This is a genomic window from Streptomyces sp. NRRL F-5727 (genome assembly GCF_000719555.1).
In the GTDB taxonomy this organism is placed as follows: domain Bacteria; phylum Actinomycetota; class Actinomycetes; order Streptomycetales; family Streptomycetaceae; genus Streptomyces.
The window spans coordinates 164734-280076 of the sequence record NZ_JOGX01000001.1 but is presented as its reverse complement, the minus strand read 5'-3'; the positions used below and the strand labels follow the sequence as shown (position 1 = coordinate 280076).

86 protein-coding genes, 2 pseudogenes and 1 riboswitch (2 of these 89 only partly in view) are annotated in these 115343 nt (G+C 72.6%); of the genes and pseudogenes, 34 read left to right on the top strand and 54 right to left on the bottom strand.

Going from position 1 to position 115343, the window contains the following annotated elements; genetic code table 11:
* From IF73_RS0101330 to IF73_RS0101325, 3 genes and pseudogenes are all read right to left on the bottom strand, one after another.
* On the bottom strand, nt 1–94 hold the beginning of the coding sequence (locus IF73_RS0101330; protein WP_031002459.1) for a cation:proton antiporter. Its footprint begins 1133 nt before the window's first position; 94 of the gene's 1227 nt are visible here — the first part of the coding sequence; it begins with the start codon at nt 92–94; the stop codon falls past the left edge of the window.
* Nucleotides 95–278: 184 nt separating this feature from the next.
* A pseudogene (locus IF73_RS41360) lies at nt 279–625 on the bottom strand (helix-turn-helix domain-containing protein); the annotation flags it as partial.
* A gap of 7 nt (nt 626–632) precedes the next feature.
* On the bottom strand, nt 633–2192 hold the full coding sequence (locus IF73_RS0101325; protein ID WP_031002457.1) for an AMP-binding protein: 1560 nt from the start codon (nt 2190–2192) through the stop codon (nt 633–635).
* A gap of 218 nt (nt 2193–2410) precedes the next feature.
* On the opposite strand from IF73_RS0101325, the gene IF73_RS0101320 reads away from it, so the two are divergent.
* A complete protein-coding gene (locus IF73_RS0101320) occupies nt 2411–3328 on the top strand; it encodes an alpha/beta fold hydrolase (RefSeq protein ID WP_078867888.1) in 918 nt (305 codons plus the stop codon).
* Nucleotides 3329–3614: 286 nt separating this feature from the next.
* Here the strand turns inward: IF73_RS0101320 and IF73_RS0101315 are convergent, their stop codons facing one another.
* Nucleotides 3615–5768 (bottom strand): M4 family metallopeptidase, encoded by a 2154-nt coding sequence (locus tag IF73_RS0101315; RefSeq protein WP_031002453.1) that lies wholly within the window; start codon nt 5766–5768, stop codon nt 3615–3617.
* Between the two features lie 179 nt (nt 5769–5947).
* Between IF73_RS0101315 and IF73_RS0101310 the strand changes: the two genes are divergently transcribed.
* Both IF73_RS0101310 and IF73_RS0101305 read left to right on the top strand, forming a co-directional pair.
* A complete protein-coding gene (locus IF73_RS0101310) occupies nt 5948–8686 on the top strand; it encodes a helix-turn-helix transcriptional regulator (RefSeq protein ID WP_078867887.1) in 2739 nt (912 codons plus the stop codon).
* Nucleotides 8687–8995: 309 nt separating this feature from the next.
* Entirely contained in the window at nt 8996–9997 is a 1002-nt protein-coding gene (locus tag IF73_RS0101305) for a 1-aminocyclopropane-1-carboxylate deaminase/D-cysteine desulfhydrase (RefSeq protein WP_031002448.1), read from the top strand.
* Between the two features lie 94 nt (nt 9998–10091).
* Here the strand turns inward: IF73_RS0101305 and IF73_RS0101300 are convergent, their stop codons facing one another.
* The 3 genes from IF73_RS0101300 to IF73_RS0101290 all read right to left on the bottom strand — a co-directional run bounded on the left by IF73_RS0101300 (nt 10092) and on the right by IF73_RS0101290 (nt 13451).
* Nucleotides 10092–11435, bottom strand: coding sequence for an ABC transporter substrate-binding protein (locus tag IF73_RS0101300; RefSeq protein ID WP_031002445.1), 1344 nt, complete (start codon nt 11433–11435; stop codon nt 10092–10094).
* 90 nt (nt 11436–11525) lie between these two features.
* Nucleotides 11526–12521, bottom strand: a complete 996-nt coding sequence (locus IF73_RS0101295) for a carbohydrate ABC transporter permease (protein WP_031002443.1) — start codon at nt 12519–12521, stop codon at nt 11526–11528.
* A gap of 3 nt (nt 12522–12524) precedes the next feature.
* Nucleotides 12525–13451 (bottom strand): carbohydrate ABC transporter permease, encoded by a 927-nt coding sequence (locus IF73_RS0101290; protein WP_031002442.1) that lies wholly within the window; start codon nt 13449–13451, stop codon nt 12525–12527.
* A 262-nt stretch (nt 13452–13713) separates the two neighbouring features.
* Here IF73_RS0101290 and IF73_RS0101285 point away from each other — a divergent pair, with 262 nt between their 5' ends.
* Both IF73_RS0101285 and IF73_RS0101275 read left to right on the top strand, forming a co-directional pair.
* A complete protein-coding gene (locus tag IF73_RS0101285) occupies nt 13714–14709 on the top strand; it encodes a LacI family DNA-binding transcriptional regulator (protein ID WP_031002441.1) in 996 nt (331 codons plus the stop codon).
* A 718-nt stretch (nt 14710–15427) separates the two neighbouring features.
* Entirely contained in the window at nt 15428–17851 is a 2424-nt protein-coding gene (locus tag IF73_RS0101275) for an RICIN domain-containing protein (RefSeq protein WP_234338128.1), read from the top strand.
* Nucleotides 17852–17930: 79 nt separating this feature from the next.
* On the opposite strand, the gene IF73_RS0101270 is transcribed toward IF73_RS0101275, so the two are convergent.
* From IF73_RS0101270 to IF73_RS0101240, 6 genes are all read right to left on the bottom strand, one after another.
* Nucleotides 17931–19682 (bottom strand): glycoside hydrolase family 35 protein, encoded by a 1752-nt coding sequence (locus IF73_RS0101270; protein WP_031002439.1) that lies wholly within the window; start codon nt 19680–19682, stop codon nt 17931–17933.
* Between the two features lie 526 nt (nt 19683–20208).
* Nucleotides 20209–20715, bottom strand: coding sequence for a hypothetical protein (locus IF73_RS41355; RefSeq protein WP_199806598.1), 507 nt, complete (start codon nt 20713–20715; stop codon nt 20209–20211).
* Between the two features lie 233 nt (nt 20716–20948).
* On the bottom strand, nt 20949–21650 hold the full coding sequence (locus tag IF73_RS0101255) for a FadR/GntR family transcriptional regulator (RefSeq protein ID WP_031002437.1): 702 nt from the start codon (nt 21648–21650) through the stop codon (nt 20949–20951).
* Nucleotides 21651–21737: 87 nt separating this feature from the next.
* The gene (locus IF73_RS0101250; protein WP_031002435.1) at nt 21738–22781 is read right to left on the bottom strand and encodes an ABC transporter permease; all 1044 of its coding nucleotides are present in this window, start codon (nt 22779–22781) and stop codon (nt 21738–21740) included.
* Nucleotides 22782–22783: 2 nt separating this feature from the next.
* Complete coding sequence (locus IF73_RS0101245; RefSeq protein WP_031002433.1) at nt 22784–24370, bottom strand: sugar ABC transporter ATP-binding protein; 1587 nt, start codon at nt 24368–24370, stop codon at nt 22784–22786.
* Nucleotides 24371–24472: 102 nt separating this feature from the next.
* Nucleotides 24473–25522, bottom strand: a complete 1050-nt coding sequence (locus IF73_RS0101240) for a sugar ABC transporter substrate-binding protein (protein WP_031002431.1) — start codon at nt 25520–25522, stop codon at nt 24473–24475.
* A gap of 576 nt (nt 25523–26098) precedes the next feature.
* Between IF73_RS0101240 and IF73_RS0101235 the strand changes: the two genes are divergently transcribed.
* From IF73_RS0101235 to IF73_RS0101190, 10 genes are all read left to right on the top strand, one after another.
* On the top strand, nt 26099–26950 hold the full coding sequence (locus IF73_RS0101235; RefSeq protein WP_031002429.1) for a fumarylacetoacetate hydrolase family protein: 852 nt from the start codon (nt 26099–26101) through the stop codon (nt 26948–26950).
* A gap of 11 nt (nt 26951–26961) precedes the next feature.
* On the top strand, nt 26962–28299 hold the full coding sequence (locus IF73_RS0101230; protein WP_031002427.1) for an L-fuconate dehydratase: 1338 nt from the start codon (nt 26962–26964) through the stop codon (nt 28297–28299).
* On the top strand, nt 28296–29054 hold the full coding sequence (locus IF73_RS0101225; RefSeq protein ID WP_031002424.1) for an SDR family NAD(P)-dependent oxidoreductase: 759 nt from the start codon (nt 28296–28298) through the stop codon (nt 29052–29054). The genes IF73_RS0101230 and IF73_RS0101225 overlap by 4 nt, the downstream gene beginning before the upstream one ends.
* Nucleotides 29051–30043 carry an aldo/keto reductase gene (locus IF73_RS0101220; RefSeq protein WP_031002422.1) on the top strand — a complete coding sequence of 331 codons (993 nt, stop codon included), beginning with the start codon at nt 29051–29053 and terminating at the stop codon, nt 30041–30043. The genes IF73_RS0101225 and IF73_RS0101220 overlap by 4 nt, the downstream gene beginning before the upstream one ends.
* Nucleotides 30040–30351 carry an L-rhamnose mutarotase gene (locus IF73_RS0101215; protein WP_031002420.1) on the top strand — a complete coding sequence of 104 codons (312 nt, stop codon included), beginning with the start codon at nt 30040–30042 and terminating at the stop codon, nt 30349–30351. The genes IF73_RS0101220 and IF73_RS0101215 overlap by 4 nt, the downstream gene beginning before the upstream one ends.
* Nucleotides 30348–31256, top strand: coding sequence for an amidohydrolase family protein (locus tag IF73_RS0101210; protein ID WP_031002418.1), 909 nt, complete (start codon nt 30348–30350; stop codon nt 31254–31256). The genes IF73_RS0101215 and IF73_RS0101210 overlap by 4 nt, the downstream gene beginning before the upstream one ends.
* On the top strand, nt 31247–31987 hold the full coding sequence (locus tag IF73_RS0101205; protein WP_031002416.1) for a (Fe-S)-binding protein: 741 nt from the start codon (nt 31247–31249) through the stop codon (nt 31985–31987). The genes IF73_RS0101210 and IF73_RS0101205 overlap by 10 nt, the downstream gene beginning before the upstream one ends.
* The gene (locus IF73_RS0101200) at nt 31984–33483 is read left to right on the top strand and encodes a LutB/LldF family L-lactate oxidation iron-sulfur protein (RefSeq protein ID WP_031002414.1); all 1500 of its coding nucleotides are present in this window, start codon (nt 31984–31986) and stop codon (nt 33481–33483) included. The genes IF73_RS0101205 and IF73_RS0101200 overlap by 4 nt, the downstream gene beginning before the upstream one ends.
* Nucleotides 33480–34118 carry a LutC/YkgG family protein gene (locus tag IF73_RS0101195; RefSeq protein WP_031002412.1) on the top strand — a complete coding sequence of 213 codons (639 nt, stop codon included), beginning with the start codon at nt 33480–33482 and terminating at the stop codon, nt 34116–34118. The genes IF73_RS0101200 and IF73_RS0101195 overlap by 4 nt, the downstream gene beginning before the upstream one ends.
* Before the next feature lie 249 nt (nt 34119–34367).
* Nucleotides 34368–37493 carry a glycosyl hydrolase family 95 catalytic domain-containing protein gene (locus tag IF73_RS0101190; protein ID WP_420706528.1) on the top strand — a complete coding sequence of 1042 codons (3126 nt, stop codon included), beginning with the start codon at nt 34368–34370 and terminating at the stop codon, nt 37491–37493.
* A gap of 114 nt (nt 37494–37607) precedes the next feature.
* On the opposite strand, the gene IF73_RS0101185 is transcribed toward IF73_RS0101190, so the two are convergent.
* The 5 genes from IF73_RS0101185 to IF73_RS0101165 all read right to left on the bottom strand — a co-directional run bounded on the left by IF73_RS0101185 (nt 37608) and on the right by IF73_RS0101165 (nt 43330).
* A complete protein-coding gene (locus tag IF73_RS0101185; protein ID WP_031002408.1) occupies nt 37608–38939 on the bottom strand; it encodes an alpha-L-fucosidase in 1332 nt (443 codons plus the stop codon).
* The gene (locus IF73_RS0101180; protein ID WP_031002406.1) at nt 38936–39781 is read right to left on the bottom strand and encodes a carbohydrate ABC transporter permease; all 846 of its coding nucleotides are present in this window, start codon (nt 39779–39781) and stop codon (nt 38936–38938) included. Before IF73_RS0101180 ends, IF73_RS0101185 begins: the two co-directional genes overlap by 4 nt.
* Nucleotides 39778–40755 (bottom strand): carbohydrate ABC transporter permease, encoded by a 978-nt coding sequence (locus IF73_RS0101175; RefSeq protein WP_051716462.1) that lies wholly within the window; start codon nt 40753–40755, stop codon nt 39778–39780. The genes IF73_RS0101180 and IF73_RS0101175 overlap by 4 nt, the downstream gene beginning before the upstream one ends.
* Nucleotides 40756–40778: 23 nt before the next feature.
* Nucleotides 40779–42059 carry an ABC transporter substrate-binding protein gene (locus IF73_RS0101170; RefSeq protein WP_031002402.1) on the bottom strand — a complete coding sequence of 427 codons (1281 nt, stop codon included), beginning with the start codon at nt 42057–42059 and terminating at the stop codon, nt 40779–40781.
* A 74-nt stretch (nt 42060–42133) separates the two neighbouring features.
* Entirely contained in the window at nt 42134–43330 is a 1197-nt protein-coding gene (locus tag IF73_RS0101165) for an ROK family transcriptional regulator (RefSeq protein ID WP_078867886.1), read from the bottom strand.
* 339 nt (nt 43331–43669) lie between these two features.
* Here IF73_RS0101165 and IF73_RS37345 point away from each other — a divergent pair, with 339 nt between their 5' ends.
* Nucleotides 43670–46006, top strand: coding sequence for a discoidin domain-containing protein (locus tag IF73_RS37345; protein ID WP_037877941.1), 2337 nt, complete (start codon nt 43670–43672; stop codon nt 46004–46006).
* A 27-nt stretch (nt 46007–46033) separates the two neighbouring features.
* Nucleotides 46034–48274: an alpha-galactosidase gene (locus IF73_RS0101150; RefSeq protein WP_078867885.1), complete on the top strand. Its 2241-nt coding sequence runs from the start codon at nt 46034–46036 to the stop codon at nt 48272–48274.
* A 63-nt stretch (nt 48275–48337) separates the two neighbouring features.
* Here the strand turns inward: IF73_RS0101150 and IF73_RS0101145 are convergent, their stop codons facing one another.
* On the bottom strand, nt 48338–49360 hold the full coding sequence (locus IF73_RS0101145; RefSeq protein ID WP_051716461.1) for an MASE1 domain-containing protein: 1023 nt from the start codon (nt 49358–49360) through the stop codon (nt 48338–48340).
* Between the two features lie 163 nt (nt 49361–49523).
* Entirely contained in the window at nt 49524–50366 is an 843-nt protein-coding gene (locus IF73_RS0101140) for a PP2C family protein-serine/threonine phosphatase (RefSeq protein WP_031002394.1), read from the bottom strand.
* 620 nt (nt 50367–50986) lie between these two features.
* On the opposite strand from IF73_RS0101140, the gene IF73_RS0101135 reads away from it, so the two are divergent.
* A complete protein-coding gene (locus tag IF73_RS0101135) occupies nt 50987–52138 on the top strand; it encodes a hypothetical protein (protein WP_031002392.1) in 1152 nt (383 codons plus the stop codon).
* Nucleotides 52139–52275: 137 nt separating this feature from the next.
* Nucleotides 52276–53286, top strand: coding sequence for a polyprenyl synthetase family protein (locus IF73_RS0101130; protein WP_051716476.1), 1011 nt, complete (start codon nt 52276–52278; stop codon nt 53284–53286).
* A 225-nt stretch (nt 53287–53511) separates the two neighbouring features.
* Here IF73_RS0101130 and IF73_RS0101120 read toward each other — a convergent pair whose 3' ends face one another.
* The 3 genes from IF73_RS0101120 to IF73_RS0101110 form a co-directional block, all read right to left on the bottom strand.
* Nucleotides 53512–54600 (bottom strand): lytic polysaccharide monooxygenase, encoded by a 1089-nt coding sequence (locus IF73_RS0101120; RefSeq protein WP_031002388.1) that lies wholly within the window; start codon nt 54598–54600, stop codon nt 53512–53514.
* 218 nt (nt 54601–54818) lie between these two features.
* On the bottom strand, nt 54819–55946 hold the full coding sequence (locus tag IF73_RS0101115) for a GH12 family glycosyl hydrolase domain-containing protein (RefSeq protein ID WP_031002386.1): 1128 nt from the start codon (nt 55944–55946) through the stop codon (nt 54819–54821).
* A 682-nt stretch (nt 55947–56628) separates the two neighbouring features.
* Entirely contained in the window at nt 56629–57309 is a 681-nt protein-coding gene (locus IF73_RS0101110; RefSeq protein WP_031002385.1) for an NAD(P)H oxidoreductase, read from the bottom strand.
* Nucleotides 57310–57424: 115 nt separating this feature from the next.
* Here IF73_RS0101110 and IF73_RS0101105 point away from each other — a divergent pair.
* A pseudogene (locus IF73_RS0101105) lies at nt 57425–58345 on the top strand (AraC family transcriptional regulator); the annotation flags it as partial.
* A gap of 117 nt (nt 58346–58462) precedes the next feature.
* Here the strand turns inward: IF73_RS0101105 and IF73_RS0101100 are convergent.
* Both IF73_RS0101100 and IF73_RS0101090 read right to left on the bottom strand, forming a co-directional pair.
* Complete coding sequence (locus tag IF73_RS0101100) at nt 58463–59323, bottom strand: alkaline phosphatase family protein (protein ID WP_031002381.1); 861 nt, start codon at nt 59321–59323, stop codon at nt 58463–58465.
* Between the two features lie 460 nt (nt 59324–59783).
* Nucleotides 59784–61901 (bottom strand): alpha-galactosidase, encoded by a 2118-nt coding sequence (locus tag IF73_RS0101090; RefSeq protein WP_031002377.1) that lies wholly within the window; start codon nt 61899–61901, stop codon nt 59784–59786.
* Nucleotides 61902–62070: 169 nt separating this feature from the next.
* Here IF73_RS0101090 and IF73_RS0101085 point away from each other — a divergent pair, with 169 nt between their 5' ends.
* The 7 genes from IF73_RS0101085 to IF73_RS0101055 all read left to right on the top strand — a co-directional run bounded on the left by IF73_RS0101085 (nt 62071) and on the right by IF73_RS0101055 (nt 72965).
* Nucleotides 62071–63228 carry an ROK family transcriptional regulator gene (locus IF73_RS0101085; protein WP_031002375.1) on the top strand — a complete coding sequence of 386 codons (1158 nt, stop codon included), beginning with the start codon at nt 62071–62073 and terminating at the stop codon, nt 63226–63228.
* Between the two features lie 153 nt (nt 63229–63381).
* The gene (locus tag IF73_RS0101080) at nt 63382–64650 is read left to right on the top strand and encodes an ABC transporter substrate-binding protein (protein ID WP_031002373.1); all 1269 of its coding nucleotides are present in this window, start codon (nt 63382–63384) and stop codon (nt 64648–64650) included.
* Entirely contained in the window at nt 64650–65642 is a 993-nt protein-coding gene (locus IF73_RS0101075; RefSeq protein WP_051716459.1) for a carbohydrate ABC transporter permease, read from the top strand. The genes IF73_RS0101080 and IF73_RS0101075 overlap by 1 nt, the downstream gene beginning before the upstream one ends.
* A gap of 5 nt (nt 65643–65647) precedes the next feature.
* Nucleotides 65648–66493, top strand: coding sequence for a carbohydrate ABC transporter permease (locus tag IF73_RS0101070; RefSeq protein ID WP_234338127.1), 846 nt, complete (start codon nt 65648–65650; stop codon nt 66491–66493).
* 155 nt (nt 66494–66648) lie between these two features.
* Complete coding sequence (locus IF73_RS0101065; protein WP_078867880.1) at nt 66649–68607, top strand: cellulase family glycosylhydrolase; 1959 nt, start codon at nt 66649–66651, stop codon at nt 68605–68607.
* Nucleotides 68608–69050: 443 nt separating this feature from the next.
* A complete protein-coding gene (locus IF73_RS0101060) occupies nt 69051–72092 on the top strand; it encodes an alpha-mannosidase (protein WP_031002365.1) in 3042 nt (1013 codons plus the stop codon).
* A gap of 204 nt (nt 72093–72296) precedes the next feature.
* Nucleotides 72297–72965 carry an HAD family hydrolase gene (locus IF73_RS0101055; protein ID WP_031002363.1) on the top strand — a complete coding sequence of 223 codons (669 nt, stop codon included), beginning with the start codon at nt 72297–72299 and terminating at the stop codon, nt 72963–72965.
* A 162-nt stretch (nt 72966–73127) separates the two neighbouring features.
* Here IF73_RS0101055 and IF73_RS0101050 read toward each other — a convergent pair whose 3' ends face one another.
* Nucleotides 73128–74651 carry an aldehyde dehydrogenase family protein gene (locus IF73_RS0101050; protein ID WP_031002361.1) on the bottom strand — a complete coding sequence of 508 codons (1524 nt, stop codon included), beginning with the start codon at nt 74649–74651 and terminating at the stop codon, nt 73128–73130.
* Between the two features lie 110 nt (nt 74652–74761).
* Nucleotides 74762–76075 (bottom strand): GAF domain-containing protein, encoded by a 1314-nt coding sequence (locus tag IF73_RS0101045; protein WP_051716474.1) that lies wholly within the window; start codon nt 76073–76075, stop codon nt 74762–74764.
* 207 nt (nt 76076–76282) lie between these two features.
* Here IF73_RS0101045 and IF73_RS0101040 point away from each other — a divergent pair, with 207 nt between their 5' ends.
* Nucleotides 76283–76738: an SRPBCC family protein gene (locus tag IF73_RS0101040; protein ID WP_031002358.1), complete on the top strand. Its 456-nt coding sequence runs from the start codon at nt 76283–76285 to the stop codon at nt 76736–76738.
* Nucleotides 76739–76749: 11 nt separating this feature from the next.
* Here the strand turns inward: IF73_RS0101040 and IF73_RS0101035 are convergent, their stop codons facing one another.
* The 10 genes from IF73_RS0101035 to IF73_RS0100990 form a co-directional block, all read right to left on the bottom strand.
* On the bottom strand, nt 76750–77280 hold the full coding sequence (locus IF73_RS0101035; RefSeq protein WP_051716458.1) for an SMI1/KNR4 family protein: 531 nt from the start codon (nt 77278–77280) through the stop codon (nt 76750–76752).
* Between the two features lie 9 nt (nt 77281–77289).
* Complete coding sequence (locus IF73_RS0101030) at nt 77290–78102, bottom strand: ABC transporter ATP-binding protein (protein ID WP_031002354.1); 813 nt, start codon at nt 78100–78102, stop codon at nt 77290–77292.
* Complete coding sequence (locus IF73_RS0101025) at nt 78099–79067, bottom strand: FecCD family ABC transporter permease (protein ID WP_051716473.1); 969 nt, start codon at nt 79065–79067, stop codon at nt 78099–78101. Before IF73_RS0101025 ends, IF73_RS0101030 begins: the two co-directional genes overlap by 4 nt.
* Before the next feature lie 200 nt (nt 79068–79267).
* Complete coding sequence (locus tag IF73_RS0101020) at nt 79268–80320, bottom strand: ABC transporter substrate-binding protein (protein ID WP_031002350.1); 1053 nt, start codon at nt 80318–80320, stop codon at nt 79268–79270.
* Between the two features lie 88 nt (nt 80321–80408).
* A riboswitch (cobalamin riboswitch) is annotated at nt 80409–80532 on the bottom strand.
* A 122-nt stretch (nt 80533–80654) separates the two neighbouring features.
* On the bottom strand, nt 80655–81317 hold the full coding sequence (locus IF73_RS0101015) for a deoxynucleoside kinase (RefSeq protein WP_031002349.1): 663 nt from the start codon (nt 81315–81317) through the stop codon (nt 80655–80657).
* 135 nt (nt 81318–81452) lie between these two features.
* Nucleotides 81453–82052, bottom strand: a complete 600-nt coding sequence (locus IF73_RS0101010) for a hypothetical protein (protein WP_031002347.1) — start codon at nt 82050–82052, stop codon at nt 81453–81455.
* A 104-nt stretch (nt 82053–82156) separates the two neighbouring features.
* Entirely contained in the window at nt 82157–84151 is a 1995-nt protein-coding gene (locus IF73_RS0101005; protein WP_031002346.1) for a DUF11 domain-containing protein, read from the bottom strand.
* A gap of 139 nt (nt 84152–84290) precedes the next feature.
* Nucleotides 84291–86420 carry a hypothetical protein gene (locus IF73_RS0101000; protein WP_051716457.1) on the bottom strand — a complete coding sequence of 710 codons (2130 nt, stop codon included), beginning with the start codon at nt 86418–86420 and terminating at the stop codon, nt 84291–84293.
* A 219-nt stretch (nt 86421–86639) separates the two neighbouring features.
* Nucleotides 86640–87323, bottom strand: coding sequence for a maleylpyruvate isomerase family mycothiol-dependent enzyme (locus tag IF73_RS0100995; RefSeq protein WP_031002342.1), 684 nt, complete (start codon nt 87321–87323; stop codon nt 86640–86642).
* Nucleotides 87320–87850 carry a GNAT family N-acetyltransferase gene (locus IF73_RS0100990; protein ID WP_031002339.1) on the bottom strand — a complete coding sequence of 177 codons (531 nt, stop codon included), beginning with the start codon at nt 87848–87850 and terminating at the stop codon, nt 87320–87322. Before IF73_RS0100990 ends, IF73_RS0100995 begins: the two co-directional genes overlap by 4 nt.
* A gap of 336 nt (nt 87851–88186) precedes the next feature.
* On the opposite strand from IF73_RS0100990, the gene IF73_RS0100985 reads away from it, so the two are divergent.
* Nucleotides 88187–89002 carry a hypothetical protein gene (locus tag IF73_RS0100985; protein WP_234338124.1) on the top strand — a complete coding sequence of 272 codons (816 nt, stop codon included), beginning with the start codon at nt 88187–88189 and terminating at the stop codon, nt 89000–89002.
* On the opposite strand, the gene IF73_RS0100980 is transcribed toward IF73_RS0100985, so the two are convergent.
* The 10 genes from IF73_RS0100980 to IF73_RS0100935 all read right to left on the bottom strand — a co-directional run bounded on the left by IF73_RS0100980 (nt 88999) and on the right by IF73_RS0100935 (nt 98602).
* Nucleotides 88999–89697, bottom strand: coding sequence for a class I SAM-dependent methyltransferase (locus tag IF73_RS0100980; RefSeq protein ID WP_051716455.1), 699 nt, complete (start codon nt 89695–89697; stop codon nt 88999–89001). The two genes, IF73_RS0100985 and IF73_RS0100980, sit on opposite strands and share 4 nt — an antisense overlap.
* A gap of 60 nt (nt 89698–89757) precedes the next feature.
* Nucleotides 89758–90495, bottom strand: a complete 738-nt coding sequence (locus IF73_RS0100975) for a VOC family protein (protein ID WP_031002333.1) — start codon at nt 90493–90495, stop codon at nt 89758–89760.
* A gap of 167 nt (nt 90496–90662) precedes the next feature.
* Entirely contained in the window at nt 90663–91577 is a 915-nt protein-coding gene (locus IF73_RS0100970) for an AAA family ATPase (RefSeq protein ID WP_234338123.1), read from the bottom strand.
* 2 nt (nt 91578–91579) lie between these two features.
* Complete coding sequence (locus IF73_RS0100965) at nt 91580–92797, bottom strand: RNA ligase (RefSeq protein ID WP_031002329.1); 1218 nt, start codon at nt 92795–92797, stop codon at nt 91580–91582.
* Nucleotides 92798–92891: 94 nt separating this feature from the next.
* Nucleotides 92892–93431, bottom strand: coding sequence for an SMI1/KNR4 family protein (locus IF73_RS0100960; RefSeq protein WP_031002327.1), 540 nt, complete (start codon nt 93429–93431; stop codon nt 92892–92894).
* Nucleotides 93432–93601: 170 nt separating this feature from the next.
* On the bottom strand, nt 93602–94840 hold the full coding sequence (locus tag IF73_RS0100955; RefSeq protein WP_107049171.1) for a beta-ketoacyl-[acyl-carrier-protein] synthase family protein: 1239 nt from the start codon (nt 94838–94840) through the stop codon (nt 93602–93604).
* The gene (locus IF73_RS0100950) at nt 94837–95067 is read right to left on the bottom strand and encodes a phosphopantetheine-binding protein (RefSeq protein WP_031002324.1); all 231 of its coding nucleotides are present in this window, start codon (nt 95065–95067) and stop codon (nt 94837–94839) included. The genes IF73_RS0100955 and IF73_RS0100950 overlap by 4 nt, the downstream gene beginning before the upstream one ends.
* A complete protein-coding gene (locus tag IF73_RS0100945; protein WP_051716454.1) occupies nt 95067–96704 on the bottom strand; it encodes a prenyltransferase/squalene oxidase repeat-containing protein in 1638 nt (545 codons plus the stop codon). The genes IF73_RS0100950 and IF73_RS0100945 overlap by 1 nt, the downstream gene beginning before the upstream one ends.
* Before the next feature lie 42 nt (nt 96705–96746).
* A complete protein-coding gene (locus IF73_RS0100940; protein WP_031002319.1) occupies nt 96747–97283 on the bottom strand; it encodes an NUDIX domain-containing protein in 537 nt (178 codons plus the stop codon).
* Nucleotides 97280–98602 (bottom strand): cytochrome P450, encoded by a 1323-nt coding sequence (locus IF73_RS0100935; RefSeq protein WP_078867879.1) that lies wholly within the window; start codon nt 98600–98602, stop codon nt 97280–97282. Before IF73_RS0100935 ends, IF73_RS0100940 begins: the two co-directional genes overlap by 4 nt.
* A 57-nt stretch (nt 98603–98659) precedes the next feature.
* Here IF73_RS0100935 and IF73_RS0100930 point away from each other — a divergent pair, with 57 nt between their 5' ends.
* On the top strand, nt 98660–99895 hold the full coding sequence (locus tag IF73_RS0100930) for a wax ester/triacylglycerol synthase domain-containing protein (RefSeq protein WP_031002315.1): 1236 nt from the start codon (nt 98660–98662) through the stop codon (nt 99893–99895).
* A gap of 40 nt (nt 99896–99935) precedes the next feature.
* On the opposite strand, the gene IF73_RS0100925 is transcribed toward IF73_RS0100930, so the two are convergent.
* The 5 genes from IF73_RS0100925 to IF73_RS0100905 form a co-directional block, all read right to left on the bottom strand.
* Nucleotides 99936–100364 carry a GlcG/HbpS family heme-binding protein gene (locus IF73_RS0100925; protein ID WP_031002314.1) on the bottom strand — a complete coding sequence of 143 codons (429 nt, stop codon included), beginning with the start codon at nt 100362–100364 and terminating at the stop codon, nt 99936–99938.
* Between the two features lie 47 nt (nt 100365–100411).
* A complete protein-coding gene (locus IF73_RS0100920) occupies nt 100412–101614 on the bottom strand; it encodes an MFS transporter (protein ID WP_031002313.1) in 1203 nt (400 codons plus the stop codon).
* A 316-nt stretch (nt 101615–101930) separates the two neighbouring features.
* Nucleotides 101931–104867, bottom strand: a complete 2937-nt coding sequence (locus tag IF73_RS0100915) for an FtsX-like permease family protein (RefSeq protein WP_031002312.1) — start codon at nt 104865–104867, stop codon at nt 101931–101933.
* Between the two features lie 2 nt (nt 104868–104869).
* On the bottom strand, nt 104870–105607 hold the full coding sequence (locus IF73_RS0100910) for an ABC transporter ATP-binding protein (protein WP_051716452.1): 738 nt from the start codon (nt 105605–105607) through the stop codon (nt 104870–104872).
* A 93-nt stretch (nt 105608–105700) separates the two neighbouring features.
* A complete protein-coding gene (locus tag IF73_RS0100905) occupies nt 105701–106918 on the bottom strand; it encodes an MFS transporter (RefSeq protein WP_031002310.1) in 1218 nt (405 codons plus the stop codon).
* Between the two features lie 242 nt (nt 106919–107160).
* Between IF73_RS0100905 and IF73_RS0100900 the strand changes: the two genes are divergently transcribed.
* From IF73_RS0100900 to IF73_RS0100885, 4 genes are all read left to right on the top strand, one after another.
* Nucleotides 107161–107415, top strand: a complete 255-nt coding sequence (locus IF73_RS0100900; protein ID WP_031002309.1) for an SHOCT domain-containing protein — start codon at nt 107161–107163, stop codon at nt 107413–107415.
* 57 nt (nt 107416–107472) lie between these two features.
* Nucleotides 107473–109167 (top strand): NAD(P)H-dependent oxidoreductase subunit E, encoded by a 1695-nt coding sequence (locus IF73_RS0100895; RefSeq protein WP_037877929.1) that lies wholly within the window; start codon nt 107473–107475, stop codon nt 109165–109167.
* On the top strand, nt 109164–111863 hold the full coding sequence (fdhF, locus tag IF73_RS0100890; RefSeq protein ID WP_031002305.1) for a formate dehydrogenase subunit alpha: 2700 nt from the start codon (nt 109164–109166) through the stop codon (nt 111861–111863). Before IF73_RS0100895 ends, fdhF begins: the two co-directional genes overlap by 4 nt.
* 122 nt (nt 111864–111985) lie before the next feature.
* Entirely contained in the window at nt 111986–114055 is a 2070-nt protein-coding gene (locus IF73_RS0100885; protein ID WP_031002302.1) for a SpoIIE family protein phosphatase, read from the top strand.
* Between the two features lie 125 nt (nt 114056–114180).
* Here IF73_RS0100885 and IF73_RS0100880 read toward each other — a convergent pair whose 3' ends face one another.
* Both IF73_RS0100880 and IF73_RS0100875 read right to left on the bottom strand, forming a co-directional pair.
* The gene (locus IF73_RS0100880) at nt 114181–115035 is read right to left on the bottom strand and encodes a universal stress protein (protein ID WP_031002300.1); all 855 of its coding nucleotides are present in this window, start codon (nt 115033–115035) and stop codon (nt 114181–114183) included.
* Nucleotides 115032–115343: the 3' end of a CBS domain-containing protein gene (locus IF73_RS0100875; RefSeq protein WP_031002299.1), read on the bottom strand. It continues 369 nt past the right edge of the window; the window shows 312 of its 681 coding nt (coding positions 370–681); the start codon falls outside the window, past its right edge; it ends in the stop codon at nt 115032–115034. The genes IF73_RS0100880 and IF73_RS0100875 overlap by 4 nt, the downstream gene beginning before the upstream one ends.

Here is a 115343-nt window from a genome sequence, read left to right as displayed (position 1 = left end):
TGGCGATCGGGGCGGTGATGCTCCACAGCGCGAGCCTGCGCGACAGGACGCACCAGGTGAACAGAATGCCCGCGATGACGGTGACGGCAAGCAAGACATCCGCGCTTTCGGGGAGGCTCGGTCCGGGCTGGTTCCTCCCGGCGTTGCAGCGTATGGCGCAGGCCCTGCCGTGCCGTGGCAGCGCGCCGACGGGGTCCCTCCCGGGGCGCTGTCCGCCGAGGCGTCGGCGGTGTCGCACGGACGGTTCCGCCTGCTGTCCGCGTCCGGGAAGGGGGGCCGGTGCCGAACGCGCGGCGGCAGGCGGCGGGCGACACGCCGAAGGCCGTACGCATGTGGGCGCGCAGGGGGTCGCCGGAGCCGAGGCCCGCGCGGTGGGCGACGAGGTCGATCGGAGGATCGGTCGTCCCGAGGAGTCGTCTGGCCGACTCCAGACGTCGTGTGCCGTGAGCCACTGCACCGGAGTCACCCCGACCTCGTCGCGGAACCGCCGGGTGAAGGACCGCAGGCTCATCCGGGCGCGCTCGGCGAGCCTGGCCAGGGTGAGGGGCTCGGCGAGGTGTTCCAGGGCCCAGGCGCGGGTGGCGGTGGTGCCGGCCGGCGTCGGCTCCGGCACGGGCCGGTCGATGGAATCGTCAGCTCAGCAGCGCTCGGAGCTTGCGCCGGTCGGGCTTCCCCACGGGGGTACGGGGGATGTCGGCCAGCAGGTGGACGGCGGTCGGCGCGTACTGGTCGCCCTTGCGGGCGGTGACGAAGGCGTGGATCTCGTCGTGGCTGATGTCGTGGCCCCGGGCGGGCACCACGGCGGCGTGCACGTGCTCGGTCGCATCCCGGTCGGGCACGCTGAAGACGGCGCACTGGGCGACGGCCGGATGGGTCAGGAGCACCGATTCGACCTCGCTCGGATAGATGCCCCCGCCCGTCACCTTGATCATGTCGTTGCACCGGTCGACGAGGAAGAGGTAACCGCTCTCGTCGAGGTATCCGACGTCGCCGGTCCGGACCCATCCGTCCCGCATGACCTCGGCGGTGAGCTCCGGCTGCTTCCAGTAGCCGGACATCATCCCCGGGGCGCGGGCCACGATCTCTCCCTGCGTTCCCACGGGCACGGGTTCGCCGTGCTCGTCGCGGACGGTGATCTCGACGCCGGCCATGGGCCGGCCGACGGTGATCTGACCGTGGCGCCCGACCACCGTGTGCTCCTCGGGGCTCACCTCGGTGAGTCCGAGGGTTTCGCTCTGGCCGTACCAGCTGTGGAGCACGGGCCCGAAGACCTCCTCCGCGTGCCGCAGTCTCGCCGGCGCGGCCGGGCTGCCCCCGTAGGTGATCCGCCGGACGCAGGACACGTCGGTCGCAGGCAGGGCGGGATGGTCGAGCAACTGGTGGAGAAGGGGAGGCAGGAGCCACGTGTGGGTGACGCGCTCGCGCTCGATCGCGGAGAGGACGGCGCCCGGTTCGAACCCGTTCTGCAGCACCACCGACCCGCCCTGAAGCAGCGTCAGGTCGGCGCAGAGCCCGGCGACATGGGAGAGGGGAGTGCAGGCGAGGAAGCGGGGTGGGTCGCCCGCGTCGACACGGAGGTTCCGCAGACAACTGCGGTACTGGCCATGCGTCACCTGGATGGCTTTGGGAACACCCGTGGTACCGCTGGTGTGGCGGATGCACCAGTCGTCGTCAGGGCCGACCCTCGTGGGGAGGGGCACGGGAGCCTGGTGGGTGCTTTCGGCGAGGATGTCGACGAGGTCCCTGCCGCGCGGACCCGGACCGAGCGTTGCCACGGCCGACGCGGGCACGAGGGGCAGGAGCCGCTCCACGTCCGGGTGACGAACCGAGTCCACGAGCAGGAGCCGGGGTTCGACACTGTGGACGATGTGCGCGAGGGAGTCGGGCGGCAGCATGTCGTAGAGGTAGACCAGGCGGGCGCCGGCCAGGGCGGCGGCGTGGCGTGCGGCCAGCGCTTCCGCGCTGTTGCCGGTGAGGAGCGCGACGGTCGTGCCCGGACCGATACCGCGTGCGGCCAGGGAACGGGCCAGTCGGATGGTCGTGTCCCGGAGTTCGGCCGCGGAGACGCGCACGTGGTCCGGGGTGATCACCACGGGTCGATCGGGATGTCCGCCCAGCACGTCGAGGAGCGTTCCGGCGTAGCTGACGAAGCGGCCGCCGTCGGGTGATGCCGTGTCCCAGGTCGCGGACATGTACTGCTCCCGTGTCTCGGTGAAGCGGTGGTGGCTCCGGCGGGGACCGGACGCCGCACGCTGGCAACGAATCGGGACGGTGCCCGTTGCGGTTCGTGCCGCTGCCACATGCGCCCAGGCCGTGACCCGATCGTGTGGTGGTGGGCAGCGAACAAGATCCGTCAAGTGGGTGACTCGTTGATCGCGGTAAGCGTTTCCCGTCTTTGGAGCCTTCCCGTATGTCTGTTGACCAGGTGCATCGTTTCGCCTTCTCCGGCTTCGGCTACCAGTGCCGAGTGGTGGAGAACCCGGCGCCCCGCACGGAGCCGATCGTCGTGATCGGCGGCGCCTTCCAGGACATGTACTCCTACCGCCGCCTCGAACGGCCGTGGGCCGAAGCGGCCACCCTGGTCAGCGTCGACCTCCCGGGTTCGGGCGGGGCGGACGCGCTGCCGGCCTCCTACGGATTCGACTTCCTCACCGATGTCCTCACGGACCTGCTGGAACGCCTCGGCCTCGGCAGGGTGAACCTGTACGCGGTCTCCTACGGTGTGCCCGTCGCCTACCGCCTGGCCCAGGAACACCCGCGGCACGTCGCCCGTCTCGCCCTCACGGGAGCCGCTCCGATCTATCCCCCCGAGGGGCTGGCGAGCCTCGAAGCGATGGTCGAAGCGCTCGCATCCGGCGACGCCGACGGCTACGCCCGCCGCAGCGTCGACGCGCTCATGGCCCCCGCCGACCGGCCGGTACGCAACCGGGCCGCCGTCACCCGGCTCCTCGCCCGCGACATGGCGGCCGTCCAGGGGAACGGATTCCAACGGCATCACGCATCGACCCGCCGGGTCATCGACTGGCAGGGCCTCCCCGCCGGCGGCCTCACCGGCATCCCCACCCTGTGCTTCACCGGCGAACACGACACGCTCACCCGCCCCGACCTCGGCCGTGCCGTCGCGGCCGGCATCGAGGACAGCGTGTTCACCCTCGTGCGCGAAACGGACCACCTCTCCGCCCTGGAGCGGCACCGAGAGGTCTCGGAACTCCTGCTGCGCTTCTTCACCGACCAGCCGCTCGACGACCTGGACTTCCTCACCCCCCTCGAACGCCCCTCCCGCGCCCTGCTCGACGTCGCGGCGGGTGCGGCGCCCGGCGGTCACTGACCCCGGCCGGAGCCGCTTCCGTCGCCGACGGGGCGGCCGCCGCCGCTGAGCACGAGGTCCCGGCCCCCGCCGGGGTCACCGGCAGGTGCGGTGTGGTCGGCCGGGCCGGCTGCGCAGGGCGTCGAGGGCAGCGGCGCTCGAACACGTCCTGAACCCGTGAAGCGAAGGCCGCCGCGTGCGCACCGCGGACGCCGCTGCCGGGCGCTCCGCACGCATGCGGCGGCTCCCGCGGCCGGAGCACCCACCGGGGCCCGGCCGCAGGAACGCTGGTGGGGGACTGCCCCGGTCAGCCGATCGCGATGGCGTCGACCAGGAAGACGGTCGACAGATAGGCGTCTTCGACGCCGGCGAACTCCAGCTTCACCGTCTGGCCCGTGTACGGGGACAGGTCGACGGTCTTCTGGACGTATCCGGAGCCGGCGTTGGCGTTGGAGTAGGTGGCGAGTGTGGTGCCGTTGACCTTGACCTTGAGGGTGTCGTACGCGGTGAAGCCGGACTCCTGGGTGGTGACCTTCAGCCAGAAGGTGAGCTTCGGTGCGCCGGTGGCGGGCACCGCGACGTTCGACTGGGACAGGGACTCGACCGCGGCGGCGCCGTAACCCATCATCCACGCGTACCAGGACCCGTCACGTGCGGCCTGCAGAGTCGAGTTGGTGATGATGTCGTCGCTCTGGGTCCAGCTGCCGGTGCCCTGCTCGAAGCTGCCGTTGGTCAGGGCGTTCCCGCTGGGGGGCGTGGTCGGCGAGGGGGTGGGGGTGCCGGTGCCGGGGTCGGGCAGGGCGGTGCCGACGCTGACGGCCGCCCAGGCCCTGGAGACGAGGTAGCGCTCCTGGGAGTTGGCGCCGTACAGGTCGGCGGCGGCCTGCAGGGTGGCGGTGCGGGCGCCGGCGTAGTTGGTGGTGGAGGTCATGTAGGCGGACAGGGCGCGGTACCAGACCGCGGCGGCCTTGTCCTTGCCGATGCCGCTGAAGGTGTCGTTGTTGCAGGTGGTTCCGTTGTGCGAGCGTCCCCCGATGGTCTTCGCACCGGTGCCTTCGGCGGCCAGGTAGAAGAAGTGGTTGCCGATGCCGGAGGAGTGGTGGACGTCCACCGAGCCGGCGCCGGAGGTCCAGCAGGAGAGCGACGTGCCGTCGGCGGAGGGGTTGTCCATCCGGCGCATGTAGCCGCCCGACATGTTGAGCTTCTCGCCGATGTAGTAGTCGCCCGGATCACCGGCGTTGCCGGCGTAGAACTCGACCATGGTGCCGAAGATGTCGCTGGTGGCCTCGTTGAGGCCGCCGGACTCGCCGGAGTAGGTGAGGTCGGCGGTGGCGGCGGTGACGCCGTGGCTCATCTCGTGGCTCGCCACGTCCAGCGTGGTGAGCGGGGTGTTTCCGTTCTGGGAGGAGCCGTCGCCGAAGAACATGCAGAAGCAGTCGTCGTCGTAGAAGGCGTTCAGCAGGTTGGTGTCGACGTGCACGTAGGCGGGGGCACCGCGGCCGTCGTTGCGGATGCCGCTGCGGTTGAAGGATTCCTTGTAGTAGTCCCAGGTCTTGGCCAGACCGTAGGAGGCGTCCACCGCGGCGCTCTCGCGGCTGGACGTGGTGCCGTTGCCCCAGGAGTTCGTGGTCCGGGAGAAGGTCCGGGCGTTCTGCTTCGGGTTCGACTGCGGGCTGTGGTACGAGTCGTAGATGATCGTGCCGCCGTGCGCGGGATCGGTGAGGGTGTAGCCGCTGCCGGACTGGGTGGTCTCGATGGAGACCTGGCCGGCTGTGACGCCGTTGCCGGTGCCCGTGACGTTCTGGTGCAGCTCGTACCGGTCCAGCGGTGCGCCGCTGGACGCGTCGACGATCACCGCCTCACGCGACGCCGCGCCTGCCTCGCCCGCGCCGGTGACGGTCGAACGGTAGGCGAGTACGGGAGTCTTGCCGACCGCGTACACCACCAGAGTGCTGCTGTCCCTGCCGCCGGCCTTCGGGTTCTTCACGTGCTTGGCGTGCTTGACGGCCGCGGCCGAGGCGTCGGCCGCCGTCAGCTTCGGCGTGGTGCCGGCGATCCTGATCGCGCCCTGGTGGGCCAGGTCCGAGCCGGTGATCCCGCCGTCCCTGGCGAGGTGGACCACCAGGTCGCCGCCGATCACGGACAGGCCGTCGTAGGTACGGTCGTAGCGCACATGCCGGGTGCCGTCGACATCGATCAGCACGTCCTTGGCCACCAGGCGCTCGGCCGGTCCCAGGCCGAGCTCGCCGGCGGTGGCGGCCGCGTTCCCGCCGGCCGTGCGTATCGCCTCGCTGCGGGCGTCGGCCGTCATCGCCCGGAACCCGGCGCCGGGGCGGGCCGTGGAGTCGCCGGCCGCCGCGACGGCGCGGGTGGCCGCGGTGGACTGGGTGGCGGCCACGGTCACCGTGCCCAGCGCGAGGGCTGCCGCGACAGCGGCCGCCAGGGCGTTCTTGCGGTTCATCGAGATCCTTCCGCCGGGCCCTGTCGGGGATGTGCCGCAGAACGTCATCAGGGGTGCGGGGGGCGTTCGGCAGCTGTTGGCCCGGCTGTGGCCATGAGGCTAGAGACGAGCGGGGCCGCCGACATCAGGGGAACCCCTTGACCTGGACCGGGGTGGCCCGGCAAGCGCACCATGGCCCGATGCGAGACTCTGCGATACGGGTGGACAGCTCCCACGGGACCGGTCCCGTGCTGCCGGAAGACGCCCACGGCGCCCGCCGGGTGGTCGTGCTCGGGCCGCCCGGAAGCGGCAAGACCACCGCCGCCGGCGCCCTGGGGCGACGGCTGGGCCTGCCCCTCCTGCGGCTGGCCCCGCACGCGCAGGACGCACACGTCCCGTACGCCGGACTGCTCGAACTCGCGCTGGCGCTCCCGGCACTTCCCGCCGCGCGGGAACTGGCGGCCGGACTCGACGCGGTCACCGACCGGCCGGAATCCCCGGACGACGCCGGTCCGGCGCTTCGACTGCGCCGACAGACCACCGCCCTGCTGCGGGAGCTACCACCCGTCACACTGGTGGTGGACAACGCCCAGTGGCTGGACGCGGCCAGCGCGGCCGTCCTGGGCTGGGCGCTGCGCCTGACACCGGACCTCCCCGTCATCGCGGCGCAGCACACCTGGCGCCCGGGGACCGCAGGCCACTGGTGCGGGGAGGACGCCTGCGCCGTACGCGTCCCGCCCCTGACGGCCCCCCAGCTCGCGACCCTGCTCTCCCCGTACCGGCTCGGCCCCCGCGAGGTCACGCGCATCCACACCCACAGCGGCGGAAACCCGACGCTGGCCCTCGCGCTGGCGCAGGCCCGTAGCCACACCTCCGCCGCGCCGCTCCACCACGTCGCCGAGGACGACCCGGTCCTCCCTCGCCCGGCCCGCCGGCTGGTGGGCGAATGGCTGGCGACCGTGTCGGGGGAAGTCCAGGAACTGCTGACGTTCGCCGCACTCGACGACCGGCCCGACCTCGGCCTGCTGAGCGATCTCGCCGGTCCGGCAGCCGAGGCCATGGTGGCCGAGGCGGAGGCGGCCGGACTCGTCGACTTCGGGCAGCCCGCCCACACGCTGCGGTTCACCGCGTCCGCGATCAGCACCGAACTCGTGGCCCGGCTGCCGGCCCACGAGCGCAGGCTCCTCCACGCCCGCCTGGCCGAGACCAGCCGCGACAGCGTCCGCCGCGACCGGCACACCGCGTGGGCGACCGACGCCGCCGACCCGCGGTCGGCCGGCCGCGCCGACCGCGCCGCCACACGCGCCCGGCTGCGCGGCGAACACGCCCTCGCGGCCGAGCTGTCCCTCCTGGCCGCCCAGCGCACCCCGCACGACGACAGCGAACTGCTCACCGAACGGGCCCTGACCGCCGTGCGCGACGCCGCCCACTACGGCGACCTCCCCCGCGGCCGGGCCGCCGCCCGGCTCGTCCTGGGCCGCGACACCACACCCGCCCAACGCGTCGACGTCCTCATCTCCCTGATCGACGCGAGCGGCCAGCACCTGCACAGCGTGGACGAGCTGTTCGCCGACGCACTCCACGAAGCGGCCGGACGGTCCGACCTCACCGCCCGCATCCTCATCCGCCAGGCCATCTGGGCCAACGTCAACGAAGGCGACCCGCAAGGGGCGTGTGCCCTGGCCGGCCGCGCCGCCACCCTCGCCGAAGCGAGCGGTGACACCGCCACCACCGTCATGGCCCTCACGATGCAGGCCCGCGTCCAGCGCGTCCTCGGCCACCCCGACGCCGAGACCACCCTCGACCGCGCCCTGGCCCTGCCCCGCACCGCCCCCGTTCCCCCCAACGCCACACCCCAGCACCTCGCCGCCCGGCACGCGCTCTTCGACGATCGGCCGGACGAGGCCCGTACCGCACTGCTCCCCCTGCTGGCCGAAGCCGAGCGGACGGGAGACGCCGAAGCGACCGTGGACATCCTGCGCGGCCTCGCCGAGGCCGAACTCCGCGCCGGACGATGCGCCAGGGCGCTCGACCACGCCCACCGCGCCCAGGCGCTGACCGACACGACCGCCCTGTCACCCGCACCGGCGTGCTACACCTCCGCCCTCGTCGAGGGCACCGCCCGTCGCACCGACCTCGCCCTCGTCCACGCACGCCGCGGAGCCGACACAGCCCGGCAGGAGGACAACAAGGTCTTCCTCTCCCGCAACCTCTTCGCCCTCGGACACCTCCTCCTCGTCACCGGCCGCCCCAGAGAAGCCCTTGCGGCACTGGAGGAGGTACGAGACCTGGAGCGACTCCAGCAGGTCCACGACCCGTCCGTCCTGCGCTGGCACGCCGACCTGGCAGAAGCCTTCGTCACCATGGGACACCTCGAACAGGCCCACCAACTGCTGACCGGCACCCGCCACACCGCCACCGAATTCGGCAGGCACACCGTTCTCCCGTCCCTGGACCGCGTCCAGGCCCTCCTCGACGCCGCGCGCGGCGACTACGACGCGGCTGCCCGCCGGCTCACCGACGTGGCCGACCACCTCCGCCACCTCCCCGTCGAGCGGGGCCGGACACTGCTGGCACTCAGCCACACCCAGCGCCGCGGACGCCGACGCGCGAGCGCCCGCGCGGCAGCCCGGAGCGCCGTCGACCTCTTCACCGCCCACGGAGCGCACCCCTGGGCCGAGGCCGCCACCCACGCCCTCCACCGGCTCGAGCACAGCCCCTCGGACAACGGCGCCCGCTCCCTCCTCACCCAGGCCGAACAACGCTGCGCCGAACTCGCCGCCGCCGGAGCGAGCAACCGCGACATCGCCACCACCCTCACCGTCAGCGTCAAGACGGTCGAGGCGACCCTCACCCGCGTCTACCGGAAACTCGGTCTGCACTCACGCTTCCAGCTCGCACGTTCCGTCACACCCTCACGTGATGCGGAAGGCGGCTGACCAGGCATGACGACGGCGACCTCGGGCTTGTCCGGCCTGACGGGTCGTGATCCGCCGGCCTCGGCCGCGGGCGCGGCCGGCCTGGCGGCCGGTGAGGAGGCAGCCGCCGAGGAAGGCGCCTTCGAGCGCGTTGTGGCCGTGGACGCCTCCGCCGCCGAAACCGGCGGCCTCACCGGCCTGCCGGCGTGCCCGACGGTGTGGCAGGTACCGTCGGGTACGCTGGCGCGGACCCGGCCACCTCCCGGATCGTGGCCCACACGTTGCCGTCGCGGTCGGCGGTCAGACCGTCGGGTGCCCTACCGTGCCTCCATGACACGCCGTCCGCTGCTGCATGAGTACTGGCCGGTCCTCGCCGAAACACTGCCGTATCTGCCGCTGGGAGACGGGCCGACGCCCGTACGCCCACTGGACGGGCTCGGCCTGCGGTCACCGGTGTGGCTGAAGGACGAGAGCGGCTACGGCCGCGGCGGCTGGGGCGGGAACAAGGTCCGCAAGCTGGAGTGGCTGCTGCCCCAAGCCGGGCGCAGGGGTGCCCGGACCATCCTCAGCGTGGGTGGGCTCGGTACGAACTGGGGCCTGGCGGCCGCGCTCTACGCCCGCGAGCAGGGTCTCGACGTCGCTCTCGCGCTGGTCGACCACCCGGTGGACGACCATGTGCGGGCGCAGCTCCGGCGACTGCGCGCCTCCGGTGCCGTGCTGTACTTCCCCCGTACCAAACGCCGGTTGGTTCTCTCGTTGCCGTGGCTGGTCGCCCGGCACACGCACGGCCTCACGCCTCCGTACGTGCTCCCGGCCGGCGGGTCCTCGCCGCTCGGGACGCTGGGGTACGTCGAGTGCGCGCTCGAACTGGCCGACCAGGTGGCGGGGGGACTGCTCCCCGAGCCCGGCTGGATCGTGACGCCGGTCGGATCGGGAGGAACGGCCGCCGGCCTGGCCCTGGGGCTGCGGCTCGCGGGTCTGCGCACGCGTGTGAGGGGGATCGTCGTCAACGACACCCTCCGCCTGGACAGTGCGAAGCTCGTCGGGCTGGCGGGGAGGTCCAGGCAGCTGATCTGCGCCCGCGGGGCGGACCTGCCGCGGACGGCGCTCGGTCCGGCCGACGTCGTCTCCGAGTACGGCTGGCTCGGCGCCGGTTACGCCCACCCGACCGAGGCCGGAGCGCGGGCGCTGCACCGTGCGGCGACCGAGGCCGGTCTGGAGCTGGAGTCGACGTACACCGCCAAGGCACTCGCGGCGCTCGTCGACCTCGACGCGGCGGGGAGTCTCGGCCGCGAGCCCGTGGTGTTCCTCAACACCTTCGGCCCCAGGTAGCCGCAGGAGCCTGCGGGTCCGCCGTGCGGGCCGGAAGTGCCTGCCGGACATGCCGGATCCGGCCGCGGGCCGGGCCGCGACCGGATCGGGGAGGCTACTTGTTGACCGTGAAGCCCTGGTCGCTGCCGTACTTCACGCTGGCGTCCTGCCAGGCCTTCAGGCCGTCGGAGAGCTTGGTCGGGGAGACGTACGCCTTGCCGACGGTGTCGTTGAAGATCGAGTTGGCGTACACCTGGTACGGCAGGTACTGCCAGTCGGGCCCGACGTTCGCGGCCGACTCGGCGAAGATCTGGTTGGCCTTCTGGCCGCCGAAGTACGGGAACTCGGCGTCGAGGAACGCCTTGGACTCCAGGTCGGCCCGGGTGGCGGGGAACGCCCCCGCGGCGATGCGGTCGGCGGCACCCTTGCCGGTCGTGGCGTACTCGGTGAAGGCGTAGGCCAGTGCCTTGTTCTCGGCGGCCTTCGGGACGGCGAGCGAGCTGCCGCCGTTCTCCGCGCTGACCTTGCCGCCCTTCGTCCACTGCGGCAGCGGGGCGACCCGCCAGTCGCCGGAGGCGGAGGCGACGCCGGAGGTGAAGTTGGCGGGCATCCAGGCGCCGGTGGAGAGCGTGGCGATGGAGCCGTCGGCGAGGCCCTTGTACCAGGCGTCGCTCCAGGAGCTGACGGGGGAGAGGAGCTTCTCGTCGAGGAGCTTCTGCCAGGTGGCGGCGTACTTCGTGGAGCCGGCGTCCGAGAAGTCGATCTGCACCTCGGTGCCGACGGTCTCGTACGGGCGACCACCGGCCTGCCAGATCAGGCTGGTGGTGGCGCCGGCGTCGCCGGTGTCGTTGGCGATGAAGACCTTCGGGTCGGCCTTGTGGAGGGCGCGCGCGGCCTCCACGTACTCGTCCCAGGTGGTCGGCACCTTGATGCCGTGCTTGTCGAAGACCTTCTTGTTGTAGAAGAACGCCATCGGACCGGAGTCCATGGGCATGGCGTAGATGGCGTCGTCCTGGTGGACGGCGTTCCACGGGCCGGCGGTGAAGCTCGTGGCGTGGTTGGTGGCGCCGTAGGGCGCGAGGTCCTCGACGGACTTGGCGATGGTGAACTGGCCGAGGGCGTAGTACTCGACCTGGGCGACGTCGGGGGCTCCCGAGCCGGCGGCTATCGCGTTCTGGAGCGCCGTGTACTGCTTGTCGCCGGTGCCGGCGTTGACCAGCTCGACGTCGACCTTCGGGTACTTCTTCTCGAAGTCCTCCGCCACCTTCTTCAGCGTGGGCTCCCAGGCCCACACGGTCACCTTGCCGCCCTTCTCCAGCGCGGCCGCGACCTCCTTCGGGCCGATGGCGCCGGTGGAGCCGCCGTCGGCGGCGTCGGAACCGCAGGCCGTGGTGGTCAGCGCGATCGCGGAAGCCACGGCGACGGCGCCGAGCAGTCTGCGGGAGAGGTTCTTTCGCATGGGAGGTGCTCCTGGTCGGTGATGAGGGTGCGTGAGGAGGGGCGGGGAGTGTGGGGGGTGTGCCGAGGGGTGCGGATCAGGCGACGGCGGTCATTCCTTGACGCTGCCCGCCGCCAGTCCGGACTGCCAGTAGCGCTGGAGCAGCAGGAACGCGGCGACGATCGGGACGATCGTGAGCAGGGAGCCGGTGATGATGAGGTCGAAGACGGCTTCTCCGCCCGCGGTCTGGGCCTGGGCGTTCCAGGCGTTCAGGCCGAGCGTGAGCGGGTACCAGTCGGGGTCCTTGATCATGATCAGCGGCAGGAAGTAGTTGTTCCAGGTCGCGACCATCGAGAAGAGCAGCACGGTGACCGTGCCCGGCATCAGCAGCGGCAGCGCGACCGTGAAGAAGGTGCGCACCTCGCCGGAGCCGTCGATGCGGGCGGCCTCCAGGAGTTCCGTGGGGACGGCTTCGGCCGCGAACACCCACATCAGGTAGAGGCCGAAGGGGGAGATCAGGGACGGGATGATGACCGCCCACGGGGTGTTGGTCAGGCCCATGCTGCTGAACATCAGGAAGGTGGGCACCGCCAGGGCGGTGCCGGGCACGGCCACGGCGCCGATGACGACCGCGAAGACCGCCTTGCGGCCGGGGAACTCGTACTTGGCGAGGGCGTAGCCGCCGAGGACGGCGAGGACCGTGGCGCCACCCGCGCCGGCGACGACGTACAGCAGGGTGTTGAGCAGCCAGCGGACGAAGACGCCGTCGTCGTAGGTGAGGGTGCGGGTGATGTTGTCCCAGAGGTTCACGTCGTCGGCGAACCACAGCCCGAAGGAGTCGAGCAGCCCCTTCTGGTCCTTCGTGGCGTTGATGAAGAGCCAGGCCAGCGGAAGCAGGGTATAGACGAGCACCAGGCCGGTGACGAGCGTCAGGGGGATGCTGGGGCGCGGGTTGAGCGGGGTCCGCGGGGTCTTCCCGCGACCTCGTGCCGAGCCCGCGCGGCCGGCGGACCGGTGTGTACGCGTGCCCGTGCCCGGGGCGGTGGCCGGCCCGGCGGGGGAGCCGGAGTCGGTGGTGGCGGCCGCGGTGGTGAGGGGGGTGGTCATGGGTCAGCCCTTCCGCATGCCGCGCAGCTGGACCGCGTAGGCGATGATCGCGGTGATCACGCCCATCACGATCGCGACCGTCGCCGCGTAGTTGTGCTGCTGGCCCGCGAAGGACAGCGAGTAGGTGTAGAGGTTCGGGGTGAAGTCGCTGGTGATGGCGTTGGGGGCGAGCTTCTGCAGGATGCTGGGCTCGTTGAAGAGCTGGAAGCTGCCGATGATCGAGAAGATCGTGGCGATGACCACGGCACTGCGGATCGCCGGCAGCTTGATGGACCACACGACACGCCACTCGCCTGCGCCGTCGATGGCCGCAGCCTCGTAGAGCGAGCGCGGGACGACCTTGAGCGCCGAGTAGAAGATCAGCATGTTGTACCCGACGAACTCCCAGGTCACGATGTTGCCGATGGAGGCCAGGGCCAGGGAGGGGGAGAGCGGGTCCGGCAGGGTGATGCCGAAGGCGTCGTTGATGTTGCCGACGAGGCCGAACTGCGTGCCGTACATGAAGCCCCAGATCAGGCTGGCGACGACGGCCGGCACGGCGTACGGCAGGAAGACGGAGACGCGGAAGAAGGTCTTGCCGTAGAGTCGGCCGCTGTCGATCGCCAGCGCGACCAGCAGGGCGATCCCCAGCATGACGGGGACCTGGACCAGGAGGAACATGCCGACCCGTGTCAGGCCGTCCCAGAAGCGGGGGTCGGTCAGCGCCTCGCCGTAGTTGTCGAGGCCGACGAAGGACGTTCCACCGATGAGCCGGTCCTGGAAGAGGCTCAGGTAGACGGCGTATCCGATCGGAGCCAGGAAGACGAGAGTGAAGACGGCGACGAACGGGCCGACGAAGCCCCAGCCCACGAAGGCTTCCTTGCGGAAGCGGAGGCGGGCGCGTGCGCGCGGCGGTGGTGCCGCCGTAGCGCGCGTCGACAGGAGCGTCATGACTGAGGTCCTTGCGTCGGTGACCGGACGGTCCGGAGACAGGGAACAGAAGAGGGCACCGGGGAACGGAAACGCTCCCCGGGGCTGGCCGATGAGCAATGTTTACGTAATCATCGGGTAGCGAGATGGTGACACCCCCATGGGGGGGCGTCAAGCGTGCAGCGTGAATGTGAGGGATTCCGTGGCAGAGATGAAACCGGCCGACACGCCGGTCGGCGGAACGGGCCGCAGGGCGGGGCGGGGCAGACCGCGACGGGTGTCCATGGCGGACGTGGCGCAGCTCGCCGGCGTCTCGTCCCAGACGGTCTCCCGGGTCTCCAACGGGGACCCGGCCGTCATCGAGAGCACCCGGCTCAAGGTCCTCGAAGCCATGAACCGACTGGGCTACCGGCCCAACAGTGCGGCCCGCGCCCTCAAGCGCGGCGACTTCCGCGCCATCGGCGTCATCACCATGGGCCTCACCAGCACCGGGAACGTGCGCACCCTGGACGCCATCGCCGGCTCGGCCTCCCGCGAGGGTTACGCCGTCACGCTGATCCCGCTGGACGCGCCGACGCAGGAGAACGTCAAGGGCGCCTTCACGCGGCTCGACGAGCTGGCGGTCGACGCCGTCGTCCTCATCATGGAGGTCCACCTGCTCGACACGGCCGCCCTGACCCTTCCCCCGCACGTCAAGGTGGTCGTCGTGGACTCCGACGCCACCGGGCGCTTCCCCGTCGTGGACACGGACCAGCGACAGGGCGCGCGGCAGGCCGTCCAGCACCTGCTGGACCTCGGGCACGAGACGGTGTGGCATCTGGCCGGGCCCGAGGAGTCCTTCGCCGCCGGGCGGCGCGCGGACGCCTGGGAGGCCACCTTGCGCGAGGAGGGCCGGGTCGTCCCGCCGGCCCTGCGCGGCGACTGGACCCCCGCGTCCGGCTACGAAGCGGGCCTGCGGCTCGCCGACGAACCCGGCTGTACGGCCGTCTTCGTCGCCAACGACCAGATGGCCCTCGGAGTCCTGCGGGCCTTCCATGAGCGCGGGCGGCGCGTGCCCGAGGACGTGAGCGTCGTCGGCTTCGACGACATCCCCGACGCGGCTTCCTACATCCCCCCGCTGACCACCGTCCGGCAGGACTTCGCCCAGGTCGGGGCGTTGTGCGTGGACGCCGCCCTGCGCGAGCTGCGCGGCGAGACGGTGACCGGCGTACGGCTCGTGCCGACCGCCCTGGTGGAACGGTCGAGCACGGCGGCTCCGCGCCCCGCCCCCGGGGCGTGAGGCGGGACGGGGGCAGGGGCGGCACCGTCGCGGAAGCGGTGCCCGTGGGGCGGGGGGTGCGGGCAGTGGCCCGTGCGGCGTGACGCGGGGGCCGGTAGGGATCGGCCCGGGCGGCGTGACGTGGGGCCGGTAGGGACCGGTGCGGGGGAGTGGGGGGCTGGTACGGCCCCGACCACCGCGAGGCGCCGGCGGTGAGACCGGGAGGGTGACCCAGGGGCTCGGGCGAGGCCGGTCCCGGCCCCAGGAGGCGGCCGGGCGCGGGCCTCGCACGCGGCGGGGCACGGGTCCTGGGCGCGGTCGGCCGGTGGGCGCGGCTCACCGCCGGGAGTCCAGGCGCCGCATCCGCCCCCGCCGACTTCCGGCGTCCCAGGCCCCCCGGCCGCGTGTCGTTCCGCACGGTGACGCGTGAAACCTGCGCATGGGGGCCCGGGACTTCTTGACACCTTGGTTTCGCCGCTCCCAGACTCTCCCTCACGGCGAGCCGTGTTTACGCGAACATCGCGAGGTCGTACCCCGGTACCCCCTCGCGGCGCGACGGCGGGGCCCGCTCGGTCTCAAACCGGGCATGCCCCGACGGTGCCCGGAACAGGCTCCGTCCACCTCCGACGGCGCGTGTTCCCGTCCCGAGCACGCGCCTTGGCCCGTGGTGCCCGCGTCCCCGGACGCGGGCACCACAGGCCCAGCCCCCACGACACCCGCACCCACCAGGGAGTACTACGTGCTGTCCCCACGCGATCGTTCGGCGGCGTCCCGCCGCAGACGGAGCAGGCTGCCCGCCCTCGCGGCCGTTCCCGTCCTCGCCCTGCCGGCCCTCGTCATGGCGCCGGTCGGCCAGGCTGGCGCCGCCGCGGCACCCACGGCGCTCACCGTCCGCCCCGACCCGAGCTACCAGCAGCCCGCCTTCGAGGGCTGGGGCACCGCGCTCGCCTGGTTCGCCAACGTGACCGGCGGCTGGCCGGACGCCCAGCGCAACGCCCTCGCGGACGCCCTCTACGGGTCCGACGGCCTGGGCTTCACCATCGCCCGCTACAACATCGGCGGCGGAGACAGCCCCGAGACCGCCCCCTACATGCGGCCGGGCGGCGCCGTCCCGGGCTACTGGAACCGACCGGGAGCGGAGACCCCGGACTGGTGGAACCCGAACGACCCCGCCCACTGGAACGACCGGGCCGACGCCAACCAGCGCTGGTGGCTGACCGCCGCCAAGGCCCGCGGCGCCACCACCTTCGAGGCGTTCTCGAACTCCGCCCCGTACTTCATGACCCACAGCGGTCTCGTCTCCGGCTCCGTCGACGGCTCCTCGGACAACCTCCGCTCCGACCAGTACGACCGGTTCGCCGCCTACCTCTCCGGCTCCCTGCGCCGCGCCGAGCAGGGCTCCGGCGTCACCTTCACGTCGCTCTCCCCGGTCAACGAGCCCTCCGCGAACTACTGGAAGGCGGGTGGACGGCAGGAGGGCTCCCACTGGGACCCCGCCTCCGTGGCGAGGATCGTCAGCGCCCTGCGGACCACCCTCGACGCGGCCGGCCAGTCCACCGAGGTGTCCGCCATGGACGACTTCGGCCCGGGCGTCGCCGCCTGGCAGTGGAGCCAGTACGCCCCCGCCGTCCGCGACGCCGTCGGACGGCTCAACGTCCACACCTACAACACGGACGGGCGCACCGCGGTCCGCGACATCGCCAAGGGGGAGAACACCCCGCTCTGGATGTCGGAGAACGACCTCGGCGGCAGCGTCGGCCAGAGCTTCACCGACATGCGACCGGGACTCGACCTCGCCGCCAAGATCACCACCGACATCCGGCAGCTGGAGCCCAGGGCCTGGGTGCTGTGGCAGGCGGTCGAGGACTACGAGAACATGACCCCGGAGCACGAGAACTCCAACTGGGGCCTGATCCAGACCGACTTCACCCCGGCCGACGCGGCCACCGAGCCGCTGCGCAAGAACAAGAAGTACTGGACGATGGCCCAGTACAGCCGGTTCATCCGTCCCGGCGCCCGTGTCGTGCCCACCGACGACCCCGACACCCTCGCGGCGGTGCGCCCCGACGGCCAGGGCCTCGTCCTGGTCCACGCCAACCACGGCTCGGCCGCCCGCGACCTCACCCTCGACCTCGGCGGCTTCCAGACCGCCGGCGGCACGGTCGAGCGCCACACCACCGACGCCACGCGGAACGTCGAGCGCGGCACGGACCTCACCGTGACGGGGAAGACCCTCCGGGCCACCGTCGCACCCGGCTCCGTCACCACCTTCGTGCTCCCGGGCGTCACCGGCGTGAACGCCGGCGCGACCGGCGCGCCCACCGGCGCGCCCCGGCAGATCCTGAACGACCACAGTGGCAAGGCCCTCGCCGTCACCACCACGGCCGGTCAGGACAGCCTGGTGCAGCGGACCCCGAACGCCACCGACCCTGCCCAGCAGTGGACCTTCACCAAGACCTCCGCGACCGACTGGAGCAGCACCGCCACGTACCGCGTGACCAGCGTCAAGACGGGCAAGGCGCTCACGGTCACGGGGGGTGCGCTCGGTTTCGCCGCCCCCGGCGCCGGGGCCGAACAGCAGTGGATGCGCTCGACCGCCGGTGACGGCCACACCACCCTGGTCAACAGGGCCACCGGACAACTCCTCGACGTGGCCGGCGAGTCGACGGCCGACGGTGCCCCCGTCGGCGTGTACCGGCCGACCGCCGGCGCCAACCAGTCCTGGACGTTCCGCTCCACGGCCGCCGACGTCTGGCGCACCCCGGTCTTCCGGCACAGCTCCAAGTGCCTGGACGTGGCGGGCGTCTCGACCGCCGACGGCGCCGAGGTCCTCCAGTACGGCTGCAACGGTGGCGCCAACCAGCAGTGGGCGCTGCGTCCCGCCTCCGACGGTTACGTGAACATCGTCGCCCGCCACAGCGGCAGGTGCCTCGACGTGAGCGGCGTCTCGACCGCCGACGGCGCCCAGGTCCTCCAGTACGGCTGCAACGGCGACCGCAACCAGGAATGGGCCGTGCACACCGTCGACGCGAGCCACGTCACGCTGATGGCCCGGCACAGCGGCAAGTGCCTGGACATCGCGGGCGGTTCGACCGCGGACGGGGTGGCCGTCCGTCAGTACGCCTGCAACGGCGGCGCGAACCAGCAGCTCCGCATCGGCTGACGCCTCCGCACAGGAAAGCGGCCGGACACCGACTCCCTCAGGTCGGTGTCCGGCCGCTCGTGCGTGGGCCGGGAGCCGGCTACTCCTCGGTGGGCCCCAGGTCGGCCGTGTCGCGGAAGTCGACCGTACGGGCCCGGTGCGCGGCGTGCAGTTCGAGCACGACCACCTCGTTCGCGCCGGCCCGCAGGACCGGCGCGGGGACGTACAGCGACTTCTGCGGGCCGCGTGACCAGTAGCGGCCGAGCGGGAAGCCGTTGACCCAGGCGTTGCCCTTGGTCCAGCCGTCGAGGTGCAGGTACGTGTCGGCGGGGCCGGCCACCTCGAAGGTGCCACGGTGCAGGGTGGGGCCGACGGGCGTGGCCGCGGTGGGCGCGAAGGGGACGCCCTCCAGGGTGGTGAGCGGCAGCGGACGGCTGGTCCAGCCGACGAGCTCGCGGCCGTTGAGGAGGACGTTCCCGAGGAGCCCCTTGCGGTCGTGGATGCCCTGGCCGTAGTTCACGCGGCCCTGGTTCTCGACCAGGATCTGGAGCCTGCCGCCGGCGCGCTGCGCGTGGAAGGCGAGGGAGTGCTCGTGGTTCTCCCGTTCGAGGACGCCGACGGGCTGCCCGTCGACGAAGACCTGGGCACGGTCGCGGACCTGCCCGACCTCCAGCAGCGCCGGACCCTCCAGGGGCAGGACGGTCTCGTAGAGGACGAAGCCGAAGTCCTGTTCCAGCTCCTCCATGGTGAGGGGGCGCGGCGCGTCGGTGCCCGGCGTGAGGGCGGCGGCGCACGACAGCAGACCGGCGCTCTCGGTCAGCGCGACGGCCGGGACGGCCAGTTTGGGACCGGGCGCCGGCACGGGCTCGGCCGGCACGGGCGCGTACTTGGCGATGACGTCCCGGAAGGCGGTGTACTTCGCGGTCGGGTCGCCGGCCTCGTCGAGCGGGGAGTCGTAGTCGTACGACGTCACGGTGGGCCGGTAGGTGTGCTTGTCGTTGGCGCCGTTGGTGAAGCCGAAGTTGGTGCCGCCGTGGAACATGTAGAAGTTCACCGAGGCGCCGGTGGCGAGGAGCTCGTCCAGCTCCTGCGCGGCCTCCTGCGGGTCGCGGACGACGTGGCGGGCGCCCCAGCGGTCGAACCAGCCGATCCAGAACTCGGACGTCATCAGCGGTCCCTCGGGGCGCTGTGCGCGCAGGTCGGCCAGGTGGTGGGCCGAACGGCTGCCGAAGTTCGCCGTGGCGAGTACGCCGGGCAGGGCGCCGCGCTCCAGGTCGACCGGCTGGTCACAGGTGAAGAGGGGGACGTCGATCCCGCAGCGGCGCAGCGAGTCCGCGATGTGCTCCATGTAGGCGGTGTCGTCGCCGTAGGCGCCGTACTCGTTCTCCACCTGCACGGCGAGGACCGGGCCGCCCTGCGAGGCGAGGTACGGCCGCAACGGGGTGAGAAGGCGCTCGAAGTAGTCGTCGACGGCCGCGAGGAAACGGGGGTCGCGGGTACGCAGCGCGATGTCGGGCTCGGCGAGCAGCCAGGACGGCAGGCCGCCGCCCTCCCACTCGGCGCAGATGTACGGGCCGGGCCGGAGCAGGACGTGCAGCCCTTCGGCGGCGGCGAGGTCGAGGAACCGGGGCAGGTCGAGGCCGCCGTCCATCCGCCACGCGTCCGGGCGCGGCTGGTGCAGGTTCCACGGCACGTAGGTCTCGACGGTGTTGAGACCCATGAGCCGGGCCTTCTGCAGCCGGTCCGCCCACTGGTCCGGATGCACCCGGAAGTAGTGGAGCCCGCCGGACAGGATCCGGAAGGGATGGCCGTCGAGCAGGAAACCGGCCTTGTCTGTCTGGAGAACGGGCATGGGGTGCTGCTCCTGTGTAGAGGGGTGCAAATGCGGGCCGAGAAGTCGCCGGCATGTGTATGTTTACGTAAACACACGGCTGCTGGCAAGCCTGGTCCCGGCTCTCGGGACGCACGGGCCGGCTACGGGGACCCGGGGCGCGCCAGGGTGATGAGCACGGTGGCATGTCTTCCGCGGCCGTCGGCAGGTACCCGGGCGCCGGCGAAGCCGCGGGGCGGGCGGCTTCGGTACCCGAGACCGAGAGGGAGTGTCGTGGGAGCAGCGGAGCGGCAGCAGGGCGAGGACGTGCGGATGGCGAGCCCTGCGTGTCCCGCCAGGATGCCGCCAGGGCGGTGGCCGGTCTGCCGGCGTCACCGCACCGGCGGTCCTTCGACGGGCTCGTCACCGCCCGCCTCCCCGCCTCCGGCACACGTCCGGTGGCGACGCCCTTCCGGGCGGGCGAGGTCTCTTTTCACGCCGTCGACCGTCTCCACACCGCGGGAGCGAACCGGACCACCGAGCCGCGGCGCGTCCTGTCGTCCACGTACTACGCGGACGGCACCAGGATCATCCCGGAACCGACCGCGATGAGCGGTGCCTGGAGGGACTTCGTCTCCGGCGTCCGCCCCGGCGACGTGGCCGCGTCCCCCCTCAACCCCGTCGTCGGCATCCGCCGCCCCGCCTGACCGGCGCCCGCCGGCCCGTCGCTCGTCGCCGTGCGGCCGCGGCGGCCCGGCGCGCACGTCGGCCTCGGCCCCCGCCCCTGCCTGGGGGTCGCACTCATGCGCGCCGAACTGCGGATCGTGCTCACCACTCCGGCGGGCCGCGGGCGCTCGCACTCGAAGGCGAGCAGGCCGCTGCTGCCGGGGGTGTCGTGGTGGTCGCGGCACATCGCGGCGGAGCGGCCGATCAGCGTGCCGTCGGAGAGGACCTTCGTCGGCCCGATGCGCAGCCACTCGTCGCCGAAGCCCGTCCGCGGCCCCAGGTCGAGGTCGCACCAGGAGGCGCCCGGTTCGAAGGCGCCGCAGTCGCGCCGCGCGGTGACGTACGGCATGACCGTCATCCGCCGGGCACGTCGGGGACGGCGGCGAGACCGGGGAAACCGGCGCGGGCGAACGCCTCCGTGCCGGCCACGGGGGCCATGTGGCCGCCGAGGGCGAAGCTGAGCGGGTGGCGGTCGGGCGTGTCCAGCCGTCCGCCTCCTCGTGGCCCGGTGCCCGGGACCGGGCCGGTCGCGGAGTGGGAAGCCGTTGGGGTCGGTCACGACGGAGACGCCCGACGGGCCGGTCACTCGTCGAGGGATCCCAGGGAGTCGTCGTCCAGGCCGGCGGCCAGCCACTGCTCCACGGCGCTGATGTGGGTGGTCGCGGTGGAGACGGCGAGCAGCGCGTCCCGCGCCTCCAGCGCGCGGAGGATCTCCTCGTGGTCCCTGTGCGCGTTCTCCAGGGCGTGGCTGGTCCGGCTTCCGCGCATGATGCGGACGCGCTGGGTGCGGGTGGAGAGCACGGACAGCAGCATGGACAGCACCGGGTTGCCGACGGCCTCGACGATCCTGAGGTGGAAGGCGATGTCGTGGGCGACGAACTCCTCGACGGTGGCCGCGGAGCGGCACTGGTCGAGGAGGTGGCGCAGTTCCTTCAGGTCGTCCGGTCGCAGCAGGGCGGCGGCGAGTCCGGTGGCCTGCGGCTCGAGGAGCCGGCGGACCTGGAGCAGCTGCAGGGCGGTCCGCCCCTGGGAGACGTCGGCCGCGAAGGAGAGGCTCTCGAGCAGCAGGTGGGGCTCCAGGCTGGAGACGTAGGTGCCGTCGCCCTGCCGGGTGATCAGGATCCGCATGGCGGTCAGAGCCCTGACGGCCTCGCGCAGCGAGCTGCGGGACAGGCCGAGCTGCTCGGCGAGGACCTCTTCCTTCGGAAGGCGGGAGCCGGGTGCGAGTTCGCCGGTGACGATCATCGCCTTGATCTTGTCGATGGCCTCGTCGGTCAGTGCCACGCGTCTGTCTCTCCAACCGGGTGTGTACGGGGCGGCGGCCCCGTCCGCCCGTTGCGGGGGCCTGGCGGAGCCGTTCGTGAGGTGAGGCTATTCCTGCTTCTCGCCGGAGGCGAAGCGGGAGATGACCAGGGCGACGATGATGATCAGGCCGTTGAGGAACTGGTTCCACAGCGGCGGCACCCCCGCCAGTGTCATGACGTTGACCACGAGCTGGAGGGTCAGCACACCCGTCAGGGCCCCGAACACCGAGCCCCTGCCGCCGTTGAGGCTCACGCCGCCGATGACGGTCGCCGCGAAGACCTGGAAGATCCAGCCGCTGCCCTGGGTCGCGGAGATGGAGCCGTAGTGGCCGCTGTAGAGGATGCCGGCGAAGGCGGCGAGCACACCGCCGACGACGAGGGCGATCCACACGATCCGCTCGACGCGGATGCCGGCGGTGCGGGCCGCCTCGGGGTTGCCGCCGATCGCGTACAGCGCCCGGCCGTGCCGCAGCCAGGCCAGCGCGCTGCCGCCGAGGGCGAAGAGCGCCGCGCAGACCCAGATCGCGGCCGGTACGCCGAGCCAGGACGCCTTGCCCAGATACGTGAACGACGGCGGCAGGTCGATGATGGACTGGCCCTCGGACAGGGCGACCTGGAGGCCGCGCAGCATGGTGAGGGCTCCCAGCGTCACGATGAAGCCGTTGAGACGCAGCTTGAGGATCAGGAATCCGTTGACGACGCCGATCAGCGCGCCGACGAGCAGGCACAGGGGTACGGCCGTCCACTCGGGAAGGAATCCGAGACCGCTGAACCGGCCTCCGCTCGCGGGCAGCACCAGCCACACGGCGACGAGGGGAGCGACGCCGATGGTCGACTCCAGGGAGAGGTCCATCCGCCCGCAGATCAGGATGAACGTCGTGGCGAGGACGAGCAGGCTCAGTTCGGTGGACTGCTGGGCGACGCCGATGAGGTTGTCGGCGGTGAGGAAGGCCGGCGAGACGATGAATCCGATCAGGCCGAGCACCAGGATGGCGGGGACGAGGGACAGCTCACGGAAGCGGCCGAGGTCGACGCGGCGACGCGCGGGGGCCGCGGCGGCCGGCTCCGCCGTGCTCGCTGCGGGCTCGGTGAGATCTGTGGTGGCGGACATGACTACCTTCCGTGCTTGTCGGTGCCGGACGCGGGGGAAGCGGTGCCGGTGTCGGCGACACCCTCGATCGCGGCGACGAGGTCCTCGTCCTTCCAGCCGCGCGGGAACTCGGCGACCGTTCGCCCGTGGAACATGACGACGACCCGGTCGCACACCCTGAGGTCGTCGAGCTCGTCGGACACGATCAGCGCGGCCTTGCCGTCGTCGGCGACCTGCCGGATGCGGCCGAGCAGGAACTCCTTGGACTTGACGTCCACACCGTTCGTGGGCCGGATGGCCACCAGGACGTCGGGGTCCGTGGCGAGGGCACGGGCGACCACGACCTTCTGCTGGTTGCCGCCGGAGAGGGCGGAGACGGGGGTGGCGGCTCCCGGGGTCTTGATGTCGAGATCCCGGATCACGCGCTGGGCGAAGGCCCTCGTCCGGGAGGGCAGCACCGTCCCGAACGGGCCGAGCTGGTCGGTGACGGTGAGCGTCGCGTTCTCCGCCACGCTGCGATCGTTCACCAGCCCCTGGAGATGGCGGTCCTCGGGAACCAGACCCACTCCGGCGGCGAGGGCGGACGGCACGCTGCCGGTGCGCACGAGCCTGCCGCCGGCCGAGATGCTGCCGCCCTTGGCGCGATGCAGACCGGCGACGGCCTCGCCCACCTGTACGTTGCCGCTGGCGGCCGAACCGGCGAGTCCCACCACCTCACCCGCGTGGACCGAGAGCGACAGCTTCTCGCAGACTCCGGGAAGCGTGAGCCCGTCGATCCTCAGCAGCTCCGCCGAGCCGGCCGCCACCACCGGGGTTCTGCCCTCCGCCACGGGCGTGACGGAGGCGGACTCGCCGGTCATCGCCTCGACCAGCGCCTGACGGCCGAGCCGGGCCACCGGCGCGGTGAGGACGTGCGCCGCGTCGCGGTAGACCGTGACGGTGCTGCAGAGGTCGTACACCTCCTGCAGGTGGTGGGAGATGAAGAGGAAGGCGACGCCCTGCTCCCGGAGGTCGCGGAGCTTGTCGAAGAGGCGACCGATGCCACGGGCGTCGAGCTTGGCGGTCGGCTCGTCGAGGATGATGAAGCGCGCGCCGAAGGACAGGGCGCGGGCGATCTCGACGAACTGCCGCTGCTCGACGGTGAGGTCCTTCGCGCGTGCGGCGGGGTCGACCTCGACCCCGTACTCACCGAGCAGCTCCTCCGCGCGGACCCGGAGCTGCTTCCACCGGATGCGCCGCAGCGGTCCGGCGCTCTGCCGGTTGAGGAAGAGGTTCTCGGCGACCGTGAGGTCGCCGATGACCGTGGAGTGCTGGTAGACGCAGGCGACGCGGGACCGCCAGGCGTCGATGTCGCCGACGGCGGGTGCCGGCGCGCCGGAGAAGCGCAGGGATCCGGTGTCGGGCCGCTGGAGTCCGGTGAGGACGGACACGAGCGTCGACTTGCCGGCGCCGTTGCGTCCGACCAGCGCGTGCGACTCGCCCGCCGCGACGCTGATGCGGGCGTCGCGCAGGGCGACGGTCGCGCCGAACCGTTTGGTGATGCCGGTGGCCTCGGCCACCGGGGCCGGATGCCCGGGGCCGGGTGCCGGACCGGTCGCGGTGTCCGCCATGGTGCGTACCGTCCTTCGTGTGCGGATGCGGGGGTGCTGGGGGAGACGCGGGGCGCGGTGCGGGGAGACGGCTGTGTCCCCTCCCCGCCGCGGCTGTCGGGGTCAGCCGACGTTGTTGCCCCACAGGGTCTTGTCCTCGACGTTCTCCTTGGTCACCAGCGGCGCGGGCAGCTGGTCCTCCAGACCGTTCGGGATCTTGACGATGGTGGAGCCGTGGTCCGTCGCGCCCGGCTGGAACGTCTTGCCCTCGGTCGCCGCCTTGGCGTAGTACAGGGCGTACTTGGCGTAGAGGTCGGCGGGCTGGGAGACGGTGGCGTCGATGTGTCCCTTGCGGATCGCGTCGAACTCCTGCGGGATGCCGTCGTTGGAGATGATCGAGATGTGGCCCTTCTCGCCCGCCGGCCGCAGCAGTCCCTTCTGCTCCAGGAGCGACAGCGTGGGCTGCAGGAAGACGCCGCCGGCCTGCATGTAGATGCCGTTCAGATCCGGGTGCTGGGCGAGCAGCGACTGGAGCTTCGCGGACGCCACGTCGCCCTTCCAGTCGGTGGGCAGCTCGAAGACCTTGATCTTCGGGAACTTCGTCTTCATGCACGCGGCGAACGCCTCGGAGCGGTCGCGCCCGTTGATCGAGTCCAGGGCGCCCTGCAACTCGGCGACCTTGCCGACGCCGTTCAGCTGCCTGCCGAGGAACTCGCACGCCTTGGTGCCGTACGCCCGGTTGTCGGCCCTGACCACCATGTAGACGTCGCCCCTGTCCGGACGGGTGTCGACGCTGACCACCGGGATCTTCGCGGCCGACAGGGTGTCGAGGGTGGACGCCACGGCTCCGGTGTCCTGGGGCGCCATGACGACGGCCTTGGCCCCGGTGTTCTGGAACACCTGCACGTTGGCGACCAGCTTGGTGACGTCGTTCTGCGAGTTGCTCAGGGGGAGGGTGTGGATGCCTCCGGACGCGATGTCCTGGTTCAGGTACTGCGCGTAGGAGTTCCAGAAGTCCGAGTCGGAGCGAGGCAGGTCGATGCCGATGGCGGGCTTGCCGCCGGCGGAGGCGGCCGAGTCCGCGCCCTCGCGGTTGCACGCGGTGGCGAGGGACAGGGCTGCGAGGACGGCGGCGGCTGCCGTGGCGGTGGAACGGGTGCGAGCGGGCTTCATGACCGTGTTCTCTCCTGTAGCCGGGGCGGGGGAGCCGCAGAGCGGGGGTGGGAGGTGGTGGATCCGCCTGCCGGGTCGGGCCGAGCCGCCGGAGGGGCGGCGGGCGACCCGGCGCGTGGGTGCGGGACGGTGCCCGGGGACTGCGGGTGAGGTCCAGCCGTCGACCGAGGCTTCGGAGGCGAGGGGCCACACCTCGCGGAGACCAGGGAGCGGACGTAGGAGGTGTCCCGCATTCCTCCGATGTATCGCGGACGTCGAGGACGTTACGGCGGTGTTGCCGAGATTGACAAGGGTCCGCTCACGCTGATTTCCCCACGTGCGGCCCGCGGCTCCTGTGAGCCTCTCCGGGCTTCTGGCGTAAGGGAATGCGCGTCTCGCCATCCCGGATCCCGGGGTGTGACCCCGGCGCTCGCAGATACATCGGATGTATCCGTTGCGAGTCCCGCGCCTTTGCGTCTACAGTCGCGCTGCCGCCATACCTCCGATGACTCGGCCCGACGTCCGCAGGTGGCGGGTCGTCGAACGCCCGCTGCGGCCGACCTCCTCGACGAACCAGCCATGGCAAGGGAGTTGTCTGTGAAACTGCTACGCGTCGGTGCCCCGGGTGAGGAGCGCCCCGCCGTCCGGACCGAGGACGGCCGGCTGCTCGACCTCTCCTCCGTGGCCTCCGACATCGACGGCGCCTTCCTCGCCTCCGGCGGCCTCGACCGGGCCCGTACGGCGCTGGCGGAGGGATCGCTGCCCGAACTGGACCCGGAAGGACTGCGTGTCGGGGCACCCGTCGCCCGGCCCGGCAAGGTCGTCTGCATCGGCCTGAACTACCGGGACCACGCCGCCGAGACCGGCGCGCCGATCCCCGCACGGCCGGTCGTGTTCATGAAGGACCCCGGCACGGTCGTGGGCCCGTACGACGAGGTGCTGATCCCCCGCCGCTCCGTGAAGACGGACTGGGAGGTCGAACTCGCCGTCGTCATCGGCCGCCGGGCGCGCTACCTCGACGGACCCGCCGCAGCACGCGCCGTGATCGCGGGATACGCGGTCAGCCACGACGTGTCGGAGCGCGAGTTCCAGCTGGAGCACTCGCCGCAGTGGGACCTGGGCAAGTCCTGCGAGACCTTCAACCCCCTCGGCCCCTGGCTCGTCACCGCCGACGAGGCCGGCGACCCCCAGAACCTCGGACTCCACCTGAGCGTCAACGGTGTGAAGCGGCAGCACGGCCACACCCGCGACATGATCTTCCCGGTCGACCACATCGTCTCGTACCTCAGCCAGTACATGGTCCTGGAGCCGGGCGACGTCATCAACACGGGCACCCCCGCCGGCGTGGCCCTCGGCCTGCCCGACACCCCCTTCCTCACCCCCGGCGACACCGTCGAGCTGTCCGTCGACGGACTCGGCAGCCAGCGCCAGACCTTCGGCCAAGCGTGAAAGGCACCCCCTTGACTGCAACCCCCGCCCGGATCACCGCGGTCGACACCTTCGACATCCGCTTCCCGACCTCGCGGGAGCTGGACGGCTCGGACGCGATGAACCCGGACCCCGACTACTCCGCCGCCTACCTGATCCTGCGCACCGACGCCGGCGACGGGCACGAGGGACACGGCTTCACCTTCACCATCGGACGCGGCAACGATGTCCAGGTCGCCGCCGTCGACGCGCTGCGCCACCACGTGGTGGGACGCGACGTGGCGGACCTGTGTGCCGACCCGGCCTCGCTCAGCCGTGACCTCGTCGGAGACAGCCAGCTGCGCTGGCTCGGCCCCGAGAAGGGCGTGATGCACATGGCGATCGGCGCCGTCGTCAACGCCGTGTGGGACCTCGCCGCCAAGCGGGCCGGCAGGCCGCTGTGGCACCTGCTCGCCCACGCCACCCCGGAGTGGCTGGTCTCCCAGATCGACTTCCGCTACATCGCCGACGCCCTCACCCCCGACGAAGCCCTCCGCCTCCTCCACGAGGGGCGCGCCGGCCTCGCCGAGCGCGAGACGGCGCTGCTGGCAGGCGGCTACCCCGCCTACACCACGTCCCCGGGCTGGCTCGGCTACTCCGACGACAAGCTCACCCGGCTCGCCCGGCAGGCCGTCGCGGACGGCTTCACCCAGATCAAGCTCAAGGTCGGCGCCGACCTCGACGACGACATCCGCCGCCTGCGCACCGCACGCGCCGCCCTCGGCGCCGGCATCCGCATCGCCATCGACGCCAACCAGCGGTGGAACGTGCACGAGGCGATCGACTGGACCGGCGCCCTCGCCGAATTCGACCCCTACTGGATCGAGGAGCCCACCAGCCCCGACGACATCCTCGGCCACGCCGCGATCCGCAAGGCCGTGACACCGGTGAAGGTCGCCACCGGCGAGCACGTGCAGAACCGGGTCGTCTTCAAACAGCTCCTGGAAGCCGGCGCCCTCGACGTCCTCCAGATCGACGCCGCCCGGGTCGGCGGGGTGAACGAGAACCTCGCGATCCTGCTGCTCGCCGCCAAGTTCGGTGTGCCGGTCTGCCCGCACGCCGGCGGCGTGGGACTGTGTGAGCTGGTACAGCACCTGTCGATGTTCGACTACCTGGCGCTGTCCGGCACCACCGAGAACCGCGTGATCGAATACGTCGACCACCTCCACCAGCACTTCACCGAGCCCGTGGTGATACGCGACGGCCACTACACCGCGCCGCTCGCCCCCGGCTTCTCCGCCACCATGCGAGCGGAGTCCATCGCCGAGTACCACTACCCGGACGGGACGTTCTGGGTCGCCGACCGCACCGGACAGGAGAACGCGGCATGACCGATCTGGAAGGCCTCAGGGCCGTGGTCACCGGCGGCGCCTCCGGCATCGGACTGGCCACGGCCCGGACGCTGGCCGAGCGCGGCGCGGCGGTCGCCGTGCTCGACCTCGACCCCGCCGGGGTCCCCGAACCGCTGCTCGCCCTCACGGCCGACGTCGGGGACGACGCCTCGGTACGCGCGGCCGTGGACGCCGCCGCCGAACGACTGGGCGGCATCGACATCCTCGTCAACAACGCGGGCATCGGCGCCGCCGGGACCGTCGAGGACAACGACGACGAGCAGTGGCACCGCGTCCTGGACGTCAACGTCGTCGGCATGGTCCGCACCACCCGGGCCGCCCTGCCGCACCTGCGCCGGTCCACGCACGCCGCCGTCGTCAACACCTGCTCCATCGCGGCCACCGCCGGGCTGCCGCAGCGGGCCCTCTACTCCGCGAGCAAGGGCGCCGTCCTGTCCCTGACCCTCGCCATGGCCGCGGACCACGTCCGCGAGGGCATCCGGGTCAACTGCGTCAACCCCGGCACCGCCGACACCCCCTGGGTGAGCCGGCTCCTCGACGCCGCCGAGGACCCCCGGGCCGAGCGCGCCGCCCTCGAAGGCCGTCAGCCCTTGGGCCGACTGGTCACGGCCGAGGAGGTGGCGGCCGCCATCGCGTACCTCGCCGGCCCCGCCGCGGCCAGCGTCACCGGCACCGCGCTCGCCGTCGACGGCGGCATGCAGGGACTGCGCCTGCGCCCGGCGGCCCACTCGTGAGCACCACCACCCTCCAGGTCTCACGACTGGCGCTGGGCTGCGCCGCCCTCGGCAACCTCTACGAACCGGTGAGCGACGAGACGGCCCGCGCCACCGTGGACGCCGCCTGGGACGCCGGCGTCCGCACCTTCGACACCGCGCCCCACTACGGTCTGGGCCTGTCGGAACGGCGCCTCGGGGCAGCCCTGCGCGACCGCCCCCGAGACGAGTACACCCTCTCCACCAAGGTGGGCCGCCTCCTCGTGCCCGACGCCGGGGGCCACGGCGACGACCTCGCCCACGGCTTCGCCGTCCCGGCGACCCACCGTCGGGTCTGGGACTTCAGCGCCGACGGCGTGCTGCGCTCCCTGGAGGCCAGCCTCGACCGTCTCGGCCTCGACCGCGTCGACCTCGCCCTGCTGCACGATCCGGACGACCACGCCGAACAGGCCCTGCGCGAGGCGTACCCGGCGCTGGAGCGGCTGCGCGCCGAAGGCGTGGTCCGCCGCGTCGGCGTCGGGATGAACCGGTCCGCGCTGCCCGCCCGCTTCCTGAGGGAGACCGACATCGACGTCGTCCTCCTCGCCGGCCGCTACACCCTGCTCGACCAGGGCGGGCTCGACGAGCTGCTGCCGGAGGCGACCGCCCGCGGCCGTGGCGTGATCATCGGAGGCGTACTCAACTCCGGTCTGCTCACCGCCCCGAGGCCGGGCGCCACCTACGACTACGCGCCCGCCCCGCAGCCGGTTCTCGACCGTGCCCTGCGGCTCCAGGAGATCAGCGAACGCCACGGCGTACCCCTGCGCGCCGCCGCCCTGCGCTTCCCGTTCGCTCACCCCGCCGTCGAGAGCGTCCTGACGGGCGCGCGGTCCCCCGAAGAGGTGCGCGACACCGTGGAACAGCTGCGCCGGCCCGTTCCGGACGCGCTGTGGGACGAACTGCGCGCCGAGGGGCTCCTCGCCCCTGACGTCCCCGTTCCCCAGGCCGGACCGCCGAAGGAGGAGGCATGAGGATCGCCCTGCACACCAGGGTCCGCGCCGACCGGGTGGAGGAGTACGAGGCGGCCCACCGGGAGGTGCCCGAGGAGCTGACCGCGGCCATCCGCGCCGCCGGTGTCCGCGAGTGGACGATCTGGCGCAGCGGCACCGATCTGTTCCACGTCCTCGAGGTGGACGACTACCCGTCGATGCTCGCCGAGCTCGGGAAGCTGCCGGTCAACCTCGCCTGGCAGGCACGGATGGCCGGCCTCCTGGACGTCGTCCACGACTACTCCGACGAGGGCGCGGACGCCTCGCTGCCGGTGGTGTGGCAGCTGTGACCGCCCCCCACCCCGAGCTCCGCGTCGTCGACGCCCACCATCACGTCTGGCAGCTGTCCGTACGCGACCAGGACTGGATCTCCGGACCCGAACTGGAGCCGCTGCGCCGCGATTTCACCCTCGCCGACCTGGAGCCGGAGGCCCGCGCGGCCGGTGTCGCCGCCACCGTGCTCGTACAGACGATCACCGTGCCGGAGGAGACCCCGGAACTCCTGGCCCTGGCCGCGCGCAGCGACCTGGTCGCCGGTGTGGTCGGCTGGACCGACCTGACCGCCGTCGACGTCGCGGAGACCCTCGCGGGCCTGCGCGCCGGCCCGGGCGGCGAGCACCTGGTCGGCATCCGCCACCAGGTGCAGGGAGAGCCGGACCCCCGCTGGCTCACCCGCCCCGGCGTGCTGCGCGGCCTTGCCGCGGTCGCCGAGGCCGGACTCGTCTACGACCTCGTGGTGAAGCCCCATCAGATGGAGGCGGCGGCCGAGGCCGCCGAGCTCCTGCCGGGACTCACCTTCGTCCTCGACCACCTGGGCAAACCGCCCATCGAGTCCGGTGCACTCGACCCCTGGGCCGGGCGGATCCGACGACTGGCCTCCCTGCCCAACACCGTCTGCAAACTCTCCGGGATGGTCACCGAGGCCGACTGGCGGTCATGGACTCCGGACGACCTCAGGCCCTACGCCGACACGGTCCTCGACGCCTTCGGCCCGCGGCGGCTCATGTACGGCTCCGACTGGCCCGTCTGCCGTCTCGCCGCCGGCTACGCCGAAGTCCTCGGCACCGCACACGCGGTGACGGAGCGACTCGACCCCGGGGAACGCCACGAGGTGTTCGCCGGCACCGCGCTCCGGACGTACGGGCTGACCGTCACCGGCCCTCAGGGGTCGCCGAAGGAAGAACCATGCGCATAGCCCTCTTCATCACCTGTTTCAACGACACGATGTTCCCCCGCACGGGCCGGGCGGTGACCGCGCTCCTGGAGCGCCTCGGCCACACCGTCGAGTTCCCGCAGGGGCAGACCTGCTGCGGCCAGATGCACTTCAACACCGGATACCGCCGCGAGGCCCTGCCCCTGGTGCGCCGCTTCGCCGAGGTCTTCGCGGGCTACGACGCCGTCGTCGCCCCGTCCGGATCCTGCGCGGGCATGGTGCGCGGCCACCACCGGGTGGTGGCCGCCCGGTACGGGGACCCGGCCCTCGCCGATGCGGTCGACCGGGTGACGCCGACGGTCTACGAACTGTCGGAACTCCTCGTCGACGTGCTCGGCGTCACCGACGTCGGCGCGTACTTCCCGCACCGCGTCACCTACCACCCGACCTGCCACTCGCTGCGCATGCTCCGGGTCGGGGACCGGCCCCTGCGGCTGCTGCGCGCCGTACGCGGCATCGACCTCGTCGAACTGCCCGACGCCGGATCCTGCTGCGGCTTCGGCGGCACGTTCGCGCTGAAGAACGCGGACGTCTCCAACGCCATGCTCGCCGACAAGACGCGCCATGTCCTGGGCACCGGCGCCGAGATCCTGTGCGCGGGCGACAACTCGTGCCTGGCGCACATCGGCGGTGGTCTCTCCCGCCTCCGTACGGGCGTCGGCACCATGCACTTGGCCGAGATCCTGGCCGCCACGGAAGGACACGCATCGTGAGCGGTGCCGACAACGTCGTGTGGCTGGGAGCTCCGGCATTCCCCGAGGCCGCGCGCCACGCGCTCGCCGACAGCCGGTTGCGCGCCAACCTGCGCCGGGCCACCGGCACCATCCGGGACAAGCGGCTCGCGGTCGCCGCCGAACTCGACGACTGGGAGGAGCTGCGGGAGACGGCGGCCGCCGTCAAACGCCATACGCTCCGCCACCTGGACCACTACCTCCTGCGCCTGGAGGAGGCGGTGACCGCGGCGGGTGGAACGGTCCACTGGGCCGCCGACGCCGCGGCGGCCAACCGCATCGTGACCGACCTGGTCCGGGCGACCGGCGAGCGTGAGGTCGTCAAGGTCAAGTCGATGGCCACGCAGGAGATCGGCCTCAACGGGGCGCTCGCCGACGCCGGCATACGCGCCTTTGAGACCGATCTCGCCGAACTCATCGTGCAGTTGGACGACGACCGCCCCTCCCACATCCTCGTGCCGGCCATTCACCGGAGCCGCTCCGAGATCCGGGAGATCTTCCTGCGGGAGATGGGGGAGTGGGGCAGGCCGGCCCCGGACACGCTCACCGACGACCCGCGCGATCTCGCCGAAGCCGCCCGCCTCCATCTGCGGGAGAAGTTCCTGCGGGCCAAGGTCGCCGTGTCCGGCGCCAACTTCGCCGCCGCCGACACCGGCACGGTGGTGGTCGTGGAGTCGGAGGGCAACGGGCGCATGTGCCTGACCCTGCCGGAAACCCTGATCACGGTCATGGGCATCGAGAAGGTCCTGCCCAGCTTCGCCGACCTGGACGTCTTCCTCCAGCTCCTGCCGCGCTCCTCGACCGGCGAGCGCATGAACCCGTACACCTCGCTGTGGACCGGCGTCACCGACGGAGACGGACCCGGCGTCTTCCACCTGGTGCTGCTCGACAACGGCCGCACCGCCACGCTGGCCGACGAGGTGGGCCGCCAGGCGCTGGCCTGCATCCGCTGCTCGGCCTGTCTCAACGTGTGCCCGGTCTACGAGCGCACCGGCGGTCACGCCTACGGCTCCGTCTATCCCGGTCCGATCGGCGCCGTCCTGACCCCGCAGCTCGTCGGCGTCGAGAACGCCGCCTCCCTGCCCTTCGCCTCCACTCTGTGCGGTGCCTGCTACGACGCCTGCCCCGTGAAGATCGACATTCCGGAGGTGCTGGTCCATCTGCGCGCCGAAGCCGTCGAGGCGAAGCGGCGCCGCCGGCTGCTGCCCACCACGGAGGCGCTGGCGATGAAGGCCGCCGGCGCCGTCCTCTCGTCGCCTCGGCGCCTCGCCGCGGTCCAGGGGCCGGCCGCCCTCGGAGCCCGCCTGCTGTCCCGAGACGGCCGGATCGGCGTGCTGCCGGGTCCGTTCGCCCGCTGGTCCGGTACCCGGGACACGCCCGTGCCACCCCGGGAGTCGATGCGGGCCTGGTGGCGGCGTACGAGGACGGGCACGCGAGACGAAGGCCGTACGGCGACGGAGCGGGAGGAACGACGATGAGTGATCGAGAGGCCGTGCTGAGCGCGGTGAGGGCGGCGCTGGCCGGCGTACCCGATTCCGAGAGCCCCGACGACGCTCCTGCGCGTGGCCCCGGCGCCGACCACGCGGGGCCGGACGTCGTCGGGCTGTTCAGCGAGCGCGCCGCCGAATACCGGGCGGTGGTGGTCAGGGGGGCGGCGGCCGACGCCGCCGCGGCGGTGGGCCGCGCGTTGGCGCGTACCGGAGCGCGTTCCGTGGTCGTGCCGCCCGGACTTCCCGCGGATCTGCTCCCCGAGGGGCCGTGGGAGTGGCTCACGGACGTGCCGCCCCTCGCGGTCGGCCGACTGGACGGGGCGGACGCCGTGATCACCACCGCCGCCGCCGGCATCGCCGTCACCGGCACGGTGGCCCTCGACCACGGACCCGGGCAGGGACGCAGGGCGCTGACCCTGCTGCCGGACCAGCACGTCTGCCTGATCAGGGCGGACCGGATCGCCCCCGACGTCCCCGAGGCGCTGGGCCTGCTCGACCCGTACCGGCCGCTGACGCTCGTCTCGGGGCCTTCGGCCACCAGCGACATCGAACTCGACCGGGTGGAGGGCGTGCACGGGCCCAGGGTCCTGGACATCGTCGTGATCGAGGAGAGCCCGCAGTAAACCTCCGATGTATATACCCAACCGTGCGGCCGGGTCGATGAATCGGCGGGGACGTGGAGGGTGCACGACTCTAGACATCGGATCTCTTGCGGCGCCAAGATGACGACGCCTTCGGCGAAAGCCGCTGCGCCCCCACTTCCCCGCAAGCCAGCCCCTCCATGGATGGGAGACCGCGCCATGCCCGATGAGGCCCGACCGCAGCGACGGAGCATCCTCAAGGCCGGCGGTGCATTCGCCCTCGCACCTCTGATGGCTCAGCTGGCCGACTGGACGCCCGCCGCGGGGGCCGTCGCCGCGATGGCCCCCGCGGCGGCGGCCGTCCCGTGGCCGACCCTGTCGCGCACGGCGCTCACGTACCCCGTCCCCGCCCTGGACTGGCAGTCGCAGGCCCTGCCGATCGGCAACGGCCGACTGGGCGCCATGCTCTTCGCGGACCCTGACCGGGAGCGCATCCAGTTCAACGAGCAGAGCCTGTGGGGCGGGGTCAACAACTACGACAACGCCCTCGCGGGCCGGCCGGACAGCGACTTCGACACCGGCATGACCGGCTTCGGCTCGTACCGGAACTTCGGTGACGTCGTGGTCTCCTTCCGCTCCCGCCCGAAGGTCACGGCGCCCGGAGGCCCTTACCAGACCTCCTCGACGGAGGGCGTCGACAAGACGTACGACGGCACGCCGGGCACCAAGTGGTGCATCGACGGACCGGGCGCGAAGGTGCAGTGGCAGGTCGAGCTGCCCGAATCCGCAGCGGTCGCGGCCTACCGTCTGACGAGCGCCAACGACGTTCCGGAGCGCGACCCGCGGGAATGGACGCTGTCCGGTTCCTCCGACGGCGCCACCTGGACCACGCTGGACAGCCGCACCCTGGCGGCGCCTTTCGAGAGCCGCCTCCAGACGAAGGAGTTCACCTGCGCCGGTAGCGGGGCGTACCGCTTCTACCGCTTCGACTTCGTCCCCACGGCCGGAGTCAGCCACTTCCAGGTGAGCGAGATAGCCCTGTCCGGCGTCGACCTCGTCGGGGCGGGCGCGATGTACCTGTCCTCGCCGAGCGGACACTCCGGGGGATCCGGCGCCGGGACCGGGGCGCAGGACATCTCGCGTTCGGTGGACGCCGATCCCGCCACCGTCTGGCGGGTGGAGGGAACCGCACCCGCGGTCGTCTGGCAGGCCGACCTGCCCCGCCCGGCCGTCGTCACCTCGTACGCGCTGACGGCGGCTCCGGACCGTGCGCAGGACGACCCCCGGAGGTGGGTGCTGGAAGCGTCGCGGGACGGGCAGGCATGGGTGACCCTCGACTCCCGGACCCCGGGCGGGTCCTTCGCCGGCCGCGGTGAGACCCGGACCTACCGGATCACGAACGGCACGGCCTACCGTATGTACCGGCTCACGTTCACCCCCGGCAAGGCGTCCACCGGCTTCCAGGTCGCCGAGGTCGCCCTGGCGGGCACGGATCTCGACACGCGTACGCTGCGCGCGTTCGTCGACTACCAGCGCGCCCTGGACCTCGCCCAGGGCCTCCACGTCACCCGCTTCGGCGCGCCGGGCCGGCGCGCCCTGCGCGAGGCGTTCGCCAGCCGGTCCGCGGACGTCCTGGTCTTCCGGTACACCTCGGACGCCGACCGGGGGCTGTCCGGAACGATCTCCCTGACGTCCGGACAGGAGCAGGCTCCGACCACCGTCGACGCCACCGCCAGGAGGATCGCCTTCCGAGGCGTCATGGGCAACGGCCTCAGGCACGCGTGCACCGTCCAGGTCGCGCACACGGACGGAGAGGTGCGTGCGGAAGGGGCGACGCTCCGGTTCAGCGGCTGCACCAGCCTCACGCTGCTGCTCGACGCCCGCACCGACTACAGGCTCGACGCCGCCGCCGGGTGGCGCGGCGTCGAGCCGGAGCCGGTCGCCGTGAGAACGCTCGACGCGGCGGCCGCCCGTTCCTACGAGGCGCTGCGCGAGGAGCACACCGCCGGAACGCGGGCCCTCATGAACCGTGTCGCCGTCGACTGGGGCACCACCGGCGACGCCGTCGTCGCCCTCCCCACCCCCGTCCGGCTCGCCCGGTACGCGGCGGGCGGGCAGGACCCGACCCTCGAACAGACGATGTTCGACCTCGGGCGGTACCTGCTGATCAGCTCCTCGCGCCCGGGAGGGCTGCCCGCCAACCTCCAGGGGCTCTGGAACGACAGCAACACGCCGGCCTGGGCCTCCGACTACCACACCAACATCAACGTGCAGATGAACTACTGGGGAGCCGAGACGACGAACCTGCCGGAGTGCCACGAGGCACTGGTCGGGTTCGTCCGGCAGGTGGCGGTCCCCAGCCGCGTGGCGACCCGCAACGCCTTCGGCGCGGACTCCCGGGGCTGGACCGCCCGTACCAGCCAGAGCGTCTTCGGCGGCAACGCGTGGGAGTGGAACACGGTCGCGAGCGCCTGGTACGCGCAGCACCTGTACGAGCACTGGGCGTTCACCCAGGACCTCGGCCACCTCCGCACCGTCGCGTACCCCATGATCAAGGAGATCTGCGAGTTCTGGGAGGGGCACCTCAAGGAACGCGAGGACGGGCTGCTCGTCGCACCGAACGGCTGGTCTCCCGAGCACGGGCCGCGCGAGGACGGGGTCATGTACGACCAGCAGATCATCTGGGACCTGTTCCAGAACTACCTCGACTGCGAGGCGGTACTCGGCGCGGACCCCGCCTACCGGGCGAAGGTGGCCGACATGCAGGCGCGTCTCGCGCCGAACAGGATCGGCCGGTGGGGGCAGCTGCAGGAGTGGCAGGAGGACATCGACAGCCCCACCGACACCCACCGCCACACCTCGCACCTCTTCGCCGTCTTCCCGGGCCGGCAGATCACCACGAGGACACCGGACCTCGCGGCCGCCGCCCTGGTCTCGCTCAAGGCGAGGTGCGGGGAACGGGACGGCGTCCCGTTCACGGCCGCGACCGTCTCGGGCGACAGCCGCCGCTCGTGGACCTGGCCCTGGCGGGCGGCCCTCTTCGCCCGCCTCGGCGACGGGCACCGCGCCGGGATCATGCTGCGCGGACTGCTGACGTTCAACACGCTGCCCAACCTGCTCTGCAACCACCCGCCCTTCCAGATGGACGGCAACTTCGGCATCTCGGGCGCCGTGGCGGAGATGCTTCTCCAGAGCCACGACGGCGTCATCCACCTGCTGCCCGCGCTTCCGGACGAATGGAAGGCCAAGGGCTACTTCAGGGGCCTGCGCGCCCGCGGAGGCTACGAGGTCAGCTGCGACTGGCTGGACGGGAAGGTCACGTCCTACCGCATCGTGGCCGACCGGGCGCCCGGGCAGACGACCGTCGCCGTGCGGGTGAACGGCGTGGACACGAACGTGCAGCCGGCCAAGCCCTGACGGCGGATGCCGCCGCTGGAGGCCGCGCGGTTCCCCTGCCGGTCGCGTGGCCGCGGCCCGCCCGTTCGGGGCGGGCCGCGGACCCCCGTGCCGGGGCTTCGAGGCGGAGCGGCCTCACGAGGTGCCCGCCGTCGGGGCGGGGGACGCGAGTTCGATCCGTACGACGGTGTCGACCGGGTCCGGCAGCGGATACGTGAAGTGGCCGACCTCGCCGAACTGCACGAACGGGATGTCGGGGTACGAGGCCACGACCCACTCCTCGCAGAGCTTCAGCTCCCGGCCGTCCGCGAGCAGCGTGATCCGCTCGATCGCGTCCTTGTCCATGCCGACCAGCGGCAGCGGCCCGATCGGGGCGCGCAGGACATGGGCGTAGACGGTCGAGCCGGAGCGCGTGTAGTAGCCCCATTCGGGCGTACCGATGCTGGCCGGCCCCGCGCCGTACACCGATGCGCCGTTGGTCTCCAGCCAGCGGCCGATCCGGCGAAGCCGCTCCGCCGCCTCGGGCTGGATGGTGCCGTGCCGGTCCGGTCCGACGTTGAGCAGGAGATTGCCGCCCTTGGCGACGCACTCCACCAGCTTGGTGATCACCTGCTCCGGCGACTTCCACACATCGTCGTCAGCGTGGAAGCCCCAGTTGTTGTTGAGGGTGACGCACGCCTCCCACGGCACCGGCGTGCCGTCCGGCGTGCGGAAGCCCTCGACGGGGATGACCTGTTCCGGGGACACGAAGTCCCCGCAGTACGAGGTGGGTTCGTCGGTGACGATGGAGCCCATGCCCTCGCCGCTGGTCTCCAGGCGGTTGTCCATGATGACGTCCGGCTGCAGTTCGCGGACCATCGCCACGAGGTCGGCGGCACCCCACTGCTCCGGGCCCATCCCCTCGTACGAGAAGTCGAACCACAGGATGTCGAGCGTGCCGTAGTGGGTGCACAGCTCCCGGACCTGGCCGTGCAGGAAGGCGCGGTACGCGTCCAGGTCGGGCCGGTGGCCGGCGAAGGCGGGGTTGTCGCGCTCCGGATGCGCCCAGTCGCCGTAGTGCGGGTAGTCGGGGTGGCGCCAGTCGAGCAGGGAGAAGTAGAGGCCGACCTTGATGCCGCGGGCGCGGAACGCCTCCAGGAACTCGGCGACCAGGTCACGGCCGATGCCGTTGTGCATGCTGCCGTAATCGGTGAGCGCGGTGTCGAACAGGCAGAAGCCGTCGTGGTGCTTGGCGGTGAGCACCGCGTACTTCATGCCTGCCCGCTCGGCGAGTTCGGCCCAGGACTGCGGGTCGAAGTCCTCGGCGCCGAAGCCGTCGACGGCGGACTGGTAGTCGGCGAGCGGGACGCGTTCGTGGGAGCGGAGCCATTCACCCCGGGCGGGGACGGCGTACGGCCCCCAGTGGATGAACATCCCGAAGCGGTCGTGCCGGAACCACTCGGAGCGTGCGAAGCGACCCAGGTTCATCCCTTCACCGCTCCCGCGGCCATCCCGCTCACGATGTACTTCTGCGCGACGAGGTAGACGGCGACCACGGGCAGCATGGTGAGGACGAGGTTGGCGCAGACCAGCCCGTAGTCGAAGCTGTGCGTGGTCTGGAAGGTGAACACCGTCATGGGGAGGGTCCACCGATCGGCGTCGGGGATCAAGAAGAGCACGTTCTGAAACTCGTTCCAGGCATAGGTGAAGACCAGGATCAGCGCGGTGAAGCTGACCGGTCGCAGGAGCGGGAAGACGATGGTGAAGAACAGCCGCAGCGATCCCGCACCGTCGAGCAGCGCCGCCTCGTCGATCTCCCGGGGCAGCTGCCGGATGAAGCCGACGTAGGTCAGCGTGATGAAGGGGATCTGCACGGCGACGTCCGTGAGGATGAGCCCGGCGTACGAGCCGCCGAGGCCGATCTCCTGGAGCATCCGGATCGCCGGGATGAAGGCGAAGGGCGCCACCAGGCCGGTCAGCAGGTAGCTGTAGACGCCGCCGGTGACCCGGCCGGGGCGGCGCGCGATGACGAACGCGGCGAGCGAGCACACGAGGACCGTGCTGGCGGTGACGCCGACCGCGATCAGGACGCTGTTGCCGAGGGCGCGCAGCGAGTCGCCGGTGGTGATCACCGTCAGGTAGTTGTCGAAGTGCCAGCCGTCGGGAAGGGCGAAGCTCATCGTCCCCGACTCCGCCGTGCCCTTCACGCTGGTGATCAGGACCAGGTACAGGGGGGCCAGGAACACCACGGCGACCAGAGCGGCCAGGGCGTACGTGGCCGAGGAGGCGAGGAGTGTGCGGGCGCGGGGGCCGGCCGGTCGGCGGCTCATGCCGTCGCCTCCATCCTGCGGACGAAGCGGTTGATCACCAGGGCGACGACGGTGACCATGAGGAACTGGACGACGTTGACCGCGGCGGCGTAGCCGAGGGCGCCGGTGTTGAGCTGCTTGTAGACGTACGAGGTGAGCACCTCGGTCGCGGTGCCGGGCCCGCCGCCGGTCGTGGCGTAGATCATGTCGAAGGCCTTCATGCCGGTGATGAAGGTGAGCAGCGCGGCCAGGTTGATGGCGTGCCGGACATACGGGATCTTGATGTGCCGGGCCACCTGCCAGGGGCCGGCCCCGTCGATCTGGGCGCTCTCGACCAGTTCCTTCGGCACCGCCTGGAGCGCGGCGAGGACCAGGACGACGGTCCAGCCGACGCCCATCCAGGTGTCGACGGCGGTGACGCTGTACAGCGCCAGGTCGAAGCTGCCGAGCCAGTCCTGGTCGAGCCCGAAGGGCGCAAGGAGGGCGTTGAGCGGGCCGTCGGCCTTGAGGATGTAGCCGAAGAGCAGGCCGACGACGATGGTGGAGAACATGATCGGCAGATAGACGACGGCCCGCAGGACCTTCGCGCCGCGGAAGGTGCGGTTGAGGAGGAAGGCGATCGCCACGCCCAGGACCGTCTTGCCGACGGTGACGCAGCCGGCGTACAGGAACTGGTTCCAGGTGGCGTTCCACAGCACCGAGCCGTCGCCGGCCATCAGCCGGTAGTTCGCCAGACCGACGAAGCGGGTGTCCGGTACGTAGGTGGAGGCGTCCGTGAGCGAGAGGTACATGCCGAAGAAGGCCGGCAGCAGGAAGAAGACGGTGAAGACCGTGACCGCCGGGACGAGGAACGCGTACCGGTAGGTGCGGATGACCCCCGACCTGGTGGAGCGCCCCGCGTTCTCACGTACTCCGCCTCCTCTCCTGCGTCCTGTCTCCGCGTCACGTCCCTCTTCCGGCGCCGTTACCCGGCGGCTGATGGAGGCGAGGCTCATGCTGTCTCCGATCTCGGGCCGGGTCAGAACCCGGCGGCGCCGGCCTTGGCGCCCGCGCTCTGCCAGGCCTTCTGGACGCGGTCGCCGAAGCCCGCGACGTCCGACCGTCCGCCGATCAGCTCCTGGTAGGCGGCGATGATGTCGTCCTGCGGCTGCGGGATCGTGGACTGCTGGTCGAACGGGGCCACGAAGCCACCCTGGTCGACGAGCTTCTGCAGGTCGGCGACGCCCCCGGAGGGCTTGGCCGCCTTGACGTCGGTGAAGGCGGAGACGCCCGGGTTGGTGTCGAGGAACTTCTGTGCCTGCGGCTGCGCGATCATGAAGTTCAGGAAGTCCTGGGCCTGCGGGGCGACCTTGGAGAACGTCGCCACCTTGAGCAGGTTGGGCTTCTGCAGACCGAGGGTGGTGGGGCCGTCCACGGCCGGCAGCAGGAAGAACCCGACGTTCGCGTCGGGGTTCGTCCTGGCGATCTCGCCGAGCGCCCAGGTGCCGTTGATGAGGGCGCCGGACCGGCCCGTCGCGACCGAGGCCGTGGAGGACTCGTAGGTCGACGTCAGCGCGTCCTTGTTGGTGAGGCCCTGCTTCACCCAGCCCTCCAGGGCCTGGTACTCCTGCTCGAAGCCGGGGACGGCCGGCCACGTGACCTTGTTGCCGTCGAGCTTGGCGACCAGGTCCTTGTCGGCGCCGAGGAAACCCGCGTTGACGGAGCTGCGGTGCTGAAGCAGCGTCCAGCCGTCCTTGCCGGCCAGGTGGAGCGGGGTGACACCGGTCTTCTTGACCTTCTCCAGGTCGGCCTGGAACTCCGCGAGGGTGGTCGGCGGGGTGGTGATGCCGGCCTTGGCGAAGACGTCCTTGTTGTAGATGACGCCGGTGGCGTTGAGGCCGTCGGCGCTGGGCGTGCCCCAGATGGTGCCGTCGGGAGAGGTGATCGCCTTGCGGACGTCGGGGTTGAGACGCTGGACCCACGGTCCGGTGGCCGGCCGCATGATCGCGGCCTTGTCCTTGGCGGTGTCCTGGCCGGCGAAGATGTCGACGCCGCTCCTGGCGGCGATCCGGGCCTGCACGAGCGCGTCGTAGTTCGCGTCCGGCACCGGGGTGAGGGTGACCTTGTTGCCGGTCTTCTTCTCCCAGGCGGCGACGTTCTCCTTGAAGCCGGGGACGCTCGCCCAGGAGCTCGGGAGCATGTACGTGACCGTGGTGCGGCCGCTCGCGTCGGTGCCGCCGTCGCCGGAACAGCCGCCGACCACGGCCGTGACGGTGAGCGCCGCGGCGCCGATCAGGGCGGTTCTCCGGATTCTGCGCATGGCAGGGTTCCTCTCCGAGCTCTGGGGGTGAAGGAGGTGCGGGGGATGGGGAGTCTCTCGGGTGTCCGCGCCGGTCAACCGGCGGCGGTGGAGGCGCGGTGGTTCTCGCGGCCCGCGTCGTACGCTCCCGGCTGCAGTGGACGCACGTCGATCCGCGCGGGGAAGGCGGGGTCGCCGAGCAGGGTGTGGAAGGCATGGGTGAGCGAGAGCTGGAGTGAGCCGAGAGCCGGGCCGAACGTCGGGTTCTCGGTGACTGCCAGCTTCACCGGATACGCCTTGCGCATCAGGGTGTGTAAACGCGTCGCGATCCGGTCGGTGAGCGCTCGCCGGTGGGCGAGCGGCCCACCGAGGACGACGAGCTCGGGGTCCACGGCCAGGGTCAGATAGGCGATCTGGCGTGCTGCGCGTGCGGCGAACGCGTCCAGATCGTGCCGCGCGGCCGGATCGCCGCGGTCGGCGGCCTCCACGACCGGCAGGAACGAGTCGACGTCGCCCCAGTGCGCCGGTGCGGCCGGGCCGTCGTCGATCAGGTTGAGCTCCCCGGCCAGGTTCCGGCTGCCCCGCTGGATGCGTCCCTCCACGACGACGCCGGCCGCCACCTCGTGCCAGGCCAGGGCCAGGGCGAAGGTGTCGGCACCACGAGCGGCGCCGTAGGCGTGCTCGGCGATCGCCGCGGCGTTCAGGTCGTGCTCGACGATCAGGGGTACGTCTCCGAAGGCCAGCCCGGCCTCGGCGGGGGACAGCCCCTGCAGGTCCGGATAGTGCGGGGCGTAACTGATCCGTCCGTCCGGGCCGACTCCGCCGGTGAGTGCGACGCCGAGACCGAGCCACCTGCCGTGCGTGGTCTTCAGCGAGTTCACCAGGCGGTCCAGTCGCTCCCGGAACGCCCTCACCCGTTCGCGCCCCGAGCGGGGCTCCGGGTCGTGGTGACGGCCGATGTGGAGGAGCCGGCCGGCGACGTCGCAGACGAGGATCCGCTCGTCGTGCTTGCCGATCTCGGCGCCGATCACGAAGCCGTGCCGGCCCCCGAACCGGAACCGGGAGGCGGGGCGGCCGCCGACGGGCGTCGGGGACTCCCCGTGCTCGGCCCCCGAGATGACCTCCACGAGGTGCGGGAGCTCGGCCAGCCGGTCCCTGACCGTCGGCCGGGACAACCCGGTGGCGCTCGCCAGCTCGCTGATCGTCGCCTCGCCCAGCGCGTGCAGCGCCGCGGCGCAGGCCACCGTGGTCGTCCGCGCAGAGGCTCTGTCACCGGAGGCGAACCTGAACATGGAGTGCTCTCTTCGGAGGCCGTCGGCCGGCGCCCGCGAGGGACCGGCGGCCGACGGTATGACAAGGAGGTTTCGAATCCGGCTTTCGTAACCGGGTGGCAGGAACGTAGAGGACGTGCCGACGGGCCTGCAACGGTTCCGAAAGCGATCGTGCCGATCTTTCGGAACCCGTCCACGGATGGGCGATGGCTCGCTTCCGCCCCGATCCACCCCCGAGATATGAAGGCCCGCCCAGACGGGTTCCCGAACTCTTTCAGTCACTCACGTGTGTCGCCTACGTTGCCGCTACTTCACCAGGACATGGCCCCGGGGCGGGCCCATGAGACGCAGGAGGCAGCGGTGGCAGAGCGCGAGAACCCGGCAGCGGGGAACGACGCGGGCCACGCCGGCGGAGTCGGCGGACCGGGGCGCAGGCAGCTCCTCAGGACGATCGCGGCCATCGGCGCGGGCGCGGCGGGCTCCGGCCTTCTCGGCCTCGGCGGCACGGCCGCCGCCGCGACGCCGGAAGCGGGCCGATCCGCCTCGACCGAGGTCCGGCCCGGCGCCGTCCTGCGCGCCACCATCGACGCGACGCACCCCGCGCACCTCATCAACCTCGGGCAGAGCGACGAGCCGTACCAGGGCACCCTGGCGCAGCTGTGGAGCACGGTTCCGGACGGCCTCAAGCCGTACTGCTACGTCAACCTCATCCCCGGCAGCGAGATCCACGACGTGCCGGCCGCGACCGACTGGATCCAGGCCCGGCTCGACGCCGCAGAGGCCGCCGGTATCCCGGTGACCGTGCAGGTCGCCCAGGGCGCCACGGGCACGCGGGCCATCCCGGCGCACAAGTGGCGTACGTGGGCGCAGACCCACCCGAGGACCTTCGTCGGTCTCAACGCGGCGGAGCTGTACAACGGCATCGACCAGAGCGACTACCTGATCGACCTGTTCCACCTCGTCGGTGAGCAGGGCATGTTCTTCTTCTGGACCGACACCAACATCTACGGCACCCACGGCATGATGCTCGACTACATGCAGAACAACGCCCGGTTCCTGCCGGCCATGAAGGCGAACGCCAAGAACCTGGTCCTCATGAACAAGGAGTCCTTCGCCACCGACAGCACCGACGCCCTCATCAAGGGCCTGTGGCTCACCGGCTACATCGGCAACTGGGGCTCGTCGACCGACTGGTGGAAGTGGGGCCTGGACGGCAAGGGCGTCTTCCCCGGCGGCGAGGGCTGGCAGGACTGGAAGTTCATCCTCCAGTACCCGCAGGGCCTGCAGGTCCAGTCGATCGTGCGCGACCTGTCCCAGGGGGCGACCTGTTTCCTCGCGGAAGCCTCGTACTTCACCAACGGCGCTCTCGGACACCGCTACGCGGGAGCACAGTTCGGCGTCTACCCCGTCCTGCAGGGCGTCCTGAACGGCTGGATCCAGATCCCGACCCGCTCCCAGGTCGCCGCCCAGCCCCAGGTCCTGGCCAAGGGCATGGCCGCCTACTCCACCCCGGGCTGGAACCGATCGGTCAACAACGCGATGGCCGTCGACGGACGCTACGGCCTGCCGCCGCTCGTGCCGACCACCATGCCGACCGCCGACCACGCGGCCTTCACCACGATCACCACCAAGCAGCCGACCAGCTACTACGACAGCGTCTCCCCGGGCTTCGCCAGCACCGGCAACGGCTGGGTGGTCCGCTCCGACGGCACGCACACGCAGTGGTACTACACCAATCCGGTCATGTTCGAGCAGCGGAAGACCGCCTCGGTCATCCCGCTGACCAACGTGCCCGGTGCGCAGGTGACCATCAGTTCCGACGAGCACACCAGCGTGGTCATCCAGGAGAACCCGAACAACCTCGGCGTCCACGTCTTCAACTACCGCCTCGACCTCACCGACGCCCTCTCCCAGGTCGCCGACCAGGCCGACACCGTCGCCTTCGGCCAGAACCACATGGCACCGCGCCTCGACGCCGCCGGCGACCCCGTCGTCAACGCGGACGGAACGATCACCACCGTCGGCAACCGCATCCTCCCGGACCAGACCTCCCGTGACGTCCGCGACGTCACGCTGGCCGTCGTCGGCACCTGGAACGGCGGCCGGCCGCGCGTGACCTTCGACGACTACCCGGGCATGACCCGCCCGTACACGAGGACGGAGACCTGGGACGCCGCCACCAGCACGCTCACCCTCGCCCTCACGATGAACGGCACCAGCCACTTCAACGTCCAGATCGACGGCGGCGGCCCGCACGTCCTGCCCCGCACCGGCTGGACCGTGGCCTACGCCGACAGCCAGGAGCTCAGCGCCGAGAACACCCCCGCCACCAACGTCCTGGACGGCACCATGTCCACCTTCTGGCACACGCGCTGGTCGGACACCGACCCGGACCCCGCCTGCCCGCACGAGATCCAGCTCGACATGAAGGCCGCCCACACCGTCTCCGGGTTCACGTACCTGCCGCGCCAGGACGGATACGAGAACGGCTGGGTCGGCGCGTACGAGTTCTCCGTCTCCGCCGACGGCACGAACTGGGGGAGCCCGGTAGCCGGCGGTACGTTCGCCGCGGACGCCACCCTGAAGACCGTACGCTTCCCCGCCACCACCGGCCGGTACGTGAGGTTCCGCGCCCTCTCCGAGGTCAACGGCCAGCCCTGGACCTCCTGCGCCGACCTCACCGTCATCGGCCTGTAGCACCGTCCCACCGGAGAGAACCCGCGCATGACCTCGCACCACCGGGACCTGGCCGTGCTCGCCGCGGCCGGGTCCGCCCTCGTCCTCGACACCTCGGGCCCCGGCGTCCCCGCCGTCCTGCACTGGGGCGCCGACCCCGGCGACCTCGGCGACCCGCACGAGCTGCTCCTCGCCCTCACCCCCGGACGGCCGGTCGCCTCCGTGGACCAGCCGGTCCCCCTGCGGCTCCTCCCGCAGCAGGCAGACGGCTGGACCGGACGCCCCGCCCTCACCGGGCACCGCGACGGAGCCCACCCGCACCTCCGCCTGGAGCTCACCGAGCCCGTGGCCCTCGTCCCCGCGGAAGAGGCCGGCGGACACCTCCGGATCACGGCCGCCGACCGGGCCGCCGCCGTGACCGTCCGCACGGACATCGAGATGGACCGCTTCGGCGTCATCAGAATCCGGCACACCCTGGGCAACGACGGCCCCGGCACCTTCACCCTCGACTCCGCGGCATGCCTGCTCCCGGCCGGCGACCAGGCGACCGAAGTCCTCGACTTCACCGGCCGCTGGGCCAACGAACGCCGCCCGCAGCGCGGCCCGCTGAACCACGGCCTCACCCTGCGCGCATCGCGCCGGGGCCGCACCGGCCACGACGCCACCGGCCTCCTCGCCGTCGGCCGGCCGGGCTTCGGCTTCCGGCACGGCCAGGTGTGGGCCGTGCACACCGGCTGGAGCGGCAACCACCTCCACTACGCGGAGCGCGTCCCCGAGCACCGTCCCGTCCTCGGCGGCGGCGAGCTCCTGGGCCCCGGCGAGATCCGTATCGCCCCGGGTGAGTCCCACCAAACCCCCTGGACGTACTTCGCCTGGTCGGACGCCGGACTCGACGGCCTGTCCGACCGCCTGCACCGGCACCTCCGGGCACGCCCCGGCCACCCCCGTACGCCACGGCCGGTGACGCTCAACACCTGGGAGGCGGTCTACTTCGACCACCGCCTCGACACCCTCACCGACCTGGCCGAACGCGCCGCCGCCGTCGGCGTGGAACGCTTCGTCCTCGACGACGGCTGGTTCACCGGCCGCCGCGACGACAGCGCGGGCCTCGGCGACTGGACCGTCGACGCCCGGATCTGGCCCGACGGCCTGCACCCGCTCGTCGACCGGGTCGGGGAACTCGGCATGCAGTTCGGCCTCTGGGTCGAGCCGGAGATGGTCAACCCCGACTCCGACCTGGCCCGCGCCCACCCCGACTGGCTGCTCACGGCCCCCGGCCGGCCCGCCCCGGCCGCCCGCAACCAGCAGGTCCTCGACCTGGCGCACCCCGAGGCGTACGCCCACATCGCCGCCCGCCTGCACACGCTGATCGACGCGTACGACATCGCCTACCTCAAGTGGGACCACAACCGCGACCTGCTGGAAGCGGTCCACGACGGTGCCGCGGGAGTCCACGCCCAGACGGCGGCCGTCTACCGCCTCCTCGACGAACTCCGCGACCGCCACCCCGGGCTGGAGATCGAGTCCTGCTCCTCGGGCGGCGCCCGCATCGACTACGGCATCCTGGAACGCACCGACCGCGTCTGGGCCTCCGACACCAACGACCCCCTCGAACGCCAGTCGATCCAGCGCTGGACCGGCCTGCTCGTCCCACCGGAACTCATCGGCTCCCACGTCGGCGAGGCCCGCGCCCACACCACCGGCCGCGTCACCTCCCTGGCCACCCGCCTCGCGACCGCCCTGTACGGCCACGCCGGCATCGAATGGGACCTCACCCGCTGCCCCGACGACGAGCTGACCCGACTGGAGACGTGGGTACGCCTCCACAAACGCCTCCGCCCCCTACTCCACACCGGCACCACCGTGCACGCCGACCACCCGGACCCGGCGGCCTGGCTCCACGGCGTCGTCTCCGAAGACCGCCGCCACGCCCTCTTCACCCTCGCCCAGCTCACCGCGTCGACGGACTCGGTCCCACCCCGCCTCCGCCTCCCGGGCCTCGCTCGGGAGCTGACCTACACCGTCACGGTCCGCCCGGAGTTCCCCTTCACCCAGGCCCACCCGAGTACCGCCGTCCCCTGGATCGCCCAGGGCACGCTTCGCGCCCGCGGCGCCGTCCTCACCGACCTGGGCCTGGTGGCCCCGCTGCTGGACCCGGCGCAGTGCCTGGTCCTGGAGGTGGAGGCGACCGACGACCCCGACCGGGATCGACCAGCCGGCCCGGTTCTCGCTCCGGGCACCGACGCCCGTCCGCTGCCAGGACACCGTTCCGACGGCATGAGCTGCTGATCGCCACGGTCCCCCGCCTGCGCCGCAGCCACCGTGGAGCGGAGCCGTCACGGACGCGGAGGGTCATGGATCCCGGTGTCCGCCGGGTGGGGCCGACCGGCTCTCGGTGGGCTCGGGCGGGGAACCGGCGGCGGGCTCGCCCGCCGCGAGGTGCTCCAGGACCTCCGCCAGTTCCTCGCAGGCGCGGCGCACCGAACGGCGGGTCGCACGCTGCTCGGTGATGACGGAGGCGAGGAGCAGCGCGGTCAGGGCGGCGGAACCATTGAACGCCTGGAGCTTGACCATGATCTCGACGTCCGACAGGTGGAGGAACGCGCCCCGCCCGGCGGTCGCCTCGAAGGTGGTGAGCACGGAGGCGAAGAGCGCGCACAGCACGCCTCCGGCGAGCTGGAAGCGGAGCGCTGCCCAGATCAGCAGGGGGAAGACGAGGAAGAGCATGCTCATCGGGCTGAGCACCGCCATGGGCATGAGGACCAGGGTCGTCAGCCCCAGGAAGGCCGCCTCCTTCCAGCGCCGTACCCGGAACCGTCCGGCCGGCCCCGCGAGGACGAGCAGGAGGGGGGCGACGAGCAGCACCCCCATCGTGTCGCCCACCCACCAGGCCAGCCAGACGGGCCAGAACTCGCTCCTGTCCAGGGAGCCCTTCGCCACCTGCAGTCCGACGCCCGCGGTCGCGCTGATCAGCATGGCGCCGAACCCGCCGAGGAAGACCAGGGAGAGTCCGTCCCGCAGCCGTGCCATGTCGCGCCGGAAGCCCGCCCGTCTCAGCAGCAGGAAGGCGCAGAGCGGCGCGACGGTGTTGCTCGCCACGGTGACCACTGTGGTGGGCCCCGGAGCGGTGAGGGAGGCGATGACGAGGAAGGAGCCGAGGGCGATCCCGGGCCAGACCCGCGCGCCGAGCAGCAGCAGCGCGGCGACGGCCACGCCGGTGGGCGGCCAGATGGGGGTGAACACCACGCCGTCGACGACGAGGCGGCCCATCAGGCCGAGCCGTCCGGCCGCGTAGTAGCAGACCGCCACGGCCAGCGAAGTCAGCGCCGCCTCGGTAAGGGGCCGGAGCCGCCGAATATCCCACACGCCAGCCATCAGACACCGGCCGGGCCGTCACGACCAGGCACGGCACCCTGCGTGTCGGGCGTCGCCTCACGGCACGAGTCCGGTCCGGACGCCGTCCGGACCGGCTGGTGGAGTCCCGACCGGCCCGGGGTACGGCCCGAACCGGGGCGGGCAGACCCGGGGCGAGCCCCCTTCACCCCCCGGCCGTCGACCGGGCCGGACCACCGTCATGGCCGACGACCAGGACGGCCGCGTCGTCCTCGTGCCCCACCGTGGCCGCCAGCTTCATGACGGCGGTGGCGAGCGCGTCGACGTCCAGCCCGGCGACGGCGGTGATCCCGGCGAGCCGCGCCACCCGGTCCAGACCCTCGTCGATGTGGAGCGAGGGCCCCTCCACCACCCCGTCGGTCAGGAGGACGAAGACACCGTCGGCCGTGAGCCGGTGACGCGTGGCCGGGTAGTCGACGCCGCGGAGCACACCGAGCGGAGGCCCTCCCTCGCTGTCGTCGATGCCGGAGCGGCCGTCGGCGGTGGCCCAGATGTGGGGGATGTGTCCGGCCCGGGCGCACTCCAGGGTGCCGGCAGCCGGGTCGAGCCGCAGGAAGGTGCAGGTGGCGAAGAGGTCGGCGCCCATGGAGATCAGCAGGTCGTTGGTACGACCGAGCAGCTCTCCCGGGTCCGCGGTGACGGAGGCCAGCGCGCGCAGTGCCACGCGGACCTGTCCCATGAAGGCGGCGGCCTCGATGTTGTGCCCCTGGACGTCGCCGATGGACATGCCGATCTGCCCGCCGGGCAGGGAGAAGGCGTCGTACCAGTCACCGCCGACGTTGAGCCCGTGGTTGGCGGGCTCGTAGCGCACGGCCAGCCGGGCGCCCGGAACACTGGGCAGCTCCGAGGGCAGCATGCCGCGCTGCAGGGCCACCGCGAGCTCGACACGTGAACGCTGCGTCTCGGCCAGTTCCCGAGCCTTGGCGGTCAGCGACGCGAGCCGGACCAGCAGGTCCTCGCTGTTGCCGGCCGGCCGTCTGCGGAACATCGATCACTCCGACGTCACGACAATCCTCGTATCACTCCGTCCCCGTCTCCAGCCCGCGGGACCCCAGGGGACCACTCCGGTACGAACACGTCCCTCCCCACTCTGCCCGGAGGGCACGACGCCCGCATCTCATCGACCCCGCACCCGGCCCGAAGGCGTCGCCAGGGCGTGGGCGCCGGGAGCCGGGATCCCCTCCTCTTCGAACGCGCCCCCGCCTGCGTTCCTGGCCGCGACCAGGGCCTACCTGCTTCTTCGCCCGCTCCGTGGCCTGCTCCGGTACCGCCACGTCGTCCAGCGGGATGGGGCGGAGATACTCCTGGCGGTAGCCCGCGTGCGGAACCGAGACCTGCCATGTGCGGTCGGTCGCGCTCCGTCACGGGCCGGACGCCCGAGGGCCGAGGAGTACGTCGGCGCCGGCGTGCGGCGCATCCGTCGAGCAGGCCGGGTCGGCACCGCGGGTGTACATCCCGCTGACGAGTCGTCGACAGCCGCGTAGCACTTGAGGACGATCCCGCGTCCATAGGGAGGGGGACTTCTCGACCGAGAGGGAACCTCGGCCTGCGGTCGCCGTCTTGGTTCCCGTGTCGGCTTGATCGTCGAGTCGACGCGAGGAGGGTGTGATGGCAGGTCAGGTGAGCAGGACGAGGCGGGCGAAGGCGTCGGCGCCGGAGTACCAGGGGGCTCTCGAATCGTTGTCGGTGAACGCCTCACTGCCCGAGGTGCTGGCCCGGGCCATGGAGGAGCTGCGGACGGCCGAACGGGCCGGGGACCGGAGGGAGGAGGCGCGCTGCGGGCTGGCCGTGGCGGAGGCATGCCGCAGGCTCGGGCGCGTCGAGGAGGCCGACCGGGCGTGGAAGGCGAGCTACCGGGCGGCGCGTTCGGCCGGCCACGAGGGGGCCATGGCGTGGGCTCTGTGGAGCGGCGGCACGCTGGCCCGACAGCGGGGTGCGTTCAGGCTGGCGTACCGTTTGCTGCGGCTGGCCGCCGAGACGGGCGAGCGGGGTGGTGACGTCGTCGTGCGCGGCTACTCACTGGCGGGGCTGGCCGAGACCGGGCGCATCCAGGGCGACTACGCGGCGGTGAGGAGGCTGCACGAGCAGCTGCTCGCCGAGGCCCGTCGCCGAGGCGAGGCCCGTCACACGGTGTGGGCGCTGGAGGGCATCGCGCAGATGCACCGCAACACCGGCGCATACGACGAGGCCCTGGCCCTGTTCGAGGAGGCGGCCGACACGGCGTTCCGAGCCGAGGACCGGCGCGGGTGGGCCTGGGCGCTGCGCGGCATCGCGGACGTGGTGTCGGTGCGCGACGCCGACGCGGAACGCGCCCTGTCGTTGCTGTCCCAGGCGGAGCAGGCATGCCGCGAGATGCGGCTTTCCAGCGCGCTCGCCTACAACCACAAGATGCGCGGAAACGTCCTGTACCGGGCGGGCCGCTACGAGCAGGCCCGTGAGATGTACGCGCTGGCCCTTGAGGAGTTCCAGGAGATGGACGAGCCGCGCGGGACGGCGCTGTCGCGACTGGGGCTGGTCAAGGCCTCCGCCCGTCTGGGCCGCGACGCCGCGCACACGGCCGCGGACCTGGCGGAACTGCGCTCGACGCTGGACCGTATCGGGCTGCGGCATGCCCGGGACATGGTGGACAAGGCAGCGGTCGAACTGGGGGTCGGGCCGCTCCCGGACCACAGCGGCCGCGAGCAGGGCGCCGCAGGGCCCGTGCTGCCGTCGGTCGGGGCCGAGGCGCTTCAGGCCGCCGACGTGGAGGGCCTGCGGTGAGCGCCGTCCCGACGCCGTCCTCGCCGGGCGTCGCGGTCGTGGCCACGGTGCGGTCCTCTCATGCTCACGCCACTGATCGCGAGAGGGGTGACGATGCCTGTCATGACGTCCACCACGACGCGGCGCCGACCCGTGTCCTGGAGCGTTGCCGTGACCTCGTCCGACCCGCGCTGGTAGAGGCGGTGGGCAGCCTCCATCCGTGGACCGGTGAGATGGCGGCGTACGCGCTGGGCTGGTCCGACAGGGTCGGTACGCCGGATCCCGGCGGATCCGAGGGCAAGGGAGTGCGCCAGGCGCTCGCCGTGCTCGGGGCCGAGGCGGTCGGGGCCGAGGGCGCGGAGGCCGTACCCGGTGCCGTGGCCGTCGAACTCGTGCACACCTTCTCGCTCCTCCACGACGACATCATGGACGGCGACGCCCTGCGTCGGCAGCGCCCGGCGGTGTGGAAGGCATACGGGACCGGACCGGCCGTTCTCGCAGGTGACGCGCTGCTCGCCCAGGCCGTGACCACCTTGGCCGAGGCCCCGGGCCGGCACGCGGCGTCCGCGGTCCGCTGCCTCTGCCGGACCCTGAACGTGCTGGTGTCCGGCCAGGCGCAGGACCTGCGCTTCGAAAGCCGTGCGTGGTGCGGCCCCGGCGCGGTCGGACTGGAGCAGTACCGGTCGATGGCCGAGCACAAGACCGGCGCCCTGCTGGGCTGCGCCATTGCGCTCGGCGCCGTCCTCGGCGGCGCCCCCGACCGGACCGTGCACGCGCTCGAACGGGCGGGCCGTCATCTCGGCCTCGCCTTCCAGGCGGTGGACGACATCCTCGGTATCTGGGGTGACCCCACGGTGACCGGCAAGCCCGTCCACGCCGACCTGCGCAGGGGCAAGAAGACCTTCCCGATGCTCGCCGCACTGGCCGGTGGAGGCCGGGCCTCGCGCGAGCTGGCGGCGCTGCTCGACCCTCCCCAGCTCCTCGACCACGAGGCCGCCGCACATGTCGCGGCACTCGTGGAGGAGCTGGGCGGGCGGACCGCGACCCGCGACGAAGCACGCCGGCAGCTGGACACCGCCCGCCGCGCGCTGCGCGACGCGTCCCTCACGCACATCGCCGCACAGCAACTGGACAGGTTGTTCACGTACGTGCTCGACCGGACCAGGTGATCACCGTCTCGCCGTGCTGATCACCCCACCGACACGAGCCCCCGCCGGCGGCCGGATGAGGGGGCCGAGAGGCGCTCAGAAGAACCCGAGCTTCCTGGGGCTGCAACTCTGCAGGATGTTCTCCGAGGGCTTCCGCGGGCCGTCCGTACGCAACGGCCGTGGCCACGAGGCGGGCAGCGCCGGTTCCCTGCCGGCGGGAACCGGCGCCGCGCTCCGGCGGCGGTGCTAAGGGTTGACGCAGACGACGGAGCCGACCGGATGGTTGTTGCCGGTCGAAGTCGCGGTGAACCCGAAGGTGACGCTGCCGTCCGGCGGGATGGTCCGGTTGTAGTCGACGTTCCTGACCGTGACCGTGCCGTCGGAACCGGTGGTCAGCGCGCCGTTCCAGAGGCTGCTGATCCGGGTGGCGGCGCCGGGCGTCCACTTCACCGCCCAGCCGTCACGCGCTGTCGTACCGTGGTTCATGACCTCTACGGAACCCTGGAAGCCGCCGTTCCAGGAGTTGGTCACGCTGTAGACGGCCATGCACCCGGTGTGCGGGTCGGTCGGCGTGGGAATCGGGGTCGGGGTCGGAGTCGGGGTGGGGGTGCCGACCGAGCCGCGGATGCCGGTCACTTCGCCGTTGCCGCCGTCGAAGACGATGTCGGAGCAGGAGAAGAAGTTCTCCTGGCTGTCCGAGCGCACCCACTGGATGAACATCACCGCGTCACCCGAACGGCCCTCGGGCAGTTTCAGATCCCAGTGGTAGTGGCCTCCGTCCGTGCCCGGCGACCCCGACTGCGGCGGGTCGGTGACGGTCTGGATGAGTTCCAGGTCGTCCCAGCCCAGTTCGGAGCTGGGCACGTAGCCGGGCTTGGAGAGGTACACCCTGAAGGAGCCGGGGTGCGCGGCCCAATTGCTGTGCTTGACCTGGATCGTGCTCCCGGACGTCAGGTGCGTACGGGGCCAGTCGGAGCGGGCGGCGTTGTACCCGGTGAAGTTGTACGGCGACCGGTCGCCGGCGCTGCACAGCTTTCCGCCCGGGACGTAACCGGGGCCGCGCCCACCCGCGTGGGAGTCGAGTACGGCGAACCAGTTGTACAGCGAGTTCGGGCCGCTCTCGCTGAGCGCCGCCTTGCACGCCGGGTTCGTCGGGTCCAGAGAGCCGGTGCTGGTCTTGGCGTCCAGCCAGCAGAGGTACGTGCGCGAGCCCGGTGTCATCGTGACACCATGCGCCTGCGCGCTGCCCTGGCCGAGTAACGCCAGGCCGATTCCACCGAGCAGGGTCGCGAGTACGGCAGCCAGGGAAGCAAGTCGTCTCTTGCGTCCAGCCATTGTTTCTCCTGTGTGTGGGTGGGGAGTGTCTCCTCTTGCGGTGCGGTGCGGTGCGGTGCGGTGCGGTGCGGTGCGGTGTCGTGCGATGGTGCGCCTGGCCCTTCCGGGGCGGGACTCCGCCGGAGGGGCCAGGCGATCTGGGGAGGCGCCGCGCCGGTCGGGCGCGCGGGCGGCCGGGCGGGTCCGGCGGATCAGGGCCGGACCGGCCGCGGATCAGGTCATACGCAGGCGGTGCCGTTGAGGCTGAACCCGGACGGCGCGGCGAACCCGCCGCTGTACGTACCCTGGAAGCCGAACGTCTGACTGGCTCCGGCCTCGATCCGCGCGTTGTGCGCGAGCCCGGTCGCCGTCACGGTCCCGGAGGCCGTGGGGACGGTGGCGTTCCACGCCTGGGTGATGCGCTGTCCGGAGGGCAGGGCGAAGGACAGCGTCCAGTTGTCGACCGGAGCCGAACCGGTGTTGGCGATCGTGACTCCGGCCGTGAAGCCGCCGGTCCAGACGTTCGGCGCGTACGTCACCTTGCAGGCCGTCGCAGGGCCGGGGCCCGGCTCGCCGGTGCCGGGTGCGCCGAGGTTCACCGCGGAGGAGAAGGAGTGGACGGTCAGCCCGGTGCCGTTCTGCCACGGCTCGAAGCCGGCCTGGACGCTCGTCAGGTACCAGTTGTTCTGGGCCATGCCGCGCGAGACGGTCTCCCGGACGAAGTCCATGACGTCGAAGTCCCAGCTGGGGATGGCCGACGGGGCGACGAAGGAGATGACGTCGTTGGCCCCGTTGCTGCCCGTCCACACCTGCCAGCCGCGCCCGCCGACGGTGGCGGTGCCGACCTGTGAGCCGATCGGCTGGACCGGGCCGACCTTGTTGAACCAGATCATGATCTCGGTCCGGTTCACCCCGTCGGTCCTGGGCGTGGGGTCCAGCCAGATGTCGTACGAGGCGTTGTACGTCGCGTCGGCGACGTAGCCGTACGAGATGCTGCTCGGCGCCGTGGCGATACCGCTGACCTGCGCGGGGAGCTTGGTCCCCGGCGAACAGTTCGTGTAGTGACAGCCGTTGAAGACCGAGGGGTACGACTTGGGGGCGCCGTTGGTGGGCACGCCCCCGTCGGCCCGGGTCACCCGGAAGCCGGTGTCGGTGGCGGTGACGCACTGGGCGGCGGCGGTGCCCCAGCGGTTGTTCTGGACCACATAGCGGCCCTGGATCGTGGTCGAGCCGTACTGCTCGCAGATCAGCGTGTCGGCCCGGGCCACCGGCGCGGCGGTCATGAGTGCCGCGACCGTGGCCAGGGCGATGAGCAACACGGCGAGCAGGCCACGAGGGGTGCTGAGGCGGTGCGGTGACGCTGGCATGCGGGAGCCTCCCTCAAAGAGTGATCGACAGTGGTGATCGAAGAAGTGGGTGAAGTGATGACGGGAACGTCACCGGCGTGGGAGCGCTCCCAGTCCCGGCTCGGTGCACTGTAGGAGCTGAGGGTGTACCTGACAACCCATCGCGGCGGGGTCCGTTCCGGACGCGTTCCGCGGCAAGGTGACGCCTCGGGCATCCGTGAACCTTGCCCTCCGGTGGCGAGTAGGTGAAGCAGACCGGTCTGGTCAGCGTGTCACGCCCAGGGCTGGTCGGGTGCAGGGCGTGCTTTGTCGAATCCCCCGGCTCCAAGGGAGGTTTCGCTAGCGTCTGGTCTGTCGCGAAAAGAGGGACACGTGCGGGTTGCGCGGCCGGCTGGACGCCGACTGCGCCTCGACTTCGCCCCCGTCCCGGAGGACGCCGTCTCCGTTCGGCGGCGGCGCTGGAAAAATGCATGGCAGCGGCTGCACGAGGTGCTGCCGGCCGAACTGAACGCCGCCGCCTTCACGAGCAGATCACACTGACGCGCCCCCGGTGGCCCGGCCGGCAGGCCGGCCGGGCCACCGGCAAGTGCTGCTTGCACCGCGGACGGCGTCCGAGCAGGGGCGGCGCCGGAGCCGTTGTCGCCGGCTTCGCCGTGGCCCCGGGCCGTACGCTCCCTGACTCACGGCCATACGCCGCTCGCGGTCAGGCCGCTGCGAGTTCCTCGGCGACGAAGGCCGCCACGAACTCCCGCGTGCGCCGGTCGAAAGCCGTGTACTGCGCCTCGCGCTCCGCGCCCGTAATCACGTCGCCCACCAGGAGATTGCCGTCGGCGTCGACGCGCTGAGGGCGCTCCTCCGCGTCGGTGAGCAGGCCGACGGTGGAGCGGGAGAAGCCGCAGTAGGAAGCGATGCCCTCGTTCAGGTTGGTTTCGAGGACGGTCTGCATGCCGGCCACGATCGGATCGTCGGCGGTGGCGCCGGCCAGGCCCAGCCACAGGATGCGCTTGCCCGCGAGGCGGGGCTTGCTGCGGCCGTAGGCGAACCCGTAGTTCCACACGCGGTCGATCCAGCCCTTGAGGACGGCGGGCACGCTCTGCCAGTACACCGGGAAGACGGCGACGACGACATCGGCGTCGAGGATGCGCTGCATGTGGGCGTGCACCTCTTCCGAGTACCGCTTCTCCCGGTTGCCCCAGTCCGGCTGGTCCGCCGTGTTCATCCGGGGGTCGAACCCCTCGGCGTGCAGGTCCAGCAGGTCGACGCGGTAGCCGGCGGCTTCCAGGAGGGCGGTGCAACGGCGGGCCGTGTGCGCGGTGAGGGAATCGGTGCGGTGGTGCGCGACGACGACGAGGGCTGTCCTGGTACGGCTGTGGTGCTGCGTCACGGTGTCTCCCGGCTGTTTCGGCGGTCCGATGTACGTGTCCAGTTCAGCCGCGACGACGTAGATGATCCATGGGAGAACCGCTCCGAAACATAGGAGATCGTCTACGGTGCTTCCCATGGATCCTCTGAGTTCGCTGCTGAGCGGCATCCGTGCCGAGGGGTCGGTCGTCAGCCACGCCGTGTTGACGGTGCCGTGGGCCGTCCGCTTCGCCGACGACGCGCTGCTCACCATGATCAGCGTGATGCGAGGCGGAGGTGTCCTGGCGCTCCCCGACGGAACGGAACGGACGATGGGCGCGGGACACACCGCCGTCGTGCGCGGCCCCGGACCCTTCCACCTCGTGGACCACCCGGCCACCCTGCAGAGCTCCCACGTCGCGTACGAGATCTCCTGTTTCTCCGAGGGCGCCGGGTGCGGCGCCCAGGAGCTCGGCGGTATTCGGTGGGGCGCCGAATCGGAGGAGGCGACTGCGCTGATCGTGGGCGCTTACCGTGCCTCGGGCCACCGTCACGAACGGCTGCTGCGTGCGCTGCCGGCCGTCCTGGTGGTCGAGGAGGACGCCGAGGTCTGTGCCTGGCTGGAGACGGCCGCCGCCGACGCCGCCCGTCTCTCGGCCGGTTCGCAGGCGATGATGGACCGGCTCCTCGACTGGGCGCTGGTGTGCACGTTGCGTACCTGGTTCGACAAGGCGGGTGCCGACGCGCCCAGCTGGTACCGGGGCCTCGCCGACCCGGTCCTCGCGCCCGCCCTGAAATCCTTCCACGACCGGCCCGCCGAGCCCTGGACGGTGGCCGCCCTGGCCGCTCGGGCCGGTGTCTCCCGGGCGCTGTTCGCCAGGCGCTTCACCCATCTCATGGGCTGCCCGCCCCTTTCCTATGTGACCGAATGCCGCATGGACGAGGCCGAGGCGCTGCTGTCCGACACCGACCTCGGCATAGCGCAGATCGCCAGGTCCGTCGGCTATGCGGACGCCTTCGGCTTCAGCGCCGCGTTCAAGCGCCACAGGGGCCGAAGCCCCAGCACTTACCGCGCCGCAGGAGGACGACCTGCTCTCGGACATGCCTTCTCCGGGCCGTCGGACGGTGGTTCAACCGGCTCCTTTCCCGGTCGGCGGTCGGGGTGACGCCCCGGAACCGCTTGCTGGCCGGTCGTTTCAGACGGTCTGCGGTGCGAGAGAAGGGAAGGGGCGTCCGTCGAGTGTCCAGTGGGGGTCGGGCGTGATGCCCAGGGCCGCGTAGGTGTGGGCGGCGACATCGGCGTGGCGCAGGCTTTCCGGCGTGTCCGCGGGGGTGATGCCGGGGCCGCTCGTGGCGATCCAGGCGGTGCGTTCCGGTGTGCTGCGGCCGCCGTGGCCGCCTTCGTCGCGGTGGCCGTGGTCGGTGACGACGATGACGGTCCATGCCTCGGCCGAGGCGTCGGGCCGTTCCCGCAGGGCGGTGAGGAGCTGTCCGAGGCGCCGGTCGGCCGCCTCGACCGCTTCCCTGTACTCGGGGCCGCAGCCGAGGAAGTGGGCGGTCTCGTCGGGGGAACCGAGGTAGACGAAGCACGCGTCCACGTCCTCGCCGGAGCCGAGCACCCGTGCGGCCTCGGCGGTCACGGCCTCGTCGCACTCCTCCCAGGCCGAGGGGGTGTCCGCCCTGGGCGCGACGTAGGCGAGTCTGCTGGGCGCGGTGAAGAGCGGACCGCCCTGCTGGGCGAGGAAGAGCGGGGCCCAGCCGCCGGCCACGAAGGTGCGTCGGTTGTGCTCGGCGGCCAGGCGGGTGGTGAAGTCCGGGAAGACGTCAAGGCGGTTGCCGTCCAGCCGGTTGCCCCAGACGCCGTGCTTGGCCACCCCGACGCCGGTGACGATGGTCGCCCAGCAGGGGCCCGACATCGTCGGTGTGGCCTCGTCGATGTGGACGGGGGCGAGGAAGCCGGCGTCGGTGAGTCCGTCGAGGTGGGGGGTGTGGACAAGCGGTAGCAGGTCGAGGCGGACGCCGTCGATGCCGACGACCAGGACGTGGGGTGTGGTCATGTTCTCGGTCCTTTGCGGGGCGGGTGTCGAGGGTGGCGACCAGCCGGTCGGCTGGTCGCGGGAGTCTCTGGGTGCGGACTGCTTCCGAGAGGGCGGAGGCGGCGGAGTCGTAGAGGTCCCGGATCGGGAGGCTGATCCCCAGGGAGCCGAGATCGAGGTGTTCCGTACCGGTGTCGGTCCAGCGGTAGGCATGGGCGAGGACGTCGCCGCCCGTGCGGGTGACGTCCAGGACGAATCCGGGCAGCGGGCGGGCTCCGTCTGGACCTTCCCGCCATCCCTGGGATCCCGCTCGATCGACGCGGGGTGCCGCCGGCGCCGGGTGCCGTGGTCGCCGTCGACGCACCCGGTTCCCCAGCGGAACTCGCAGGTGTGCGACGCATCGCCGTCCTTCTGGAAGAGGTGGTGGTGGCCGGGTGCCCCGCGGTGATCGGGTCGATCACCGGGACGCGGTGGGTGGCTGTCAGCCGACCCGGCGGAGCCTGATCAGGCTGCTGGCGTAGTCGCCGTCGGGCAGGGCAAGGTCGATGCCCAGGCGGGTCAGGACGGCGCCGCTGTACGTGGTGCCCTCGTCCGGGTCCAGGTAGCGGGCGGTGGGGTCCAGGGCCGGCAGGGCGAGTGCGGGGGAGTGGTGGCCGAAGCGGGTGGTGGGTCGCCAGGCGAGGACGGCGTGTTCGGTGCTGTCCTCTGAGATGTAGTGCACGGCCGTCACGCCGCCGGGGCCGCTGAGGCGGTGCTGGTGGCCGCGCTGGACGAGCGGGCGGATCTCCTTGTAGCGCGCGACGAGCGCCGCCGCCTGGTCGAGTTCTTCTTCGGACCAGTGGGTGAGGTCTCCGCCGAGGCCGAGCGCTCCGGCCGCGGCGACGTGGAAGCGGAAGCGCAGGGGAGTGGTGCGGCCGGTGGTGACGTTGGGGCTGTCGGTGACCCAGGTGGCCATGGTCTGGGCGGGGAAGAGCTGGCTGAAGCCGTGCTGGATGGTGATCCGGTCGACGGGGTCGGTGTTGTCGGAGGTCCACGCCTGGTCGGTGCGGGCGAGGATGCCGAGGTCGACCCGGCCGCCGCCGCCCGCGCACGCCTCGATCCGCAGGCGCGGGTGGTCGGCGCGGAGGCGGTCCATGACGCGGTACACGGCGCGGGTGTGGTCGATCCAGAGCCGGTCGGGGTCACGTTGGCCGGGCCATCCGGCTTCGGTGACGACCCGGTTGGCGTCCCACTTGAGCCAGTCGACGTCGTTCTCGCGGACCAGCCGGTCCAGGGTGTGGTGGGCCCATGCCTCCACCTCGGGACGGGCGAAGTTGAGCATGAGCTGGTTGCGCTGCTCGGTGGCCTCCCGCGAGGGGGCGTGGACGACCCAGTCGGGGTGGGCGCGGTAGAGGTCGCTGTCGCGGTTGACCATCTCGGGTTCGACCCACAGGCCGAAGGCCATGCCCAGGCGGTGCACCTCGTCGGCCAGCGGGCGCAGGCCGTCCGGGAAGGCCGAGGGCCGGGGTGTCCAGTCGCCGAGGCCGGCCCGGTCGCTGGTGCGGGCGCCGAACCAGCCGTCGTCGAGGACGAAGAGTTCGGCGCCCAGCCCCGCGGCGAGTTCGGCCAGTCGCAGTTGGCCGTCGTGGTCGACGTCGAAGCCGGTGGCCTCCCACGAGTTGTAGACGACGGGGCGGTCGCGGTCGGGGTCGGGGAGTACGCCGCCCCGGACGTACGTGTGCCAGGCGCGGCTCGCGGCGCCGAACCCGCCGGGGGTGTAGAGGCCGGCGAAGACCGGCGTGCGCAGGGTCTCGCCGGGGGCCAGGGTCCAGCTCAGTCCGTCGTGGCCGAACCCGCCGGTCCAGGTGGTGCGGCCGACCGGGTCGCGGTGCACGGTGACGCGCCAGCTTCCGCTCCAGGCCAGAGCGGTGGTCCAGACCTCGCCGCGCTCCTCGGTGGCGGTTCCGTCGTCGAGGGCGAGCCACGGGTTGGCATGGTGGCTGGTGAGGCCGCGGCGGCTGGTGAGGACGGTCTCGGCGACGGGGAGGCGGTCACGGCGCAGCTGGAACTCGCTGTTCCAGCCGCCGACGAGGTGGGTGAGCCGGTAGTCGGGCAGGGTGGGGAGCGTCCAGGAGGCCGAGTCGAGCCGGTCGACGGTGATCGGTCCCGAGTCGTCGCCTCCGGTGTGGGTGAGCTCCACCCAGCGCTCGATCACGTCGCTGTCGGGCCGTACGCGGTAGACCAGTTCGGCGGCGAGCGGGTAGCGGCGGTCGGTCAGGCGCAGGAGCAGCTTGCCGCCCTCGATGTCGTGTCCGGTGAAGGTCCACTGGGCGCCGCGGGTGCCGTCGGCGTAGCGCACCTGGAGTCCTGCCGGTCCGAAGCGCGCACCGCTCTGCGGGGCGAGTTCGTCCGGGTCGGCGTCGGCCTCGAAGCTGCTGTCGGCGGGGGAGTGCGCGGCGGGCAGCGCGGCCAGGTCGTCGGTGTCGAGTGCGGCGCCCCAGTACACATGCCGTGGGCTGCCGTCGGAGCCGACACGTATGACGTAGACGCTGTTGGGTGTCCGCAGGACGGCGAGACCTCGGGCGGGGTCGAAGCGGACGGGCGAGGAGGTCGCAGGCACAGGTGGTCCCAAAGGGTCTGGAAGGGCTGTGAGCATCAACCGCTCAGCGGATGCCGGGTCTTGACGACGGGCTCCGAAAGACAGGCGCGGAGGTGGCCAGAGCGTAGGACCGGGGTCGTCCGGAAATCAATACTGGACAGAGTTATTTATTTCCCAGTACGTTGCCGCCGTGTTTCCGAACCATGCGCATCCCCTGGTCACCGCGCCGGCCGAGACCGCCATCCTCGCCATGCTGCTGGCGGAGAGCCCGCTCAGCAGGGTCGAACTGGCCCGCCGCACGGGCCTGTCATCGACCGCGGTGACGAAGGCCGCGAGACCTCTCATCGACGACGGTTACCTGCACGAACTCCCGCCGGAGCGCACCGCTCCGGGCGCCGGCCGCCCGGTCAACCCACTGGCGGTCACCGCCGAGCGGGAGTTCTTCGTAGGCGTGAAGATCAGTGCCGACACCCTCTACGGCACGGTCTGCGACCTGCGGGCCCGGACGCGCACCTCCGCCCACCGTCCGCTGGGAGACCGCGACCCCGAATCCGTATGCGCGCTGCTGGCGGACCTGGTCGACGAACTGCTCGACACCAGGCCCGAATTCAGGTCCCGCACGAGGCACCTGGGCATCGCGGTCTCCGGCGACGTGGATCGTGACGCCGGCCGCGTACGGTACTCGGGACTGTCCCGCTGGCACGACGTTCCGCTCGCCGAGATGGCATCGCGCGCGACCGGCCTGGCGGTCACCCTGGAGAACGACGTCAAGGCGATCACCGTCGCCGAGCACTGGTTCGGGGAGGGCATCGGAACGGAGTACTTCGCTCTGGTCACCATCGGAGCGGGCATCGGCTCCGGCCTGGTCGTCAACGGACAGCTGCTCGCCGGCGCGTACGGTGTCGCCGGCGAGGTGGGGCACATCAGCATCGACCCGGCCGGGCCGCTGTGCTCCTGCGGTCAGGTCGGCTGCGTGGAGGCGACCGCCTCCAGCGAAGCCATCCTGGCCGCGGTCCGCGGCGCCACCGGCCGTCCGGATCTCGACTTCGACGGTGCCGTCCAGCTGGCCCGCGGCGGAGACCCCGCCGCCCGCGACGCCTTCGCCCGGGCCGGCCACGCGATCGGAGTCGGCATCGCCAGCCTGGTGAGCCTCTTCGGGCCCGAGCGTGTCGTCGTCACCGGAGAGGGACTCGACACCTACGACCTCTTCGGAACGCACATCAAGGAAGCCTACGCGGCGCACTGTTTCAAGGCCGCGGGAAAGTGCCCGCTGACCCTGCGTCCCCTTCCCTGGGAGGAGTGGGCGCGCGGAGCCGCCGTCGTCGGCCTCCAGGCGCTCTTCCCCTGAGGAGGCGTCACCACCCCGCGGTCCCGGACCGCGAGTGCCGCACCCCGCCCCGACACGACCGGTGTCCGTCACCGCCTGCCAGCTGTGATCGTCGGACACCGGCCCCGCCGGAACGGCAACCCGTGCCCCACATCCCACCCTTGAGGACGAGACATGAGTGCACAGAGAACCCAGCTTAGCCGCAGAGGATTCCTCGGCGGGTCCCTGATGGTCGCCGCCGGAGCGGTCGTCGGCTGCAGCACCGACCCGGCCGGCGGATCCCCCTCCGGAGCGAAGACCACCCTGAACGTCTGGTCCCACGCATACGGCGAGACCGGCACCCAGCAGGCCCTCACCCGCTACGCCACCGAGTTCACCAAGGCCCACCCGGACATCGCGGTCAAGGTCACCTGGGTCCCGGGCGACTACACCGGCAAGCTGAACGCGACCCTGCTCACGGACGCCGCCCCGGACGTCTTCGAGATCGGAGACTTCACCGAGAGCCTGGCGCGGCGTGGTCAGGTGGCGGTGCTCGACGACGTCTACGGCAGTGCGAAGTCCGACTTCAACCAGGGTGCTCGCGACTACGTGACGGTCGACGGCAAGCTCTACGGCGTCAAGATGATCGACGACGTCATGATGCTCTACTACCGCAAGAGCGCCCTCGCCAAGGCCGGGATCACCCCGCCCCGTACCTTCGACGAGCTCGTCGCCGCGGCCAAGGCGCTGACCACCAAGAGCGGCAAGGGCCTGTTCGTGGGCAACGACGGCATCGGCGACACCCCTGTGCTGGCCGTGTTCTCCAACGGTGGCGAGCTGGTCGCCGGCGGCAAGGCGGCCTTCGCCTCCCCGAAGGCCGTCGAGTCGGTCGCGGCCTTGAAGCGCCTGCACGACGACAAGTCCCTGCTGCTCGGCTTCACCACCGACTGGTGGGACCCCTCCGCCTTCACCCAGAACGTCGTGCCGATGCAGTGGTGCGGCCTGTGGGCCATGCCCGCGGTCGAGGACGCGCTCGGCGACGACTTCGGCGTCCTGCCCTGGCCCGCCTTCAAGCCCGGCGGCACCCCGGTCGTCCGGGTCGGCGGCTGGACCAGCTGCGTCAACGCCAAGGGCAAGCAGGTGGAGGCGGCCAAGAAGTTCGTCCGGTGGCTCTGGGTCGAGCAGACCGACCTCCAGAAGGACTGGTCGGAGAGCTACGGATTCCACGTTCCGCCGCGCAAGTCCGTCGCGGCCAAGGCGGACAGGCTCACCGGCGGGGCCGCCAAGGAGACCGTCGAACTGGCCGCTCGTCACGGCAAGAACAACCCCTCCACCTGGAACACCGCGGTGAGCACCCTGTTCAGCGCGGCCGCGACCGAGATCGTCGGCGGTGGGGACGCGGCCCGGCTCCTCGCCGACGCGGCCGCACAGGCCCAGACCGAGATAGACAAGCAGCGGGCCTGATGAAAGCCGCACCCTCCGCCACCGTTCACGGCGAGCGTGCCGGCCGTCCCGCGGCCCCGCCGCGGGGCGCCGCCGCCCCCGCCGGGCGCCCCGGTACGGACCGGCGCGCCTGGGCAGCCTTCGCCCTGCTCGCCGGACCCGTGCTGATCGGTCTGGGCGTCTTCAAGTACGTCGCCATCGGCTGGAGCCTCCTGCTCAGTTTCAGCGAGGCCCGCGGCACCATCGCACTCGGCCACTGGATCGGCCTGGACAACTACCAGGCGCTGCTCTCCGATCCCGCGTTCCGCCGGTCGCTCGTCCAGATCGTGCTGTTCACCGCGTTCATCGTGCCGGTGACCTTCGCCGCCTCGCTGGGCTTGGCCCTGCTCGTCCACCGGATCCGCCGCGGCCGGGCCCTGCTGCGTACCGCCTTCCTCATCCCGGCCGCGGTCTCCTACGTGGCCGCCTCGCTGCTGTGGAAGATGTGCCTGTTCAACGGCCTGCCGGCGGGCATCGCCAACATGATCGGCGGCTGGTTCGGGATGGACGCCGTGCCCTGGATCCAGACCACCACGCCGCCCCTGTACTGGGTCGTCCTCGTCACCCTGCGGCTCTGGCTCCAGGTCGGCTTCTACATGGTGCTCTTCCTCGCCGGACTGCAGGCCATCCCCAAGGAGATCTACGAGGCCGCGGCCCTGGACGGCGCCACCGGCCTGCGCCTGCTGCGCAGGATCACCTTGCCGGTGCTGCGCAACACCTCGGTGGCCGTCCTGATGCTGCAGTTCATCGCCGCCTTCCAGGCCTTCGACGAGTTCTACAACCTGTTCAGCAGCGGGCTCAGCGGGACGGGGACGGCCCCGGTCCAGACGCCGCTCGGGTACCTCTACAACACGGCGATGGGTGCCCAGAACTACGGCCTCGGATCAGCCGGAGCGTTCGTGCTCACCGCCCTCATCGTCGGCGTGACCCTGCTCCAGGGCCGGATCACCGGCTTCGGCAGGACGGAGGGGTGAGCGCTGTGACGACCGTACGAAACGTACTGCGCGGTTCACGCACGCCCGTGCGCGGACTGGTGGCCGGGCTGCTGACGGTGGTGTTCCTCACCCCCTTCTACCTGATGCTGCGCAACGCGCTGATGGACACCCAGGGTCTGACCTCGCCGCAGTGGACCTGGTGGCCATCGACGATGCACTGGGAGAACTTCACGGCGCTGTTCGACGACCCCGCCCTGCACATGGGACAGGCCCTGGGAAACTCGCTGCTGATCGCCGCGATCACCGCGCCCGTCTCCACCCTCCTGGCCTCGGCCGCGGGCTACGCCCTCGCGCGCATCCCGATCCCCGGACGCGGCGTCCTGCTCGCTCTCGTCGTGGCCACGCTGATGATCCCCGGCTCGGTGACGTTCGTGCCCACCTTCGTCGTCGTGGGCTCGATGGGCGGGGTCAACACGCTGTGGGGCATCATCGCGCCCGGTCTCTTCAACCCGTTCGCGGTCCTGCTGTTCCGCAACTTCTACCTGCAGTTCCCGAGCGAGATCGAGGAGGCGGGCCGGCTGGACGGGCTCGGCTGGTTCGGTCTCTACCGCCGGATCGCGCTGCCGTCCTCGGGGGCGATGCTCGCCTCGCTCGGCGCGCTGGCCTTCATCGACAGCTGGAACGCCTTCCTGTGGCCGCTGGTCATCGGGCAGGACCCCTCCGCGTGGACGGCCCAGATCGCGCTGTCGACCTTCCTCACCTCGCAGACCATCAACCTGCCCGGCCTGTTCGCCGGCGCGGTCGTGACCATCACCCCGCTGGTGGTCATGTTCCTGGTCGCCCAGCGCTACATCGTCGAAGGCATCGCGACCAGCGGCCTCAAGGGCTGAGCCGCCCACCTGCCTGCCCGCTGCCCCGGACCCCCGGGCTCCATGACCCCGGACCGGCGACCCGGCACCCCCACTCCGGAGCGTCGGTCCGGTCCGCCCCATCCCGCACCACCTGAAGATCCGCTTCCTCGTCCCCACCCTCTGGAGGGAAAGCCATGAGATCCGAAAGGTCCGTTCTCACCGGCAGGAGAGCCCTGCCCCGTCTCCTGCCCGCCGTGGCCGTGACCACGGCACTGCTGGTCGGGGGAACCCCCGGCGCCGCCGCGGTACCGCTGACCACGGCCGAACCCACGACGACGACCGCCCCCATGACCGGGCCCGAGCTCGCGGCCTCCTGGACCGCCCCGCTCAGCACCCGCGGACGCTACATCGTCGACGCCGACGGCAACCGCTTCAAGCTGAAGGCCGGCAACTGGTCCGGAGTCCAGGGCACCTGGGAGGGCAGCGGCGACATCGAGGACCCCGCGAACCACCAGGCGGACCAGAAGTCCAACAACGTCCCGCTCGGTCTGGACCGTGTCCCGATGGCGCGGATCCTCGCCGACTTCCACGAGCTCGGCATCAACTCGATCCGGCTGCCTTACGCCGACGCGATGATCCGCGACACCACGGTGGTCCCGGACTCCGCCCTCGCCGCCAATCCGGAGCTCAAGGGCAAGACCCCGCTGCAGGTGTACGACGCCGTCGTCGAGGCTCTGACCGATGACGGCTTCGCCGTCATCCTCAACAACCACACCACCACCTACCGCTTCTGCTGCTCCCTGGACGGCAACGAGCGCTGGAACAGCAGCCAGACCACTCAGCAGTGGACGGACAACTGGCTGTTCCTGGCGGAGCGCTACAAGTCGAACAAGCGCGTCGTCGGCGCCGACCTGCGCAACGAGGTCCGCCGGGACTACTACGACGACCCCAACTGGGGCTGGGACAACGAGCACGACCTGTACAAGGCCTACCAGGAGGCCGGCAACAAGATCCTCGAGGTCAACCCGGACCTGCTGATCATCATGGAGGGCATCAACTGGCAGGGCATCCCGCAGGGCATGTTCGAGCACGGCCGGCCGACGCTCACGCCGGTCCGCAACCTCTCCAACACCCTGATCGAATCGGGCAAGTTGGTCTACTCGGCCCACTTCTACGGCTTCACCGGCCCCAACCACACCGGAGCCACCGGCGGCTGGCAGAACGGCGAGACCAATGACCCGCGCTACCGGGACCTCTCGCCCGAAGACCTGATCAAGGTCATCGACGACCAGGCCCTGTTCGTCACCCAGGCCGGCCAGCACTTCACGGCTCCCGTGTGGGTCAGCGAGTTCGGGACTGCCGGACGCGGCCAGTCCGACGCCAAGGAGATCGACTGGTTCCACCGCTTCACGGACATCCTGGTGAAGAACGACACCGACTTCGCCCAGTGGCCGCTGGTCGGCTGGACCACCAACGGAGTCCCGAACGACAACTGGGCACTGAACCACTACGACTCCCAGGGCCGCCGGCTGGGTCTCGCCGACGGCGGCGACTGGCGCGCCGCCGACTGGTTCAAGCTCGTCAACGCCCCCGGCAAGACCGGCCAGGTCGCCGAGGTCGACCACTGGTACATGCTCGACCGTGACCAGAACCTCTCCGCGACCATGCGGCAGCAGTCGGACTGGAGCCCCGGCAACCGCAAGGGCAACTGCCCCGACACCGCGCGGCTGATCGCCTTCGCCCGCAGCTCCAACCGCAGCCTGTGCACCGACGCGAACCAGCCCGCCAAGGGCGACAGCATGTGGATCACCGTCGTCGACGAGCGTTACGTCAAGACCGGCGACTGGGCCAGGGGCCGCTTCAAGCTCCAGTGCCCGGACCACCACTTCGCCGTCGGCTACAGCGCCAACGGGCCCGTCAACCGACTGCTCTGCGCCCCCTCCGCCAAGCCGCTCCCCACGCAGAACCGGCTGGTCTGGTTCGACCGGGGTGACAACCGGCCCGCCGAAGGCGGCTCGGTGGGCAGCGACTGGGCACCCGGCTACTACAAGGGCCAGTGCAGGGACGACGAGTACCTCGCCGGCGTCGCCATGGCGTACTACGCGCACACGGGCACCGTCCTCGACGTCCTGCTCTGCCGCCCGCTGACCTGACCCGCGTGACACGGCATGCCTCGACCGGAGATCGCCGCTGACGGATTCCGTCTCGACGACCGGCAGCTGCGCACCACCCCGGGCGGACTGCACGACTTCCGCGTCCGCCCGGGGCGGTGGGCCGCCCGGCTCCACAAGGCACGCCTCCTTGGCCTCAGCACGTCGAGACCTACGTCCCCCGGAACCGCCACGCCCCCGGCCTGGTGAACTCCGGCTGGACGGAGGTCTCGACCTGTCCGCCGTCCTCCGCCGCGCCACGGTGAGGCCGGCCCGCAGCCCACCCTGTACGTCCCCGCACCGGTCCTCAGGACAGGCCGCGACGAGATCACCGTCCCCGAACCGCACGCCCCGGCCACCGGCCGCGTGGACCTGCGGGACCGGCCGGATCCCGGCCCGACCGAGGACCGAACAGGCGACCCCGCCCTTCCGTACGGAGAGACACCATGCACAGCAGGCGACGCCTCACCGAGCAGCGGCTCGACCGCGTGCTGAACGAGCGCATCCGGCCCGCCGTCCACGCCCGCTCGGTCCCGCTCCACGTCGAGATCTGGGATGCCCCCGGCGAGCCGGTGCCGGTCGCGGAAGGGCTTGCCGCGCCCTACCGGCCGATCACGGTCGGCCACCGGTGGGGCCCGGTCTGGTCCACCAGCTGGTTCAGGATCACCGCTCGGGTCCCCGAGGCGTGGGCCGGGGAGCGGGTCGAGGCGGTCCTCGACATCGGCTTCGACAAGACCGGTCCCGGATTCTCGGCCGAGGGCCTGGTCCACCGGGCCGACGGCACCGTGGTGAAGGCGCTCAACCCGCGCAACGCCTGGGTACCGGTCGCCGAACCCGCAGTCGGCGGCGAGGAGTTCTCGTACTACATCGAGGCCGCCGCCAATCCGGTCCTGTGCGACGACCACCGGCCGACCCGCCTGGGCGACCGCCCCGCCTGGTTCGACGACCTCGCCCCCGACCCCGAGCCCCTCTACCGAGTGCTCCGGGCCGACCTCGCGGTCTTCGACCGCCAGGTCTGGGAACTCGTCCAGGACCTCGACGTACTGGGCGGCCTGATGCGCGCCCTGCCGGACCAGGAGCCGCGCCGCTGGCAGCTGCTCACCACCATCGAGCGGGCCCTGGACGCCGTCGACCTGCAGGACATCGCGGGCAGCGCCCCCGCCGCCCGCGCCCTGCTGCGCCCCGCGCTCGCCTCCCCCGCCGCGCCCAGCGCCCATCGCCTGTCCGCCGTCGGGCACGCCCACATCGACACCGCCTGGCTGTGGCCGCTGCGCGAGACCGTGCGGAAGGTCTCCAGGACCGTCTCCAACGTGACCCAGTTGATGGACGAACACGCCGAGTTCACGTTCGTCATGTCCCAGGCCCAGCAGTTGGCCTGGCTGAAGGAGCACCGGCCCGAGGTGTACGGCCGCGTCCGGGAGAAGGTCAGGACCGGGCAGTTCCTCCCCGTCGGCAGCCTGTGGGTGGAACCCGACACCAACATCACCGGCGGCGAGGCCCTCGCCCGGCAGCTCGTCCACGGCAAACGCTTCTACCTCGACGAATTCGGCGTCGAGACGCGGGAGATGTGGCTGCCCGACACCTTCGGCTACAACGCGGCCATGCCGCAGCTGATGAAGCTGGCCGGCGTGCGCTGGTTCCTCACCCAGAAGATCTCCTGGAACACGACCAACAGGTTCCCCCACCACACCTTCTGGTGGGAGGGCGTCGACGGCACCCGGATCTTCAGCCACTTTCCGCCGGTCGACACGTACAACGCCGAGCTGTCCGGTGCGGAGATCGCGCACGCCGTCGCCAACTTCCAGGACAAGGGCGCGGCCGAGAGCTCACTGCTGCCGTTCGGTTACGGAGACGGAGGCGGCGGCCCCAACCGCGAGATGCTGGCCCGTGCCGCACGCCTCGCCGACCTCGAGGGCTCGGCGAAGGTCGTCATCGAGAGCCCTGCCGACTTCTTCGCACGGGCGCAGGCCGAGTACCCCGACGCACCCGTGTGGGTGGGCGAGCTGTATCTGGAGTTCCACCGCGGCACGCTCACCAGCCAGCTGCGGACCAAGCAGGGCAACCGCCGCGCCGAGCACCTGCTGCGCGAGGCGGAACTGTGGTCGGCCACCGCCGCCGTGCACACCGGCTTCGCCTACCCGTACGAGGCACTCGACCGGCTCTGGAAGACCGTCCTGCTGCACCAGTTCCACGACATCCTGCCCGGCTCCTCCATCAGCTGGGTGCACCGGGAGGCGGAGCGGACGTACGCCGCCGTCACCGCCGAGCTGCGCGGAATCGTGGACGCCGCCCAGCGCGCCCTGGCCGGGGACGGCGACCAGACCGTGGTCTTCAACGCGGCCCCGTACACCCGCGCCGGCGTCCCCGCCCTCGGCGCCTCGCTCAGGACCGGGGCGCCGGGCCGGCCGGTCGTCCCGACCCGGCATGGAGACGGCTTCGTACTCGACAACGGGCTCGTCCGGATCCTGATCGACCGCCGCGGACTCGTGACCTCCGCCCACGACATCGCGGCCGGCCGAGAAGCCCTGGCCCCCGGTGCCGCGGCCAACCTCCTCCAGCTGCACCAGGACTTCCCCAACGAGTACGACGCCTGGGACATCGACGAGTTCTACCGCAACACCGTCCACGACCTGCTCGAAGCCGAGTCGGTCAGCGCGCACGACGGCGGCGTCCGGATCGTTCGGGCATTCGGCGACTCCCGCGTCGAACAGAGGGTCTCCCTCGCCGAGGGCTCCCGCCGTCTGGACATCGACACCGAGATCGACTGGCACGAGAAGGAGAAGCTCCTCAAGGTCGCCTTCCCGCTCGACGTCCGGGCCGACCACTCCAGCGCGGAGATCCCCTTCGGACACGTCCAGCGCCCCACCCACACCAACACCAGCTGGGACGCGGCCAGGTTCGAGTTCTGCGCGCACCGCTTCCTGCACCTGGGCGAACGCGGATGGGGCGCGGCCGTGGTCAACGACTCGACCTACGGGCACGAGGTCACCCGCGACGTACGGACCGACGGCGGGACCACCACCACGGTCAGGCTCTCCCTGCTGCGTGCCCCCCGCTACCCCGACCCGGACGCCGACCAGGGCCACCACCGCCTGCGCTACGGCCTCGTCGTCGGCGCCGACATCACCGACGCCGTTCGCGAGGGGTACGTGTTCAACCAGCCGGAACGCGCCGTCCCCGGCTCGGCTGAGGTCGCCCCGCTGGTCACGACGGACAACCCGGCGGTCGTCGTCGAGACGCTCAAACTCGCCGACGACCGGTCCGGCGACGTCGTCGTCCGCCTGTACGAAGCGCACGGCGGACGCGCCCGGGCCGTCCTGGCCGCCGGCTTCCCGCTGGCGTCCGCGGCCGTGACCGACCTGCTGGAGCGCGAAATCGAGCCGGCGGAGAACGCGGACGCCGTCCGGCGGGATGGTCAGCAGTTGCACCTGACACTCCGCCCGTTCCAGATCCTCACGCTCCGGCTGCGGCCCTCGACGGGTGGCTGACCGGGGCGCCCGGCGCGGTACGCGTCCTGTGGCCCCAGGGCGTCGTGCCGGGCCCTCACCCACGCGAGGGGCCCCAGCGGCCCGGTCCAGTGGATTCGGGGCCGGTCCCCAGATGCCTGCGAAGCCAGGGGCCGGCCTCGTGCCCCGGAGCGCGCCCGTCGACCCCGCGCAGCCTCGCGCACCCCTACTCCCCAAGGAATCGACGTGCCCGTATTCCCCGCCGCCGTTCTCTTCGACATGGACGGCACACTGGTCGACACCGAGCGCCTCTGGCTGCGGGCGGCCGAAGAGCTCGCCGCCGAACTCGGCCACTCCCTCACCGACGAGGACCTGCCCGAAGTTCTCGGCCGCGCGATCGACCACACCGCCGCACATCTGCACCACATCACCGGGACCCGCTTCACCGCGGACGCCCTCGCCGAGCGCCTCGACGACGCGTTCAGCGGCAAGGTCGCGGCAGAGACCGTCCCACGGCCCGGCGCGCTGGCACTGCTCGCCGAACTGAAGGCTGCCGCCGTGCCGACCGCACTGGTCTCGGCTTCTCCCCGCCGCGTCGTGGACCTGGTCCTCGGCGGCATCGGCGACCACTGGTTCACCGTCACCCTCGCCGCCGAGGACACCGAGCACACCAAGCCCGACCCGGCCCCCTACCTGGCCGCCGCCCACCGGCTCGGCCTCGACCCCGCATCCTGCGTGGCCGTCGAGGACTCCCCGGCCGGCGCCGCCTCCGCGCACGCCGCAGGCTGCTCGGTGCTGGCGGTGCCGTCCAGCGTGCCGATCAGCGCGGGCGAGCGGATCACGCTCCTCGACACCCTGGTCCACGCTGACCTGGGCCTGCTCTCCACGCTGGCCGCCCCGCCCCCGACCGCCTGATGCCGCACCCGCGGTCGCGCCCGCCGGTGCGGGCGCGGACACCCCGGCTCGGCAGGCGGTCCCACGTCATGTCCCTGCGCCGAACGGCAGCGTCCGCCCCGGCGGCCGCGAGGGGCGCCTGGCCCGGGCAAAAGCCCAGGTCAGGCGCCCTCTTTCGTTCCGTTAGAAGAAGCCCAGCTTCTTCGGGGAGTAGCTGACCAGCAGGTTCTTCGTCTGCTGGTAGTGCTCCAGCATCATCTTGTGGGTCTCCCGGCCGATGCCCGACTGCTTGTAGCCGCCGAAGGCGCTGTGGGCCGGGTAGGCGTGGTAGCAGTTCGTCCAGACGCGGCCCGCCTGGATCGCGCGGCCGGCGCGGTAGGCGGTGTTCGTGTCGCGGGTCCAGACGCCGGCGCCCAGGCCGTACAGGGTGTCGTTGGCCGTGCGGATCGCGTCGTCGAAGTCCGTGAAGGAGGTGACCGCGACGACCGGGCCGAAGATCTCCTCCTGGAAGATCCGCATGCGGTTGTCGCCCTCGAAGACGGTCGGCTGGATGTAGTAGCCGCCCTCCAGATCGCCGCCGTGGCCCACCTGCTGACCGCCCGTCAGGATCTTTGCACCCTCCTGCTGGCCGATCTCCAGGTAGGAGAGGATCTTCTTCAGCTGCTCCGCCGACGCCTGCGCGCCGATCATCGTCGCCGGGTCCAGCGGATGGCCCGCCACGATCGCCTCCGTGCGGGCGACCGCCGCCTCCATGAACTCCCCGTAGCAGCCCCGCTGGACGAGCGCCCGGGACGGGCAGGTGCAGACCTCGCCCTGGTTGAGGGCGAACATCGTGAAGCCCTCCAGCGCCTTGTCGCGGAAGTCGTCGTCCGCCGCCCACACGTCGTCGAAGAAGATGTTCGGCGACTTGCCGCCCAGCTCCAGCGTCACCGGCTTCAGGTTCGCGGACGCGTACTCCATGATCAGACGGCCCGTCGACGTCTCACCGGTGAACGCGATCTTCGCGACGCGCGGCGACGAGGCGAGCGGCTTGCCGACCTCCTCGCCGAAGCCGTTGACGATGTTCAGCACGCCCGGCGGCAGCAGGTCCGCGACCAGGCTCAGCCAGAAGTGCACGGAGGCCGGGGTCTGTTCGGCCGGCTTGAGGACCACCGCGTTGCCCGCCGCCAGCGCCGGCGCCAGCTTCCACACCGCCATCAGGATCGGGAAGTTCCACGGGATGATCTGCGCCACCACCCCCAGCGGCTCGTGGAAGTGGTACGCCACCGTGTCCTCGTCGATCTCGCTGAGCGTGCCCTCCTGCGCCCGCAGCGCCCCCGCGAAGTAGCGGAAGTGGTCGATGGCGAGCGGGATGTCGGCGGCGAGGGTCTCGCGGACCGGCTTGCCGTTGTCCCAGGTCTCCGCGACCGCGAGCGCCTCCAGGTTCGCCTCCATCCGGTCGGCGATCCGCAGCAGCACCCCCGCCCGCTCGGCCGGCGCCGTGCGCCCCCACGCCGGGGCGGCCGCGTGCGCCGCGTCCAGGGCGCGCTCGACGTCCTCGGCCGAACCCCGCGCGATCTCGGTGAACGGCCTGCCGTCGACCGGGCTCGGGTTCTCGAAGTACCGGCCGCCGGCCGGGGCGACGTACGCGCCGCCGATCCAGTGGTCGTAACGCGGCTGGTACGCCATGAGCGCGCCCTCGGTACCGGGTGCGGCGTAGCGGGTCATGGGCGGTCCTCCTGCGGGTCGGACGGAGCCGGGCCGCCGGGGCCCCCGGAAGCGGGGCGCGCACGGGCGGCCGGACAGGGCGAGCGCCCGGCGTCCCGGCCGGCGCGCTCTCACCGCCGAGTGTGCGGAAAGGGACGTTGCAACCCCGTTGCACCCGCGGAGAGTTCCGCCTCCAGCGCGTCGAGCCGAGCCCGCACGGGCGCCAGCTGCGCCGCCGTCACCGCGGCGCACAGGGCCCGCCACACCTCCACGTCCTCCTCGCCCCACGCGCTGTACGCCCAGTCCGCGAGCAGCCGCGGATCCGCCCGCGCCACCAGCGCCGCCCGCAGCCGGTCCGCCAGCCGTTCCCGCAGCCGTACGACCCCGGGGGCGGCCGACCCCGGGAGCAGGGGGCCCGGGTACGCGCCAGCGGCGGCCGCCACCGCCCCCGAGGCGAGACGGCGGTCCACGGCCGCGAAGTCCGCGTCCACCGGGACGGCGAGCCGGTACGGACGCGAACACAGCAGCTCCGGACCGAGCAGGGCCCGCAGCCGCGACAGCTCCGCGCGGAGCGTCACCGGCGTGACCGACTCGTCCTCGTAGAGGAGCGTCAGCAGCTCCCCGCCCGTCACCCCCTCCGGGCGGTGCGCGAGCACCACCAGGATCTCGCTGTGCCGCCGGCTCAGCGACAGCCGCCGCCCGTCCACCGTCAGCAGCGCCTCGTCCCGGCCCAGCGCCGTCAGCCGGAGCCGTCCGGACGGCGGGGGAGGGGCGAGCAGCGCCAGCTGCGCCTCCGCCGCCCGCGCCACCGCCCGTACCAGACCGAGACTGTGCGGATGCGCGAGCGGCTCGCCGCCCGTGAGGTCGACCGCCCCGAGCAGCCGCCCGCTGCGCGGGTCGTGCACCGGCGCCGCCACGCACGTCCAGTCCTTCACCGGCGGCCGGAAGTGCTCCGCCGACACCACCTGTACCGGCCGGCCGACGGCGAGCGCCGTCCCCGGCGCGTTCGTCCCCGCCGCGGCCTCGGCCCACCCCGCGCCGGCCACGAAGTTCATCCGCCGCGCCTGCCGCAGCGTCGCCGGATCCCCCTCCACCCACAGCAGGCGCCCGGCCGCGTCGCACACCGCGAGCAGATGCCCGCCGTCCCGGGCGTCCGCGCCGAGCAGCTCCCGGATCACCGGCATCGCCGCGGCCAGCGGATGCTGCTCCCGGTACGCCGCGACCTCCGCCTCCTCCAGCTCCGTCGGTGCCGCGCCGTCCCGGCTCACCCGGGCCCGCTCCGACCGCCGCCACGACTCGGCGACCAGCGCCCGCACCGCCGCCCGCGTACCCGACCCCGGCGCCGTGCCCTGCTCCGGCCCCGGCTCGCGCGGCCCGCTCCTCCGCGTCGTCGCCTCGCTCAACTCGGCCTCCTCATCGAGGACGTACGGCTTCCAGGCGCACATCGTCGTGGCCCGGCCCGCCGCCGACAAGGAGCCGGCGGAGACCGCATATGCCGCCTGTCCGGGAGTCGCCGACCGGGACGGCGCGACTCGCCGCGGGCCGGCGACACACGGGCCGTCGTCCACGCCGGTGACGCGCGCAGCGGATAGCGTCGGGCCGAGGCGCCCCCCGCCGCGCGCTCCCACCCCGGAGGACGGAAGGCAGACGCAGTGTCCCGGAACCGCCGCTTGATCCTGAGCCCGCCCTCCCGCGTGTGGGGCCTGCTCTCCGACGGCCACCGCTACGGGGAGTGGGTCTCGGGTACGCAGCAGGTCCTCGCCGCCGATCCGCACTGGCCCGAGGTCGGCGCCCGCCTCCGCGTCCGGGTCGGCGTCGGCCCGGTCACCCTGGACGACACCTGCGTCGTCCGCATCTGCGAGCCCGAACGCCGCCTGGAGCTGGAGGCGAAGGCGGACCCCTTCGGCGCGGCCCGAATCGCCATGAACCTGATCCCCTGGGGCGGGAACACCCTCTTCCTCCTGGAGTGGCACCCCCTGCGAGGCCCGGGCACCCGCATGCACGGCCTGCCCGTCGACTACCTGGTCTCCATCCGCAACGGCATGATGCTGACGAAACTCGCCCGCATCGCCGTACGCGAGGAACAGCACGCGGCGACACACGTGTGACCCGCTCGGGATCACCTTGCCGAACAGTCGCCGTCCGCGTCGTCGGGATCGAGCGACGCGGCGGAGGCCAGCCGCTCGACGAAGGTCCGGAAGTCCGCGGCCAGCGGCAGTTCCAGGCCGTCCTCCACGTCGAACCACGTCACGGACGGATCGCCGGACGGGCCACAGGCCCGGTAGTCGAGGGCGATCCAGTAGTGCCCGTCGCCGGAGAGCAGCACCAGAGGTGACGGCAGACCCCACTCCTCGACCAGACAGCCCGTGTCCAGCAGGGACATCCAGTCGTCGGACGGGCCGATGCCCAGCACGCTGTCCAGCGGAGCGTGGTTCACGCTCCAGGACGTCGGCACCTCGGTGGGGAACGCGTTCCACGCCTCCGCCACCTGGCCGCCGTTCTGGACCCGCAGGAGCTCCAGCAGCGAGGCCGGCAGCCGGACACCGAGCCGGCGCTCGGCGTCCCGGACGGCCGCGTCGGTCAGGGCCGGCTGGACCCCGTACCGCCCCTCGCCCCAGAACGTCTCCTTGACCTCGTCGAACCGGGCCACGGCAACCTCCTAGGACCTCCTCGGCGAGGTGCCGAGGAACCGGATGTGGGGGCGGCCGTCCGGGGCGGGGTGGGTCACCTCGGCGCGGACGCCGTAGACGTCCGCGATCAGGCGTGCGGTGAGGACCTCGGTCACCGGGCCCGCCGCCGCGATCCGGCCCTCGCGCAGGACCACCACGTGGTCGCAGTACATCGCCGCGAGGTTGAGGTCGTGCAGCGCCATGACGCAGGTCAGGCGCAGGTCCGCGACCAGGGCCATCAGATCGAGCTGGTGCTGGACGTCGAGGTGGTTCGTCGGCTCGTCGAGGAGGAGTTCGCGCGGCTCCTGGGCGAGGGCGCGGGCGAGCTGCACGCGCTGGCGTTCGCCGCCCGACAGGGTGCGCCAGGTGCGGTGCGCCCGCTCGGCCAGACCGGTGCGGGCGAGCGCGGAACGTACCGCTGCCTCGTCGGCGGCCGTCGCCGGCGACCACGCCCGGCGGTGCGGGACGCGCCCGAGGCGGACCGCGTCGGCCACGGTGAGATCGACCTGCGTGTCGGCGTGCTGCTCGACGACGGCCACCCGCCGGGCCAGCGCGCGGCGCGGGACGGCGCGCAGGGGATCGCCGTCGAGGGTGACGACCCCGATGTCCGGGGTCAGGACGCCCGCCAGGACGCGCAGCAGGGTGGACTTCCCCGAGCCGTTCGGGCCCAGCAGCCCGGTGAGCGTGCCCGGGCCCGGCGCGAGGCTCACACCGTCCAGGACCAGTGCGCCGCCCGCGGTACGGGAGACGTGCGCGGCGCGGAGCCCCGCCTCCGCGTCGGTGCGCGGCCGCGTGCCGGTCATCGCGTGCTCCTGGTGCGGTACAGGACGAGGACGAACGCGGGGACGCCGACGAGCGACGTCACCACCCCGACTGGGACCTCCTGGGGATCGAGCACGGTACGGGCGAGGGTGTCGGCCCACACCAGGAACACCGCGCCCGCCAGCGCCGTCAGCGGCAGCAGCCGGGCGTGCCCAGGACCGGCGAGCGCCCGGATCGCGTGCGGCAGCACCAGCCCGACGAAGCCGATCGCACCGGCCGAGGCGACGAGCACGGCCGTCAGCAGCGCGGTGACCGAGAGGAGGACCAGCCGGGTCCGGGCCACCGGCACGCCCAGCGTCGCCGCCGCGTCCTCGCCGAACGCGAAGGCGTCCAGCGTACGGGCGTGGCCGCCGCACACCAGGAGCGCGACGGCGAGCACCGCCGCGCACACCCCGGCGTCGGCCCAGTCGGCGCCGCTCAGCGAGCCGAGCAGCCAGAAGAGCACGCCCCGGGTCGTCTCGGCGTCCGCGGCGGTCATCACCACGAACGAGGTCAGCGCGGAGAAGAGCTGCATCGCCGCCACCCCCGCCAGGACGACGCGGTCCGTCGAACCGCCCAGCGTGTGGCTCAGCAGCAGGACCAGGCCGAAGGAGCCGAGCGCGCCGAGGAACGCGCCCCCGGCGATGGACACCGCACCGCCGCCCACCCCGAGGACGACGACGGCGACGGCCCCGGTCGAGGCACCGGAGGAGACGCCGAGGACGAACGGGTCGGCGAGCGGATTGCGCAGCAGCGACTGCATCACCGCCCCGCAGACCGCGAGCCCGGCGCCGCACACGGCCGCGAGGAGCGTGCGCGGCAGCCGCAGGTCCCAGACGATGCCCTCCCGGATCGGACTCAGGCCGGACGGGCTGCCGCCGAGGTGCGAGGCGACCACCGACCAGGCGTCCGCGACGCGGAGGTCGGCCGGACCGACGGTGACGGCGAGCGCGACGGACGCGCACAGGAGGAGGACCCCGGCGGCGCCGGCGACCGGAGGGAGCGCACGGGAGGAGCGGAGGGAGGGCGGCGAGGCGGGGGTGACGGCGCCCTGATGTCGCTTCTCCCCGGCCCCGGTCCCGGCCGCGGTGTCGGTACCGGCCCCGGCCCCGGCCCCGGCCCCGGCCGCGGAGTCGGTCGTGCTCTGGATTCCCGTGCCCGGCCGCGTCACTTCGCGAGTCCGTACGTCCGCAGCGCGGCGGCCACCTGTTCGATGCCCTCGACGGTGCGGATCGTCGGGTTCATGGCCTGGCCGCTGAGGATCACGTACCGCTTCTTCCGCACCGCCGTCATGTTCCGGGTGACGGGATGGGACTCCAGGAACTCGATCTTCTTCGCGGCGCTCTCGGCCGACTGGGCCTTGCGGGTCAGATCGGCGATCACCAGCACGTCCGGATCGCGGTCGACGACCGTCTCCCAGTTGATCTGCGGCCACTCCTCCTTGGTGTCGTCGAAGACGTTCTTCACCCCGAGTTCCCGGCTGACGATTCCCGGTGCGCCACAGCATCCGGCCATGTACGGGCCCTGGGAGTCGGAGAACCAGTAGAGGACGGACGCGTCGCCGAAGTCGGCGCCGGCCTTGGCCTTCGCCACCCGGGCACGGAGCTCGCCGACGAGCTTCTCGCCGCGCTCCGGGACGCCGAAGATCCCGGCGAGGTCGCGGACCTCGCCGTACACGGTGTCCATCGTCAGCGGCGCGGTCCGGACGCCGTCGCCGTCGCCGCTGTTGTCCTTGCCGACACAGTCGGCGGGGGAGAGGTACGTGGGCACGCCGAGCTGCGTGAACCGCTCCCGCGGCGCCACGCCGCCCTTGCCGAGCGTGTAGAGGAAGGAGGCGCTGACGAAGTCCGGCTCGGTGTCCAGCACCTTCTCGAAGGACGGGTAGCGCTCGGCGAGCCGGGGAACCGTGGCGTTCGCCTTCTCCAGGCCCTTGAGGACGGGGTCCGTCCAGGTGGCGGTGCCCACCATCCGGTCGGCGAGACCGAGCGAGAGCAGGATCTCGGCCGAACCCTGGTCGAGCGCCACGGCGCGGCGGGGGGCCTGGGCGACCTCGACGCGCTGCCCGCAGTTGTCGAGGCTGACGGGCCGGTGGCCGGAGTCGGACCCCTTCCCGCCGGGCGAGGCGGCCGGCGAGGCCGGACCGCCGCCGGCGCAGCCGGCCACGAGGAGACCGCCGGCGACGAGCAGCACGGCGGAACGGACGGGAGGTGCGAAGGGCACGGTGAGGAGTCCTCTGCGTCACGGCTCATGCGCGGAGCCTGTCGTACGGTGCACCCCGGACGACGACCGGCGCCCCCCGGGTGCCAGCAGGTCTTCGGACTCGGGGTCATCCGGACGGAACGCCTTCCCAGGCCCCTCGGGGCCCAGTGGCCGATGTCCCGCCCGTCACCCTCACCGCTGCGCGTCAGTTCCGGATTCCCACCGGATTCCCTGACCCGTGTACGTACCGTGTCGGTACGTACAGAGGTACGACTGGCCTGGGCAAGCTACCACAGACGGATCTTGGACCCGCCCCGCCGGACCTCCCGTCGAGGCCGCGGCAGGGCACGCGGGCTCACCGCCGGCCCGCGACCTCCGCCAGGGCGTTCTTGACCTCCTGGGCCACGCGGGCCGCGTCGTCCGGGTTGTTCACCACGTCCGTGTGGTTCATGTCGACGACGAGGACGTCGCTGGCGGAGTAGTGCTGGTGCACCCACTCGTCGTAGCCGGACCACAGCGTCCGGTAGTACTCGACCAGGCTCTCGTCCTGCTCGAAGTCGCGTCCCCGCAGCCCGATGCGGTGCAGCACCGTCTCGAAGTCCGCCTTGAGGTAGACCATCAGGTCGGGCGCCTTGCGGTACGGCAGGCCCTCGATCTCGCGCATCATCTCGTCGAGCAGCCCCTCGTACACCTGCATCTCGAGGGAGCTGATCCGACCCAGGTCGTGGTTGACCTTGGCGAAGTACCAGTCCTCGTAGATGGACCGGTCGAGCACGCTGTCGTCCTGCTTGTACGCCTCCTTGATCGCGGCGAACCGCGTCTGGAGGAAGTACAGCTGGAGGAGGAAGGGATAGCGCTTGGCCTGGATCTCCTCGGGGCTCGCCGAGTAGAACAGCGGGAGGATCGGATTGTCGTCCACGCTCTCGTAGAAGACCTCGGTGCCCAGCTCCTTGGCGAGCAGTTCGGCCACGCTCGTCTTGCCGATCCCGATCATGCCACCGACGCAGATCACCGGCATCCCTCACTTCTCCCTGGAGTTCTTCTGTTCGCGGACGGGGAGCCGGCCTCCCGTAACCCCCGTGAATCCTAGATGACGATCCGACCTGGGCATGCCGGTGCCGGTCGGCGGACCGCGGACGGCGTCGGCGGTCGGCTACCGGCTGCGGTAGAAGCCGAGGCTGCCGGTGTGACGGGAGCGGTCGCCGCGTGGGTGGGCCGCGTCGGAGCGGTCGGCGGGGGCCGAGAGCGCGGCGAGGGTCCGCAGGGTCGCCAGGCCGGCCAGGACCTCGGGCCGGTTCTGGGCGGATTTCATCCAGGCGGGCAGCCGCGCGAACATCGACAGGGTCGGGGAGGCGTGCCGCACGCGGTGGTGCGCGCCGACGTACGCGGCGAGGGCGTCGACGTGCTCCTCGTCGTAGGCCCAGAGGATCCGTCCCGCGCAGCGCGTCTGGAGCCACAGCGGCCGCCGGAAGAAGGGATCCTCGGTACCGCCCGGACGGGCGCCGACGATGCCGGCGCCGCGCCGTTCGGGCTGGTGGTCGGCCACCGCACCGCACCCGGGGCAGGCCAGTCGGCGCGGGGTGCAGAGCAGTTCGCCGAGGTGCTCCGGTGGTGCGAGACCCGGCTGGGGGACGACGAGCGCGCGCCCGCCGCAGCGCGGGCAGACCACGAGGATCCGGCCGGTGAAGCACGCCAGGTGGATGCCGTGGTCATGGTGCCGGACGGTGCCGGGGTGCGCGGACGGGGTACCCATGGGGCCATCCTCGGCAGCGGCGACCGGCCGGGGCAAGCGGGTTCGGGGCGGCCCCCGACGGACGGCGCCCGCGCGCCGTCCGCCAGGGGCGTGCCGTCGGCCGGTCAGGGGCAGCTGATGCGGACGTCGGACGGATCCGTGGTGCAGGTGTCCGTGTTGAGGCCGCCGTTCGCGGTGTCGTTCCCGGCTACCCCGTCCACCGTGTTCAGCGAGTCGTTGCCGTAGTTGCCGAGGAGCGTGTCGGCGCCCGGGCCTCCGACGAGGGTGTCGTTGTGGTAGCTGCCGTCCGCCCGGTCGTTGCCCGGTCCGGCGTGGACGGTGTCGTTGCCGAAGCCCGCGTTCACGGTGTCGTTGCCGCTGAGCGCGCAGATCACGTCACCGCCGTACGTGCCGTTGAGGGTGTCGGCGCCGCTGGTCCCGATGATCGTGCAGCCGCGGGTGTTGCTCACCGTGGTGCTACGGGTCGCGGTGTTGTTGCCCGGTGTCGGGTCGCTCTGTGCGGCGGTGACGGTCGCCGTGTCGGTGAGGGTCCCGGTCCGGGAGGGCTCGGCGACGATCGTCACCGTGGCGGTGGAACCGGAGGGGCTGCCGGTCGGGGCGAGGGTGCCGATCGCGCAGGTGACCCGGCCCGGGACGGTCGTGCAGGTGCCCCGGTCGGTGGTGGCGGACAGGATGGTCGCCGTGCCCGTCAGGGTGTCGACGAGCTGCACGTTCGTCGCCGAGGTCGAGGTGCTGTTGTTCGTCACGCGGACGGTGTACGTGGCGGTGTCGCCGATGCTGACCGCGCTCGGCCCGGCCTTCGTCACCGACACGTCCACACCGGCCGGCGGCTCGATGCCGCCCCCGCCCAGGTACCGGGCCAGACCACGGTGGGCGTCGAAGCTGTAGGCGGTACCGGCGAGCCCGGCGGCGACGATCTTGCCGTCGCTCTGCAGCGCGACGCGCGCGGCGGCGTCCGAGGGGCCCCCGAAGTCGGTGGTCACCTTCCCGTCGCCGCCGAAGTCCGGGTCGAGACTGCCGCCGGTGTTGTACCTGGCCAGGGCGAAGTCGCCGGCGTAGGTGCCGGCCGCGACGATCCGGCCGTCGGACTGGAGGGCGATGTCCGTCGCGCCGCCGTCCTCGGGCCCGAAGGAGGTGAGGACCCGGCCGTCGCCGTCGAAGCTCGGGTCCGGGGCGCCGCCGGCGGTGAACCGGGCCACCAGGAAGGAGTTGCCCTCCTTGCCGGTGACGACGATCCGCCCGTCGGACTGGAGCTCCACTCCGGAACCGGTGCCGAGCCCGGTGGTGACCCGCCCGTCGCCGTCGAAGCTCGTGTCGAGGCTGCCGTTGTCGAGGTAGCGGGTCAGGGCCAGGCCACCGGCGTGGCCGACGGCGACGATCCGGCCGTCGGCCTGCGCCACCAGGTCGCTGACCCCCTGACAGCAGCCGGCGCCGAAGGAGGTGGTGACGCGGCCGTCGCCGTCGAAGGCCGGGTCGGGGACGCCGGAGGCGTCCCAGCGCACCAGCGACCACACGCCGTTGCTCGACCCGCCGGCGACGATCCTGCCGTCGGACAGCACCACCACCGACTCGGCCGTCTCGATCGCGTCGACGTCGATCTCGGTGAGGACCTTCCCGCCCTCGCCGAAGGTCGGGTCGAGGCTGCCGTCGGGGAGGTAACGGGCCGCCGCCCACGCGCCGTTGCCGCCCCAGTCGGTGGACCCGCCCACCGCGACGATCTTCCCGTCGGGCTGGAGGGCCAGACCGCGGCCCTCGTCGTTGTTGGCGCCGACGAAGTCGGTGGTGACGATACCGTCACCACCGAAGGTCGGGTCCAGGGCGCCGTCGGTGTTGTACCGCGTCAGCGTGAAGTCCCCGGAGGTCTCCGTGGTGTAGCTGTACCCGAGGGTGACGATCTTCCCGTCGGGCTGGATGACCATGCCCTCGGCCCCCGCGTACCCGCCCAGGTCGGTGACCACCCGGCCGTCGTTGTCGAAGGTCGGGTCCAGATCGCCGGGCGCGGCCGTCGCCACCGCGGGCAGGCCGAGGACGAGCGCCAGCGCCGTGGCGCCCACCGCGCCCGCGCGTCCGGCCCGGGGCCATGGGGATTTCAGGGACATGCGAGACCACTCCGTCCGTCGGATCCTGGGGACCACAGCTTTCTGCGACGGCGACGGGCCCCCGGCCCCCGACGGGCCGCACTGCGCCTACTGGACGGCGGCGCTCCACCCCCACGGGTGAGGAGGCCGCGCGCATCCGTCAGCTGCCGTCGTGACGGCGTGTCCACTCCAGGGCGGCGGCCCGCTCGGCCTCGGTCGGCGCCGGTTCCAGCTGGTCCGGGTGACGGACGAGGAAGTGCTCGCGCGCCGTCCGCACGCCGATCGCGCGGGCGGCGGGGGAGAGACCGGGGTGCTCGGCGACCTCCTGGGCGCGCTGCCACCACCCCCGGCTGCGGACGTCGACGGCGTAGTGCCACAGCGGCTGCCCCGGGTCGGCGACGCCGACGAGCACCTGGCGGAGCTTGTGCTCATGAACGCCGGGCGTGCCGAGGAGCCGGTCGGCCACGACGAGGGGGTGCTCCCCGTCGAGGCGGGCGCGGACCAGCACCCACGTCGTCAACTGGCCCACGTCATGGGCGCGGGAGGTCACGAACTCCCACAGCGCGGCGGCCTTCGCCTCGTCGGGCGCACCGAGGTGGGTGAGGAGCCGCAGCTCGTTCTTCCAGACCGGGCGGGCGCCGTCCCACCAGGTGAGCAGCTTCCCGGCCGCCGGGTGCCCCAGGTCGAGGGCGAGGCAGGTGAGGGTGACGAGGGGGTGGCGCCATTCGGTGTACGTGGTCGGGTACTTCTTGGCGAGGTCCTTCATCCGGCGCGGCAGCAGCGCCTCGACCTCGGCCGGACCTGCCAAACCGTGGGCGTAGAGCAGTTCGAGGCAGAACCCGAGCCCCTGCAGGCCGGTGTCCGGGTCCGCGATCCGCTCCCGCAGCCAGCGCACGTCGCCCTCGGTGAGGGTGCGGTACCGGTGCCACACCCGCTTCAGGACGCCTTCGGGAGCGGTCAGGTCGGGGCCGCTGCCGGACAGCAGCCCGTCGCGGGCGGCCTCGTAACGCTCGATCGCGGCCAGGACGTCGGCCCGATCGGTGACGTATGCGGTGGCGGTGGTGGTCGGAGGGTCGGTGTCCGCTCCGTGCGCGGTTCCGGGGAGTGCGGCGGGCTCGGCGCGGAGGGCTGCCTCGCGTACGAGGTCCACGTGGTCGCGCGCGGTCTGGGCGAAGAGGACCCGCAGGGCGCGCGGCAGCCGATCGTCGGTGGCGAAGCGGACGGCCAGGAGCGCGGCGTAGGACCGGCCGGCGAAGGCGTCCGTGCCGGTCTCCCGGCGCCAGTCGGCCGTGACCGCTCCGGTCAGCGCCGCCGCCAGCGCCCGCAGGGCGGCCTCCGGCGCGTCATGGGCGTCGAGTTCCGCCGCGAGGGCGATCACCGCCTGCACCGCGTCGGGCTCGCGCAGCGCCCGCTGCAGCTTCAGCCAGGCGTAGACCGCGCCCGGGACGCCGGTGAGCGCGTACGCCCGCACGACCTCCAGCCCCCGCTCGGACGGCACCTCGGCCACGACGCCCGCCGCCGGCGGACCGAGGGCCGCGACGGTGTCCCACGCCTCCTCGCGACCGTGGCGCAGGAGGGCGTGGAGCAGCTCCCGCCACCCCGTCCACCGAACGAGCCGCCCGTCGTACTCCTCCGCCCACGCGCGGTGGAGCCGTACCGCCTGGTCGGAGGTCAGCCCGTCGCGCCGCTCCAGCGCGATCGCGAAACGGGTCGCGTCCGCGAGGTCCGCAGCGCCGTCGAGCCGCTCGTGCAGCCACCCGGATTCACCAGGGGACAAGGGCCGGTATTGAGGGTGGACCGCGCCGCGACGCACCGGCTCGTCGAGCGCGGCGAGGAACTGCCGTACGCCGTCCGGGTCCGCCGGATCGGGCAGCCCGTCGTCGCCCCGCCGCGTGATCCGGTCCAGCCGGAACGCGCCCTGCGGCCCGCCGTCGACGACACGGAAGCCGGCCGGCCCCGCGCCGAGCCCGGCGGCGACGACCGCGTGGTCACCGCCCCAGTGGAGCAGCAGCTCGCCCGTCAGGACACCGGACCGGTCGAAGGCCCGCCCATGCGACTGCCAGTGCCAGTACGCGAAGGAGACGGGCCCGCCGAGACCCCGAGCCGCGACGAGCTCGGCGGCGTCCTCATGCCCGTCCGACTGCGTGTACCGACCGCGCCCCGGCGGCGGCAGCACCACGAACCCGTCACCGCCGAGCCCCCGCCACCAGGCCGAGATCTCGGCCAGGTCCGAGCGCCCCCGCCGCACACGGCGGCCGGCCTGGCTGCTGCCGGGATCGTTCACGTCCATCTCCCTGGTCGGGGCCTTTCGCGGACGGTTCCTCCGTCCACGGACACCCTGCCACGGGGCACTGACAACCCGTCCTGCGCGGAGACCGCTCCGGCGAGGACCCGTCACGGACAGCGTGCACACGGGAAAGGCGGGGGACATGAGCCGGATCGTCGAACTGTGGGCCGCCGGCGCCGCTGAGGCGGACGCCGTGCTCCGCAGACCAGACGCCCGGCCGGGTCACCCCAGGGCGAGCCACCGGATCCCGAGCCGTTCGACCAGCTCGGTCTCCGGCTCGTCCAGAGGTTCGCGGCCGGTGGCCTTGCGCAGGAGACGTGGGCGGCTCCAGCCCAGCTCGTCGAGGGCCGCGGCGTGTCCGGGGCCGAGCAGGAGTTCGGTCACGGCCTCGCCGGCCGGTGGCGTCAGCCAGGGGGCGCGTCCGAGCGCGTCGGCCAGGTCGAGGCCGTGGACGGCGACCTCCACCACGCGGGTCAGCAGGAACTCCGACAGGAGCATCGCGTCGCCGTGGCGCGTCCGGACGGTCCGCCCGGCCGGTTGGTCCCGGCACCTGCGGTCGGCTCGTGACCAGGTCGCGGCGAAGTCCGCGGCGAAGGCGGCGCCGTCCGCCGACCGGGCCGCACGGTCCTGGGCCAGCGCGATCCGCGTGCCGTTGGTGCGCGGCGAGAAGCGGTCGTCCGGGCGGTAGTACTCCGTCGCGGAGATGTCGGCCTCGGCGGGTGCGGGGGCGTCCAGCATCGCCGGAAGCCAGTCGATCACGACCGTGACGTGGCCCAGCAGTTCGCGTACGACCCAAGGCGCGCAGCGCGTCGGGAGGTTCCACTCGGCCTCGGAGAGGCCCGACACGGCCTCGGTGAGCGCTTCCGACTCCCGGCGGAACGCCTCGCGTACACGGTCGTGGTTCACGCCGCGTCCCCGCCCCGCTCGGACCGGAGCGTGGAGTAGATCGCGAGGTCGTTCCAGCGCCCGTCGCGCCACACCGCGGAGCGCAGCACGCCCTCCTTCACGAAGCCGGCCTTCTCCAGTGCGCGCTGTTCCGCGAGGTTGGCCACGTCCGTCCACGCCTGGATCCGGTCGGCCCTCGTGTGCGCGAACAGGTACTCCACCAGGAGCCGTTGGGCCGTCGTGCCGATGCCTCGGCCGCGGGCGGAGGGCACGAGGCCGATCGCCAGGCTCCAGTTGGTCAGGTCGGCCGGCCCCCAGGTGCCGGGGAACCACTTCACCCTGCCCACCGTCACGTCCCCCTCGACGACGGAGAGCACCCCGCCGTCGGGACCGAGGAGGCCGGTCTCCGCGAACCGGCGGCGCAGGTCGCCCGTCGACTGGAAGCCGAACCACTGATGGGCGCCCCAGCCCTCCGGCCCGCTGAACTCCCGCTCCCACACGTCGAGGTCGTCGGCGGTGACGGGGCGCAGCGTGATCGTGTCGGACATGGAACGGCTCCTGGTCCTCTCGGACGGGCCGCGCGGAGCGATGCCCGCGTGCCCCGTGACGGACGGCGTCTCGTGAACGCCTCACCCCCACGTCACGCGCCCCGGGCGGCGACGGTTGCACCCCAGCCGAGAAAGATCGTGAGGCCGGCCGCCGCGCATCGGACCGGCACCTGCGCCGGGCGCCTGGCCCCTTGAGGTGACCGCCCGGCGTGGGACCCGTCCGGCGGTCGTACGCCGGTCCACCATCGGCGCAGGCGACCGGTGCCCGGCCGGTCGACGTCTGCTTCGGAGGACTCGTTGCCGGCACGTCCGACTGTGTGGAGCGCCACCGCCGCGGTGGCACTGCTGTCCCTGGGGCTCGTGGCCCCGGCCTGGAGCCGGCCGCCCGTCGCGCCGGCCCCGGGACCCGAGGAGCCGGGCACGCTGTGCGCGGTCGCGGGCACGCTGCGGGGAGCGGACGGCCGACACGCCACGGTCAGCCTGTGCGCGGACGGCGGCCACCCGCGCCTGACCGTCTCGGCGGCGGCCGTCTGCGGACGGAACGGCTCCCCGGCCGGCCACGGCTGCCGCACCACCGGCACCTGGACGGCCCGGCACGCCGGTACGACGCTCGCCGGGAGGCTGCCCGGCGCGGCCGAGTACCCCGGCCCCGGTACGTACGACCTCACGGCCACGGTACGCGTCCGCTCCACACCGGGCGGCGTCGACCTCCAGGGCACCGTCCACACCACCCTGACCCTGACCACGCCCCAGGCGAAACCCACCCACGCCATCACCGTCGACCGCTCGACGCTCCGCCGGGGCGCCACGACCACCCTGACCTACACGATCCGCCGCGACAGCGACGAGGGCGACGGCAGCGCGCGCTTCGGCCTGATCGGCGAGGAGGAGTCCGGCGTACGCCTCGCCACCGACGACGCACGCTGCGTCAACCCGCTCGTCGGCCGCTCCCCTGCGAGGACCCGGCTCCGGCACGCCCTGGACTGCGCCCTCACCACCCTCCAGCCCGGCAACCCGGAGCAGGTGACGGTCCGCGTCACCGTGGGCTCCACGTGCTCCACCGTGGTCTCGAAGCTCGGCTACTGGATGCCGGACGGCCAGACCCTCTACACGGGCGGGATGCTGCCGGGACCGAAGCTGACCTGCGGCTAGCGTCCTGCGCCGTCGTCGCGTACGGCGGTGCCGAGGATGTGCGTGCCCGCGGGCAGCGGGATCCTGCTCGGCGGGAAGTCGAAGCGGTCGACCGTCGTCACGCGGAAGCCGGCCGTGGTGATGGTCCGCAGGGTGTCGCGGCCGGTGTGGCAGCCGCCCATCAGCCGCGGCCAGACGGTGGCGTCGAGAACACGCTGGACGCCTCGCATCGCGGGGGTGTCCGCCTGCACGTGCTCGAAGAACCGCAGCCGTCCACCGGGCCGGAGGACCCGGTGGAGATCGACGAGCGCCGCGTGCGGGTCGGCGATGGAACACAGCGCGAGGCACACGACGGCCGCGTCGAAGGAGGCGTCGGGGAAGGGAAGGCGCTCGGCACGGGCGTCGCACACGTCCACGGGGACGGGTACGCGCCCGCTCCGCTCCCGGGCCAGGGCGCGCAGGTTCGGTTCCGGCTCGACGGCGACGAGCCGGGTCACCTCCGGTGGGTAGTACGGGAAGTTGAGACCGTTGCCCGCGCCGATCTCGATCACCTCCCCGGAGAGGCCGGCGACAAGCCGCCGCCGGTGTGCGGCGATGCCCGCCCGCTCCAGTGCCGGGCCGGCGAGCCGGGCGTAGAAGCGGGCGAAGAGCGGGTGCGGCTTCACCGGCTTCGTCTGTCGCGGCTCGCCCGGCTGCGGCGTGATCGGTTGTGTCATGACGACCGTCCCCTCCTCGGCGGGTCACGGAGAAGACCGGCCGGAGTCGTTTCCTCGACGTCAGCTGGGGCTGAGGAGGCAGAACTCGTTGCCTTCCGGGTCCGCCAGAACCGTCCAGTGGATCGCGGACCGATCGAAGTCCGGGGCGGTGGCCCCCAGGGCGCGCAGCCGGGCCTCCTCCGCGGCCAGGTCGTCACCAGGGTAGGGGCGGACGTCGAGGTGGACGCGGTTCCACCCGCTCTTGGCGTCGGGCGTGCGGATGAACTCCAGGTAGGGGCCGACGCCTTGGGCGGAGCGCATGGTCGCCTGGTCGTCGGTGACCTCGTGCACCGTCCAGTCCATCGCCTCGCCCCAGAACCGGGCCATCTCCCGCGGGTCCGCGCAGTCGACCACGACGGCGGCGATCGGCCCCGTGTCCCGGTAGACCGGACGGGGCTCCAGGACGCAGAACTCGTTGCCCTCGGGGTCGGCCATGACGGTCCAGGGAACGTCACCCTGCCCCACGTCGGCGAGCGTCGCACCGAGGTCCTTCAGGCGTGCGACCAGCTCCTCGTGATGGGCGGGCGAGGTGGTGGCCAGATCGAGGTGCACGCGGTTCTTGACCGTCTTTGGCTCCGGGCTCGCGACGAGATCGATGCAGACGGCCGCGGGGTCCGGGTAGGTGAAGCCCTCGGGTTCGAGGTTGGTCACACCGGGCGCCTCGCTGTCGACGCCCCACCCGAGCACCTCCGCCCAGAACCGACCGAGCGCGGCGTCGTCATGGGCCTTCATGTTGATCTGCACGAGTCGTGTCGCCATGCCCGCCATCCTAGGAGCCCCCCGGCATCGCCGCCGGACGCGCGACCGTCGCCGCGGGGCTCCGGTTGCCGTCGCCCGGCCGGGACGCGTCCACGAAGGTGTCGGCAGGAGGGCGCGGACCCCGGCGGCGGGGCTGCCGGCCAGGTGACCCGGCAGCCCCGGACGGATCAGAAGTTGCCGTAGTTGACCTGCCAGGTCGGCAGGCCCATCCGGCGCCACACCGCGACCACCCGGTCCCGGTCGTCGAGCGACACCCGCACCGCGTAGCGGAGGCGGATGTGCGCGTCGAACAGTTCGGCCTTCACGACGTCGTCGGAGCGGCCGTCGCCGGAGGCGCGCATCCACAGCTCGTCGTACGGCACCTCGTACCGCTCCAGCCATGCCTCGGTCAGCGGCCGGTGGTCCTCGCTGCGGCCGGAGAGCAGCACGATCCGGTCCCGGTGCGCGGCGCGGAAGGCACGCAGCGCCTCGCGGACCGGGACGTTGAGCAGGTCCAGGTCGCAGCGGGTGAAGTCGTACGGGCCGCGGTCGCCGCGCAGCGCGAGCGTGCCGTCGATGTCGCACAGGACGGCCGACGGCAGCGCCGCGTCGGGGACGTACGGGGTGACCGCGGGCCGGTCGTTGAGCCAGTCGTCGGTGAGCCGCCAGCCGCCGCGGGTGGCCTTGGCGTGCTTCTCGGCGAGGATGCGGATGATCTCCTCGCCGACGGGCCTCTCGCGGGCCGCGTCCCGGCGCACGCACTCGTCGACGGGCACGGCGGTGAAGTCGTGCACGACGAAGGTGGCCTCGCGGCCGGCGAGGGCCGCCTTCAGGCGGCGCGGCACGTGCGGTGTGAGATGGGTGTTGTCGACGACCACGTCGAAGCCGTCGTCGACGGCGGTGCGCAGGGCGACGTCCTGGATGTCGAGCACGGTCTGCTCGTGGGCGCGCGAGCGGCGGTCACCGCTCGGCAGGTCGAGCATGCTCCGCAGGTCGTCGAGGTTGACCCGGCGCATCCGGCCCTCGGAGCGCTCCTGCAGGGCGCGGGCGGCGGTCGTCTTGCCGGAGGCCGGCAGTCCGGTCATCACGTGGACCACGGGCACGGTCAGTTCTCCTCGTCGGTGGTGAAGGGGTCGGCGGTCTCGGGACGGAGGCTACGCCACACGAACAGGTCCGTGGGGCGGCCGTCGAGGCGCAGGAACATGGCCGAGCGCAGCGCCGGGTCCGGCAGCCGCTTCACTGCCCGGGCGAACGCCCCCCGGTCGCCGGCCAGCGGGGCGAGCCGCGCGTACGCCTCGTCGATGGCGCGCTCACGGGCGGCGAACGCCTCCTCCAGACCCGCGATGACGGACCGCACCCAGGCGTCGAACTCGTCCGGCACCTGCTCCAGGAGCGCGTCCAGCGGACGCCCGCCCTGCGAACGGATGCCGCCGAGCTCCGCGACGGACAGGCCGAGGCCCTGGGCGAGACGCTTGGCCGACGTGCCGGCGAAGCGCTGGACGCCGTGGCCGCGCCAGATGTCGCGCTCGGTGACCCCGGTCAGGACCTTGTGGAGCCGCACGTACTCCGTGAGCTTGGCCTTGGCGCGCACCCCGGACGCGAAGCGCAGCACGAAGCCCTCGGCGTCGGTGCCGGTCGCGGCGGCGCCGTCGGGCAGCGTGTTCGTCTCGGTGAGCTTCACGAGCGCGTCGAGCGGCATGGGCGGGTGCACGGTCACGACCGACCCGATGCCCTCCCACGCGGGTGCGGCCTCGGCCAGGCCGAGTTCCGTGCCGTCGGCCCCGAACGCGGCGAGCAGCACGAGGTCCCGCCGGTCGCCGTAGTCCACGACGATCCGGTTCTGGGGGTAGACGATCTCCATGAGGTACGTCACCCCGGGCACCAGCCGCGCGGTGTCGGCGGCGTCCAGACGGCGCTGCGCCCAGGTGGCCTGCGCGCTGATGAAGGAGCCCTTGGACGCGACCCGCCAGCGCCCCTCGTAGTGGAAGACCAGACCGAGGCTCCCGTCGACCTTCTCGTACACCTCGAACGGCTCGTCGGGCAGCGCGGGCGCGTAGGGGCGGCCCGACTCGTGCTCGGAGACGTTGAAGAACTTCGGCAGCGGAAGCGCGACGATCCGGCCCGTGCGGTCGTCGGCGACGAGACCGCGGCAGCGGGTGGTGACGCTGGTCCAGACGGCCTCGTACTGACAGCTGCGCGTGTACGTGTAGATGGACAGCGGCAGCTCCGGATGCGACTTGCGGGTCACATGCCCGGCATCGATGGCGGCGGCCAGCTCCTGGGGCGGCAGCAGCGCGTCGAGAGTCAGGTACGCCTGGCTCATTGGATTCCCTCCCGTTGCGAGGAGGCTCATTCTTCAGCGCGAACAGCCACTCCGACCAGCGAATTTGCACGCCCCCGGTCCGGAGGGCGTCCGCTCACTCCGGTCCGCCGGGCAGGAACTCGTAGAACGGACCGTCGGGCGCGCGGTCGCGGACGCAGACCGTGACGTCCCTGCCCTTGAGGTAGGCGAGCAGCCACTCGCGGAAGGTCAGCTCGTAGAGCGTCCACGCCGGACTGTCGAACTCCTGCACCACGACGCGCCACTTCGCCGCGTCGTCGTCGGGCACGCACAGGAAGACCGCCTCCCCGGTCACACAGGTGGCCACCGGGATGAGCTCGCCGGGGCCCGCGCCCACCGGGCTGGGCAGGAACTCCGCCATGTCCTCCTCGCGCCACATCTCCAGGTCGTCCCGGACGTGGGAGTGGAGACTGTGCAGGAGGTGCCGGGCGGGGTGGGTGAGGTAGAGCTGGTCGTTGACGAGGATCGATCCGTAGGCGTCGACGATCGCACGGAAGTCGTCGGGGAACCGCATCCCGAACTCCCGCTCCATCTCCTCCCACGGCCCAGGGTCCGTCCAGTGGAAGCGGGGCTCGCCCAGCAGCTCCGCTATCTCCGTGACCACCGTCTTCTCCATGAGATGCCCCTTCGACCCGACCGGCTTGATCGCCACCCTCTCAGAGGCCCCGGGGGATCTCCAACCGCGCGCCGCGGGGCCCGGGTCGGCCGGCGCGCCGCGCCGCGCGCCGGGGCCTCGCGGGCGGGCGGAGGGCCCTTCCCGCGAGACGCCGGCGCCGGCCGGCGGGGCTACGGAGCGGTGACGACCAGGGCGACGTTGTGTCCGCCGAAGCCGACCGAGGTCGACACGGCGGTACGGATCCGGGCCGCGCGCACGGTGGTCGGGAGGTCCAGCGTGATGTCCTCGCTCGCCGCCGCGAGGTTCGCCGTCGGGGGCACGGTCCCGTGCGCCACCGACAGCACCGTCAGCGCCGCCTCCACCGCGCCGGCGGCGCCCAGGAGATGACCGGTGACCCCCTTCGTGGACGTGACCGGCGGCCGGTGCGGGAAGAGCGCGGCCAGGGCGGACGCCTCCACCCGGTCGCCCAGCGGCGTGCCGGTGGCGTGCGCGTTCACCAGGTCGACGTCGGACGGCTCACGGCCCGCTTCGGCGAGCGCCTCCCGCACCGCCGCCCGCAGGCCCGCCCCGTCCGGCCGGGGCGCGACCACATGGTGCGCGTCGGAGGCCGCCCCGTACCCGGCGATCAGCGCCCTCACCCCCGCCCCGCGGGCCGCCGCGTCCGCCGCCCGCTCCAGGACGAGGAAGCCGGCCCCTTCGCCCATGACGAAGCCGTCACGGGCCGCGTCGAAGGGGCGCGAGGCGCCGGCCGGGTCGTGGAAGCGGTGCGACAGCGCCCGCAGCCGGTCGAAGCCCGCCACGTGGAACGGGGTCAGGCTCGCCTCCGCGCCGCCCGCGAGCACGACGTCGCACCGCCCGGCCGCCAGCAGGTCCACGGCGACCCCGAGCGCACTCGCGCCGGCCGCGCAGGCGGTGGCCACCGCGAGCGAGGGTCCGCGCAGGCCGAACTCGACGGCGAGCTGCCCCGCCACCCCGTTCGGCAGCGCCCCCGGCACCGCGAACGGCGACAGGTCCTTCGGCCCGTCCGCCCGCAGCGCCCCCAGCTCCCGCTCGTACGTCTCCGCGCCGCCCGCGCCCGTCCCGACGACCACGCCGGTCCGCGCACCGTCCCGGACCGCCTCCGTCAGGCCCGCGTCGGCGAGCGCCTCGCCCGCCGCGCACAGCGCGAACAGCGCGGCCCGGTCCGGACGCCGGGACACCGCTCCCCCCGGCACCGGCGGTTCGGGCGCCCGGCAGGCCACGAACGGCACCCCGCCCGCCCCGGCGAGCACCCCGGTCGGCTTCCCGGCGCGGACGGCCTCCCAGGTCGTGGCCCGGTCGGCGCCCGCCGGGGTGAAGAGCCCGATCCCGGTGACGGCGATCCCCGCCCCCCGGTCCCGGCCCGCGGGCCGGGCGCCCGCCGCCGTCACACCGGCTCCGAGGCGCGCGCGACGAGCCGTTCGATGTCGCCGAGTGTGACGGCCGCGTACAGCTCCTCCTCTTCCACGGAGACGCCCCGCTCCTTGCGCAGCACCAGCGCCAGCTCGGTCAGCAGGAGGGAGTCGAGACCGGCCTCCTCGCGGCCGGTCTCCGCGGTCGAACCGGCGGTGTCGAGGCCGAGTTCGGCGAGCAGCAGGGTGAGTTCCTCGAAGGTCATCAGGTCTCCTCGGTGGGATGTACGGGGCGGTGCCCAGCGGCAGCCGCGTGGTTGAGGCCGAGCAGCACGCACACGTCCGTCAGCAGCGGCACGTGGTACGCCAGCGGGCGCGGGCCCGCCTGATCGGGTCGGGAGTCGAAGCCGCCGTCGGGCCGCTGGCGCTCCAGCAGGTACCGGACGGCGCGGCGCGCGGGGTCCGCGGCCGAGGGGGTGCGGGCCAGCGCGATCAGCGCGTACGCCGTGCTGATCGGGTCGGCCGGTTCTCCGGGCACCTGCCCCCAGCCGCCGTCCGGCCGCTGGGTGGAGACGAGCCGGGCGACGGCCCGCGCCCGCGCGCGGGCCGAAGCGGCGAGCGCGGGATGGTCGTGCGGTGCCGAGGCCCGGAAGGAGTCGTGGGCGAGGACGGTACGGAACAGGGCGTTGCTCTCGTTGAGGCTCCAGCTCCGCTCGTACGGGCCGCCCGCGGCCTCCCGGTCGATCAGGAACCGCACGGCCTCCGCGACCACCGGCCCCAGCCCCGGCCGGGGCGCCAGCGCGTGGACGGCGGCGGCGGTCATCGCCGTCTCGGAGTCCGTCCCCTTCTCGAAGGTGGGCAGGCCGCCGTCTCCACCCCGACGGGCCAGCAGGAAGCCCTCACCGGCCGCCACCGCCCGCCCGAGGACGGGCCGTTCGTCCCTGGCCCGCTGCGCCACCGTGCGGAGGAACTCCACGCAGTACGTGGTGTCGTCGACGTCGCTCTGCGCGACGGACCGGTCGAAACCCCAGCCGCCGTCCGTGTTCTGTTGCCCCGTCAGGGCGTCGGCGAGCACCACCAGGGTGTGCGCCGGGGCACCGGCCCCGGTCAGCGCGAGGCCGCCGGTGGCCGTCGCGAAGACGTCCATGCCGGTGATGAACGGCACCCCGCCGTCCGGGCGCAGCCAGCCCCGCACCTCCCCGGCCCGCTGGCGGACCGCCTCGGCGTGCCGGGGGCTGTGCCGCAGGGCGAGCAGGGCGAGGAGCCGGGCGAGGTGGTTGGCGTACGGCGGCGGGCCGGGCCGCAGGCTGGGCGCGAGCGTCCACCAGTCCTCCTCCGTGACCAGACGGGGGATGCCGGCCCGGAAGCAGTGCAGGACCTTCAGGGCGGTCATCTCCGTGATGAGCCACCGTTGTTGGCCGCGGACGTCGAAGGCCGTCGCGGGGTCGTCGAGGGGCGTGTGGGGGTGGGCGCCGAGCTCGGTCAGGACCTCCCGGAACATCAGCAGCTTGCGTCCGGCGGTGAAGTGGGCGAAGCCGCCGAGCAGTCGCTCCAGGGCGGTGGCCCCGTCCGCGTACTCGCCCAGTGCCGCGTGGGCCGCGGCCTCCTGGAACGGATCGGGTGCGCCCTCGTCCACCCCCGTCTTCAACCGTCGGACCAGCCGGTCCCGGGTGCCGGGGTCCACCCCCGTCTCCGTGAGGAGGCGCAGGGCCAGGGCCGACTCCAGGAGGCGGCTGTCGCAGGGGGCGCGGAGCAGCCCGTCCGGGGCGGCGGCCGTGGTCAGCCGGGCGGCCAGCCGCGCCCGGGCCCGGTCGAGAGCCCGGCCGTCGGGCCCGGGGGAGTCGCCGCGGACACCGGGGACGGCGAGGGAGGCACCGCTTAACGGCGGCGCGCAGAAGGTCATGTCGATGAGTCCTCTGAGGGAGTCGGGAGTGGGTGCGGAAGATCAGGGAGAGCGGGGCGCGTGGAGGAAGAGGCGGCGGAGCGCCTCCGCGCCCGTCGGCACCAGCGGCGCGTAGCGGTCGCCGAGCACGGTGGCGGGCGCGACGAACCCGCACCAGGCGATCTCGCCGGGATCCGGCCGGGGCGCACGGTCCGCCCGCCACTGATGGACCGTCAGGAAGGCGGCGCCGTGCGGGTCGTCCACCCGGTGGCGGTACGCCTCGGTGAGGCCGCACGCCGTCTCGTAGCCGAGCTCTTCGCGCAGCTCCCGCAGCGCGGCCGTCCGGTACTCCTCGCCGGCGCGCACCGCGCCGCCGATCAGGACGTCGTAGTGCGCGGGGTAGGCGCGGGCCCGGGAGGAGCGCCGGTAGAGCAGGACCCGGCCCGCGTGGTCGGTGCAGACGGTCGCCGCGTACCGGCGCAGCAGTCCGTGCGGGGCCGGGCCGTCCCGGCTGCCCCCGGCCACCACCCGGTCTCCGGGGTCGACGAAGTCCACGCGCTCGCCGCCGTCGGGCACCCGCTGTGCGGCGTGGGAACTCATCCGCGCGCGCGGACGTGGGCGAGGAACGGGCCGTCCGGCCGGAGGTTCAGGCCGAAGACGGGCTCGCCGGCCGGCGCGGCCGCCTCGATCGCGAAGCGGGGAAGGAGCAGCCCGAGCAGCACCTCCATCTCCCGCATCGCGAAGCGGGTGCCGAGGCACGCCCGCGGACCGATGCCGAAGGGGAGGTACGCACCCGGGGGCGGCGGCGTCCGCGGCGGGAAGCGGTCGGGCAGGAACGCGTCGGGGTCGGGCCATACGCCGGGGTCGCGGTGGGTGAGATAGGGGCAGACGAGGACGTCCGTGCCGGCCGGGACCCGTACGCCGTCCAGCCATGCGTCGTCCTCGGCCTGCCGGGGCAGCAGCCACCCCGTCGGGTAGAGGCGCAGCGTCTCCGCGAGCACCCCCTCGATCGCCGACGGATCGCCCGCCGCCCGCCGGGCGACCTCCGGATGGCGGTCGAGCAGGACGAACACCCAGGTCAGCGTGCGGGCGCTGCTCTCGTAGCCGGCGACGAGGAGGGTGACCAACTCGTCGCGGATCAGCCGGTCGTCATAGCGGGCGTCGCTCTCCGCCGCGTCGAGCAGCCGGAACAGCAGCCCGGTCCCGGCGGACCCCGCCGTGTGCCGGGCGCGGGCGTCCGCGATCGCCCGGTGCATCCGCTCGTCGAGCGCGGCGAGCGCCGCGGCGGCCGGCGCCGGCAGCTCGGCCCCGCCGCCGACGTCGGCGGGGAGCGCGGCCACGATGTCCTGCACCCCCGCCAGGTCTTCGTACGTCGCAGGGTCGAGGGGGTGATCGGTGAGCGAGCGCCAGATGGTGTCCACCGTGAAGAACTGCGCGTCCTCGGCGAGGTCCGCCGGCTCGCCGGTGCGCGCCCGCTCCGCCCACCGGTCCGCGATCGCCCGCGCCGCCCCCGCGATGTGGTGCTCCCAGCGCTGGATCCCGCGTCCGGTGAACGGAGCCTGCAGCAGCCTGCGTTGGGAGCGCCACTCCTCGCCGGCGGCGCTGATCACGCCGTTCCCGACGAGCGGGCGGGCGCGATGGGCCCGCTTCACGAAGCGGTCGCCGCCGACGCCGAGGACCTGGTGGACGTGGCGCGGGTGGGTCACCAGGACCGCGTCCCGCCCGCCCCGCCGGAAGCCGGTGAGCCGTCCCGGAACCCAGGCCGTGCGCAGCAGTTCGACCAGCGGGGCACCGGAGGCCGCCCAGGCCGCCACCACGGCGTCGTCGAGGAGGTCGGGGAGCCGCCCGACGACCGGGGCCTCGGGCGACAAAGGCGCGGGAACGGCGCCTGACGTCGAACTCACGTTGGGTGACTGCATGATGACGTATCGTAGCGGTCTGTGCGATCTTCAGTTTCTCAGCGACGGTCCGACGCCGTGCCCCTCGCCCTCCTCGACCGGCTCTCCCTCGACACGGCGGCGCTGCACCCCAGCGACACCGCCCTTCACCTCGGCGGCTTCGTCACCCTGGAAGGGGCCCCGCCGTCCCGCGAGCAGGTGGCGCGGTGGCTCGGGCGGCGCGTGGCGGGCCTGCCCGAACTGGCCTACCGGCTGGGCGGGACCACCCGCCGCCCCCACTGGGAGCCCGACCCCGGATTCGATCCCGGACGTCACCTGTACGAGCTACCCGGCTCACTCGATCCGGCGGCGGCCGTCACCGAGGCCGTCCAGCAACCCCTGCTCAGGGACCGGCCGTTGTGGGGAGTGTGGCTCGTCCGCCGGGTCGGCGCGGGCTACGGGCTCTGCTACCGCGCCCACCACGCCTTCCAGGACGGGGCCGCCGCCGTCGCCACCCTGGAGCACCTCTTCGGCGACGAGGAGAACCGGTCGGCCCGGGTCCGGGGCGGGCTCGCCCGCCGCCGGCCGGTGCGCTGGCGCGCGGTCCTGCCCGAGTTCCGCCCGCCGGGCCGGAACACCTGGTGGTCGGCGCTCGACACCCCGCCCTCCCACCGCCCCGCCGTCGCCCTCGCCGACACCGCGCTCGCCCGGCTCCACGCCCTCGGCCGCCGCCTCGGCGCCACCGTCCCCCAGCTGTGCCTGGCGCTCACCGCCGACACCCTCCGCGCCTGGCACCCGGACGACTGGGCGCCCGGCGGGCCGGGCCATGGGCGCGGACTGCGCACCGGCATGGGGATCGGCGTCCGAGACCCGGAGGAGCCGTACCCGCTCCTCGGCAACCGGGTCGCCGTCGCCGGCCTCGACCTGCCCTGCGGCGAACCGGACCCGGGCCGGCGGCTCGGCGCCCTCGCCCGGGCCGTCGACTACGGGCGCCTCGCCGCGCTGGCCGACGCGCAGGGAGCGGTGCTGCGCCGCCTCCCGTACCGGGTCGGCAAGCTCTCCCTCGGGCGGGCCGTGGACGCCCGCTACACCCCGCTGATGGTCGCCGACCTGCGGATCCGCCGCCCTCTCGGCTTCGACGGCACACCGGCCACGGCCGTCCACGCGCTGCCGGTACGGGTGCCGGGGCAGTCGCTCTTCGTCGCCTGGGCCACCCACCGGCGCCGCCTCCACACCACCTTCCTCGCCGACGCCGCCCTCCCGGGCGCCGACCGGCTCCCGGAGCACTGGGAGAAGGCCCTCACCGCCCTGGAACGGCTGGCGGAGGAGCGGTAGCCGGGAGCGTGCGCTCACCGCGTCCGCGGGTCGGAGCCGGTCATCGGGCCAGCTCCGCGAGGGCGGCCGTGGCGAAGGAGTGGTCCTGGTCGGGGGCGCCGCCGCCGACGCCGATGGCGCCGACGAGGCGGCCGTCGCGGTGGACGGGGAGGCCGCCGCCGATGAAGAGCAGCGGCCGGTCCAGGGCGGTCGTCAGGCTGTGGAAGGGGCCGTCCGGCTTGACCAGGTCGACGAGGTCGGCGGTGGGGGCGTCGAGCTGGAGCGCCGTGTACGCCTTGCGGGTGCTGGTCTCGCCGGAGATCAGCACGGCGCGGTCGTCGCGGCGGAAGGCGAGCAGGTGGCCGCCGGCGTCCAGGACGGTGACGCTGACGGTGACCCCGGCGGCCTCGGCGGCACGGGCGGCGGTGGCGACCAGGAGCTCGGCGTCGGCGGTGGTCAGCGGGGTGAGGGTGGTGGCGGTGGTGTGCATGGGGTCTTTCCTCGGGTGTGCGGTGGTGGGTGCGGCTGAGGTGGGGATCAGTGGTGTACGGCTGCCGGGGCGGCGGTGACGGACGCCTCGGCCGGCGCGGTCGCGGGGGCCCGGCGTTCCAGCGCGGCGGACCAGAAGGCGAGGCCGAGCGCGGCGGCGGCGAGGAGGGCGCCGACCCAGTTCGGGGAGGTGTAGCCGAACCCGCCGGCGATCACGAGGCCGCCGAGCCAGGCGGCGAGGGCGTTGCCCAGGTTGAAGGCGCCGATGTTGACGGCGGACGCCAGGGTCGGGGCGCCGTGCGCCTGGTCGAGGACCCGCTTCTGCAGCGGGGGCACGGTGGCGAAGCCGAGCGCGCCGATGAGGAGGATCGCGATCGCGGCGAGGATCTTGTCCTCGGCGAGGACCGTGAACAGGGCGAGGACGGCCGCGAGCCCGGCGAGGGTGACGTAGAGCAGGGGCATCAGCGCGCGGTCGGCGTACCGTCCGCCGATCAGGTTGCCGAGGAACATGCCGACGCCGAAGAGGACCAGGAGCCAGGTGACGGCGCCGTCGGAGTAGCCGGCGACCTCGGTCATCATCGGCGCGATGTAGGTGATCGCGGCGAACACGCCGCCGAAGCCGAGGACGGTCATCGCCATCGCGAGCAGCACCTGCGGGTTGCGGAAGGCGCCCAGCTCGCCCCGCAGGCGGGCGCCCTCGGGGCGCGGCATGGCGGGGACCAGCTTCGCGATGCCGAGGAGGCCGATCACGCCGAGGGTCGCGACGATCGCGAAGGTGGTGCGCCAGCCGACGGCCTGCCCGATGAAGGTGCCGAGCGGTACGCCCACGATGTTGGCGACGGTGAGGCCGGTGAACATCGTCGCGATGGCGCCGGCCTTCCTGTCCGGGGCGACCAGCTCGGCGGCGACGACGGAGCCGATGCCGAAGAACGCGCCGTGGGCGAGCGAGGCGACCACGCGGCCGGTCAGCATGAGCCCGAAGCTCGGGGCGGCGGCCGACACCAGGTTGCCGATCACGAAGAGCCCCATGAGCAGCATGAGCATCCGCTTGCGGCTCACCTTGGTGCCGAGCACCGTGAGCAGGGGCGCGCCGGCGACGACACCCAGGGCGTACCCGGTGACGAGCAGACCGGCGGTCGGGATGGAGACCCCGTAGTCGGCGGCGATCTCGGGCAGCAGCCCCATGATGACGAACTCGGTCGTGCCGATGCCGAAGGCCCCGACCGCGAGCGCGAGAAGAGCGAGGGGCATGGCTGTCCCCTTCCCGGAATTACTTGAACGATCCCTTTGCATGCTTCGACAATAGTTGCAGGCGCGTGCAATGTGCAAGCGCGGGTATAGGTGGGGCGGGAGTGCCTTGGTGTTGTCCACGTCGCAGCGCCGGCGCGGCCCGCTCCCCTTCACCGGGGGTCCCGTGGTCGCGGGAGTGGCGCTTCTCGGGAGTGATCCGGCGCGAGTACCTCGACCGCCGCCGGGGGCCGGGCAGACGGCATCGCCCGGCAGCTCAACACGCGGCGCGCTCACGGTGTCTCGTGGCGACGTGTCGGTCTGGGGCTCGGAGCGTACGTCAATCCGCGACGCGGACCGCCCGTGCGGGACGGATCGCGGCGGCGCGGTGCGCCGGGCCTGTCGTGGCCAGGAGGGATGCGGCGAAGGTGGCCGTGGCCAGGCCGACGATGCTGGCCCATTCGACGGGGAAGCCGCCTTCGAGGCCCGTGAACGCCGCGCTGTTGGCGTACATGAGCCAGGTCGTGAGCACTCCGAGGAGCGATCCGAGCACGATTCCCTCCACGGCGACGAAGGCGCTCTCCCACAGGAAGGACCGCTGGACGGTCCGCGCGCGGAAGCCGAGGGCCCGCAGGATGCCGATGGTGCGCCGGCGTTCGCGTACGGCCCGGACCATGACGACGCCGAGGCCGGTGATGCCCACGCCGAGGCCCAGGGCGAGGAAGCCCTGCATGAGGTGGAAGAACGCGGTGCTGGAGTCGAACTGGTGGCGGATCTCGGAGGCGATCGGCGTGGCGACCAGGCTGGACGACAACTGTTCGCCCTGCAACCGGGTCGCCAGGGTGTCGGGGGAGGTGCCCGGGCTCGTGCTGACGAGGGCGGAGGCGTTCTGGGCCTGGTCGCCGAAGAGCTCGCGCAGGCCCCGCTCTCCCATCACGACGGGGTACGTGGTCGAACTGGCGCCGGTCCCGGGGTAGAAGACCATCCCGTTGCTGAGTACGCCGGCGATGACCTTCTGTTCGCTGCGGCCGGTCTGCGGGTCGGTCACGGTCAGCGTGTCGCCGGGGTCGTAGTAGTCGCCGGCCGGGCCGCCGGTGCTCCCGAAGAACCCGTCGATGACCACGTAGCGAGGGTCGGTGGCGAGCGCCCGCCACACTGCCGGGTCGTCGGGCAGGTCGCTCAGTCGCTCACGGAAGGTGATGCCGCTGATCGCGCCGTCCGGCACGCCCACTGCCGCGACGTCCAGCGGCTGGGAGCTTCGGTGCCCCGGGTCGGTGGCCCGCCCGGCGGCGTTGAGCAACGGTGTGACGGCGGAGACCGCGGCGGCCGTAGGGCCGCTCCGCAGCTCGGTGATGAGCTGCTCGCTCGTGACCTGGGGGTTGTAATCGAGGCGGAGGGTGTAGCCGGCCGTGGCGTCGGCGACGACTCCGTCGACTCCGGCGCGAAGGATTCCCGAGATCTCGGTCAGCAGGACGAGCACGAACACGATCAGCGTGTACATCACGAGCGTGGCACCCGTACGGAACCGTTTCGCCAGGGGATAGGCCACCGCGAGCCGGGTCGCGAGTCCCGCCTCCGAAGGGCGCTCGAGGAGCCGCCGCAGGGGACGGAGCAGCACCTTCTGGTTGTCGCTGACGAGCACCACCGCGGAGAAGGCCGCCAGGGCGCCCTGGATGACGTACACGGACATGGAGGGCGTGTCGAAGATCCGCGGGCGTAGCACGGGTGCCAGCAGGGTCCAGGCGAGGACCGCTCCGGCTACGGACGTCGTGACCGTGTGTCGGGGGAGGAAGCGCAGCAACGCCGGGACGGCGAAGGCGAGGGCGAGCGCCGGCATCAGGTAGGTCGTGTCGGGCTGGCTGCGCGCCACCGCCGGAACGGCCACGAGCGCGCTCAGGACCGCCAGCGCGGAGGACGCGACGAGCAGTCGGCGACGCGGCTCGCGGCCAGGCGTCGTGGGCAGCTCGCGGATGGCGGCGATGATGTTGAACCTGCTGATGCGCACACTGGTCGCGAGGATCGCGGCGAAGGCGATGAGCAGGCCCATGGCGAGGCCGTTGAGGACGCTGGTGGGCGTGACGGCGAAGGCGATCCGGATGCTGCTGCCGCCGACCGACCAGCCGCTGAAGATCTCCGCGGCCACGACGGCGACGCCCCAGCCGACGCCGAGACCGATGACCACGCCTGGCAGAGCGGACAGCAGGGCGTAGGAGGCGCCTTCCACCGTGAACGACGCGACCAGGCGCGAGCGCTTCATGCCGATCGCCCGCACCATGCCCATCTGCGACTTCCGTTCCTCGCCCAGCATGACGAAGATGTTCACGAGCAGCAGGGCGCCCGCGATGATGCTGAAGCTGCCGATCATGAGGAACAGCGCACCCAGCGAGTCTCCGGCCTGCTTGGCGTCGCGCAGCACGGTGTGCTTGGGCGTCTCGACCGCGGTCTGGGCCGCGAGCGGACCCAGGGCCCGGCGGATGTCCGAGGTGACCTGCGGCGTCAGGGCGTCGCCGCTCTCGACGCCGCCGCGGTTCGAGACGAAGGTGACCGAGCGCGGCTCCGCGCCGGCGGCTCGGGCGGCCGCGTCCAGCGTCCCAGGTGCCAGGAAGGCGTCGCGGTTCAGCCTGCCGCCCAGCCCCACACCGGCCAGACCCCGCTCCGGCACCACGCGGTCGACTCGGTAGGTGTGCGGGGTGCCGAACAGGTAGAGCGTGATCGGCTCCCCGGCTCCCACACGGAGCGACCGTGCCAGTGGCGTGTTGATCACGACCTCGCCGGGCTCCGGGGCCGGTCCGTCGATCCCGGACTCCCCGTCTGCCGCGCCGAAGCCGGATGCCTTCTCGAAGTCCATCTGCCAGGCCAGGACGCGGGGTTCGGCGATTGTCTGGCCGCCGGCTCGGGAAACGGCCGACGACTGCGTGGCCTGAGCGTCGAGTACGCCGTCGACGTCGGGATCGTCTTCCAGGACCGCCAGCCGTTCGGCGACCGCGCGCCCGGCGGGGCCGGGTGGGGCGACCACGCGCTCGTCCACGGGACCGAGGGTGCGGTACGCCTCCTGGCGGACGGAGAAGTTCAGGGTGTCGCCGACGACCAGCGCCCCGATGATGATGGCGGTTCCGAGCACCGAGCCGCCGATCACGAGTGCGGCCTCGGTGCGCCGTCGGGCCAGCTGGCGGAAGGCCAGTCGGCGGGCGACCGGCTGCCGGACGGCGACCAGCATCAGAGCCGCCAAGGCGAGCGCGAGGGCGATGAGAAGCGGGGCCAGCAGATTCGGATACATCGTCAGTCCCGGGACATGTCGATGACCGAGCCTGCGCCCGGGACGCCCTGCGTCAGGTCGTCGACCAGCCGTCCGTCGCGCATCCGGATCAGTCGGGGGACGCGTGCGCCGATGGTGCTGTCGTGGGTGACCAGGACGATCGTCTGGCCCTCGTCCCGGTTGAGTTCGCACAGCAGGTCCATGACCTGGTCGGCCATGGCGCTGTCGAGGTTGCCGGTGGGTTCGTCCGCCCACACGATGGCGGGCCGCCCGGCCAGCGCGCGGGCGATGGTCACCCGCTGCTGTTCACCGCCGGACAGCTCAGCGGGTCGGTGGTCGACGCGGTGGGCGAGTCCGACCCGGTCGAGCATGGCCAGCGCCCTGCGCCGCGCTTCGCGGGGCTGCGTGCCGACAAGCAGCAGAGGGAGCTCGACGTTCTCCACAGCGGAGAAGACCGGGATGAGGTTGAACGACTGGAAGACGAAACCCATCGTGCGGGCCCGGTGCTCGGTGCGCGCGGCGTCCGACATCGCGAAGAGGTCATGCCCGTCGATCTCCACCCGGCCGCCGTCGATGTCGTCGAGCCCGGACAGGCAGTTCAACAAGGTGGTCTTCCCGGAACCGGAGGGGCCCATGACCGCCACGAGCTCTCCGTGGCGCACCACGAGATCAAGGTCGTCCAGAGCGGTGACCGCCACCGAGCCCGTCCGGTAGATCTTGCGGACTCCCGTGGCGACCAGCCGCGGTCGGTCGCTGTTCATGCCTTCCATACCAACCCCGGGAGGTAGGGACGGCTACGGCCGTCCGGGCCCGTGTCGGGGGACAACCGGCCCATCCGGAGCCGCAAGGTGAGGTCACGCGTCAGCGGCGACCCGCGCACGTCGCCGGACGACCGTGGACGTCAGAGCGCCGGCGATCACCGCAGTGACCGCCAGAAGGACGAAACCCCAGGTGTAGTCGTGTACGACGCTGTCGACGGCCCCCATCACGAGAGGCGGGAAGAAGCCGCCGAGACCGCCCGCCGCTCCTACCACGCCCGTCACAGAGCCGACCCGCTCGGCGGGAACGAGACGAGCGACGAGGGCGAAGACCGCACCGGACCCGGCTCCCAGGCCGGCGGCCGTGCCGAGGAAGCCCACCGTGCCGACCGGGACCAGCTCGGCCTCGAACGAGGCGACGAGCGCACACACGGCGACGAGTCCGTACGAGCCCGCCAGTACGGGGACGGGGTGGGCCCGGTCCGACAGCCAGCCGCCCACCGGCCGCATGGCGACCGCGAGGACCACGAACCCGGCGGTCCGCAGCGCCGCGTCGGAGCGGCTGAGCTCGTAGGCCCGGGTCAGATAGGTCGGCAGGTAGACGCTGAAGGCGACGAACCCGCCGAAGGAAACGGCGTACAGGAACGCCAGGTGCCAGGTCGAGGGCGTGCGCATGGCCGCTGCGGTGCGTGACCACAGGGACCCCGTTGCCGTCGCGCGCCCGGGACGGTCGCGGAACAGGAACCGGGCCACCAGGGCGTACACGGCGAGGAGGCCGGCCACGAGATCGAACGGAAAGGCGCGCCCGAGGGCGCCGGTCAGCTGGACAGTGGTGAACGCCGACAGGGCGGTGCCGCCGGTGCCGATGCCGAAGATCCCGAGTGCGACGCCCCGCCGCGCCGGTGGGTACCAGGCGTTCACGAAGGGGACGCCGACGGCGAAGGCCGTTCCCCCGAGACCGAGCAGGAATCCGCCCGCGAGGAACTGCGCCAACGAGTCGGCGAGGTGCCCCAGGTACAGCACCGGCAGAATCGTGAGCGCCGCGACGAGGGGGAACACCCGGCGGGCTCCCCACCGGTCGGTCAGCGCCCCGGCCGGGATGCGGCCGAGCGCGCCGACGACCACGGGTACGGCGACCACGAGGGACTGTTCGAACGAACTGAGACCGAGGTCGTCCCGCAGCCGGGGGCCGAGCGGTGCGAGGAGGGCCCATGCCCAGAAACAGAGGGTGAACCCGACGGTGGCCAGCAGCAGCATCTGCCACGGTCGGGAGGCAGCGTCCGTGGGAGGTGGCCTCCCGGTACTCCGGATCATGATGTCTCCTGGGCGACAGGCCGCGTCGTCGGCGCGGAGCTCCGCTCGTTTCCCACCTTCCGGGAGCCGGTGTCCCGCACCCAGGGGCCACTTGTCCCCTTCCTTGCCCGGACGGCCCTCGCAGGGGGCCGTCCGGCCCTGTCCCCGGTGTGTCGACCGGGACACCGTGGAGGTGTGCGGGCCCGACCGGGAGCAGGGACGCCCTGCACGAGCCGGTCCGGCCGTCGGGAGCGTGAGGAGAGATGATGTTCTGGTACGGGGACGGCATGAACGGATGGGGCTGGTTCGCCATGGCGGCCGGGATGGTCCTGTTCTGGGGGCTGCTGATCACCGTAGTCGTGTTGATCTTCCGCACGTTGGACCATGCCTCGGGTCGTCCGGTGCGGCGGGGGTCGCCGACGCCCGAACAGATCCTCGGCGAGCGGCTGGCCCGCGGTGAGATCGACGAGGAGGAGTACCGCAGGCGGCTGAGCGCTCTGCGCGGCGGGGAACCGTGACCCGCCGCATGACGTCGCCGGGATGCGGGCGTGGTCGCACCAGGTCATTCTGGGGCCATGGCCTGTCGGTCGCCCGCGGAGTCGGGCGGACCTCGCGACGCGTTCCGTGCGCTCACCGCACGGCGCGCAGCACAGGGTGACTCGCTGTCGGCCAGGCTGGAGCGGGCCAGGGCGGGTACCGACGGTGCGCCCGAGGAATGGGCGCCCGAGGCCGCCGCGGCGGCCGGACTGCCCGCCGCCGCCGGGCTCGGCCCCGCCACGTACTTCGCCGACCTCGCCGCCCCGCGTGGCGAGCGCCACGTGCGTGTGTGCACGGCGACGGCGTGCTTCGCCGCCCGCGGCGGACGGCATGTGCGGGAGGTGGAGGAGGTGCTCGGCGTGACAGCCGGGAACGTCTCCGCCGACGGCCGCACCTCGCTGCAGGGGGTCCACTGCCTCGGCTACTGCTACGCGGGCCCCGCCGCCCTCGACGGAACCCGGCCTCGGGCCGGGGCCGATCTCGCGGACCAGCTCGCCGGCCGTGCGGAACCCCGCGTACCCGGCATCCCCGCCGCCGACACCACTGGTGCGCCGGTGCTGCTCGCCGGCATCGTGAACGGCGAGTCCGCCTGGGACATCTGGCGACGTGCGCGGGACAGCCTGCGCCCTGACGACGTGCTCGAAGAGGTGGCGGCCTCCGGGCTGCGCGGGCGGGGCGGCGCCGGCTTCCCCGTGTCGGACAAGTGGCGGGCCGTGTCGGGCAGAGCGGGCGCCGTCGTCGTCGCCAACGGGGACGAGGGCGACCCGGGCTCGTACGCCGACCGGCTGCTGATGGAAGAGGATCCCGAACGGGTCCTCGCCGGGCTCGCCCTGGCCTGCCTCGCCTGCGACGCGCGGCGCGGGGTCGTCCTCGTGCGCTCCGAGTACCCGAGGGCGATGGCCGAGCTGCGCCGTGCGGTGGAGTCCGCGACAGCGGCGGGAGAACTGGCTCCCTCAGCGGAGACGGCCGGACCCCGGCCCTTCGTCGAGATCGTCGAAGGGGCCGGCTCCTACGTCGCGGGCGAGGAGACCGCGCTCATCGCCCGCCTCGAGGGCGCCCGGGGGGTGGCGCGCCCCCGACCTCCGTACCCGACCGACCACGGCCTGTGGGACGCGCCCACGGCGGTCAACAACGTGGAGACGCTCGCCTCCGTTCCCTGGATCGTCCAGCACGGCGGGCCGGCCTACGCGCGGCGCGGCGCCCCGGGCGAGACCGGCACGAAACTGGTCTGTCTGTCCGAGCGGTTCGCCCGCCCCGGCGCGTACGAGGTCGAACTCGGACTGCCGGTACAGGACATCGTCCGCCGGTACGGAGGCGGACTCAAGGACGGTCGCGAGCTCGTCGCCCTCCAGATCGGCGGCCCCCTCGGCGGCTTCCTCGCCTCCGACGCGCTGGACACCCCGCTGTCCAGCCAGGCGCTCACGGACCGCGGCGCCGCACTTGGACATGCCGGGATGGTCGCCTTCGACGCGGACACCGAGCCGGTCGAACTACTCCGCCACATCTGGGAATTCGCCGCCGATGAGAGCTGCGGGGCCTGCTCGCCGTGCCGCGTCGGCACCCGGCGTGGTCTATCCATCGCCCGTGCCGGCGGCCCGCCCGGGGAGACGATCGAGCGGATGGCCCGCCTGATGACCGAGGCGAGCCTGTGCGCCTTCGGCCGGCGCGTCCCCTTCGCCGTCCGCAGCCTCGCCCGGGCGTACGGCACAGCCCTGGCGGGGTGGGACCGATGACACGCCTCCAGATCGACGGGCGCACGGTCGACCTGCCCGCCGGAGCGACGCTGCTCGACGCGGCACGGGCCGCCGGCGCCGAGCTGCCCACCCTCTGCCACGACGACCGCCTCCGCTCGGCCGGCTCCTGCCGGACCTGCCTCGTCCAAGCCGACGGGCGGACCGTCGCCGCCTGCGTCACGCCCGCCACACCGGGCATGACGGTGGACGCCTCCGGCGAAGAGGTACGCAACCTGCGCCGGGACGCCGTCGCCCTCATCGCCTCGGCGCTCCCGCCGCATGCGCTCGCGGACGAGGCTCCCAGCGAACTCGCCGCAGTGTGCCGGACGTTGAGCATCGAGCCCGACAGCGACGGGACATCCCTGACACCCCTGCGCGGGCGCGACGACACGCACCCGTACGTCCATCTCGACCGGGATCTGTGCATCGCCTGCGGGCGCTGCGTCCGCATGTGCTCCGACGTGCAGGGCACCTTCGCCCTCACCCTCACCGGACGCGGCGCCGACACGGTCGTCGCCCCCGGCACGGGCGGTGCATGGGCCGATTCCGACTGCGTGGCCTGCGGCGGCTGCGTCGACACCTGCCCCACCGGCGCGATCACCCAGCCCGGGCCCGGCGAGGGCCTTACCTCCCGGCAGCCGGATCCCGACCGGGTCCGCACCACGTGCGGGTACTGCGGTGTCGGCTGCGCCCTCGACGTGGTCGTCCGCGACGACCGGGTCGCGGCCGTGCTTCCTGCGCCGGACGGGCCGGTCAACCGGGGGCACGCCTGTGTGAAGGGCCGTTTCTCGTACGGCTACCTCACGTCGGCCGAACGCCTCACCGAGCCCTTGGTACGCCGCGACGGCGTCCTCACACCGGTGAGCTGGGACGAGGCGATCGGCGTCGTCGTGGACGGGCTGCGCGCCGCCGTCGAGCAGGGCGGGCCCGACGCGGTCGCCGCGATCTCCTCCGCCCGCGCCACCAACGAGGAGAACTACCTCGTCCAGAAGTTCCTGCGGACGGTCATCGGCACCAACAACGTCGACAACTGTTCCCGCCTGTGCCACGCACCTTCCGCGGCCGGACTCACCGCGTCCTTCGGGCGGGCCGGTGGCACCGACCCCTTCGGCGACGTCGAGACCGCCGACTGCTTCCTCGTCGTCGGAGCCAACCCCGTCGAGGCCCACCCGGTCGTCGGCGCCCGACTCCTCCAACGGGCCCTCGGCGGCGCTCGACTCATCGTCGCCGACCCGCGCGCCGTCGGACTCGCCCGCCACGCCGACGTTCATCTCCGGCCCCGGCCCGGCACGAACGTCGCCCTCTTCCACGGCCTCGCCCACGTCCTGGTCGCCGAGGGTCTGACCGACCCCGGGTTCCTGCGCGAACGCGTCACCGGACTCGACGAACTCACCACGCTGCTGTCCGGCTACGCGCCCGAGCGGGTCGCCGAGATCACGGGCGTCCCCGCCGACCACATCACTCAGGCGGCCCGGCTCTACGGCAGGGCCGACCGCCCTGCCGTCCTGTACGGGCTCGGGGTCACCGAACACCTGCACGGCACCGACGGCGTACGCTCCCTCGCCAACCTGCCCATCCTGCGCGGCGCCGTCGGTGGCACCGGGCGTGGTTTCGGCATCAGCCCCCTCCGCGGCCAGAACAACGTTCAGGGCGCGTCGGACATGGGCGCCCTGCCCGATCTGCTGCCCGGGTACGGCCGGGTCACCGACCGTGAAGCCCGTGCCCGCGCCGAAGCGGTGTGGGGCCGGCCGGTCCCGCCGACACCGGGGATGCGGATCCCCGAGATGTTCGAGGCTGCCCGCGAGGGGCGACTGCGCGCGCTGTGGATCATCGGGGAGGACGTGTGCGCGACCGACCCGGACAGCCGACGCGTCGCCGACGCCCTCGACGCCTGCCCGCTGGTCGTCGTCAACGAACTGTTCCTCAGCGAGACCGCCCGGCACGCGGACGTCGTCCTGCCCGTGGCCTCCTGGCTGGAGAAGGACGGAACCTTCGTCAACTTCGACCGAAGGTTCCAGCGCGTAAGGCCCGCGGTGCGGCCGCCGGACGCGGCCCGTACCGACTTCGCCGTCGTTCAAGCCGTCGCCGCCGCGATGGGCGCCGACCTGGGATGCCCCGCTCCCGCCGAGGCCCTGACGGAGTGCGGACGCGTCGCTCCGGTCTTCGCCGGCCTCTCGCACGCCCGCCTCGACACCGAGGGCGCCGTGCCCTGGCCCTGCCCCTCGTCGGACCGCCCCGGCGAAGCCACCCTGTACGCGGAGCGGTTCGCGACACCCGACGGCCTCGCCCATCTCTCCGCCGCGCCCTATCTGCCGCCTGGAGAGGAGCCGGACGGCGACTACCCGATCCTGCTCGTCACGGGACGCCGCTGGGCCCACTACAACTCCGGCAGCATGACCCGGCGCGGTGGAAACCTCCTGCTCGACGCCCGCGGGCTGCTGGACCTTCATCCCGAGGACGCGGCTCGGTACGGGGTGCGGGACGGCGCCCCCGTCACCGTCGACAGCCGCCACGGGCAGGCACGGCTGATCGCCCGAGTCGGCCCTGACGTCGCCCCGGGGCAGGTCTTCTGCGCGTTCCACTTCCCGGACGAGGGGGTCAACTCCCTCACGTCGGAGAACGCAGACACCGTGACCTCGTGCCCGGAGTACAAGGTCACGGCGGTACGGCTGCGACCTGTCGGGGCCCGCGGCTGAGCTTGTCGGGCGGAGACCGGCGCGCCCGGTTCGCGCGACGATCCGGCCGCGTACGCCCATACTGAGGATGACGGCAGCCGTCCAGGGGTGCGTACGGACGAGAATCGCGGTGGCGATGCGCGATGCAAGAGGTGCCCTTCGACGAAGTGACCACCAGCGCGGCCCGGGACGCGGGCGGATGGCTCGGGGCCCTGCCGGTCGCCGTAGTGGCCACCAGCGCGGACGGGGCGATCGTGCGCTGGGACCACGCGGCGGAGGACCTGCTCGGCTACACCGCGCACGAAGTGCTCGGCCGGCACATCGCCGACCTGCTCCACCCGGGCGCGGACCGCGGTCTCGGCCGGTCGCTGTGGGAGGGCGCGGCCACGGGGCGCGGGGTCATGGGCACGGTGACCGCCTGGCACAAGGAAGGACGCCCGCTGGACCTGGAGGTCTGGGCGTGCCCGGTTCCGGCCCGGCACCGGGGTGGGACCACGGTTCTGGTGTTCGCCGCGGAGGCCGAGGCCGCACGAAGGATTCGCGGCTCGTCGGCGGTGTGGGACGGCTTGTTCTCCCGTTCTCCGGTAGGCATCGCGGTCTTGGACACCCAGCTGCGGTTCCTTCGGGTCAACCCGGCGCTGGAAGCGATGAACGGTCTCCCGCAGGCCGCGCACATCGGACGCCGCCTCGTCGAGATCCTTCCTGATGTCAATGCCGCGGACATGGAGCGGGCGATGCGCCGGGCCCTGGACGAGGGAAGGCCCGTCCTGGATTCCCGCCGTACGGGCCGCACCCCGGCCGACCCTCACCACGACCACGTGTGGTCGGGATCGTACGTCCGGCTGGAGGACGCCGACGGACGCCCGATCGGGGTGGCCGCCACCTTGATCGACATCACCGCCCAGCAGCGGGCGCAGATCGAAGCCGACGCGGGCCGACGCCACCTCGCCCTGGTCAACGAGGCCACCCGCAAGATCGGTACCAGCCTGGACCTTGAACGCACCGCCCAGGAGCTCGCCGAGGTCGCCGTGCCCGACCTCGCGGACGCCGTCACCGTCGACGTCCTGGAGACCCTTGCGGCCGGCGAAGAACTCGGCGCCGGCCTGATCGGGGGCGCCACGTTGCGCCGACTGGCCAAGGCGCCACTGACCGGATCTCGCGTCACGACCGTCCTCGCCCCCCTGGGACACACGCTCGTCTTTCCCGCCAACGCGCCCTACACCCGGGCGCTCGGCGCGCGCCGCCCGTTCGTCATAGCCGAGCTCGACGAGCAGGCCATCGCCCCGGCGGCCGGCCACTCCACCACGCCGGCGGAACTGCTCCGGCTGGGAGTGCACTCGTTCATGATGACCCCGCTGTCGGCCCGGGGCGTGGTGCTGGGCCTGGCCACCTTCTACCGGAACCGACCGGTCGGACCCTTCACGGAGGACGAGGTCGCCCTCGCCGGTGAACTGGCGGCACGCGCCGCGGTGTGCGTCGACAACGCGCGCCTCTATCGCCGCGAACACGACACAGCCGCCGTCCTGCAGCGGAGCATGCTGCCGCAGCACATCACCCCGCCGCCGGGGATCGAGGTCGCCCACCGCTACCTGCCCGCCAGCGACGTCAACGAGGTCGGCGGCGACTGGTACGACGTCATCGCCCTGGAGGACGGCAGGGCGGTGCTCGTCATCGGCGACGTGATGGGACACGGGACCGCGGCGGCGGCCGTGATGGGGCGGCTGTCCTCGAGCGTCCGGGCCCTCGCCCGCCTCGACGTCGCCCCCGAGGAGGTGCTGTACCAGCTGGAGGCCGCCCTGCACGACCTCGCCGAACCCATGCTCGCGACCTTCCTGTCCGTCGTGGTCGACCCCGCCACCGGCCACTGCCGCATCACCCGTGCCGGCCACCCGCCACCGGCGGCCGTCCTGCCCGACGGTACGGCCCGGCTGCTCGACGTACCTCCGGGCCTGCCGCTGGGCGTCGGAGGCATCCCTTTCACCACCACCGAGGTCACCCTGCCGCCCGGGAGCCTCCTCGTCCTGTACACCGACGGCCTCGTCGAGGCCCGCAACAGCGACATCGACGCACGTCTCGCCGAACTGACCGACCTGCTCACGGAGCCCCCTCCGTCGCTGCCCGCCCTCTGCGACCGCCTGCTCACCCACCTCGTCCCGGCCTCCGCGGACGACGACATCGCGCTGCTCATCGCCCGCATCGGCACCGCGGCCTGACCACTCCGGAGGGTGCCCCGCCGGAGGGGCGGTGTCCCTGGCCTCTCGTGCCCGCCGGAAGCCCCTGACCGGCATCACCGATGCCGAACGCGACCTCCGTGCCACCAGGAGGAAGGGTCGTGGCGTCAGTCGTGTGGCACGAGGGCGACGGGCGCCCGGCTGTGGTGCAGCACGGCGTGGGCCACGCTGCCGATATGAGCGCCCAGAGCCGAACGACGCGTGCGGCGGCCCACGACGACGAGCCCGGCGTCCCCGGTTGCCTGCACCAGTTCGGCGCCGGCCGATCCGATCACCACGCGTGCGGTGGCGTCGACATCGGAGAACTTGGCCCGCCAGGGATCGAGCAGACCGTCGAGGGAACGCTCGATCTCCGGCGTCACGGCCGCGCGGATGTCCGGCACCATGGCCGGGCCAAGGCCGGCGTAGGGAGGCAGTTGCTGGGCGTACACGGCCTTCACACCGGTGCCGCGCCGGGATGCCTCCCCGAACGCGAACTCCAGGACGACGTCCGCGGGCTGCTCCGCGTCGACCCCCACCGTGACCGGCCCGTCCGAGCCGGAGCTGTCCAGGGCGCGTACGAGGACGAGGGGCCGATCGACGGCCCCGGCGACGGTCAGGCCGACCGAGCCGACCAGATAGCCGGCCACACCGCCCAGCGCGCGTGATCCCAGGACCAGGAGGTCACCCGCCTCGGCAGCGGCGACGAGCCCAGGGACGGGGCCCGCTGCCAGCAGTCGGGTCGTCACCGGCAGCTCCGGATGGCGTGTGCGCAGTGTTTCGGCCGTACGCGCGAGCAGCTCCTCGGCCCAGGGCTCCTGGGACTCCCGCGCCGCGAGCGAAGCGACCGACTCCGGCCACGGCTCTCTCGCATGGACCAGGTGTACTCCGGTGCCGCGCAACACGGCCTCGTCCGCAGCCCACTCGGCGGCGGCGTTCGCCTGCGCCGTGCCGTCGATTCCGACCACGATGCTCTGTGTCATGGCCGTCCACCTCCCGTGGGGATGTCGTCGTTCTCGTAGGTGAGCCGGGTGCGGGAGACCGAGACCACTCCGTCGACCGTCGCGCACATGCGCTCGATCGCCGGGATCATGCCCCGGTACGGCACGGTGCCCCCGAGTTCCACCCGACCGCTGTGCACCTCGACGGACAGTCCGCCCGGGTCGAGGCCGAGCGTGCCGCCGAGAACGTCGCCGGTGATCTCGCGGCGGATGTCGTCGTCGTCGCGGAGAAAGATCCCCAGCAGGTCCCGGCGGCTCACGATGCCGACCAGACGGTCCGCCTCGTCGAC

Excerpts from the sequence above, each read along its gene's own strand:
- IF73_RS0101325 (WP_031002457.1), bottom strand. The coding sequence starts at position 2,192 with ATGTCCGCGACCTGGGACACGGCATCACCCGACGGCGGCCGCTTCGTC.
- IF73_RS0101320 (WP_078867888.1), top strand. The coding sequence starts at position 2,411 with ATGTCTGTTGACCAGGTGCATCGTTTCGCCTTCTCCGGCTTCGGCTAC.
- IF73_RS0101315 (WP_031002453.1), bottom strand. The coding sequence starts at position 5,768 with ATGAACCGCAAGAACGCCCTGGCGGCCGCTGTCGCGGCAGCCCTCGCG.
- IF73_RS0101310 (WP_078867887.1), top strand. The coding sequence starts at position 5,948 with ATGCGAGACTCTGCGATACGGGTGGACAGCTCCCACGGGACCGGTCCC.
- IF73_RS0101305 (WP_031002448.1), top strand. The coding sequence starts at position 8,996 with ATGACACGCCGTCCGCTGCTGCATGAGTACTGGCCGGTCCTCGCCGAA.
- IF73_RS0101300 (WP_031002445.1), bottom strand. The coding sequence starts at position 11,435 with ATGCGAAAGAACCTCTCCCGCAGACTGCTCGGCGCCGTCGCCGTGGCT.
- IF73_RS0101295 (WP_031002443.1), bottom strand. The coding sequence starts at position 12,521 with ATGACCACCCCCCTCACCACCGCGGCCGCCACCACCGACTCCGGCTCC.
- IF73_RS0101290 (WP_031002442.1), bottom strand. The coding sequence starts at position 13,451 with ATGACGCTCCTGTCGACGCGCGCTACGGCGGCACCACCGCCGCGCGCA.
- IF73_RS0101285 (WP_031002441.1), top strand. The coding sequence starts at position 13,714 with ATGGCGGACGTGGCGCAGCTCGCCGGCGTCTCGTCCCAGACGGTCTCC.
- IF73_RS0101270 (WP_031002439.1), bottom strand. The coding sequence starts at position 19,682 with ATGCCCGTTCTCCAGACAGACAAGGCCGGTTTCCTGCTCGACGGCCAT.
- IF73_RS41355 (WP_199806598.1), bottom strand. The coding sequence starts at position 20,715 with ATGCCGTACGTCACCGCGCGGCGCGACTGCGGCGCCTTCGAACCGGGC.
- IF73_RS0101250 (WP_031002435.1), bottom strand. The coding sequence starts at position 22,781 with ATGTCCGCCACCACAGATCTCACCGAGCCCGCAGCGAGCACGGCGGAG.
- IF73_RS0101245 (WP_031002433.1), bottom strand. The coding sequence starts at position 24,370 with ATGGCGGACACCGCGACCGGTCCGGCACCCGGCCCCGGGCATCCGGCC.
- IF73_RS0101240 (WP_031002431.1), bottom strand. The coding sequence starts at position 25,522 with ATGAAGCCCGCTCGCACCCGTTCCACCGCCACGGCAGCCGCCGCCGTC.
- IF73_RS0101225 (WP_031002424.1), top strand. The coding sequence starts at position 28,296 with ATGACCGATCTGGAAGGCCTCAGGGCCGTGGTCACCGGCGGCGCCTCC.
- IF73_RS0101215 (WP_031002420.1), top strand. The coding sequence starts at position 30,040 with ATGAGGATCGCCCTGCACACCAGGGTCCGCGCCGACCGGGTGGAGGAG.
- IF73_RS0101205 (WP_031002416.1), top strand. The coding sequence starts at position 31,247 with ATGCGCATAGCCCTCTTCATCACCTGTTTCAACGACACGATGTTCCCC.
- IF73_RS0101195 (WP_031002412.1), top strand. The coding sequence starts at position 33,480 with ATGAGTGATCGAGAGGCCGTGCTGAGCGCGGTGAGGGCGGCGCTGGCC.
- IF73_RS0101190 (WP_420706528.1), top strand. The coding sequence starts at position 34,368 with ATGGCTCAGCTGGCCGACTGGACGCCCGCCGCGGGGGCCGTCGCCGCG.
- IF73_RS0101185 (WP_031002408.1), bottom strand. The coding sequence starts at position 38,939 with ATGAACCTGGGTCGCTTCGCACGCTCCGAGTGGTTCCGGCACGACCGC.
- IF73_RS0101180 (WP_031002406.1), bottom strand. The coding sequence starts at position 39,781 with ATGAGCCGCCGACCGGCCGGCCCCCGCGCCCGCACACTCCTCGCCTCC.
- IF73_RS0101175 (WP_051716462.1), bottom strand. The coding sequence starts at position 40,755 with ATGAGCCTCGCCTCCATCAGCCGCCGGGTAACGGCGCCGGAAGAGGGA.
- IF73_RS0101170 (WP_031002402.1), bottom strand. The coding sequence starts at position 42,059 with ATGCGCAGAATCCGGAGAACCGCCCTGATCGGCGCCGCGGCGCTCACC.
- IF73_RS0101165 (WP_078867886.1), bottom strand. The coding sequence starts at position 43,330 with ATGTTCAGGTTCGCCTCCGGTGACAGAGCCTCTGCGCGGACGACCACG.
- IF73_RS0101150 (WP_078867885.1), top strand. The coding sequence starts at position 46,034 with ATGACCTCGCACCACCGGGACCTGGCCGTGCTCGCCGCGGCCGGGTCC.
- IF73_RS0101145 (WP_051716461.1), bottom strand. The coding sequence starts at position 49,360 with ATGGCTGGCGTGTGGGATATTCGGCGGCTCCGGCCCCTTACCGAGGCG.
- IF73_RS0101140 (WP_031002394.1), bottom strand. The coding sequence starts at position 50,366 with ATGTTCCGCAGACGGCCGGCCGGCAACAGCGAGGACCTGCTGGTCCGG.
- IF73_RS0101135 (WP_031002392.1), top strand. The coding sequence starts at position 50,987 with ATGGCAGGTCAGGTGAGCAGGACGAGGCGGGCGAAGGCGTCGGCGCCG.
- IF73_RS0101120 (WP_031002388.1), bottom strand. The coding sequence starts at position 54,600 with ATGGCTGGACGCAAGAGACGACTTGCTTCCCTGGCTGCCGTACTCGCG.
- IF73_RS0101115 (WP_031002386.1), bottom strand. The coding sequence starts at position 55,946 with ATGCCAGCGTCACCGCACCGCCTCAGCACCCCTCGTGGCCTGCTCGCC.
- IF73_RS0101100 (WP_031002381.1), bottom strand. The coding sequence starts at position 59,323 with ATGACCACACCCCACGTCCTGGTCGTCGGCATCGACGGCGTCCGCCTC.
- IF73_RS0101080 (WP_031002373.1), top strand. The coding sequence starts at position 63,382 with ATGAGTGCACAGAGAACCCAGCTTAGCCGCAGAGGATTCCTCGGCGGG.
- IF73_RS0101075 (WP_051716459.1), top strand. The coding sequence starts at position 64,650 with ATGAAAGCCGCACCCTCCGCCACCGTTCACGGCGAGCGTGCCGGCCGT.
- IF73_RS0101065 (WP_078867880.1), top strand. The coding sequence starts at position 66,649 with ATGAGATCCGAAAGGTCCGTTCTCACCGGCAGGAGAGCCCTGCCCCGT.
- IF73_RS0101060 (WP_031002365.1), top strand. The coding sequence starts at position 69,051 with ATGCACAGCAGGCGACGCCTCACCGAGCAGCGGCTCGACCGCGTGCTG.
- IF73_RS0101050 (WP_031002361.1), bottom strand. The coding sequence starts at position 74,651 with ATGACCCGCTACGCCGCACCCGGTACCGAGGGCGCGCTCATGGCGTAC.
- IF73_RS0101045 (WP_051716474.1), bottom strand. The coding sequence starts at position 76,075 with ATGTGCGCCTGGAAGCCGTACGTCCTCGATGAGGAGGCCGAGTTGAGC.
- IF73_RS0101030 (WP_031002354.1), bottom strand. The coding sequence starts at position 78,102 with ATGACCGGCACGCGGCCGCGCACCGACGCGGAGGCGGGGCTCCGCGCC.
- IF73_RS0101015 (WP_031002349.1), bottom strand. The coding sequence starts at position 81,317 with ATGCCGGTGATCTGCGTCGGTGGCATGATCGGGATCGGCAAGACGAGC.
- IF73_RS0101010 (WP_031002347.1), bottom strand. The coding sequence starts at position 82,052 with ATGGGTACCCCGTCCGCGCACCCCGGCACCGTCCGGCACCATGACCAC.
- IF73_RS0101005 (WP_031002346.1), bottom strand. The coding sequence starts at position 84,151 with ATGTCCCTGAAATCCCCATGGCCCCGGGCCGGACGCGCGGGCGCGGTG.
- IF73_RS0101000 (WP_051716457.1), bottom strand. The coding sequence starts at position 86,420 with ATGGACGTGAACGATCCCGGCAGCAGCCAGGCCGGCCGCCGTGTGCGG.
- IF73_RS0100990 (WP_031002339.1), bottom strand. The coding sequence starts at position 87,850 with ATGTCCGACACGATCACGCTGCGCCCCGTCACCGCCGACGACCTCGAC.
- IF73_RS0100980 (WP_051716455.1), bottom strand. The coding sequence starts at position 89,697 with ATGACACAACCGATCACGCCGCAGCCGGGCGAGCCGCGACAGACGAAG.
- IF73_RS0100975 (WP_031002333.1), bottom strand. The coding sequence starts at position 90,495 with ATGGCGACACGACTCGTGCAGATCAACATGAAGGCCCATGACGACGCC.
- IF73_RS0100965 (WP_031002329.1), bottom strand. The coding sequence starts at position 92,797 with ATGAGCCAGGCGTACCTGACTCTCGACGCGCTGCTGCCGCCCCAGGAG.
- IF73_RS0100960 (WP_031002327.1), bottom strand. The coding sequence starts at position 93,431 with ATGGAGAAGACGGTGGTCACGGAGATAGCGGAGCTGCTGGGCGAGCCC.
- IF73_RS0100950 (WP_031002324.1), bottom strand. The coding sequence starts at position 95,067 with ATGACCTTCGAGGAACTCACCCTGCTGCTCGCCGAACTCGGCCTCGAC.
- IF73_RS0100945 (WP_051716454.1), bottom strand. The coding sequence starts at position 96,704 with ATGACCTTCTGCGCGCCGCCGTTAAGCGGTGCCTCCCTCGCCGTCCCC.
- IF73_RS0100940 (WP_031002319.1), bottom strand. The coding sequence starts at position 97,283 with ATGAGTTCCCACGCCGCACAGCGGGTGCCCGACGGCGGCGAGCGCGTG.
- IF73_RS0100935 (WP_078867879.1), bottom strand. The coding sequence starts at position 98,602 with ATGCAGTCACCCAACGTGAGTTCGACGTCAGGCGCCGTTCCCGCGCCT.
- IF73_RS0100925 (WP_031002314.1), bottom strand. The coding sequence starts at position 100,364 with ATGCACACCACCGCCACCACCCTCACCCCGCTGACCACCGCCGACGCC.
- IF73_RS0100920 (WP_031002313.1), bottom strand. The coding sequence starts at position 101,614 with ATGCCCCTCGCTCTTCTCGCGCTCGCGGTCGGGGCCTTCGGCATCGGC.
- IF73_RS0100915 (WP_031002312.1), bottom strand. The coding sequence starts at position 104,867 with ATGTATCCGAATCTGCTGGCCCCGCTTCTCATCGCCCTCGCGCTCGCC.
- IF73_RS0100910 (WP_051716452.1), bottom strand. The coding sequence starts at position 105,607 with ATGAACAGCGACCGACCGCGGCTGGTCGCCACGGGAGTCCGCAAGATC.
- IF73_RS0100905 (WP_031002310.1), bottom strand. The coding sequence starts at position 106,918 with ATGATCCGGAGTACCGGGAGGCCACCTCCCACGGACGCTGCCTCCCGA.
- IF73_RS0100900 (WP_031002309.1), top strand. The coding sequence starts at position 107,161 with ATGATGTTCTGGTACGGGGACGGCATGAACGGATGGGGCTGGTTCGCC.
- IF73_RS0100895 (WP_037877929.1), top strand. The coding sequence starts at position 107,473 with ATGGCCTGTCGGTCGCCCGCGGAGTCGGGCGGACCTCGCGACGCGTTC.
- fdhF (WP_031002305.1), top strand. The coding sequence starts at position 109,164 with ATGACACGCCTCCAGATCGACGGGCGCACGGTCGACCTGCCCGCCGGA.
- IF73_RS0100885 (WP_031002302.1), top strand. The coding sequence starts at position 111,986 with ATGCAAGAGGTGCCCTTCGACGAAGTGACCACCAGCGCGGCCCGGGAC.
- IF73_RS0100880 (WP_031002300.1), bottom strand. The coding sequence starts at position 115,035 with ATGACACAGAGCATCGTGGTCGGAATCGACGGCACGGCGCAGGCGAAC.